105 protein-coding genes and 1 tRNA gene (2 of these 106 only partly in view) are annotated in these 113,905 nt (G+C 63.4%); 49 read left to right on the top strand and 57 right to left on the bottom strand.

The genetic code is table 11. The annotated features are described in order from the left end of the window. The 6 genes from ACFB49_RS12350 to ACFB49_RS12325 form a co-directional block, all read right to left on the bottom strand. Positions 1-759 carry the 5' portion of an outer membrane beta-barrel protein gene (locus tag ACFB49_RS12350; protein ID WP_380871409.1) on the bottom strand. 72 nt of this gene lie to the left of the window's left edge, so only the first 759 of its 831 coding nucleotides appear in the window; the start codon lies at positions 757-759; the stop codon falls past the left edge of the window. 376 nt (positions 760-1,135) lie between these two features. Further along, positions 1,136-1,948, bottom strand: a complete 813-nt coding sequence (locus ACFB49_RS12345; protein WP_380871407.1) for a hypothetical protein — start codon at positions 1,946-1,948, stop codon at positions 1,136-1,138. 116 nt (positions 1,949-2,064) lie between these two features. After that, complete coding sequence (locus ACFB49_RS12340) at positions 2,065-2,718, bottom strand: Dabb family protein (RefSeq protein ID WP_380871405.1); 654 nt, start codon at positions 2,716-2,718, stop codon at positions 2,065-2,067. Further along, the gene (locus ACFB49_RS12335) at positions 2,711-3,070 is read right to left on the bottom strand and encodes a hypothetical protein (protein WP_380871403.1); all 360 of its coding nucleotides are present in this window, start codon (positions 3,068-3,070) and stop codon (positions 2,711-2,713) included. The genes ACFB49_RS12340 and ACFB49_RS12335 overlap by 8 nt, the downstream gene beginning before the upstream one ends. Then, positions 3,067-4,098, bottom strand: a complete 1,032-nt coding sequence (locus tag ACFB49_RS12330; RefSeq protein ID WP_380871401.1) for an NADP-dependent oxidoreductase — start codon at positions 4,096-4,098, stop codon at positions 3,067-3,069. Before ACFB49_RS12330 ends, ACFB49_RS12335 begins: the two co-directional genes overlap by 4 nt. 144 nt (positions 4,099-4,242) lie before the next feature. After that, positions 4,243-4,944, bottom strand: coding sequence for a TetR/AcrR family transcriptional regulator (locus tag ACFB49_RS12325; protein WP_380871399.1), 702 nt, complete (start codon positions 4,942-4,944; stop codon positions 4,243-4,245). A 117-nt stretch (positions 4,945-5,061) separates the two neighbouring features. Between ACFB49_RS12325 and ACFB49_RS12320 the strand changes: the two genes are divergently transcribed. The 5 genes from ACFB49_RS12320 (at position 5,062) to ACFB49_RS12300 (ending at position 11,673) form a co-directional block, all read left to right on the top strand. Then, positions 5,062-6,804 (top strand): amidohydrolase family protein, encoded by a 1,743-nt coding sequence (locus ACFB49_RS12320; RefSeq protein ID WP_380871397.1) that lies wholly within the window; start codon positions 5,062-5,064, stop codon positions 6,802-6,804. Between the two features lie 147 nt (positions 6,805-6,951). Further along, positions 6,952-9,393: a TonB-dependent receptor gene (locus ACFB49_RS12315; protein ID WP_380871395.1), complete on the top strand. Its 2,442-nt coding sequence runs from the start codon at positions 6,952-6,954 to the stop codon at positions 9,391-9,393. Between the two features lie 73 nt (positions 9,394-9,466). Beyond that, entirely contained in the window at positions 9,467-10,366 is a 900-nt protein-coding gene (locus ACFB49_RS12310) for an SDR family NAD(P)-dependent oxidoreductase (RefSeq protein ID WP_380871393.1), read from the top strand. A gap of 18 nt (positions 10,367-10,384) precedes the next feature. Continuing rightward, complete coding sequence (locus ACFB49_RS12305) at positions 10,385-11,143, top strand: SDR family NAD(P)-dependent oxidoreductase (RefSeq protein ID WP_380871391.1); 759 nt, start codon at positions 10,385-10,387, stop codon at positions 11,141-11,143. A gap of 23 nt (positions 11,144-11,166) precedes the next feature. Beyond that, complete coding sequence (locus tag ACFB49_RS12300; protein ID WP_380871389.1) at positions 11,167-11,673, top strand: hypothetical protein; 507 nt, start codon at positions 11,167-11,169, stop codon at positions 11,671-11,673. Between the two features lie 34 nt (positions 11,674-11,707). Here the strand turns inward: ACFB49_RS12300 and ACFB49_RS12295 are convergent, their stop codons facing one another. Next, complete coding sequence (locus tag ACFB49_RS12295) at positions 11,708-11,983, bottom strand: GlsB/YeaQ/YmgE family stress response membrane protein (RefSeq protein ID WP_380871386.1); 276 nt, start codon at positions 11,981-11,983, stop codon at positions 11,708-11,710. Positions 11,984-12,084: 101 nt separating this feature from the next. Next, on the bottom strand, positions 12,085-13,275 hold the full coding sequence (locus tag ACFB49_RS12290; RefSeq protein ID WP_380871383.1) for a glycosyltransferase family 2 protein: 1,191 nt from the start codon (positions 13,273-13,275) through the stop codon (positions 12,085-12,087). A 131-nt stretch (positions 13,276-13,406) separates the two neighbouring features. On the opposite strand from ACFB49_RS12290, the gene ACFB49_RS12285 reads away from it, so the two are divergent. After that, entirely contained in the window at positions 13,407-14,441 is a 1,035-nt protein-coding gene (locus tag ACFB49_RS12285; RefSeq protein ID WP_380871380.1) for an alpha/beta fold hydrolase, read from the top strand. After that, the gene (locus tag ACFB49_RS12280; RefSeq protein WP_380871378.1) at positions 14,438-15,298 is read left to right on the top strand and encodes a TIM barrel protein; all 861 of its coding nucleotides are present in this window, start codon (positions 14,438-14,440) and stop codon (positions 15,296-15,298) included. The genes ACFB49_RS12285 and ACFB49_RS12280 overlap by 4 nt, the downstream gene beginning before the upstream one ends. Before the next feature lie 545 nt (positions 15,299-15,843). On the opposite strand, the gene ACFB49_RS12275 is transcribed toward ACFB49_RS12280, so the two are convergent. The 3 genes from ACFB49_RS12275 to ACFB49_RS12265 all read right to left on the bottom strand — a co-directional run bounded on the left by ACFB49_RS12275 (position 15,844) and on the right by ACFB49_RS12265 (position 18,821). Beyond that, a protein-coding gene (locus ACFB49_RS12275; protein ID WP_380871376.1) for an IS3 family transposase occupies positions 15,844-16,973 on the bottom strand; the annotation gives its coding sequence in 2 pieces (ribosomal slippage) (positions 15,844-16,712 and positions 16,712-16,973; 1,131 coding nt in all). A 47-nt stretch (positions 16,974-17,020) separates the two neighbouring features. Next, on the bottom strand, positions 17,021-17,332 hold the full coding sequence (locus ACFB49_RS12270) for an endonuclease domain-containing protein (RefSeq protein WP_380871375.1): 312 nt from the start codon (positions 17,330-17,332) through the stop codon (positions 17,021-17,023). Between the two features lie 223 nt (positions 17,333-17,555). Beyond that, entirely contained in the window at positions 17,556-18,821 is a 1,266-nt protein-coding gene (locus ACFB49_RS12265; RefSeq protein ID WP_380871374.1) for an MFS transporter, read from the bottom strand. Between the two features lie 148 nt (positions 18,822-18,969). Here ACFB49_RS12265 and ACFB49_RS12260 point away from each other — a divergent pair, with 148 nt between their 5' ends. Further along, positions 18,970-19,374 carry a nuclear transport factor 2 family protein gene (locus ACFB49_RS12260; protein ID WP_380871373.1) on the top strand — a complete coding sequence of 135 codons (405 nt, stop codon included), beginning with the start codon at positions 18,970-18,972 and terminating at the stop codon, positions 19,372-19,374. 301 nt (positions 19,375-19,675) lie between these two features. Further along, positions 19,676-19,957 (top strand): hypothetical protein, encoded by a 282-nt coding sequence (locus tag ACFB49_RS12255; protein WP_380879950.1) that lies wholly within the window; start codon positions 19,676-19,678, stop codon positions 19,955-19,957. 102 nt (positions 19,958-20,059) lie between these two features. On the opposite strand, the gene ACFB49_RS12250 is transcribed toward ACFB49_RS12255, so the two are convergent. Then, complete coding sequence (locus ACFB49_RS12250) at positions 20,060-21,640, bottom strand: cisplatin damage response ATP-dependent DNA ligase (protein WP_380871371.1); 1,581 nt, start codon at positions 21,638-21,640, stop codon at positions 20,060-20,062. A gap of 46 nt (positions 21,641-21,686) precedes the next feature. On the opposite strand from ACFB49_RS12250, the gene ACFB49_RS12245 reads away from it, so the two are divergent. Further along, positions 21,687-22,460, top strand: coding sequence for a hypothetical protein (locus ACFB49_RS12245; protein WP_380871368.1), 774 nt, complete (start codon positions 21,687-21,689; stop codon positions 22,458-22,460). Here the strand turns inward: ACFB49_RS12245 and ACFB49_RS12240 are convergent, their stop codons facing one another. Both ACFB49_RS12240 and ACFB49_RS12235 read right to left on the bottom strand, forming a co-directional pair. Next, positions 22,461-23,267, bottom strand: a complete 807-nt coding sequence (locus tag ACFB49_RS12240) for a universal stress protein (protein ID WP_380871366.1) — start codon at positions 23,265-23,267, stop codon at positions 22,461-22,463. 98 nt (positions 23,268-23,365) lie between these two features. Further along, positions 23,366-24,085, bottom strand: coding sequence for a YgfZ/GcvT domain-containing protein (locus ACFB49_RS12235; RefSeq protein ID WP_380871364.1), 720 nt, complete (start codon positions 24,083-24,085; stop codon positions 23,366-23,368). Positions 24,086-24,125: 40 nt separating this feature from the next. Between ACFB49_RS12235 and ACFB49_RS12230 the strand changes: the two genes are divergently transcribed. Next, on the top strand, positions 24,126-25,451 hold the full coding sequence (locus tag ACFB49_RS12230) for a dihydroorotase (protein WP_380871361.1): 1,326 nt from the start codon (positions 24,126-24,128) through the stop codon (positions 25,449-25,451). Between the two features lie 43 nt (positions 25,452-25,494). Here the strand turns inward: ACFB49_RS12230 and ACFB49_RS12225 are convergent, their stop codons facing one another. After that, complete coding sequence (locus ACFB49_RS12225; protein WP_380871359.1) at positions 25,495-26,211, bottom strand: DUF1134 domain-containing protein; 717 nt, start codon at positions 26,209-26,211, stop codon at positions 25,495-25,497. A gap of 184 nt (positions 26,212-26,395) precedes the next feature. Here ACFB49_RS12225 and ACFB49_RS12220 point away from each other — a divergent pair. The 7 genes from ACFB49_RS12220 (at position 26,396) to ACFB49_RS12190 (ending at position 34,496) form a co-directional block, all read left to right on the top strand. After that, positions 26,396-26,488 (top strand) — tRNA-Ser (locus ACFB49_RS12220). 179 nt (positions 26,489-26,667) lie between these two features. Then, positions 26,668-28,008 carry a tyrosine-type recombinase/integrase gene (locus tag ACFB49_RS12215; RefSeq protein WP_380871357.1) on the top strand — a complete coding sequence of 447 codons (1,341 nt, stop codon included), beginning with the start codon at positions 26,668-26,670 and terminating at the stop codon, positions 28,006-28,008. 79 nt (positions 28,009-28,087) lie between these two features. Next, positions 28,088-28,294: a DUF5818 domain-containing protein gene (locus tag ACFB49_RS12210; RefSeq protein ID WP_380871355.1), complete on the top strand. Its 207-nt coding sequence runs from the start codon at positions 28,088-28,090 to the stop codon at positions 28,292-28,294. 215 nt (positions 28,295-28,509) lie between these two features. Then, positions 28,510-29,226, top strand: a complete 717-nt coding sequence (locus ACFB49_RS12205; protein ID WP_380871353.1) for a dienelactone hydrolase family protein — start codon at positions 28,510-28,512, stop codon at positions 29,224-29,226. A gap of 310 nt (positions 29,227-29,536) precedes the next feature. Further along, positions 29,537-31,075, top strand: a complete 1,539-nt coding sequence (locus ACFB49_RS12200) for an alpha/beta hydrolase domain-containing protein (RefSeq protein WP_380871351.1) — start codon at positions 29,537-29,539, stop codon at positions 31,073-31,075. 232 nt (positions 31,076-31,307) lie between these two features. After that, positions 31,308-32,981 carry a tannase/feruloyl esterase family alpha/beta hydrolase gene (locus tag ACFB49_RS12195; RefSeq protein ID WP_380879788.1) on the top strand — a complete coding sequence of 558 codons (1,674 nt, stop codon included), beginning with the start codon at positions 31,308-31,310 and terminating at the stop codon, positions 32,979-32,981. A 240-nt stretch (positions 32,982-33,221) separates the two neighbouring features. Beyond that, positions 33,222-34,496 carry a GntR family transcriptional regulator gene (locus ACFB49_RS12190; RefSeq protein ID WP_380879786.1) on the top strand — a complete coding sequence of 425 codons (1,275 nt, stop codon included), beginning with the start codon at positions 33,222-33,224 and terminating at the stop codon, positions 34,494-34,496. 11 nt (positions 34,497-34,507) lie between these two features. Here the strand turns inward: ACFB49_RS12190 and ACFB49_RS12185 are convergent, their stop codons facing one another. The 10 genes from ACFB49_RS12185 to ACFB49_RS12140 all read right to left on the bottom strand — a co-directional run bounded on the left by ACFB49_RS12185 (position 34,508) and on the right by ACFB49_RS12140 (position 47,142). Beyond that, complete coding sequence (locus tag ACFB49_RS12185) at positions 34,508-36,661, bottom strand: hypothetical protein (RefSeq protein WP_380879784.1); 2,154 nt, start codon at positions 36,659-36,661, stop codon at positions 34,508-34,510. Beyond that, complete coding sequence (locus tag ACFB49_RS12180) at positions 36,612-38,051, bottom strand: amidase (protein ID WP_380879782.1); 1,440 nt, start codon at positions 38,049-38,051, stop codon at positions 36,612-36,614. The genes ACFB49_RS12185 and ACFB49_RS12180 overlap by 50 nt, the downstream gene beginning before the upstream one ends. Positions 38,052-38,093: 42 nt before the next feature. After that, complete coding sequence (locus tag ACFB49_RS12175) at positions 38,094-40,409, bottom strand: TonB-dependent receptor (protein ID WP_380879780.1); 2,316 nt, start codon at positions 40,407-40,409, stop codon at positions 38,094-38,096. Between the two features lie 269 nt (positions 40,410-40,678). Continuing rightward, the gene (locus ACFB49_RS12170) at positions 40,679-41,167 is read right to left on the bottom strand and encodes a MaoC/PaaZ C-terminal domain-containing protein (protein WP_138956654.1); all 489 of its coding nucleotides are present in this window, start codon (positions 41,165-41,167) and stop codon (positions 40,679-40,681) included. A 121-nt stretch (positions 41,168-41,288) separates the two neighbouring features. Then, positions 41,289-42,518, bottom strand: a complete 1,230-nt coding sequence (locus ACFB49_RS12165; protein WP_010124889.1) for an acyl-CoA dehydrogenase family protein — start codon at positions 42,516-42,518, stop codon at positions 41,289-41,291. After that, positions 42,518-43,159, bottom strand: coding sequence for a TetR/AcrR family transcriptional regulator (locus tag ACFB49_RS12160; protein ID WP_380879778.1), 642 nt, complete (start codon positions 43,157-43,159; stop codon positions 42,518-42,520). The genes ACFB49_RS12165 and ACFB49_RS12160 overlap by 1 nt, the downstream gene beginning before the upstream one ends. Next, entirely contained in the window at positions 43,156-43,935 is a 780-nt protein-coding gene (locus ACFB49_RS12155) for an SDR family NAD(P)-dependent oxidoreductase (RefSeq protein ID WP_380879776.1), read from the bottom strand. Before ACFB49_RS12155 ends, ACFB49_RS12160 begins: the two co-directional genes overlap by 4 nt. Positions 43,936-43,964: 29 nt before the next feature. Next, positions 43,965-45,143, bottom strand: coding sequence for an NAD(P)/FAD-dependent oxidoreductase (locus tag ACFB49_RS12150; protein ID WP_380879774.1), 1,179 nt, complete (start codon positions 45,141-45,143; stop codon positions 43,965-43,967). Positions 45,144-45,148: 5 nt separating this feature from the next. Next, entirely contained in the window at positions 45,149-45,724 is a 576-nt protein-coding gene (locus tag ACFB49_RS12145; protein WP_010124894.1) for a 3-phenylpropionate/cinnamic acid dioxygenase subunit beta, read from the bottom strand. Between the two features lie 29 nt (positions 45,725-45,753). Next, entirely contained in the window at positions 45,754-47,142 is a 1,389-nt protein-coding gene (locus tag ACFB49_RS12140) for an aromatic ring-hydroxylating dioxygenase subunit alpha (protein WP_380879772.1), read from the bottom strand. A 97-nt stretch (positions 47,143-47,239) separates the two neighbouring features. On the opposite strand from ACFB49_RS12140, the gene ACFB49_RS12135 reads away from it, so the two are divergent. Then, on the top strand, positions 47,240-47,446 hold the full coding sequence (locus ACFB49_RS12135) for a ferredoxin (RefSeq protein WP_029624443.1): 207 nt from the start codon (positions 47,240-47,242) through the stop codon (positions 47,444-47,446). Between the two features lie 230 nt (positions 47,447-47,676). Beyond that, positions 47,677-48,828: an NADH:flavin oxidoreductase gene (locus tag ACFB49_RS12130; protein WP_380879770.1), complete on the top strand. Its 1,152-nt coding sequence runs from the start codon at positions 47,677-47,679 to the stop codon at positions 48,826-48,828. A gap of 1 nt (position 48,829) precedes the next feature. Here the strand turns inward: ACFB49_RS12130 and ACFB49_RS12125 are convergent, their stop codons facing one another. The 3 genes from ACFB49_RS12125 to ACFB49_RS12115 are packed head-to-tail and all read right to left on the bottom strand — an operon-like array spanning position 48,830 to position 51,031. Further along, positions 48,830-49,663, bottom strand: a complete 834-nt coding sequence (locus ACFB49_RS12125; RefSeq protein WP_380879768.1) for an SDR family oxidoreductase — start codon at positions 49,661-49,663, stop codon at positions 48,830-48,832. Continuing rightward, entirely contained in the window at positions 49,590-50,585 is a 996-nt protein-coding gene (locus ACFB49_RS12120; protein WP_380879766.1) for an NADP-dependent oxidoreductase, read from the bottom strand. The genes ACFB49_RS12125 and ACFB49_RS12120 overlap by 74 nt, the downstream gene beginning before the upstream one ends. A 17-nt stretch (positions 50,586-50,602) precedes the next feature. Then, the gene (locus ACFB49_RS12115; RefSeq protein ID WP_380879764.1) at positions 50,603-51,031 is read right to left on the bottom strand and encodes a nuclear transport factor 2 family protein; all 429 of its coding nucleotides are present in this window, start codon (positions 51,029-51,031) and stop codon (positions 50,603-50,605) included. A gap of 148 nt (positions 51,032-51,179) precedes the next feature. Between ACFB49_RS12115 and ACFB49_RS12110 the strand changes: the two genes are divergently transcribed. Continuing rightward, a complete protein-coding gene (locus ACFB49_RS12110) occupies positions 51,180-52,211 on the top strand; it encodes an LLM class flavin-dependent oxidoreductase (protein ID WP_380879762.1) in 1,032 nt (343 codons plus the stop codon). Positions 52,212-52,235: 24 nt separating this feature from the next. Here ACFB49_RS12110 and ACFB49_RS12105 read toward each other — a convergent pair whose 3' ends face one another. From ACFB49_RS12105 to ACFB49_RS12095, 3 genes are read right to left on the bottom strand one after another with little or no spacing between them, the layout of a single operon-like run. After that, positions 52,236-53,723 carry an aldehyde dehydrogenase family protein gene (locus ACFB49_RS12105; RefSeq protein WP_380879760.1) on the bottom strand — a complete coding sequence of 496 codons (1,488 nt, stop codon included), beginning with the start codon at positions 53,721-53,723 and terminating at the stop codon, positions 52,236-52,238. Position 53,724: 1 nt separating this feature from the next. Then, on the bottom strand, positions 53,725-55,335 hold the full coding sequence (locus ACFB49_RS12100) for a GMC family oxidoreductase (RefSeq protein ID WP_380879758.1): 1,611 nt from the start codon (positions 55,333-55,335) through the stop codon (positions 53,725-53,727). 14 nt (positions 55,336-55,349) lie between these two features. Next, complete coding sequence (locus ACFB49_RS12095; protein WP_380879756.1) at positions 55,350-56,132, bottom strand: SDR family NAD(P)-dependent oxidoreductase; 783 nt, start codon at positions 56,130-56,132, stop codon at positions 55,350-55,352. Between the two features lie 121 nt (positions 56,133-56,253). On the opposite strand from ACFB49_RS12095, the gene ACFB49_RS12090 reads away from it, so the two are divergent. The 5 genes from ACFB49_RS12090 to ACFB49_RS12070 are packed head-to-tail and all read left to right on the top strand — an operon-like array spanning position 56,254 to position 61,071. After that, positions 56,254-57,402 carry a sulfotransferase family protein gene (locus tag ACFB49_RS12090; RefSeq protein WP_380879754.1) on the top strand — a complete coding sequence of 383 codons (1,149 nt, stop codon included), beginning with the start codon at positions 56,254-56,256 and terminating at the stop codon, positions 57,400-57,402. Then, positions 57,402-58,580, top strand: a complete 1,179-nt coding sequence (locus tag ACFB49_RS12085) for a hypothetical protein (RefSeq protein ID WP_380879752.1) — start codon at positions 57,402-57,404, stop codon at positions 58,578-58,580. The genes ACFB49_RS12090 and ACFB49_RS12085 overlap by 1 nt, the downstream gene beginning before the upstream one ends. Before the next feature lie 15 nt (positions 58,581-58,595). Next, positions 58,596-59,687, top strand: a complete 1,092-nt coding sequence (locus tag ACFB49_RS12080) for a Gfo/Idh/MocA family protein (RefSeq protein WP_380879751.1) — start codon at positions 58,596-58,598, stop codon at positions 59,685-59,687. Then, positions 59,684-60,670 carry an SMP-30/gluconolactonase/LRE family protein gene (locus ACFB49_RS12075; protein WP_380879749.1) on the top strand — a complete coding sequence of 329 codons (987 nt, stop codon included), beginning with the start codon at positions 59,684-59,686 and terminating at the stop codon, positions 60,668-60,670. The genes ACFB49_RS12080 and ACFB49_RS12075 overlap by 4 nt, the downstream gene beginning before the upstream one ends. A gap of 11 nt (positions 60,671-60,681) precedes the next feature. Continuing rightward, positions 60,682-61,071 (top strand): hypothetical protein, encoded by a 390-nt coding sequence (locus ACFB49_RS12070; RefSeq protein WP_380879747.1) that lies wholly within the window; start codon positions 60,682-60,684, stop codon positions 61,069-61,071. Between the two features lie 101 nt (positions 61,072-61,172). On the opposite strand, the gene ACFB49_RS12065 is transcribed toward ACFB49_RS12070, so the two are convergent. The 4 genes from ACFB49_RS12065 to ACFB49_RS12050 are packed head-to-tail and all read right to left on the bottom strand — an operon-like array spanning position 61,173 to position 65,860. Next, positions 61,173-63,512 (bottom strand): membrane-bound PQQ-dependent dehydrogenase, glucose/quinate/shikimate family, encoded by a 2,340-nt coding sequence (locus tag ACFB49_RS12065; RefSeq protein ID WP_380879745.1) that lies wholly within the window; start codon positions 63,510-63,512, stop codon positions 61,173-61,175. Between the two features lie 9 nt (positions 63,513-63,521). Beyond that, positions 63,522-64,280: a hypothetical protein gene (locus ACFB49_RS12060; RefSeq protein ID WP_380879743.1), complete on the bottom strand. Its 759-nt coding sequence runs from the start codon at positions 64,278-64,280 to the stop codon at positions 63,522-63,524. 22 nt (positions 64,281-64,302) lie between these two features. Continuing rightward, positions 64,303-65,391, bottom strand: coding sequence for a phosphotransferase (locus ACFB49_RS12055; RefSeq protein WP_380879741.1), 1,089 nt, complete (start codon positions 65,389-65,391; stop codon positions 64,303-64,305). A 16-nt stretch (positions 65,392-65,407) separates the two neighbouring features. Next, complete coding sequence (locus tag ACFB49_RS12050) at positions 65,408-65,860, bottom strand: nuclear transport factor 2 family protein (RefSeq protein ID WP_380879739.1); 453 nt, start codon at positions 65,858-65,860, stop codon at positions 65,408-65,410. Between the two features lie 194 nt (positions 65,861-66,054). Here ACFB49_RS12050 and ACFB49_RS12045 point away from each other — a divergent pair, with 194 nt between their 5' ends. Further along, positions 66,055-66,582 (top strand): ester cyclase, encoded by a 528-nt coding sequence (locus ACFB49_RS12045; RefSeq protein WP_010124918.1) that lies wholly within the window; start codon positions 66,055-66,057, stop codon positions 66,580-66,582. Positions 66,583-66,680: 98 nt separating this feature from the next. Here the strand turns inward: ACFB49_RS12045 and ACFB49_RS12040 are convergent, their stop codons facing one another. The 10 genes from ACFB49_RS12040 to ACFB49_RS11995 all read right to left on the bottom strand — a co-directional run bounded on the left by ACFB49_RS12040 (position 66,681) and on the right by ACFB49_RS11995 (position 74,289). Further along, a complete protein-coding gene (locus ACFB49_RS12040; RefSeq protein WP_380879737.1) occupies positions 66,681-67,427 on the bottom strand; it encodes an SDR family NAD(P)-dependent oxidoreductase in 747 nt (248 codons plus the stop codon). After that, positions 67,424-68,266, bottom strand: a complete 843-nt coding sequence (locus ACFB49_RS12035; protein WP_380879735.1) for an alpha/beta fold hydrolase — start codon at positions 68,264-68,266, stop codon at positions 67,424-67,426. Before ACFB49_RS12035 ends, ACFB49_RS12040 begins: the two co-directional genes overlap by 4 nt. Before the next feature lie 17 nt (positions 68,267-68,283). Further along, positions 68,284-68,808 carry a VOC family protein gene (locus ACFB49_RS12030; RefSeq protein WP_010124921.1) on the bottom strand — a complete coding sequence of 175 codons (525 nt, stop codon included), beginning with the start codon at positions 68,806-68,808 and terminating at the stop codon, positions 68,284-68,286. Positions 68,809-68,826: 18 nt separating this feature from the next. Further along, positions 68,827-69,216, bottom strand: coding sequence for a MaoC family dehydratase (locus ACFB49_RS12025; protein ID WP_380879732.1), 390 nt, complete (start codon positions 69,214-69,216; stop codon positions 68,827-68,829). Beyond that, positions 69,216-69,671 (bottom strand): hypothetical protein, encoded by a 456-nt coding sequence (locus tag ACFB49_RS12020; RefSeq protein WP_380879730.1) that lies wholly within the window; start codon positions 69,669-69,671, stop codon positions 69,216-69,218. Before ACFB49_RS12020 ends, ACFB49_RS12025 begins: the two co-directional genes overlap by 1 nt. A 14-nt stretch (positions 69,672-69,685) precedes the next feature. Continuing rightward, positions 69,686-70,849 (bottom strand): acyl-CoA dehydrogenase family protein, encoded by a 1,164-nt coding sequence (locus tag ACFB49_RS12015; protein WP_010124924.1) that lies wholly within the window; start codon positions 70,847-70,849, stop codon positions 69,686-69,688. Between the two features lie 77 nt (positions 70,850-70,926). Next, a complete protein-coding gene (locus ACFB49_RS12010) occupies positions 70,927-71,703 on the bottom strand; it encodes an SDR family oxidoreductase (protein WP_380879728.1) in 777 nt (258 codons plus the stop codon). After that, positions 71,700-72,434 carry an alpha/beta fold hydrolase gene (locus ACFB49_RS12005; protein ID WP_380879726.1) on the bottom strand — a complete coding sequence of 245 codons (735 nt, stop codon included), beginning with the start codon at positions 72,432-72,434 and terminating at the stop codon, positions 71,700-71,702. Before ACFB49_RS12005 ends, ACFB49_RS12010 begins: the two co-directional genes overlap by 4 nt. Next, positions 72,431-73,387: a VOC family protein gene (locus ACFB49_RS12000; protein WP_380879724.1), complete on the bottom strand. Its 957-nt coding sequence runs from the start codon at positions 73,385-73,387 to the stop codon at positions 72,431-72,433. Before ACFB49_RS12000 ends, ACFB49_RS12005 begins: the two co-directional genes overlap by 4 nt. A 50-nt stretch (positions 73,388-73,437) precedes the next feature. Next, positions 73,438-74,289 (bottom strand): fumarylacetoacetate hydrolase family protein, encoded by an 852-nt coding sequence (locus ACFB49_RS11995; RefSeq protein ID WP_380879722.1) that lies wholly within the window; start codon positions 74,287-74,289, stop codon positions 73,438-73,440. Between ACFB49_RS11995 and ACFB49_RS11990 the strand changes: the two genes are divergently transcribed. Next, positions 74,276-75,148, top strand: coding sequence for a GntR family transcriptional regulator (locus tag ACFB49_RS11990; protein WP_380879720.1), 873 nt, complete (start codon positions 74,276-74,278; stop codon positions 75,146-75,148). The two genes, ACFB49_RS11995 and ACFB49_RS11990, sit on opposite strands and share 14 nt — an antisense overlap. Before the next feature lie 5 nt (positions 75,149-75,153). Here the strand turns inward: ACFB49_RS11990 and ACFB49_RS11985 are convergent, their stop codons facing one another. Together ACFB49_RS11985 and ACFB49_RS11980 are read right to left on the bottom strand one after the other, a co-directional pair. Then, the gene (locus ACFB49_RS11985) at positions 75,154-75,936 is read right to left on the bottom strand and encodes an SDR family NAD(P)-dependent oxidoreductase (protein WP_380879718.1); all 783 of its coding nucleotides are present in this window, start codon (positions 75,934-75,936) and stop codon (positions 75,154-75,156) included. Between the two features lie 22 nt (positions 75,937-75,958). Beyond that, the gene (locus ACFB49_RS11980; RefSeq protein WP_380879948.1) at positions 75,959-77,623 is read right to left on the bottom strand and encodes a class I adenylate-forming enzyme family protein; all 1,665 of its coding nucleotides are present in this window, start codon (positions 77,621-77,623) and stop codon (positions 75,959-75,961) included. Positions 77,624-77,777: 154 nt separating this feature from the next. Between ACFB49_RS11980 and ACFB49_RS11975 the strand changes: the two genes are divergently transcribed. Genes ACFB49_RS11975 through ACFB49_RS11955 form a run of 5 tightly spaced genes read left to right on the top strand, consistent with a single transcriptional unit; the run spans position 77,778 to position 83,980 of the window. Beyond that, a complete protein-coding gene (locus ACFB49_RS11975; protein WP_380879716.1) occupies positions 77,778-78,980 on the top strand; it encodes an acetyl-CoA C-acetyltransferase in 1,203 nt (400 codons plus the stop codon). Between the two features lie 29 nt (positions 78,981-79,009). Beyond that, positions 79,010-81,193 carry a 3-hydroxyacyl-CoA dehydrogenase NAD-binding domain-containing protein gene (locus ACFB49_RS11970; RefSeq protein ID WP_380879714.1) on the top strand — a complete coding sequence of 728 codons (2,184 nt, stop codon included), beginning with the start codon at positions 79,010-79,012 and terminating at the stop codon, positions 81,191-81,193. Further along, the gene (locus tag ACFB49_RS11965) at positions 81,181-82,338 is read left to right on the top strand and encodes an acyl-CoA dehydrogenase family protein (protein WP_380879713.1); all 1,158 of its coding nucleotides are present in this window, start codon (positions 81,181-81,183) and stop codon (positions 82,336-82,338) included. The genes ACFB49_RS11970 and ACFB49_RS11965 overlap by 13 nt, the downstream gene beginning before the upstream one ends. Then, a complete protein-coding gene (locus ACFB49_RS11960) occupies positions 82,338-83,204 on the top strand; it encodes a MaoC/PaaZ C-terminal domain-containing protein (RefSeq protein ID WP_380879711.1) in 867 nt (288 codons plus the stop codon). Before ACFB49_RS11965 ends, ACFB49_RS11960 begins: the two co-directional genes overlap by 1 nt. Positions 83,205-83,242: 38 nt before the next feature. Beyond that, a complete protein-coding gene (locus ACFB49_RS11955; protein ID WP_380879709.1) occupies positions 83,243-83,980 on the top strand; it encodes a hypothetical protein in 738 nt (245 codons plus the stop codon). On the opposite strand, the gene ACFB49_RS11950 is transcribed toward ACFB49_RS11955, so the two are convergent. The 4 genes from ACFB49_RS11950 to ACFB49_RS11935 are packed head-to-tail and all read right to left on the bottom strand — an operon-like array spanning position 83,977 to position 87,393. After that, a complete protein-coding gene (locus ACFB49_RS11950) occupies positions 83,977-85,113 on the bottom strand; it encodes an epoxide hydrolase family protein (RefSeq protein WP_380879707.1) in 1,137 nt (378 codons plus the stop codon). The genes ACFB49_RS11955 and ACFB49_RS11950 overlap by 4 nt on opposite strands. Next, a complete protein-coding gene (locus tag ACFB49_RS11945) occupies positions 85,110-85,613 on the bottom strand; it encodes a nuclear transport factor 2 family protein (protein WP_380879705.1) in 504 nt (167 codons plus the stop codon). Before ACFB49_RS11945 ends, ACFB49_RS11950 begins: the two co-directional genes overlap by 4 nt. After that, positions 85,604-86,380, bottom strand: coding sequence for an SDR family oxidoreductase (locus ACFB49_RS11940; RefSeq protein WP_010124943.1), 777 nt, complete (start codon positions 86,378-86,380; stop codon positions 85,604-85,606). The genes ACFB49_RS11945 and ACFB49_RS11940 overlap by 10 nt, the downstream gene beginning before the upstream one ends. Then, complete coding sequence (locus ACFB49_RS11935; RefSeq protein WP_380879703.1) at positions 86,377-87,393, bottom strand: zinc-binding dehydrogenase; 1,017 nt, start codon at positions 87,391-87,393, stop codon at positions 86,377-86,379. The genes ACFB49_RS11940 and ACFB49_RS11935 overlap by 4 nt, the downstream gene beginning before the upstream one ends. 296 nt (positions 87,394-87,689) lie before the next feature. Between ACFB49_RS11935 and ACFB49_RS11930 the strand changes: the two genes are divergently transcribed. The 12 genes from ACFB49_RS11930 to ACFB49_RS11875 all read left to right on the top strand — a co-directional run bounded on the left by ACFB49_RS11930 (position 87,690) and on the right by ACFB49_RS11875 (position 104,166). Next, positions 87,690-90,374 carry a LuxR C-terminal-related transcriptional regulator gene (locus ACFB49_RS11930; protein WP_380879701.1) on the top strand — a complete coding sequence of 895 codons (2,685 nt, stop codon included), beginning with the start codon at positions 87,690-87,692 and terminating at the stop codon, positions 90,372-90,374. Between the two features lie 125 nt (positions 90,375-90,499). Beyond that, entirely contained in the window at positions 90,500-91,429 is a 930-nt protein-coding gene (locus tag ACFB49_RS11925; protein WP_380879699.1) for a 3-keto-5-aminohexanoate cleavage protein, read from the top strand. Then, positions 91,429-92,529, top strand: a complete 1,101-nt coding sequence (locus ACFB49_RS11920; RefSeq protein ID WP_380879697.1) for a CaiB/BaiF CoA transferase family protein — start codon at positions 91,429-91,431, stop codon at positions 92,527-92,529. The genes ACFB49_RS11925 and ACFB49_RS11920 overlap by 1 nt, the downstream gene beginning before the upstream one ends. Positions 92,530-92,790: 261 nt before the next feature. Then, positions 92,791-95,187 (top strand): TonB-dependent receptor, encoded by a 2,397-nt coding sequence (locus tag ACFB49_RS11915; RefSeq protein WP_380879695.1) that lies wholly within the window; start codon positions 92,791-92,793, stop codon positions 95,185-95,187. 132 nt (positions 95,188-95,319) lie between these two features. After that, complete coding sequence (locus ACFB49_RS11910) at positions 95,320-96,321, top strand: LLM class flavin-dependent oxidoreductase (protein ID WP_380879693.1); 1,002 nt, start codon at positions 95,320-95,322, stop codon at positions 96,319-96,321. Between the two features lies 1 nt (position 96,322). Next, the gene (gene cofH / locus ACFB49_RS11905) at positions 96,323-98,653 is read left to right on the top strand and encodes a 5-amino-6-(D-ribitylamino)uracil--L-tyrosine 4-hydroxyphenyl transferase CofH (protein WP_380879691.1); all 2,331 of its coding nucleotides are present in this window, start codon (positions 96,323-96,325) and stop codon (positions 98,651-98,653) included. Continuing rightward, complete coding sequence (locus ACFB49_RS11900; RefSeq protein WP_380879689.1) at positions 98,650-99,480, top strand: SDR family NAD(P)-dependent oxidoreductase; 831 nt, start codon at positions 98,650-98,652, stop codon at positions 99,478-99,480. The genes cofH and ACFB49_RS11900 overlap by 4 nt, the downstream gene beginning before the upstream one ends. Then, complete coding sequence (gene npdG / locus ACFB49_RS11895; protein ID WP_380879687.1) at positions 99,481-100,146, top strand: NADPH-dependent F420 reductase; 666 nt, start codon at positions 99,481-99,483, stop codon at positions 100,144-100,146. It abuts the gene before it with no gap. Between the two features lie 137 nt (positions 100,147-100,283). After that, entirely contained in the window at positions 100,284-101,114 is an 831-nt protein-coding gene (locus tag ACFB49_RS11890) for an NAD(P)-dependent oxidoreductase (protein ID WP_380879685.1), read from the top strand. Positions 101,115-101,213: 99 nt separating this feature from the next. Beyond that, complete coding sequence (locus tag ACFB49_RS11885; protein ID WP_380879683.1) at positions 101,214-102,137, top strand: TIGR03619 family F420-dependent LLM class oxidoreductase; 924 nt, start codon at positions 101,214-101,216, stop codon at positions 102,135-102,137. Between the two features lie 6 nt (positions 102,138-102,143). Continuing rightward, the gene (locus tag ACFB49_RS11880) at positions 102,144-102,923 is read left to right on the top strand and encodes a hypothetical protein (RefSeq protein WP_380879681.1); all 780 of its coding nucleotides are present in this window, start codon (positions 102,144-102,146) and stop codon (positions 102,921-102,923) included. Between the two features lie 91 nt (positions 102,924-103,014). Continuing rightward, a complete protein-coding gene (locus tag ACFB49_RS11875; protein ID WP_380879679.1) occupies positions 103,015-104,166 on the top strand; it encodes a cytochrome P450 in 1,152 nt (383 codons plus the stop codon). 37 nt (positions 104,167-104,203) lie between these two features. Here the strand turns inward: ACFB49_RS11875 and ACFB49_RS11870 are convergent, their stop codons facing one another. The 3 genes from ACFB49_RS11870 to ACFB49_RS11860 are packed head-to-tail and all read right to left on the bottom strand — an operon-like array spanning position 104,204 to position 107,488. Continuing rightward, positions 104,204-105,022 (bottom strand): SDR family NAD(P)-dependent oxidoreductase, encoded by an 819-nt coding sequence (locus ACFB49_RS11870; RefSeq protein ID WP_380879677.1) that lies wholly within the window; start codon positions 105,020-105,022, stop codon positions 104,204-104,206. 4 nt (positions 105,023-105,026) lie between these two features. After that, a complete protein-coding gene (locus ACFB49_RS11865; RefSeq protein ID WP_380879675.1) occupies positions 105,027-106,172 on the bottom strand; it encodes a phosphotransferase in 1,146 nt (381 codons plus the stop codon). After that, on the bottom strand, positions 106,169-107,488 hold the full coding sequence (locus tag ACFB49_RS11860) for a spinster family MFS transporter (RefSeq protein ID WP_380879673.1): 1,320 nt from the start codon (positions 107,486-107,488) through the stop codon (positions 106,169-106,171). Before ACFB49_RS11860 ends, ACFB49_RS11865 begins: the two co-directional genes overlap by 4 nt. A 161-nt stretch (positions 107,489-107,649) precedes the next feature. Here ACFB49_RS11860 and ACFB49_RS11855 point away from each other — a divergent pair, with 161 nt between their 5' ends. From ACFB49_RS11855 to ACFB49_RS11845, 3 genes are read left to right on the top strand one after another with little or no spacing between them, the layout of a single operon-like run. Then, positions 107,650-108,036: a nuclear transport factor 2 family protein gene (locus ACFB49_RS11855; protein ID WP_010124651.1), complete on the top strand. Its 387-nt coding sequence runs from the start codon at positions 107,650-107,652 to the stop codon at positions 108,034-108,036. Positions 108,037-108,084: 48 nt separating this feature from the next. After that, entirely contained in the window at positions 108,085-108,516 is a 432-nt protein-coding gene (locus ACFB49_RS11850; RefSeq protein WP_010124652.1) for a limonene-1,2-epoxide hydrolase family protein, read from the top strand. A 22-nt stretch (positions 108,517-108,538) separates the two neighbouring features. Next, positions 108,539-110,191, top strand: coding sequence for an FAD-dependent oxidoreductase (locus ACFB49_RS11845; protein ID WP_380879670.1), 1,653 nt, complete (start codon positions 108,539-108,541; stop codon positions 110,189-110,191). A 311-nt stretch (positions 110,192-110,502) separates the two neighbouring features. Here the strand turns inward: ACFB49_RS11845 and ACFB49_RS11840 are convergent, their stop codons facing one another. Genes ACFB49_RS11840 through ACFB49_RS11830 form a run of 3 tightly spaced genes read right to left on the bottom strand, consistent with a single transcriptional unit; the run spans position 110,503 to position 113,666 of the window. Further along, positions 110,503-111,561, bottom strand: coding sequence for an LLM class flavin-dependent oxidoreductase (locus tag ACFB49_RS11840; RefSeq protein WP_380879668.1), 1,059 nt, complete (start codon positions 111,559-111,561; stop codon positions 110,503-110,505). Positions 111,562-111,615: 54 nt separating this feature from the next. Next, entirely contained in the window at positions 111,616-112,695 is a 1,080-nt protein-coding gene (locus ACFB49_RS11835; protein ID WP_380879666.1) for an oxygenase, read from the bottom strand. A gap of 35 nt (positions 112,696-112,730) precedes the next feature. Next, on the bottom strand, positions 112,731-113,666 hold the full coding sequence (locus ACFB49_RS11830) for a Rieske 2Fe-2S domain-containing protein (protein ID WP_380879664.1): 936 nt from the start codon (positions 113,664-113,666) through the stop codon (positions 112,731-112,733). Positions 113,667-113,724: 58 nt separating this feature from the next. On the opposite strand from ACFB49_RS11830, the gene ACFB49_RS11825 reads away from it, so the two are divergent. Next, positions 113,725-113,905 carry the 5' portion of a TetR/AcrR family transcriptional regulator gene (locus tag ACFB49_RS11825; RefSeq protein ID WP_380879662.1) on the top strand. Its footprint extends 491 nt past the window's final position, so only the first 181 of its 672 coding nucleotides appear in the window; it begins with the start codon at positions 113,725-113,727; its stop codon lies off the right edge, out of view.

Raw genomic sequence — 113,905 nt, 5'->3', positions numbered from 1 at the left:
GTCGACATCGACGCGGTAATCGACATAGCGATACATCACGCCCGCGCCGATATTCTTGTGGAAGCGATAGCTGATGGCCGCCTGCGCATTGATCAGCCGACCATCATAATCGTCGATCTTGAGCGAGAGATAATCGACCCGGCCGTTGATCGTGAGCTTGGGCGCGATTTCCCACGCACCGAACAGGCCGATGGTGGGCAAGGGCGCCAACACGTCGCGCTTGCGGGCCTGCACGGAACTGGCCGCGCCGCCGACGCTGCCCTGGCCCTCCAGCTTGACCTCGAAGTCCGTGGCGTGGAGGCCTAGCGCTGCACCGAACTCGTAATTCTCCTTGCGGAGAAAGGCATAGCCCACCGTCAGTCGATAGACGTCCGTGGTGAACTTGCTCGAAACATTGGCGTTGACGGGATAGGTGACATCATCAAAGGTGATGTCGCGGTCGATAACCTGCTCTCCCTTACGGCTGAGCGAATAATATTCGAGACCGACCGAAAAATTGCTGCCGAGCCTGGCCCCAGCGAAGAACGCCGGCAGCGTCTTGCGATCGGTGAGATCGAGATCCTGTTCGAAATCGATCTCGGTGCCGACATCGGGTCGCTGAACGGAGGAAACCTCGATCTTGGTGTCGACATTCGGCCAATAGGCAGATGCTTCGAGCCAGAAGCGATCCTGCAATGCCTGCGCCTGCGCCGGTGTCGCGGCCAGCCCGGCACACAGGATCAACGCGGCCCCTGATACCCCGTGGATCATTCTGGTCATCTCGCGGTCTCCCCGATGCGCCAATCGGCAATCGTCGGCGACATGGTGGCGCAGGCCATCCCGCCGGTAAGAATGCGGCTGTCGATGATGTGAGAAATAGTCAGGCGGCGCGCCGGCGAGGGCGCGTCTGGCATCGGGCAAGGGCAGGTCCATGACGTCATGACCGTTGACCTTTCGTGCTGGCCGCGGAGGCCATCATAACCCCGAAATCCGATATTATGTGTGTCGTCCCGCCCACTATCGCGAATAATATCGCATATATTTGCCGGATTAGCAGGTCGTCGGAAAGACCCCTAAGGATTTTCCGTCCCACGCCGGGGCGATTATATTGGGCCGCCCGCCCGAAACTCTGGTTACCGCGCATCGCCACCCTTTCTCATTTCTGCGGGAAGAGGAAAGTGACGACGAAACGCAGGCCCCAATCAGGGCCACCTGTAGGTTTTTCAATATAATAGCGGCCACCGACGCCAAACTGCATGGATTGCTTGCCCACTTTGGTGAGTTGGGCGACGAGCAGGTTGATCGGCACCACCCATTTCTCGCTCTTCCAGTCATAGCTGGCCTCGGCGTTGATCGAGTAGGTGGTGGCGGTGGACGTGTTGTGGGCGAAGAAGGGCTGGATGAAGGTCGAACTGATACCGCCCCGCGAATCATCCCCGGCAAAGGACCAGATATGGTTGGCGAGCATGCCAATGGTGTTCTTGCCCGACTGCTTGAGCACGACCAGGGTCGGCCCTGCGCCCCATTTTTCTCCGCCCAGCCGATGATCGGTCGCCGTCGGATAGAGCAAGGCCGGCCCGACGCCCCAGACGATGCCGCTGGGGCCGGGCTGCTTGGGCGAGAAGAAGAAGCTCTGGGTCGTGTCGCCGAGCCCGGATTCGGAGCGACCGTCTGCCGAGATATCCTCCTGATAGGCAATCGGCAGGATGGTGCGCAGGATCAGGTTCCATTTGGAACCCAGGCTGATCGGCACGACGGGCTGGACGTTCAGAGTTGATTTGAAGCCGTCGCCGCTCGGCCCCGCGCCGAAATCCATATTCTCCTGCAAGGGCACGCTGATCAGGTTGGAGATCGGGTTGGAAAGCTTCTTGGCGAGATCATGGTCGCCGCCTTCCGCCTCCTGCGCATGAACGGGGAAAGCGGCTGCAGTCGCGGCCATCGCCGCGCCGGCCATCGCTTTCCGCTTCATCCCCATCGCGGCTCCTCCAAGGGCAGGAACGCCTTGATAGAACGGATAAAACGGGGCCCCGAACGGCGCCATGGGGATAAACCCCGACAGAAGGGGAGGTTAACCCCTAAGCGGGGTCAACTGAGGATGACCCCCTTGTCGATCGCGCAGAAGGTGTGAACCAGTACCGGATCAACGAGATGCTCGGTATATTCGGGGTCGAACCAGCGTTCGACATGTGCCCAGTGGACGGGGTGAAGCATGTAAGGGCCATTGAGCCCGTCGAGATCGGGATATTCCTGTTCCCACACATGGGTCCAGGGGCGATCGCCGGTGGCGCCTTCCGCTTCCGACAACTGCCAGCGCAGCATCGTCCGCACATGAACGGGCATGGTCACGGTCTGCGCGCCGAACGCATCGAGCCGCTCGCGGGTCGGGCGGACGTTGGCGCAGAACAGGGCTACACGGTAGAGGCCCGAACCCTTGGAGGAGCCGCCCGAGCGGCCGCCTTCATAGCCGACACGCTGCAATTGCGGCACCAATACGCGATCGGCGAGGATCGCGGCCGCGGGCTGCCAGGCAGGGCTCGCCAAGGCCGCCTGGCACGCGGCCTCGTTGTCGAAGACCGCGCGCCAGATATAGTCGCCGCCATTATAGACGCCGGGCAAAGTGGGCGCGAACAGGATGTCGCGGATGCCGGGCAGGCCGGCGGTGGCTTCGGCGATCGTAGCGGCAGCCGCATCGCGCGCGGCAGCGTCGGCGAAGGTCGGGATCAGCAGGAGATTATACATTGGCCAGCCCCGCCAGCCCCGCCAGCGCGTCGGCCGCGGCCATCGTCGAGCGACGGCGCGACAGGATGAATTTCGGCGCTTCCTCATTCCACCAGCGCAGCACATCCATATCGCCGCGCGCGACATGCTTGGCGCCCCAGACCAGCCCGACATGCGGAACCGTCCAGATCAGGAGGATGCGGTTGGGCGCATCGTCGAGCCACATGGCGGGTTCTACCATGCGGTGCGCGAGCGTCATCCCGCGCGCCGCGGCGCCCGGCGCATAATAAGTCATATAGGCGTCGAGGAAAGTCTGGCCCTGGCCGGGGCGTGTCTCGACCTCATCGACGACCCAGATCGGATCGCCGCTCATCGGCCGAGCCCCGCATTCACCTCAAGCACGATCTTGCCGCGGACATGGCCGGCGGCGACGCGGCGCTGCGCCTCACCGGCTTCGGCGAGGGGCAAGATGGTGATTTCGGGTGCGCGAATCTTGCCTGCGGCGAGGGCTTCGACGAGCGCGTTGAGCTGGCGCTCCTGCCGCTCGAACGAGGAGATGGTGGGGATCACCTGAACGCCGAGTTCGGTCGCGCGCTCGGTATCGGGCCATGGTTCATTGGCGATCAAGGTCGCAATCGGCGCGACGATGCCTCCGCGGCGGACCATCTCGATCGAATCGAGCAAAGATCCCTGGCCGACCGTATCGACGATGAGGTCCACGCCGTCCGGTGCCCAGGCCGCGACCGCTTCGCGCACGCCACCCTGGCGATAGTCGATCGCGAGATCGGCGCCGAGGGAGCGGACATAATCCAGGTTCGCCGGCCCGCAGGTGGTCGCGACCTCGGCGCCTGCCATCTTGGCGAGCTGAATGGCATAGCCGCCGGTGCCGCCGGCGCCGCCGTTCACCAGCACGCGCGCGCCGGGCTTGGTTCCGCCGACATCGAACACGGCCTCCCAGGCGGTGATCGCGGCGGTCGGCATGGCGGCGGCGTCGATCAGTGCGACATGATCGGGCAGGCGCACGACCCGCTCGCGATCCGAGGCGACATATTCGGCATAGGAACCGCGCTCGCCCTTGCCCTGGTTGGATGCCGTGACGACGCGATCGCCGACCGCAAGGCCGGTCACGCCTTCACCCACCTCGGCGACGATGCCGGCCGCGTCGAAGCCGACGACGAAGGGGAAGACATAGTTGAAATATTGCGACAGCCAGCCTTCGCGGGCCTTCCAGTCGGCGGGATTGACGCCGGCATAGGCGACCTGGACGATGACGGTGCCGGGGGCTGCGCGGGGGCGTTCGATCGTGCCGAGCCGGAAGGCTTCCGGCCCGCCGAAATTGTCGATCACCATCGCCTGCATATTGCCGTCAGCCGCGGCCCCGTCGCGTTCGATCAAGCCCATGATTCCAGTGCATCCCATCTTCGCGGCGCCTTGTGACGTCGCTGATTATCGGCAGAGACATAGGAAAAATTAAACGCAAACGGAAGGGTTGATGCGGTTAAATTCGATAAATGCGTAGTAGATTGCGAATTGCGGACACTTGTATCAGATGTGCCCTTTCGCCTGGAGCGAGCCGAGCCGGCGCTCCACGCCATCGACCAGCGCTTCGAAGCCGAGGTTGAGGATGCGGGCGGGATCGCCACGGGAGATCCATTCGCGGGTTTCCTCCACCAGCATCCGCTGCGCGTCTGTCAGGCCGCCCAATCCTTCCGAAAATTCGATGAGATCGGATCGGCTGAGGCCGTCGGAGTCGGCGGCAAGATAGGTGCGGATCAGCCCCACCGTGGCGGCGAGAAACCAGCTCGTCGTTTCGACCAGTGACAATCTGGAAAAGCCGATGCTGTGGAGGAGCGTCAGCACGGGCATCTGCACCTTGAGCCATGGCCCCGCGAGCTGATCGTCCCAGCCCATCAGCATCATCACGCCATGATGGCGCTCATAGACGGCGGCGACATCATTCTGCCAGGCGAGGAGTTGTTCGCGCCACGACCGGTCGGCCGGCATTTCCGGGAAATCGGCGAACACCGCGGCGGACATCGCGTTGAGCAGCGAGGTGCGGGTCGGGAAATAGCGGTAGAGCGCGGGCGGCGAGACCGAGAGCTCGCGCGCGATCTTCGCCATGGAAAGTTCGTCTTTCGGGTGCGCGTCGAGCAGCTTCAGCGCGACATCGACGATGCCGTCGGCCGACAGGGTGGCGGGGCGTCCGCGTGTCGGCGCCACCTGCACGTCTTCATTCGCGACCATCATTCGATTCTGCCTATTGCCGCCCGCCACGAGTTAGTTTACCTCAATAACTAAATAAGAAAAACAAAGTTAGACCCCGGATAAGCGACACGCGACGGGATGACAACAAAGGAGAGAAATATGGCCAACTTTCTCATTAAGGGCGGGACTGTCGTCGACGGCACGCTGAAGCCCGCTTATGCCGCAGACGTGCGTGTCGCGGGCGACCGTATCGCCGAGATCGGCGCGGACCTGGCGCCCAAGGGCGGCGACGAGCGTGTGGTCGATGCGAGCGGCTGCTTCGTCACTCCCGGCTTCATCGAAGCGCACACCCATTTCGACGCGGCGATGTGGTGGGACGACGGCCTGAACCCGCTGCCGGGCTATGGCGCGACCACGCTGATCATGGGCAATTGCGGCTTTTCGACCGCGCCGATCACCGACGACAAGGCCGCCAACCACGAGGTCGTGAAGATATTCTCCTTCTTCGAGGACATCGCCGAGGAGCCGTTCGTCAACCAGTTGCCCTGGGATTGGCGCAAGTGGAGCGAATATAAGGCGTCGATGACGTCCAAGGTGAAGATCCCGCTCAATTATGCGGCCTATGTCGGCCATATCGCGATCCGTCTGGCGGCGATGGGCCTCGACGCCTGGGAGCGCACCGCGACCCCGCTCGAAATCGAACGGATGTGCGAACTACTTGAGGATGCTCTGCAGGCCGGCGCGCTCGGCCTTTCGACCAACCTGCTCGACCATGATGGCGACGATCGTCCGGTGCCGACGCAGCTTGCCGACGATGCCGAATATCGCGCGCTGTTCGAAGTGCTCGATCGCTATCCCGGCAGCGCCGTGCAGGTGATCATCGACACGTTCATGCGGATGACCGGGCCGGAAATGGTGGCGCGGATGGGCCGCCTGCTCGAAGGCACCAATGTCCGCATGCAATGGGCGGGGCTTCCCACGCTGGACTTCCAGAAGCCGGTACTGCCGTCGCTGCAGGTGCTGCACGACGGGTTCAAGGCGGCAGGCAAGGATTATTGGACGGCCTTTACGCATGTGTCGCCGACCAACACGCTGTCGCTCACCAAGTCGCTGATCTTCGCGCAGTCGAACGATTATGTCTGGCACGAGGTGGTGCAGGCCGAGACCGACGAGGAGAAGGCCCGGCTGCTCGCCGATCCCGATTGGCGCGCGCGTGCCCGCGAAAGCTGGGACACGCAGGCCTGGGGCCATTCGCCGATGAACCGGCCGGATGACCTGATGCTGCGCAATTCGGACAATGGCGTTGGCCCGATCAACCTGACGGTCAGCGATTATATGAAGCAGACCGGCGCCGCGCACCGTTCGGACGCGATGGCCGACTGGATCCTCAAGAATGGTGTGCGGTCGACTGTCCACATGGCGCCGTTCCCGATGAACGAGGAACTGGTGATCGAGCTGATCCGTGATCCGATGTCGGTGGGCAATGTCTCCGACGCTGGCGCCCATGCCCAGATGTTCTGCGGGCCGGGCGAGAATATGCTGCTGTTCACCTACTATGTCCGCCAGGGCAAGATCAGCATTGAGGAAGCCGTCCACGTCCAGACCGGCAAGCTTGCCAAGCACTTCAACCTGAAGGGCCGCGGCGTGCTGGAAGTCGGCGCGCCGGCCGACCTAACCGTCTTCAACATCGACGAGATCGAGCGTCGCGACGAGCGCAAGGAATTCGACGTGCCGGACGGCAAGGGCGGCATCACCTGGCGCTATACCCGTGATCCCGCGCCGATGCGGCTGACCGTCGTCAATGGCGAGGCTACCTTCGACCGCGACGGCCCGACCGGTCAGCGCCCGGGCCGTTTCCTGAGCCCGGAAGAAGATACCCGCTACAGCGTGGCGGCAGAGTAAGGGGCCGGGCCGGCGGGACGGGAAATAAAGGCCTGTCCCGCCGGATCGCGGTGAATGAGGAGACTTGCCCGGAATCCAAAGTCCTATAGCTTTCGCAGCAGAAACGAACCGGCGGACAAGCCGGTCGGATCACACAGGGAGAGGCAAATGAGGAAGTCGTTTGTAACGGCGTTGCTTGGCAGCGTCGCGTTCTTCGGTTCGGTTCCCGCCGTCGCCCAGGAGGCAGAAAGCAGTTCCGACACGATCGGCCTTACCGATATCGTCGTCACCGCCCAGCGGCGTGAAGAAGCACTGCAAAATGTCCCTGTTGCCGTCACCGCTATAGGCAGCGAGACGCTCGATCAGCTTCGCGTCGTCAACATCAAGAATCTCGCCGGCATCGCGCCGAACCTGCAGATCAACGTGCAGGGCCTGCAATCGAACCCGACAATCATTCTGCGCGGTATCGCGTCGGGCGTGTCGAACAATGCGGTCGATCCCAAGATCGGCATCTATCTCGATGGCGTCTATATCGGCCGCACCGTCGGCTCGATCTTCGACCTTGCCGATATCGAGCGCGTCGAAGTTCTGCGTGGACCACAGGGCACGCTGTTCGGTCGCAACGCGACATCGGGCGCGATCAGCCTCGTCACCGCCACGCCTTCTGGCGAATGGGGAATGAAGGCGACTGCATCCTACGGCAATTATGATGCATGGCGCGGCAAGGTGACGCTGGATCTGCCGGCGCTCGGGCCGCTTTCGATCAAGCTTGCCTACCTCCATGACGAGATTGGGGGCGATGCCGACAATCTGATCGGTGGTCGCACGATCGATCTTTCTCAGCGCGACGCCAATTTCGGTACGCTGCGCTTCGCTAACAAGCTTGGTGGCCGCAATATCGATGGCGGGCAGATCGCCGCGCGCCTCGATGCGTCCGATAATCTGAAGATCGATTACCGCTTCGACTATACGGATTCACGCACCGTGGGCCGTGCGGTGCAGAGCTTCGGCGTGCTGCCGGATGCCTCCGGCCAGTTGCTGGGTCCGATCATCGCCTTCCAGGGCCCGGTTCCGCTCGGCCCCGGCTTCACCTATCCGGGCACCGGCGGTATCACCAACATATCGAACAAGCGGCTGGGCGCGGTGGCGAACGGCACGAGCCTCGAACATGTCGTGACGCAGGGCCACAGCCTGACGATTGGTTGGGACGTGACCGACGCGCTGACGGTGAAAAGCATCACCGCCTATCGCAAGTTCCGGCAGGACCCGAACATCTACGATCTCGGCGCATCTGGCGGCCTGCGGTTCACCCAGGCCCAGTTGTTTGGGCTGTTGACCGGACATGTCGGCGCGGTATTCGATCCCGCCAACCAGCCTGGCCCGGACGACCGCTTCTATTCGCTGCTGACCTCGCGTGAGACCAGCCAGAAGCAGTTCACCCAGGAAGTGCAGTTCCAATATACGCAGGATGCGTGGGAGCTGACGGCCGGTGTGTTCTACTTCCACGAAAAATCGCCGGCGACCGATATCCTCGGTATCTTCCAGCCGGTGACGAACGGCGTGGTGATCCCGTCGCCCGATATCGTGCTGCCGGGTGGTATCGTCATACCGGGGCTGGATTCCACCTTCGGCAGCGGCGTCACCCGCACCACCGCGATCAACGATTCCATGGCGATGTATGGACAGGCGACGTGGCACATCACCGATCAGTTCGATCTGACCGGTGGTCTGCGCTACACGATCGACGATCGCGAGACGAAGATCTTCAGCATCTCGGGTGGGCAGGGTGGCCAGCTTGGGCCGGGCGATTACAAGGCCCATTTCAACAAGCTGAACTTTACCGCGATCGCCACCTATCGGCCGTCCGACGACATCACCACTTATGCCAAGATCTCTTCGGGCTATGTGGCGGGCGGCATTCTGAGCGGTATTCCCTACGACCCGGAATCGCTGATTGCTTATGAGCTTGGCCTGAAAAGCCAGTTCTGGGATAATCGAGTGCGCGCGAATTTTGCGGCTTTCTACAGCGATTACAAGGATCTGCAGACGCAGAACTTCATTGATGGCGTGCAGTTCTTCGACAATGCCGGCAAGGCCAGCATCAAGGGCTTCGAGGCGGAGATAGATGTCATCCCCGTCCGCGGCCTGACGTTGAGCGGCAACCTTGGCTATGCTGACTTCAACTATAAGGAGTTCATCCTGAACGGCGTCGATGTCGCCGACATTGCCCGGACGACCTATGCGTCGAAATGGACCGGGCGCCTGTCCGGCCAATATGACGCGCCGGAATTTTCGGGCGGCGGCAACCTGTTCGGTCGTGTCGAGGGCCGGTACAAATCGAAGGCGCCGCTGGTTTCGACGCCGATCGTCGATCTCACGGGGGCGATCTCGCCGCTGGAAGATAACGCCTTCACCAAAGCCTATTGGCTGGTGGACGGCCGTCTCGGCGTTGCCAACCTGCCGATTGGCGGGGTGGAAGCGAGCATATCGGTCTACGGCCAGAACCTGTTCGACGTGGATTATAATCCGTTCGGTGCCCCGGTTCTGCAGCTTGTGACGACCTACGAGCGCGGGCGCACCTATGGCATCGAACTTGGCATGAAGTTCTGATCCATTTGGAGGGGGCGCCGCGCGGCGCCCCCTCTAAGCTGCGCCAATCAAAATGTTCGAGAGGTGCTGAAGGATGGCTGACCGGCAAGACGTGCTGACCGGAAAGGTGGCGCTTGTCACCGGCGCGAGCCGGGGGATCGGGCGCGCGATCGCGCAGCGGCTGGCGGCTGAGGGTGCGACGGTGTTCGTTTCGGCGCGCTCGCTTGATACGGTCGCATCCTCGCAGCGCTTCGGCGCGGGCCAGACGGTGCCCGGCACATTGGCCGAGACGGTCAGCCTGATCGAACAGGCCGGTGGCAAGGCGGTCGCCATCGCTGCGGACCTCGAAAAGCCCGAGGAGCGTGACCGGCTGGTCGAGCGCGTCGTCGAGCAGGCCGGGCGGATCGACATATTGGTCAACAATGCCGGCTTCGCGGACTATGCCCGCGTCGACGCCATGAGCCTCGACACGTTCGAGCGAACCCTTACCCATTATCTGCGCGCGCCCTTCGCGCTGGCGCAGGCCGCCATTCCGCACATGAAGGCGCAAGGTGCGGGCTGGATCGTCAATATCGGATCGGTGACGGCGCTGCCGCCGACACGGCCTTTCCCCGATTATGCCAAAGCCGGCGGCGACACCATCTATGCGTCGATCAAGGCGGCGCTGCACCGCTTCACCCAGGGGCTCGCGGCCGAACTGGTCGACCACAATATCGCGGTCAATGTCGTGGGGCCGTCTACCGCGATCCGCACGCCGGGCGCGTCGCAGCTCATCCCCGACGATTATCCGACCGAGGATGTGGAATATCTGGCCGAAACGGTGCTGGCGATGAGCCATCTGCCCGCGGCCGAGCGCACCGGCCTGATCGCATTCTCGATGCATTATCCGCACCACGAAAAGCTGACGGTGCGCACGCTCGACGGCAAAAGCGTGATGCCGTCGGCCGAGCCGCCGATATTTTCGCACCCGGCGATCGCGCCGGGCGGATTCTGAATTGAGAGGATACAGATCATGCGGGGACTGGACGGCAAGGCGATCCTGATCGCGGGCGGTGGCGGCGGCATCGGTGCGGGTGCTGCGGAGCGACTGGCGAGCGAGGGCGCGCGGCTGATGATCGGCGATCTGTTCGTCGAGGGCGCCGAGGCGTGCGCGGCGCGCATTCGCGCGGCCGGCGGTGATGCGATCGCCATGGCCTATGACCAGGCGGAGGAAGCATCGATCGCGGCGCTTGTTTCCGCCGCCGTGGATCGTTTCGGCAAGCTGGATTGCGTGCTTGCCAATGCGGCCGACATGCAATCGATCATGGTCGATGGCGACGCGATAAGCTGCCCGCTCGACGTGTTCGATCGTTCCATCCAGGTCGACATGCGCGGTTATTTCCTGATCGCGCGCCATGCGCTGCCGCATCTGATCGAAAGCAAGGGGGCGATTGCCTTCACCAGTTCGGCTTCGTCGGTGATCGGCGAGCCGGAGCGCGTGGCTTATGGTATGGCCAAGGCTGGCGTGAACGCGCTGATGCGGCACATCGCGTCGCGCTGGGGCAAGAAGGGCGTGCGCTCCAACGCGATCCTGCCCGGCTTCGTATTCACCGAAAAGACGCGCGGCAATTTGCCTGAGGAGTTCCACCGCCACGCCGTCGCCGCCACGCGCAGCACGCGGCTGGGCGAACCGGAGGATATCGCCGCGATGGTGGCGATGCTCTTTTCGGACGATGGCCAGTGGATCAACGGCCAGACGCTGAGCGTCGACGGCGGGGCGACGATGCGCTGAGCGAAACCATAAGGAGTGGGTCGATGAACAAGATGTCGCCGGTGAAGGGGTTTGGCGTGCTGATCGCCGTGATCGTCGTGCTGGCCGGCTATATCGCCGCGGCGGCCGCGCTCCACCTCAGCGAGGCATGGGCCGGCTTCCTGTTCCTGCTCTACTGGTCGATGGTCGAGGAAGCGAAGCCTGATCGCATTCCGCGATCGGCGATCGGCGCCTTCGTCGGCGCCGGCACCGCGGCATTGATGACGCTCGCACCGGCGGCGCTGGGCATGGGGCCGGGCATGGCACTGTTCATGGGCATCGTGCTGCTGCTGGTCTATGCGATCATCATGGGCTGGGCGCCGATCGCAGTGAACATGGCGACGATGATCTTCCTGACGGTCGGCACCATCCCGCATGTGCAGGGCCATGCCGATTGGCGACAGGTCTTCTTCGGCATCCTGGCCGGGATCGTCTATTTCGGCGGGCTCGCGCTGGTGGCCGGGGCCATCGGCAAGCGCAAGGCGGTCGCCGCGCAGGCTCGAAGGGGGTGAGCGAGGCCGGCTTGAGCCGCCTCGCCCCTAACCCTTATCGCACGCTGCCGCGACGGATGAGGTTCACGATCCCCAGGAGCACGATCGCGCCGCCGAAGGCGACGAGCAAAGTCATGGGATTGAAGGGCGCATCGCGCAGGTTGTGCGTGCCACCGGTCAGGAAGCTGAACAGCCAGCCGCCAAGCATCGAGCCGACGCAGCCGACGACGATGTTCAGGAAAATGCCCTGCTGCGCATCCGTGTTCATCACCTTGCTGGCCAGCCAGCCGATGATCCCGCCCATGACCAGTGCAATGATGAAGGTAATCATGCCTCGATCCTCCCTGTAGCGACGTCGAGTCGACGCGGTCGGGATTATAGGCGTGCGGTGCCGTCTTTCCAGTTGCGTAACGGTCCCGCACGGGGACGCCTTTATTCCCGTTCCGTCCTGATCCAGCGGGTCTCGCCGCCGCGGATAAGCCGCAGATAGATCGGCAGTTTCCACAGCATGTAGAGCGGCAGGCGCAGGATCGTGCCGATGCCCATCTGATCGCGGCCATGGGCCGCCCAGGCGATCAGCACGAGCGAGACGTTGACGCCGAACAAGGCGAGCGCGGCGGCGAAGGAGGCGGGCGGCATCCCCACCAGCACCAGCAGACCGAGGAGCAGGGCGATGAAGAAGTTGAGCGCCATCAGCAGCGCCAGCGGCGGGGTGAGCAGATGGAGGCCGGTCCATAGCAAGGCTGGGCGGCCATGGCGCAGACCTTCGCCGATCAGCGGCAGCGCGCGCCGCCGCGCGGTGGCCATGAAGCCATTTTCCCAGCGGGTGCGCTGGGTCAGCGTGCCGCCGGCGGTGCTCGGCTGGGTCCAGACGCGGGCGACGGGATCGAAGATCGGTGCATGGCCCTGGCGGGTGAGATCGATGCCGAGCGCGAGATCCTCGACAATGTCCGACGTGGCGAGCCCGGCGCCGTCGAACATCGGCCATGGGAAGGCCATGCCCGATCCGGTGAGCAGAGCCGGCGCCCCGATAGCGCGGCCGCCATTCTGGCGAACGAGATTCTTCACGACCATCGCAAAGTTCGAAATCTGCACCATCGGCGCCGCATCGCGCCGCGGGCTGAACAGGTAGCAGCTCTGCACCGGCCGCCCCGTGGCGACGGCAAGCGCGGCGATGCGTTCGAGCGCGCCAGGCTCCGCCGTGCAATCGGCGTCGATCACGATCGCTGCGCGCGGCGGCTGACCGCGCAGATGATCGCGGCCGAAAGCGAGCGCGAAACCCTTGCCGCGCTGACTGATATCGTGCCGCTCGATGACCTCGGCCCCCGCGGCGCGGGCGATGGCGGCGGTATCGTCGCTGCAATTGTCGGCCACCACCAGCATCCGCACGCCCGGCGACAGCGCGGCCTTGAGGCTGGCGATGATCGCACCCACCCCGGCGGCTTCGTCATGCGCGGGGATGACGAGCGCGATCTCCTGCGGATCGAGCGGGAGGGCGGCATCGCGGCGGCGGCCGGCGGCGAGGCCGATGGCGGTTTCGATCGCGAAGACCGTGCCGACAAGGGCGACGGGCGCGAAGATGATCCAGCCGATGATGCTGAGAAGCAGGGATAAGGTCGCCATCGGGGATCGGCATCGCACATGCAGGCCTTTGGATAAAGCGTCCGCGCGTCGCGCACTTCATGTCTTCAATTCCTTAGCCACCCCTTGCCGGCCTCGCGGCGCCACGGGAAAAGGCAGTGAAGGAGAATAAGATGGCGGAAGAGCGCATCGACGTCGGCGGCGTGAGAATCAATGCAGCGACCGCGGGCGAGGGGCCGCTGGTGCTGATGATCCACGGCTTTCCGGGGCTGTCCTGGTCCTGGCGGCATCAGATGCAGCCGTTGGCCGATGCGGGGTTCAAGGCCGTCGCCATCGACTCGCTGGGCTATGGCAAGAGCGACCGGCCGGCCGATCCGGTGCTCTATGATTCCGCGCATATGCAGAATTATCTGCTGGCGATCCTCGAATATTATGGCGCGGAGACGGCCTTCATCGTCGGCCAGGATTTCGGCGCGCAATATGCCTGGAACCTTGCCGTCCGTGCGCCGGAACGAGTGCGGGCGCTGGTGACGACCATCCCCTATGATTATGATCTGGCCGGCCGGGCGATGCTGGGTTCGGCGACGACATTGCCGCCGGGCACGCCACCGCAGCCGGTGATGGCATCGACCGACCATCTGCCGTCCGAACGCTTCGCGGCGCTGGCGGCCGAGCATTTCCTGCACTTCCATTATTTCCAGAAGGTCGGCCCTGCGGAGCGCGAGCTTGGCGAAAATCTCGCCGAATTCCTGAAGCGCGATTTCTTCGCGCTCTCCGCCGACGGCAATCTTTGGAACTGGCTCGACGTGCCGAGCGAGGGGAGCGGCTATCTCGATGCGCTGCCGCCGACGCCTGACCTGCCCTGGCCGTGGCTGAGCAAGGCGGAGTTCGCGACATTCGTGGCAGGCTATGACGATCCCGACGTGATGAAGCGGGCGATCGGGGGGCTCAATTCCTATCGCACGGCGGATGCCAATTGGGAGATCGGCCGCGAATGGGCTGACCATGATGTGACGGTGCCGACCTTGTTCGTCTATGGTGCCAAAGACCCCTCCTTCGGTTTCTTCCCAGAATGGCGCGAGCGGATGGAGCGGCGCGTGCCGGGGCTGGTGGACGTGGTGGAAGTTCCGGGCGCGGGCCACTTCATCCAGCAGGAGCAGCCGGCGGCGTTCAACCGCGTGCTGATCGATTTCCTGAAAAGCCGATGAGCTGGGATTTGGCCTGGACCGCGCATCTCGGCCTGCGCGGGCCGGATGCGCCGCTGTTCCGCCATTCGGCGCGGTCGCTGGACCCGTTCGACCAGATCGACTTCATCGCCGATCTCGGCTTTGCGGGCGTGCAGGACAATTATGCCGCGCTCCGGCCTGCGGAGGAGCAAGAGAAGGTCGCGGCCCATGCCGCGGCGCGGGGCTTGCGGATGGCAAGCTTCGTCCATGATCCGATGGGCTGGAACCTGCCGCGCTGGAGCGCCGACACGGCCGAGGGGCGGGCGGCCCTGATGGCGGAACTCGATCATTCGCTGGCGACGGCGCGGCGGATCGGCGGGCGGACCTTGATCTGTGTCGCGGGGGTCGATCCGGCACGAAGCCGTGAGGCGCAGCTTGATGCGATGGCCGACAATCTGCGGCGTGCCGGCGATGCGGCGGGGGCGGCGGGTGTTGCGCTCTGCGTGGAGATGACGAGCCCGCTCTGGCTGCCCGATATGCTGGTAGTGCGGCTGGAGGATGCCGAGGCGGTGGTGCGCGCGGCAGACCATCCGGCGGTGCGGCTGATGTTCGACGCCGGCCATATCGCCATGAATGGCGATGATCCGCTGGCGGCGTTCGGGCGGCTGGCCGACATGGTGGGCGGGGTGCAGGTGGCCGACATGCCGGCAGGAGAGGGGCCGGGCCGGATCGACGTGGGGGGCGGGACGACCGACTGGGTGCCGCTGCTCCGCGCCATCCGCGCATCGGGCTATGCCGGTCTGTTCGAGATCGAACATGAGGCCGAGCGCGAGGGGCTTGGCGGTGAGCAACGGCTGGTCGAGCGGCTGCGGGCGGTGGATGCCGCTGTCGCCGGTTGAGGCGAAGTTGAGGAAGTTGAGGGTTGCGGGCGCTTCTGGTGTCACTTGCGCCTGCGAAGCGACGCCAAAGCGACTGCGACGCGCCACTGGCGCGACAGCGGGGCGACAGTGACGCGACACCCAAGCGACAGGAGCGCGACGATAAGGCGCCTGTTGCGCGACAGGGACGCTTCGCCGACGCATCACGAGCGCGCCGGTGAGGCAACGGCCGGGATGCGGGTGGTGGCGCGGGATTGGCGCGGTTGCCTGGGAATGGCCTGGAGCGTGCTGGTCCATCCACCAATCTAGAACAGATAAAGTCCTACATTGAAAGGCATTGAAGGGCGGAGGACGAGACCCGGAGACCGCTTCGGACGGTGAATGAAAGGTCGGTTTGATGCGCCGGCGGGGCCGCCGACGATGGCTGCAAGGGTCGGGGGGAGTGGGCGTTAGCCCCTCTTCCTCCCCTCCCTGGAAGGGAGGGGCTGGGGGTGGGTTGACGGTCCCCCGGTTTCTCATCCGGGCGTGATGCGAGCTTCCGGCTTGCATGACGGTCCCCCGGTTTCTCATCCGGGCGTGATGCGAGCTTCCGGCTTGCATCCGCCGGGGTTAACCCCGGCGGATGCAGCATATTCGGCTGGCGTGAGCCAGCCAAGAGCCGTGTGAGGGCGGCTCTCATTATAGTCCCGTCGCCAGGCCTCGATCTTGGCCCGCGCATCCGCCAGCGACAGGAACCAGTGGCTGTTCAGGCACTCGTCGCGCAGGCGGCCATTGAAGCTCTCGACGAAGGCGTTGTCGGTCGGCTTGCCCGGCCGCGAGAAGTCGAGAGTCACGCCATTCTCATAGGCCCAGCGGTCGAGCGCCTTTGAGATGAACTCCGGCCCATTGTCCACCCGAATGGTCTTCGGCGCACCACGCACCGAAGCGATCCGCGCCATCGCGGCCACCACCTGCTCACCCTTTATGCCCTGGTCGACGTCGATCGCCAGCGCCTCACGCGTGAACGCATCGACCACCGTCAGTGCCCGCAACCTCCGCCCGTCGAACAGCGCGTCCGAGACGAAGTCCATCGACCACATCTCGTTCGGCGCCGACGCCGCAGGCTGCCGCTGGCGGTTTGCGGCGCTGACGTTGCGGCGGGGGCGCCTGAGCCGAAGGCTCAATCCATCCTCCCTGTAAAGCCGGTAGACCCGCTTGTGATTCACGAGCCATCCTTCGCGGCGCAGCAGGATGTAGATTCGGAAATAGCCGTAGCGTACCCGTGTCGCCGCCAGATCGTGGATGCGCAGCCGCAGCGGCGCCTGATCCGGCTTGTGCGACACGTAGCGCACCGACGAACGGTCGACGCCGAGCGCGAGGCAGCTACGCCGCTCACTGACACCATGGGACGCCTGGACGTGCGCGACGATCTCGCGCCGTCGCCCAGGCGTCAGAGCTTTTTTGCCAGGACATCCTGCAGGATGTGCTTGTCGAGACTGAGGTCGGCGACCAGCTGCTTGAGCTTGCGGTTCTCGTCCTCGAGCTGCTTCACCCGCCGCAGCTCGCCCACACCGAGCCCGCCATACACCTTCTTCCAGCGATAGAAGGTCTGCTCTGAAACGCCCATCCGCCGAATGACCTCGGCCACCGGCGTGCCAGTCTCCGCCTGCTTCAGCGCGAACGCGATCTGCTCTTCGGTATAGCGCGTCTTCTTCATGTCCCAGCTCCTTGCTCGTGGGCGTCAAAGGGCCGGAAAACTCTCACTCAGCATGGATGAAAAAACAGGGAGGACGTCAGGGTTCCGCCGAGGCACTCGGCGGTCTTTGCAAGGATTGCCGCAGCCACACCGTCGGGATTGGCGAGAACCTCGCCGTTCCGGAAGCGAATGACGGTCCAGCCATTGTCCGCCAGGAATTGGGAGCGCCGCGCATCATAGTCCTCGGCGCCGAGGTGCTGGCTACCGTCGAACTCGACCGCCAGTTTTACCGATCGGCAGGCGAGGTCGAGAATGTAGGGGCCAACCACCAATTGCCGGGTGAAGCGCGGTCGAAAACGTGACAGCCGTCGCCAGATCATGCGCTCGGCTTCGGTTGGCCGTTGCGCAGGGCACGCGCATTGGCTGTCATATGCTCGGGCACCCGCGACATGACGCAAGGTTAGTAAGGCGCGCTCCGCACGCCAACCCACCCCCAACCCCTCCCTTTCAGGGAGGGGAGTAGAAGGTCCGCAAAGTCCGCGTGTCCCGACAGGCGGGAATTCGGTGGAAAACGCGGAAAGCTGCCGGGCAGGCGATGCGCCCCTAAACCTTCGGCACCCGCGCGCCCGGCTTCGCCAGCGAGACCAGCACGAACGCCAGCACCACCATCCCGAGCAGTCCCGCAAAAGCGAGGTTGTAGTTGCCGGTCGTGTCGCGGACGCGGCCGATGGCATAGAGCGCGGCGATCGAGAGCGGCTGCATGCCGAGCGCCATGGTGCCGAGCGCGGCGCCGAAGCTGCGCGAGCCGAAGCTGTTGGCGGTGAGCACGGTCCACACCGGATATACGCCGCCGACCGCGACGCCGATCAGCGCGAAGGCGATGAGCATCGCCCAATAGCCGGGCCAGACGATGTAGAGGCCGAGCAGGATGACGTGGAACAAGGCTACCACCGCGAACACCCGCCGCACGTCGATATGGTCCGCCAGCCAGCCGGCGATCAGCTTGCCGCACACCGCGGATATGCCGCCGATTGAGATCATCAGCGAGGCATCGACCGGGCTGATGCCCTTGGTGAGGAAGTAAGGCGCGTTGGTCTGGATCAAAGTCTGATCGCTGGCGAGGATCAGCCCGCAGCCGAACATGATCAGCCAGAAATTGCGTTCGCGCAGCAGCGCGCGGGTCGTCCAGACCGGCTCGTCGAGCGCCGCCTGTGCGGCGGGCGTATCGGGCACCAACTCTCCGCCGGCGATCAGTTCCGCCTCGGTCGGGCGGTCGCGCATGAAGAGAAGCGCGAGCGTGGCGACGATCAGGCCGACGCCGACGCCGATCGCGGCCACTGCCGTTCGCCATCCGAGATTTTCGATCGTCCAGGCGGCGATCGGCGTCATCACCGCATTGCCCGCCGATGTGGCGACCGCGATGATGCCGATGGCGAGGCCGCGGCGACGGCGGAACCAGCGCGCAGTGATGGTGTTGGCGGCGATCGCGCCGGCGGCGATCATGCCGAAGGCGATCGGCCCGACAGTGGCGATCAGCATCACCTGCAACGAGGTCGCATAAGCGAGGAGCAGGAAGCCGGCGGCGAAGATGGCCGCACCGCCCGTCATCATCAGCCGGACGGGCAGGCGATCGATCATGCGACCGACAAAGGGCGACCAGACCATCATGCCGATCAGGAGCGCCATGATACCGAAATTGGCCTGGGCATAGGACAGGCCGAATTCGCCGGTCAGCGTGGGGACGAGGAAGCCGAAGGAATAGATGGTGGCGCCCACCGTCAGCATCGCGCTGGCGAAACCGGCGACCACCACCAGCCAACCGCGATAGGGCATCCCGCCCGATGGACGGACGATCGGCGCCTGCTCCATAATCCCGGCCTTCCCTAATATTTGCGGACATGATTTCCGCTTGTTGGGCATCCTACAGACGATCGGCCCGGCGTCACCGCTTTTCGCGCTGGACAGGAATTGATGTCCGCCCGAATGCTCGGATGGCCGGATTTGCAAGGAGAGGGGCATGGGCGTTGAGCAGAATGTGGCGGTGATGCGCCGCTTCTTCGATGCGATGAGCGCGGGCGACGTGCCCACGATCATCGACAGCTATGCCGAGGACGGCCGCTGCGTGACGATGGGCAATACGCTGATTTCAGGCAGTTTCGACAAGCAGCAGATCAGCATGGCCGCGGGCCGCATCTATGAGGCGTTTCCCGAGGGCGTCCGCTTCGTGATCCACGAAATCACCGCCCAGGACGATCGCGTCGCGATCGAGGCGGAATCCTTTGCACGCCATGTTTCCGGCAAGGATTACAACAACAAATATCATTTCCTCGCACGGCTGCGTGACGGCCGCATCGTCGAGTTCAAGGAATATTGCGATACGGAGCAGATCACCGATGTGATCTGCGGCGGGGCGCGGCCCTAAGGGCGGCCGTCGTGCCGGCGGAGGCCGGCATCGCCCAACCACAAGCGTGCGATCCAAAACATTGAGCTCCCAGCCTGCGCTGGGATGACGATGATTGGTGAACGGGATACCGGTATCATTTTTGCTGAAAGCTGCGCTTCATCGGCATGAATCAAAACTGCGATAGTTTTCGACGCACAGTCGAAAATTAAGGCTTGCGCGACTCGCTGCTTTGCGTCACGGCGTTCGCAAGCGCAGCATAGATTGCACTGCGCAACGCATTTAATGCGTTTATTGCATTGTTTTGATCGAAAGGTTCGTGATGAAGAAGTTTGTGCTGCGCGGCGCGCTCGCCCTCGCTCTGGCCGTTCCGGCCGTTGCTTTCGCCCAGCCGGCCGATACCGCTGCGGTTTCGGTGAAGAAGGGCTATGCCCTGTATGACAGCGCCGGCAAGAAGCTGGGCCGCGTCGAGCAGGTCCGTGAGTCCGACGGCGTCGTGACCTTCATCTACAACACCAAGATCTATCGCGTGCCGCTCGCCAGCATCAGCGTTGACGGCCGCAGCGCCAAGACCTCGCTCGCCTGGGATCAGATCAAGGGCTGAGCCACCATTAGCCCTCCGCTTCGCGGCGGAGGGTAGGGGGGAGGGTCTTCGGCGTTCTTCCGTCGTTTGGAAGATCGAAGACCCTCACACCCGCCAGACTGTTTAGACTATCATCCGTCTGAGCGTTTCGATCCGGTCCGCTTCCGCGGCCGGCTTGTCGCGGCGGATGCGGGCGATCCGCGGAAAACGCATCGCCAGGCCGGATTTGTGCCTTTTGGATTCGTGGATCGAATCGAAGGCCACTTCCAGTACCAGGGTCTTTTCGACCTCGCGCACGGGCCCGAACCGCGCGACGCTGTGATTGCGCACGAAGCGATCCAGCCAGGCCAGCTCCTCATCGGTGAAACCCGAATAGGCCTTGCCTACGGGCAACAGCTCGCCATCCTCCGTCCAGCAGCCGAACGTGTAGTCCGAATAGAAGCTCGATCGCTTTCCGTGGCCGCGCTGGGCATACATCATCACGCAATCGGCGGTCAGCGGATCGCGCTTCCATTTGTACCAGAGGCCCGTGCGGCGCCCGGCGACATAGGGACTGTCGCGGCGCTTGAGCATGACGCCTTCGATCGCGGCATCGCGAGCGCCCGCGCGGATGTCTTCGAGCGCGTCGAAGTTCGCGGCGTCAATCACCTGGGAGAGATCGAAGCGGCTGGGATCGAGCCGGGGGACGAAGGCTTCCAGCCGGGCGCGCCGTTGGGACCAAGGGAGTTCGCGCACGTCCTCGGCGCCATCGAACAGCAGGTCGTAGAGGCGGACGAAGGCGGGATAGTCAGCGAGCATCTTTGCCGACACCGTCTTGCGGCCCAGCCGCTGCTGGAGCGCGTTGAAGCTCGCGGCTTCGCCCTTCTGCGCCTCACCCTTCACCAGCAATTCGCCATCGAGGACGCCGGGCGTCGCGAAGGCGGCGGCGACATCGGGGAAGCTGCGCGTGATATCGTCGCCGGCGCGGCTGTAGAGCCGGGTCTCGCCGCCGGCATGGACGATCTGGACGCGGATGCCGTCCCATTTCCATTCGGCGGCATAGTCCGCGAGATCGACGCGTAAATCTTCGAGCGGATGGGCGAGCATGAAGGGGCGGAAGACGGGGACGTCCTGCGCGGTGGGCTGGGCGCCGCCCTCGCCCCAGGCGAACAGAGCGGCATAGGGCGCGGCGATGCCGTGCCAGACCTCCTCCACCGCATCGACATCCAGCCCGAAGGCGTGGGCGAAGGCGGTCTTGGCAAGGCGCGCCGATATGCCGACGCGCATTCCGCCGGTGGCGAGCTTGAGCAGCGCGAAGCGGCCGCTCGCGTCGAGGCGATCGAGCATCGCGGCCAATGCGCGGGGCGCTTCGGAGCGGCCGAGCGTCGAGAGGCGGGCCACGACGGCGGCCAGGCCGAGGCTGCCATCGTCCACTTCCTCCGGCTCGCCCTCTGGCTTGGGCCATATCAGCGCGACGGTTTCGGCAAGGTCGCCGACATAATCATAGCTCATGCCGAGCAGGACGGGATCGACGCGTTCCTCGACGATGGCGCGGATCGCGGCGGCCTTGACCGCGGGCAGATCAAGCTCGCCGGTCAGCGCCGCCATCGCCCAGCCGCGATCGGGATCGGGCGTGCGGCGCAGATAATCTGCAATAAGCTTGAGCTTGCCATTGCGGGAGCGGGTGTAGACAAGCCCGTCGAGCAATTGGGAGAAGTCACGCATCGGCGGCGCAACGCGCGGGGAACGCCGATGGGTTCAAGGGACGTTGATGAGCATTAGCGTGGAATTGGCAATCGAACAGCGATCGGCGCCGCTTCGGCCGGGTGTGCCGGCGCTGCGGCGCGCGGTGCTGGTCGATCCGCAGCCGGGCAAGGTGCGTGCCTTCGTCGAGGATGATTTCCACCATTTCGAGATCGAGCTTGCCCATGACGGGACGATCATAACCGACGTCGCCGCGACCACCATCCGCCATCCGTGGACGACCTGCGCAGGCGCGGCGCCCGTGCTGGTGGAAAAGCTGCGCGGGGTGGCGCTGCGGCAAGCGGCGGGGTTCGATTCACCGCTGACGCATTGCACGCATCTTTATGATCTGGCGCTGCTGGCGGCGTCTAAGGCCGGAGGCGACAGCCCGGAATTGTTCCGCATGTTCGTTGCCGACAGGGTGGACGGTCGGCGCGAGGCGATGATCGATCGTAATGGCGCGCCGGCCATAACCTGGCATCTGGATGCCGAGACGATCTTGCCGCCCCATGCACAGGCCGGCCGCAATCTTCGACAACTTAAGCATTGGGCGGCCGAACTGGAGCCGGAGGAGCGCGAGGCGGCGTTGCTGTTGCGGCGGGCGGTGTTCATCTCGATCGGGCGGACCTTCGACCCCGATACGCAGGATGATGTGCCCAATCCGCCGCCGGGGGCCTGCTTCACCCATCAGCCCGAAAATTACGAACCCGAGGCGAGGTTCCGCGGATCGCGCCGCGACTTCACTCATGCCGATCATGGCCCGCTGGCGGTGCGGGTGGCGGAGGCTTTCGGCGAGGCCTGATCAGGAACCCGCGGGGATTGCGAGCACGGGGCAACGAACCTCGCTCACCACCCGTTCGGTGGTGCTGCCGCGGAGCGCATCGAGCAGGCCCTGCCGCCCGACCATCGGCATCGCCACGAGGTCCGCGGCGGCAGCTTCCGTCAGCAGCGTCTCGACGAGGGGGCCCTCGACAGTGCGAACGGGCCGTGGGCGTCCTTCCCCATCCATGATGACGGGCGCGTCTTCGCCGACATGGAGATAATCGAAGCGGACATCGAGCCCTTCGGCAAGCGCATCGAGCCGGCGGATGGCGGCGTGGGGCGCGGGATCATTGTCGACCGGCACCAGCACGGTCCTGATCCTCTCCAGGCTGCCGGTCCGTTCGTCGACGAAGGAGCGGGCGTCCGGCCCGAAGATCAGGGTCGGCACCATCGACACCTGCGCGAGCCTGGCCGAAACCGAGCCGTTGAGCATCCGGCCCAACCCTGCGCGGCCGCGGCTGGCCATGACGATCAGATCGACATGGTGAAGTTCCAGATAGCCGGCCAGCCCATCGACCGGGTCTTCGCCCCGTATTTCATATTTGCTCACGTTGACGCCGGTTTTGGCATGGACATCGCGCTGGTGCGATCCGGGCTCCAGGACGCCCCAGCGCTCCAGCGTTTCGCGGACGCGGGGAAAGCTGTCCCAATCGTCCCCAGCCTCTGAATCGCGCACGTGCAGCAGGGTGAAATTGCAGCGATTGACCATGGCCAGCCGGAGCGCATGTTCGAATGCCAATTCGCCGTCGGGCGACAAATCCGTGGGATGGACGATGGACTCGATCATAGGACACCCCTGCTCAATGACGTCGGGGAAGCCTATTAGGTTGATCCGCGGCGCAACATCGGGATTTGCCCTGAGGAGGAAGGACGATTTACCCGGCTTCAGCCGGCAACCGCCTCCGCAAGCCAGCCCGGCATAATGGCGGGATCGAGCGCCTCGACGCGGCGGAAGGCGATGCCGAGGCCGAGATCGGGATAGGCGGCGCGCAATTCGTCCGCATCCTCGCCGGCCAGCGGCACCACCACAAGCCGGCGGTTCACCTTGCTGCGATGGTGCATCCGCGCGGTATTCTCCTGCCCGACATAGCAGCCCTTGGTGAAGCTGACGCCGTTCAGCTCGCGCGCATTCGCCTCCAGCCACAAGGTCTTGTCCTGGCCGAGTTCCGCGATGCCTTCGGGTACACCAAGGGCGAGGCGATGGGCGCGCCAGGCGGTGCTGGCGTCGCCATCGTCCGGTGCGGCGATCCAGCGGCGGCCGAGCGCGGGTAGGCGGGGATCGGGCACGCCCTCGCTGCCTTCGGCCGACCAATGGACAGCCAGCGCGGGATCGCGCGCGATCGTGATCGGGCGGCGGAGACGGTAGAGGCTGAGGCGGCGGACGAGCGCATCCGCCTGGTCGGCTTCGCAATCGACCAGCACGTCGTCGCCGTCCGCCCAGAGCAGGAAATCGAACAGGGCCTTGCCCTGCGGCGTCAGCAGGCCGGACCAGGCGGGCAGCGGTCCGTTCACGTCCGCGGTGACGAGGCCCTGGAGAAAACCGCGCACATCCTCGCCCGAAAGGCGGATGATAGCGCGGTCAGCGAGAGTGGTGGCTTGGGACATGCGAAAGAGTTAGGGAGGCCGGCAGCGAAAGGAAAGCACCATGCCGACGCACGACCTGATCCTGAAGAACGGCATTGTCTGGACGCCGGGCGGCTCGGTGGAGACCGATGTCGGCGTCAGCGGTGGCAAGATCGACCGGATCGGCAATGTCGGCGATGCGGGCGAGGTGATCGATTGTTCGGGGCTGACGGTGCTGCCCGGCGTGATCGACAGCCAGGTCCATTTCCGCGAACCCGGCCTCGAGCCCAAGGAAGATTTGGAAAGCGGCAGCCGGGCGGCGGTGCTGGGCGGCGTGACCGCGGTGTTCGAGATGCCGAACACCAAGCCCAATACCGACACGCCGGAGGCGCTGGCCGACAAGCTCGCCCGTGCCGACGGGCGGATGTGGTGCGACCATGCCTTCTATGTCGGCGCGACCGCCGAGAATGCCGAGCATTGTGCGGAACTGGAAAAATTGCCCGGCGCGGCGGGCATCAAGATCTTCATGGGCGCTTCGACCGGTAGCCTGCTGGTGGCCGAGGACGATCAGCTCGAACGCGTGCTGCGTTCGGGGAAACGCCGCGTCGCCATCCATGCTGAGGACGAGGCGCGGATGAATGCGCGGCTCGGCGAACGGATCGAGGGCGATCCTTCGTCGCATCCGGTGTGGCGCGATGACGAGAGCGCCTTGCTCGCGACCAAGCGGATCATCGCGCTGGCGCGCAAGACCGGGCGGCGCATCCATGTGCTTCACATCACCACGCCCGCCGAGCTCGAATATATCGCGCAGCACAAGGATATCGCGACCTGCGAGGTGACTCCGCAGCACCTGACGCTTGCGGGCGAGGACGCCTATCCGCGCCTCGGCACCTTCGCGCAGATGAACCCGCCGATCCGTTCCGGCGCGCATCGCGACGGGCTGTGGCACTGGCTCAATCAGGGCGTGCCCGACGTGCTCGGATCGGACCATGCGCCGCATCTGCGCGAGGAGAAGGCCAAGCCCTATCCGGCCTCGCCATCGGGCATGCCGGGCGTGCAGACGCTGCTGCCGCTGATGCTCGATCATGTCGCCGCGGGGCGGATGACGATGCAGCGGCTGGTGGACCTCACCTCCGCCGGGCCGCAGCGGGTGTTCGGTCTTGTCACCAAGGGGCGGATCGCGGCGGGCTATGACGCGGATTTCTCGATCGTCGATCCGAAGGCGCGCTGGACCGTGGAGGAAAGCTGGCTCGCGTCGAAATGCGGCTGGTCGCCGTTCACGGGGATGCAGCTTACCGGCAAGCCGATCGGCACGATCATCCGCGGCCGGCGGGTGATGTGGGACGCGGGCCTCGCCAATGCGGCGGAAGGCCGGCCGGTGCGCTTCGAGGCGACCTACCGGCCTTGATGGGTAGGCTGCTCCCCTCCCTTTCAGGGAGGGGAGATAAGGTTCAGAACGGCAGAATCTTCGATTTCTCGCTGAAGCTCATATAGCCGACATTGGCGCCAAGCCGCCAGCCGACGCCCAGGCGGATCGGGATCAACACCACGTCGCCGCGGCGCAGATAGCTCGCGTTGAAGCCGCCGATCACATAGGCCGTGCCTTCGACGGCCGGATAGCGGCGATAGAGTTCCTGGCTGTCATAGAGATTGTAGACGAGCACGAAGGTCTTGGAGCCGTTCGCGCCGATATCGAAGCCGAGCGACGGGCCGGTCCAATAGACGGGGCGCTGGCCCTCGACCTTGTGGAACATCGTGCCCGAGCCATAGCGGACGCCAACCGCAAAGGCGCCGCCGGCTTCGCGGCCGACGATATAGCCGTTGGGTTCGCCCTGATCCTTGAGGATGCCCTCGATCATCTTGGCGAGGCCCTCGGCGCCCTTGCCGAACACGCCTTCGGCGGCGGAGAGCACGTCATTTTCCTGATAGGTCGCGTTCTGGGCCTGCGGTGCCACGGCGTTGGCAGCGGGCGCCGGATCGGTCGGGACGGTCTCTACGGGCGGGGCGACAGTCGTGCCGTAATCGGCCTCGTTCGCCGGCACCGGGGCGACGTCCGCCTGGATGGCGGCGTTGGGATCGACCGTCTTGATCTGGGCCATGGCCGGCGTCGCGGCTGCGAGCCCAGCGGCGCCCAGCCCGATCAGCCATTTGGCAGCAAGTTTCGCCATCACATCATCCCCCGGGGCAATCAACACGGCAACCTAGCGCCAGCGCGCCTTGCCCCGCAATGAACGGGCGACGACCCGAGTCGATGACGCGCCGACCCGAGTCGCGAAAGACGTAAGGAAGTTTCGTTACCCCGGTTGATCCCCCCGAATGTCCCCGCTATAGCCCGCGGCTCAGGGCCTTCCCGGAGACGTGGGTGAGTGGCTGAAACCAGCGGTTTGCTAAACCGCCGTACGGGGTTAACCCGTACCGAGGGTTCGAATCCCTCCGTCTCCGCCAGACGCCCCTCCGCAGAGGGTCGCAACAGTCCACCGAAATTGACATTTTCTCCCGAAAACCAAGGCTTTGCGAGCCGGAACCGTCCGTAATCCGCCGCGCTCTCTCGGGCCTGTTTTGAGGGAAACGTGGTACGACCGCGTGGTACCGGCACGGCAAAAACGTGGTACCGGAGATGAACCGTGCTGACCGATGCAAAAGTGCGTGGGGCCAAGCCTCGCCCGAAGCCCTACAAGCTCACCGACTGCTTTCGCCTCTATCTGCTCGTCAGTCCTAACGGGTCTAAATTGTGGCGTTGGAGCTACGCCTTCGACGGCAAGCAGAAATCGCTCGCGATTGGCATCTTCCCCATGGTCAGCCTCGCTGCCGCGCGCCTGAAGCGCGACGAAGCCCGCGAATTGCTCGAGACCGGCCGTGATCCGGTGGTCGTCAAGCAAATGACTTTCGCGACCAATCTCGAGATCAGCCGCTACACATTCGAGCGGGCGGCGCGCGAATGGTACGACAACACCAAGCCTACCTGGGCGAAGGTCCATGCCTCGGACGTCATTCGCAGCCTCGAGCGGGACGTGTTCCCCGAGATCGGGAAATTTCCCATCGTCGAGCTCAATCCGCCCAAGATCCTCGAGGTGCTACAGAAGATCGAGGCGCGCGGCGCGATCGAAACGGCCAAGCGAGTGCGACAGCGGATTTCCGCAGTCTTCGTCTATGCGATCGCCAAGGGGATGGCCGCGGCCGATCCGGCCGAAAAGCTGGGCTCGGTCCTCAAGCCGCTGCGCAAGGGCAAGCAACCGGCCATCACCGACCTCAAGCGTCTTCGCAAAATGATCCTCGATGCCGAGGAGGATTATGCGCGGCCGATCACCCGCCTTGCCCTGCGGTTGCTCGCGCTGACCGCGGTGCGGCCGAATGAATTGCGGGGCGCCCGGTGGGGCGAGTTCGAGGATCTCAACGGACCAAAGCCGCTATGGCGCATCCCCGCGGCACGGATGAAAGGCGACCTTGATCGCAAGGAGGAAGACGGAGGCGATCATCTTGTGCCGATGACGCCACAAGCGATCGCCGTACTCCGGGCGCTTTGGCCGCTGACGGGAGATGGCGATCTGCTATTTCCTGGCAACCGCTTTCCCAACCGCCCCATGAGCGAGAATGCCATCGGCTATCTTCTCAATCGCGCAGGATATCACGGGCACCATGTGCCGCATGGTTTCCGTGCGGCCTTCTCGACGATCATGAACGAGTGGGTCGAACGTCACGGCAAGGACCATGACCGGCAGGTGATCGACCTGATGCTCGCCCACATCCCCAAGGAGAAGGTCGAGGGAGCCTATAATCGGGCCGCCTACATGCCGCGCAGACGAGAGCTGGCGGTTATCTGGGCCGACTTGTTGTCGGACGGGCTGCCGGCACCGACGGTGCTGATTGAGCGACCGGCGAAGCCCATCGGGGAAAAACCCCGTCGTCGCATGCCGCCACCGGTGGGCGCCGATTTCCGATTTCCGGAGTGTGGTAGACCGGCATGAGCGTCATACAGGACCGGTAACCCCGATTTGCCTTGGCGGCGTCTCGGCGAATCGTCGCGCTTCGCCTATGCTTTCGTTCATGGGCATGATCGGCTCCCGGATCGACGAAATCGGTACGCTGGTTCGACAGGGCGGCGGATTCGCGCTGCGGCGAGACGGCGGTGGCCGCTACTCACTCGATCTCCATCGCGTGCCGGTCGACCATGTCGAGAAGCGTGTTCGGGTGACGGGTGTGGTCGTCGCGGAAGGACTGATCGACGTCGATGGTGTCAGCGCGCCTGAATAACACCGCCCCGATTCTATTCGCGCAGAGTCGGCTGATCGTCCGGCCGGACCTGTCAGATCGATCCGCATTCTGATGTGTGGATATCCGATCCGAGCATATCGGTCGCCAAACGCGCCGCGAGAATTCATTTATCTACGTGGTTGATTTTCTTGCCTGGCATGTGATCGTCGGCGCTCGAGCAAAAGCGATGCAAATCGGGGATGGGGGGGAAAGCCATGGAACTGGAGAATGTTGAGTATCGCGGTCCGGACGACAGGCGCTATGTCGGCTTCCTGGTGCTGCCCGACAAGCCCAATGGCGCGGCGGTCCTCATCGCGCACAACGCACCCGGTGTCTCCGAGTTCGAGCGCGGTATCGCCGTGCGACTGGCCGAGAAGGGTTACACCGCCTTCTGTGCCGACTATGTCGGCGATGGCGAGGTCCTGACGATGGAGGCACTGGGACCCCGTATTCAGCCCTATTTTGAGGATCCGTCGCGTATCCGGCCGGTTATGGAAACGGCGCTCGGCGTGCTGACCGCACAAAACAGTGTCGATCGCAATCGTGTTGCCGCCATCGGCTATTGCTTCGGTGGGGCGGCGGTCCTCGAACTCGGTCGTAGCGGTGCCGATGTCTCCGCGATCGTGGGCTTCCATTCAAGTCTTCCGGTCAATCGACCCGAGGACGCCAGGAATATCAGGGGCAAGGTGTTGATCCAGCATGGCACGGCCGATCCGCTCATTGCACCCGATACCAGAGCCGCTTTCGAAGCCCAGATGGACGCGGCCGGCGTCGACTGGCGGATGATCCTTTATGGTGGAACCCAGCATGGCTTCACGGTCCCCGGTTCGGAGAAAATGGGCATGGCGGGCGTCGCCTATCACCTGACTTCGGACGAGCGGTCGTGGCGCGCGATGCTGGATCTCTTCAACGAAAGCATCGATCTTTCCTGACAGCGAAACGCCAAGCAAAAGGCCATCGGTTCGCGCGGTGCAAACGCCTGCGATGTTCTCATGCCCTGCGCCGTCGGATACGGGGCCTGCCTTCCAGGCTCCAACGGTTTGCGACACCTCCATCCCCCAAGCTTGGCAACAGTACAGGCGGTGGGAATTGCGGGCAGGCCATCTGCCGCTGGTCCGGCGACAAGGCGCAATTAGGCCGGCTATTTTCCTAGGCGGCTTGTCGATAGCGAGCCCATGGAGAGGCTTGGCCTATGCGCAACTGCTCTAACTGTGGCGATGAATCGGCCAAACCCAGGCGCCCGTGCGTCCGCTGCCGGCGCAGTCCAATCGAAAACGAAGGCGGAGGCGCGTCATGCTGGAAAGAGGCATTTGTCATCTGGCCGCGGCATGTCTCGCCGCAACGGGATTGATATCGATGCCCAGCTTGCTTGAAGCACGTTCGGTGAATGGTCCCATCGAGGGGCGGATCACACTCGGACAGGGGACGTTCGCTCACGCGCCCGCCAACTATGTCGTGAGTGAGTTTTTCCTCGATGGAACGGCAAACGCATACAGCCTGGGCGGCGACATAACGGCAGACGGCAAATGGCAGGCCGAGACGTCGGGTCATGCCGCTTACAAGACGCGCATGGTGGTCGCGCGTCCGAGCGACGCGGCAAAGTTCAACGGTACGGTCGTCGTTGAATGGCTGAATGTCAGCAGCGGAACCGACGGCGCGCCTGACTGGAATTATCTGCACAGGGAACTGGTCCGCGAGGGTTATGCCTATGTGGGCGTCTCTTCGCAGAAGGTCGGCCTCGACGGCGGCAGGATGGCGATGCCGGGCGTCCTTCCGGTGAAGCAAGCCGACCCGGAGCGTTATGGCTCGCTCGCGCACCCTGGCGACGCATATTCCTATGACATCTTCAGCCAGGCGGGCCTGGCGATCCGCGATCGGAAATCCGGATTGCTCGGATCGCTGAAACCCGACCGCATCCTGGCGATGGGGGAATCCCAGTCTGCGGCTTTCCTCACGACCTATGTGAACGCGATCGATCCGCAGGAAAGGGTTTTCGACGGCTTCCTGATCCATTCGCGATTCAGAGGAGCGGCGCCGATCGACGGCGACTTTCTTTCCAGCATGCAGGCGCGCGAAAGCGGTGTGGCTGTGAAGAGCGTGCAAATCCGGGCGGACGTTCGCGTACCCGTCCTGATGTTCATCACCGAAACCGACCTGATGGCGCCGGTGGTTGGCTTTCTCCCGGCTCGCCAGGGCGACAGTGCCCGGATCAGGACGTGGGAGGTTGCTGGGACCGCACATGCCGATACCTACACCATCGTCGGCAGTACCATCGATTCCGGGTCGGCCACCAGCGCACAACTGGCGAGGGCGTTCACACCGACGGCGGAGATGATGGGGCTATCTCTCGGCAAACCGATGAACGCGGCGCCACAACATCATTATGTGATGGAGGCAGCGCTTTCTGCACTCAACAGTTGGGTCGCTACGGGCAAGGCGCCACCTAGCGCGCCGACGCTCAGTGTCGCGGACGGAGCCCCGCCAACGCTGATCGTCGACAGGTTCGGCAACAGCGTCGGCGGAATCCGCTCACCCTGGATGGACGTGCCGACAGCTACCTTTTCGGGGCTCGGCCAAAGCGGGCCGGGCTTTGCCATGCTGTTCGGCACTACATTTTCTTTCGACGAGAACCGGCTTGCTGAACTCTATCCAGGCGGGAAGAGGGATTATCTCTCTAAGTTCGAAGCATCGCTTCGCTCGGCGATCGAGGCAGGCTTCATCCTGCCTGCCGATGAGCTTGAGATCAGGAATCTTGCCGCGGCGATGTACCCGGGCGAGTAAGCCGATCAGGCCTTGGCGAGGGTTCAAAATCGGCGCGTCTCGGCAAGTGTCCTTGCGGGTCTTGCAAACCGGACTCGCCTCTGGGGCGCCACAGTCGCTTTGCAATCTGTCTGGGCCATTCGCGCTGCGGGAGCCATCAAGCTGACGATCAATTCAGCCGACTTTTTTGCACGCACACCACCACTAGCCTGCCCCCGGCGCGGAAATCCGCCAGGCAGACTGAGGGAGTGGCATGCGAAAGGACTTGTTTGTGATGCTGGCAGCCGGCGCGGTGGTCTCGGCCGCTTCTACGGCTTGGGCAGAGGAAGCGGCGGACACCCGAAAATGCGAAGTCTCGTCCATCCAGGCTATGGCACCCGACGACACGACGATTGTCTCTGCCACTCCGACCGCAGCGCCTGTTCCGCACTGTCGGATTGAGGGCTTCGTCACCACGACGAACCCCGGGCCGAACAAGGTCAATTTCCGGCTGCAGTTGCCCGACACGGGATGGAAAAACCGATATTATTTCATAGGGATGGGGGCAGCGGCTGGCTATGTGCCCTCGGACTCCCAGATTCCGCCAGGCAATCCACTGTATAAGGGATATGCCGTTGCCGGGACGGACACTGGACACCAAGCCCATATGGTGGACTGGAGCTTTCTCAGAAAGAACGAGGCGCAGGCTGTCGACCATGTCCATCGCGGCGCTCATGTCGTGGCGGTCGCTACCCAGAAGATAACCAGGGACTATTACGACGCAGCCGGCATGTACCGCTATCACTCGGGCTGTTCGGGTGGCGGCCGTATGGGAGTGATGGCGATAGAGCGCCATCCGGAGGACTTTGACGGCGTCCTGCTTGGTGCACCAGGGGGCCGGAGCAGCGCAACAATGCTGAAGTTCATTGCCGCAGCGCGCGAAATGTCGCGCGAGCCGGGGGCATGGGTATCGCCAGCCAAGTTCGCCATGGTCGACAAAAAGGTCACCGCTGCCTGCGATGGGCTTGATGGAGCCAAGGACGACATCATCGCCGATCCGCGCGAGTGCAAATTCGACGTGGCGAAGTTGGCTTGTTCGGGTGCCGATGGACCCGAGTGCCTGACTCAGCCTGAAATCAGGACGATAAAGGCCATTCTGGCCGGTCCACAGGGACCCAAGGGAAAGCTCACGGAAGGCTTTCCGATCTCGAACATGAGCACCTGGCCCAGCTTCCTCGGTCAGACACCTCCACCCTGGTCGCCCGAACCCACCATCGAGAACTTGAGGAAGAGCCCAAGTGGATATGTGATCGGCGATTCGCTGGCACGGGTGTATTTCGGCCCGGATTATGACGCATTGAAGCAGTTCGACTTCAAGGATCCCAAACAAATCAATGCATGGTGGGAGGCCGCGAAGAAGTTCGATTATGGCCAGCCTTATCCGGCAGAACTCGGCGGCTTCAGCAAGGCCGGAGGAAAGCTCCTGTTGTGGAACGGGGTGAGTGATTCCTGCTGCTCGGACATCGAACTCGAGCAATATTATAACGATGCTGGCAAGAAGCTTCCCGGTGGGAAGGCAGAGCTCGAACAGTTCGTTCGCTTCTACAGGGTTCCCGGCATGGCGCATTGCGGCGGCGGGACGGGGCCCCAGGATGCGCCCGACCAGATGCTCGATGCCCTGGTCGCCTGGGTCGAGCAAGGCAAGGTGCCTCAGTCTATCGTCACCCATCGCGGCGCGGAGAGGGTCCAGATGCAATTTGCCGACCCCCAAACCAAGGTTGTTTCGGGCGTGATGGTACCGCCGCCGGCGGGCGCCGCGCGGGACTTCCTTCTCTGCCCGCATCCTCAGGTTGCGAGGTTCAACCAATCGACGGAGAAAGGCGCCGTCGACAACGCTGCCAACTGGTCCTGTGTGTCACCCTCGAAAAAGACGGCCAGCCGTAATTGACCGGTCGCAGGCGCGCGGCGGCCGCCATGCTCGACGCCACGCGCCTACGAACCACGTCCATTGCGCACCCGAGGGATCGGCAGCTGGCACCAACCGTGAAGCAGTTGTGCGCTGACGAAGCGCAGCATCCACCAACCGCATTTCCAGCCTGTTACCTGTCGTTCGTCAGGATTTTTCCACGCTGATTGCGGCTAGCGTGCGCGCAGCAGGAAAAATCCTGGACGAGGATGGGGGCTGCGGATGGAGATCAGGTTTGACTGGCCGAAAATCTATACATCCGTCCTGGCGGAGAGATCGGTTCCAGTAAAATTGGCGTCGGCCGCCGTCGCCCGCATTGAGGACGACATTCGCCGCAGCGCCGGTCCCCCAGGTGGCTTGTTCGGAACCGGTCCGGAGATCTGCGAGCGCTATGGCCTGAGGCGCGAAACGTTGCTTGAGGCTGTGCGGATCCTGGAGGACAGGGGCATTGCCCGGATGCGTCGCGGTCCGGGGGGAGGCCTGATCGTTATGGAGGCACCCCAAACGGATATAGCGCTGGCGCTGGCGCGCTACTTCGTTTTTGCTGGTCTGTCTGACGAGCAGGCTTCGGATGCGCAGAAAGCCATCTGGCTGCTGCATCGCCATGACATAGCGGCCCGTGCTGGCACGACCGAAGCGTTTATCGCCGATTTTCGCAACATGCTGGCATCCGGGAAAACACCGCTTCATTCGTTGGACAACTCGGCCCGTCCATCTCTGCTTTCGCTCAACCGGTCGATCCGTCCATTTGCAGAAGCGCTCGACAAGCTCGCCGAGCATCGCGAGCGTGCCGTCACCTTGCTCTACAATCCACCGTCGGCAGGCCCGGACACATGTAGTGCAGGACTGGCCGGCTTTGTCGCCGAACTCCTGATCGCGGAAATCGGCCGACGGCGGCAGAAGGGCGAATTTCGCGTCGGCTTCGAGCTCGATCTCGCCGACCGCTTCGGCGTTAGCCGACAGGTTTTGCGGCAAGCCATGCGGCTGCTGGAGGATCGGGGTGTGGTCAGATGTGAACGCGGCCGCAGCGGCGGGATCATGGCAACGACTGTCCACCCCCCGGGGGTAATCGAGCGGATCGCCGACCATTATGCGCAAGTCCAGCTTATCGAGCGCGATTTCCGCCCGACCTTGTCCATGCTCGGCCGCCTCAACCGGCTCCTTGTGGCGTGCAAGGCGGAGCAGGCCGATTGGGACGAGATCGGTCAATTGATCGGATTGCAGAAATGGGAGGATCCCACATCTCACATGATGCGGATCCATCTCGAATGGCGAGTGCTGGACAACCCGGTATTGAGCCTCCTCGAACAGGTCCTGTCAGCGTATCGAGCTCGCCGTGCGGGCAATGCGACGTTACTCGCGGTTAGCGATCTCGACGCATTGCGTTGCAGTGTGTTTGGCAATTTCGACTGTCTCAGGTCCGGCAACCTCGTGGCGGCCGACGAACATTTTGACACGCTCAACGGCCAGATCACGGAGTTGCTCGGACATCATTGAGCCGCGATCTGTCAGCTAACGACCACGCGAACGCGGGCGAGGTTGGGTATTTGGCGATGTGGTGTGGCGACGTCGCCTTCGCGTTGCGCGATCACGCGAACGCTCGGGAAATATGTGCCGGCCTTTGCATAAGCATGAGTGGTGGAAAGCCGGATTGCGGTCGAGGTCGCGTCCACACCATCCTGCGCGACAGGAAATGTGCCGCTGCCATCCAGGTCCCATTCGACGCGCACAATGGTTCCTGCGTTTGGTGGTACCTCGGCCACAACGACGAGCGTGACGGGCTCGTCTACTTTAACGTCCGCGCGCGATGCGCCGTTTGCCGAGGCAGCGACCACCGGCTGAATTCCGCCGCGGTCCTTAGCTTCCGGAGGCAGTGTCAGCTTGCCCCCCGCGTATTGATATTGGCTGGCAGGCGGCACGTCACCCTCTTCTACCCAGGCGACTAGGTCGGCGAGGCCCTGTTCGATCACGCCGGAATAGTTGATCAGGCGCGATGAAGGCGAAGGAAAGATGCTGGACGGCAGGAATGCCGGCGGGATGTGCTCTGCATTTTCCACCCATTGGAGACGGAAGTTGTCGGGGTTCCCGTGCCGGCTGACATTCTCGGCGTACAGGATCGCCTGGTCGGGCCACAACGAGGTGTCGTGGGTGTGCTGCATGTAGAGCAGCTTGCCTTCGAACTGCGCGGAGTAATGGCCGCCAAATGGAGTCGGCACGCAGATGGGCCGGCGCTGCGGGAAAATCGGCGCGTTGTCGACAATGACCTGGTCGAAACCTTTCTCGCCGGCAATGATATGATGTCGGTGCCAATGGCAGTAAGCGAGAAACGCGTCATTATCCACCTCGACGCTGTCACCGGGTTCGATATCGGCAGCCTTGGCGTTGCCGTCGGCACCAAAACCGTCAAGCAGGAGTGTGTCCCCAAAAAGGCCGGTGACATAGAGCTGGCGATCGGCCGCGTTGCCGCTGGTCACCCTGACTCCGGCGCCCGGCAGATAGCCCTGTGGCGCTCCTGCCAGGCGAATCGCGATTGGCTTCTCGGGCGGGGACATGACCGCCATGAACGAACTGGCCTCACCCGCGGCGGGGCCTCCACGCATGACCTCGGCGGCAATGTCGCCGGCGGTACGCACTTCGCCGACCTTGGTTTCGAAGCGTACGATGCGGTCGCCCTCGAACAGATGAGGCGTGTCGTGGCCGGCATAGCCCTTCTCGTTCCAGAAGGCGTGGACATAGTCCGGATCCTGACGCTTCCAGTCGTCGGCGTTCCAGCACCACATTGCGGCCTGACCCATAGGCTGGGCGATCATATATTCGGCACCCCGGGGGAAGCCGAGGCGATATAGGTCAGCAAGCGCTTCGCGCTCGTATGTGGTCAGGCCTTCAAACGGATTGCCGCTACCGCCGGGTTCCATCGCATCGATGACGCTGGCAAGCTTGTCGCCGAGGAGCCGTCGGACGTTGAACATCGCCCCGAATCCGGTTGGCTGCACGCTCTCGATGGGCTCGTCGGCTTTTCCAGGGGCCACGGGACCGCCCCCCATGAAGGGCAGGGCACCATCATAGATATCGGCAGCATTTTCGAGGCAGAGGGGTGAGCGGCGGGCACCGCCGCTCCCGCCATAGACATAGCCATGATGGGGCGGGCGGCCATAATGCAGGGTCGCAAGATGTTTGGCAAAGCGGGCGGACTCCGCGCTCGCGCGATATCCGTATAGGCCCGGATCGTTGCCGGCACGCTGATCGAGGTCGTTGCCAAAATGGCCCTGGTTGGACTCAAGCATATATCCGCCTAGACGGAAGCAGGCTTCGACCCCGCCAAGGACCCCGGCAAGCGGGCCAACGAAGGCGAACTCGGTGCCGCCGAGGCCCCCACCCAAAGGCTGGAAGAAGCGCCCCTGATAGACCGGCTCATCCGGGAAATAGATCGCAAACCGCGTATCGGTGTTCTCGAAGCCGCCATGAACATAGCGATGCGAGGATGGCTGTTCACGCCGCTCGTCCACATCGATGAATGGCTTGCCGAAATAAGGATCGGTGCCCTGATAGTCGTCGATAACCACGGTTGGCTCTCCATCCGATTGAAGCGTTTCAAGAAAGGGCGCAGACCGGTCAGCTGACGGGCGGGCGCTCAAGTCTTGGGAAGGCGCGCTGATAGGCATTCGCGACGCGGAAGATCGTCGCCTCGCTTCCGGGCGGGCCGGCGACCTGAAGGCCGACCGGGAACCCTTCGATGAATCCGCAAGGTATCGAAATTGCCGGAAATTTGAGCCAATTGAACATATCGGTGTGGCTGCAATAGGAGCCCATGAAGCTGCCGCCGGGATAGGATGGACCGGCCGTCGTCCATGCCGCCTCCCATTCGTCGATAGGCCGGGTGATGCGCTGCGACGTGGCCGATAGAATGACGTCGTGGGTCCGGAACAGTTTGTGGAAGCGATCCCAGTTGCGCCCCCGTGCCTCGAACCCGGCCTGGAGCGTTTCGGCCGAAGGGGCGGGGAGGCCAGCTGTCGGATAGAAAGCGAGCCACTGTGCCATGCGCCCTGGCATGATGTCGTCCCAGACCTCGCGTGTTTCCTCGACGGTCGCGCCAAGTCCCTCGAATTTTTGGGCCTCAGCGCGGACGAGCGCGATAACGCGGGGGCTTTCGGGTGCTGCGTACCGATCGGTGAAGCCGAAATCGTCGGTCCACGCGCAGCGCAGGCCGGCTACCCCGTCCTCGATGTGCGCGAGAAAGTTGTCGGGCTGCGTCTGAAGCGAAAACGGGTCCCGCCCGTCGGGGCCTGCCATCACCTGGGTGATGAGCGCGGCATCACGCACGTCGCGCGTCAGGGGGCCGACGGTTATTCCGGCAGGCGGTCTCGGCCTTTCATAGTCGAGCTCGGGAATGAGCCCGGCCGTCGGGTGGAAGCCGACGATGCCGCTATAGGCAGCGGGAAGACGGGTGGATCCACCGCCATCGGAGCCGATCGCGAAAGGTAGCATGCCGGCCGCGACCGCAGCCGCGCCCCCCGAACTGGACCATCCAGGAACGTGACGCGTGTCCCATGGACTGCGAGCCTCGGCGTCCCAGTTGAAGGGTGTGAACAATCCTTCGCCCGCCAGCGTGCCTCCGCCCCCCGCACCGAGCATGCTGTTGGTGCCAAAAATGATGGCACCAGCCTTGCGAATCCTCTCCACCCCAAAATGATCGCACTTGGCGACGGCCGCGGGCGTATCGCCCAGTTGATGGCCGCGCAGCCCCGCAACCGGCACATGGTCCTTGATCGCTGTAGGCACGCCATGCAGCGGCCCCGGAAGCTCGCCGCGGGCCAGGCTGGCATCCGCAGCATGTGCTGCCGCGAGCGCGCCTTCCCGGTCGAGCTCGGAATACACGTGTAATTCTGGATCAAGCTTGTCGGCACGCTCGAGGAAATATTGTGTGACCTCAACTGCGGTCACGTCCTTGCGCGCGATCGCGTCGCGGATACGTTCCGCCGACCACCAGCGCAGGTCATCTGCAGCGGGCGCGGGCGATCCGTCGCCGGCACGGCGTTGTACTGGCTCATTCATCAGTGGGACCTCCGTCAAATTTTGTAGCGCGCTGTCGGTCGACTAGAAGTCGAAGCGAAACTCCACTCCGAACATCCGCGGTTCGCCATAGAGATAGGCCACAGTACCGAATTGGGTCGGCAGCTGGTTGTTACCGCCGACGATATAGGTCTTGTCGGTGATGTTCTTGACGAAGATGGCAGCGCTCAGACTCGTGTCCATGATGTCATGCCAGTCGGCCCGCAGGTCGATCCTGGTATAGCCAGGCGCGGTCGCACCCGGCACGCTCAGCGCGGCCACGGGGTTGCCATTGGGGCGATTGACAGGGTCGAACGCAATCAGGCTCTGATAATAGATATTGGACTGAATGCTGATCTTGCCGATTTCATCGCTGGTGGGGATGGATACTCGCGGCGTGACGTTGAGCTGGTGCTTGGGTGAGTTGGGAAAACGGCTGTTGCTCAGATCACCGAGGCCGGGATCGATATACTCGTCATATTCTGCATCGAGGTAAGTGTATTTGAGGTCGATACTGAAAATGCTGCCGGCGGCCACGGCAAGATCGACGTCCACGCCCTTGATGTTGCCCGCGGCCGCATTGCGCGTCACCGTCGATGCCGGGATCGTGTTGAGATTAACGAAGCGCTGGATGTCCTTATAGTCGTCGTAGAAGAAGTCGAGATTGGCGCGTATCGCCCAATCTCCGGACCCCCATTTGCTTTTAATGCCGATCTCATAGTCAGTGACGGTTTCAGGCCGGAAGAACTGATCGGCGGGATTGAGTGCCGTCGAATTGAAACCGCCGGACTTGTAGCCCCGTCGCACGGTGGCATATGCGTTGAGGTCGGGCGTGAACTCGTAGAGCGCCGCGAGATTCCAGGTGGTAGCCTTGAAAGTGGCCTCGTTGGCGCTCGGCGCACCTGCGGGCAACGGGAATGGAATGCCGGGAATGAGGATTTTGGTGCCTTCTGTCGAGGTCGACCGGAAATCCTTGGTACGCCGAATACCAGCGGTCAGCGTCAAACCGTCAAGAGGCCTGAGGTTGGCCTCGCCATAAAAGGCCTTGCTCGTGTTGAGGCTGCCGCCGCTGATGACGAATGCACGGATCGGGCCGAGATAGCCTGCGGGGAGCAGCCCCGGGATCGGCGGTAGCTGGACATATTGGACGGTATCAAAGCCAACACTTCCGGCCGGCGACTTGTTGCGCTCGTCATAATAGCCAGCAACCACATCGACGATGTCGAAATTACCGCGAAGCTGGATTTCTTCGGTCCGTTGCGTAATCCAGTTCCCCTGGAAAGGATTGCTAACATTCAGGATCGGAAGATCTGTCCCGTCGATATCGTAATTTGTCTCCATCTGATACCAACGGTAACTGAAGATATTCTTCAGACTGATGTCGTCCGTCATGTCGAGCGTCGTGGAGTTCAGGACACCGCGCGACTTGAACCCGTTGCTCAGGGGAAAGTCGACATCGATGATCCGAGGGCCCCGCGCCTGCTGGGCGGCGAGCGCGGCGGTCAGTTGCGGCAGGAGCGGCGGCTGGGTCGGTGTGCTTGCCGAGAAGACGGGGTTGGTGGCGGTGAAACCGCCAATGGACGCGCCCGATCCTGCCTCCTCGATCGACGTGTATTCGAAGAGGGTATAATTTTCGAAGCGCTCCGACGGGGTCAGGAGGAGACTGACACGGAAGGACTTCCTGTCCTCGGCGTCCGTCCGACTGTCATTGAACAGGTTCTTGGTGAATCCCTCCCGATTGAGAAACTGCCCTGCAAAGCGCAGCATCACCTTGTCTGGAACGATCGCACCACCGACGGCGAATTCCACATCACGGCGCTCATATTCGCCGATCCGAAAGTTGAAGAAGCCGTCAAGATCGTTGGTTGGACGTTTCGGAACGAAGAGGATTGCGCCGCCCGTGGTATTGCGGCCGAACAGCGTGCCCTGCGGACCCTTCAAAACCTGCACATTCTCCAGGTCGTAGAATGTTGTCGAGAAATCGGGCACTTCGGCGAAATAGGCGACAACGCCCGGTGAATTCTGGCCGAAAGTGCGCCCCTGTCCGCGGATCGAGAAGGTCGTATCGTTTCGATTGGAGGCCGTATTCTGAACACTCAGACCCGCCGCGACGAGGGGCAGGTCGTTGGCGGTCTTGACGTTGCGCTCATTGAGCATCCGGTCGTCGACCGCGATGATTGAAAGAGGAACATCCTGCAGGTTCTCGGCCTGACGGCGGGCTGTAACGATGATATCGGCCGTGGCCTCCGAAGCATTTTGCGATGTCCCGGATGTCTCAGTCTGAGCCGCCGCTTCGTTTGCTGCAATGCTCAAGAGGGCACTCAAGCTCGCGGCCAACCCGTGCCGTAGACGCAATCCCATCAGCTATCCTCCTGCTTCGCCGCCTTATATTCTCGTATGCCGCCCCCCATGGAGCCGGTGATCTGCCGCTGCAGGTCTCTGACCGACCGCGCGCCCCGGCTGTCCCAAGGCTAGCGTGGTTTGGTTGGCTAAATAGTCGGCCAATTTGACGGCGGTCCCAGATGCGGATCGGATGGAGCACTGGCAGGGGACCGATGGAGTTGCTCGCTGATACCGGTCAACTTCCGGCAGAACTGGCCTGGCCTGTTTCTGCGGGAAGTTGACCGGTATCAGCGATAGACGAGATTGAGCGCGGTCAGCGTCATCACCGTCTCACCGTCCTGATTGCTCATGAGATAGGCCATCGTCACGAGGCCTCGCTCCGCTTGCGTGCTTGATGGTCGCATGGCGACGATTTCGGATCGGAGGCGGAGCCGCTCCCCCGCGCTGACGGCGCGAACGAACTTCACATTCTCCATTCCGACGCCGCATTGATAGGCGATGTCGCCATTGATGGCGTGATCGATCCGGCGCCACAATGAGATGAGGTGGGCGCCGCTGGCAATGAGTCCGCCAAAGGGCGAGGCCTTTGCGGCGTCGGGATCAATATGAAACCATTGTGGGTCGAACTGCTCCGCAAACGCTCGGATTGCGTGTTCCGTGAGTTCGACGAATTCGGATTGGCGGGTTTCACCGACGCTCAGCTCATCGAATTTGCGCACGGCTCTCTTGTCCTGAAGAGTTCGGATGGAGGCTCGCCGGACCGATGCCGGGTTCAATCCTGTGGTTTCGCCAAAACACTTGGGGCAGTCGCACGTTGATGAATGAAGAAGGGACCGTCTTCACGTGGTGAGGACGGTCCCAGTTCATGCCGCGGGAGGAGAATGCGGCAATACTGTTTCAGTAGGCGCCTGGCGGTGTGATGTTGTCGACGCCGAGCCGGGTGCGGCCGAAGATCTCGTAGCCCAGCATGGGAATGTTCTGGACGTGGCGAAGTCCGACATGGATGTCGCGCCAGAAGCGGCTGATTGGTTTGTCGAGCGCGAAGGCTGAGGAGCCGGAAATGAACATCAGCGCCTCGATCGAGCTGTGCACCAATTCGACGATCTGGCTGCACTGGGCCTTGTGCTTGGCGCGCTCTGCGAAGCTGAACTCGCGTCCCGTCAGGCCGACATCATCCAGCGTGCCGGTAGCGTCGAGAAGCAGAAGGCGAGCGGTGCCAAGCTGGGCCGCAACGCGCCCGAGATCATGGAGAACCACGCCCGAGTCGGTGCGCTTCTGGTAGGTGGTTGTGACGATCGGCTTCTTGGTGGATTCTGCCTCGACGATCTCGAGCATCGCCTCGGCGCCGCCAACAAGCTGCGCGAGACCGGTCGCCCGAACCACCGGAACCACCGGAACACGATCCGAAGGCGCGCCATAATGTTGCTTGTTCGGTTCGACATGGCCGAACGGCTTGTCCATCATGACCATCAGATGGTCGGGAACGAAAACGTCCTTGGCGACGCTGGTGTCGGAACCGGTTCCCTGCATGCCAGTCACATACCAGCTGTCCTGAATCTCGAGCTGGCTGAAGGGAATATAGACCATGTTGATGCCGGGAACGACGGGACCCTCATAGCCTTCCAGAACGACACCCGACTGGGCCCAGTCGGACTGGCGCGATCCCGAAGTGTAGGGCCACGCGCCATTGACGATCCAGCCGCCATCGACCCGCTTGGCCTTGCCAGGCGGGTTGTAGGCGCCGCAGACATATTTGGGTCCCTCGCCAAACAAGGTCGCCTGGGTGGCGTCCGACGTAAGGCTGGCGACCCAGGTCGTGCCGTTGACGATTTGCGCAACCCAGGACACCGAGGTGTCGCCCTTGGCAAGTTCCATCTGGAAGCGCGAATAGTCGCTGAAGGAAAGGCCGGCACCGCCCCAGCGCTGTGGCAGGAGCAGTGTGAGCAGACCATTCTCCTTGAGCGCCTGGTCGACGGCTGGCGTCGGTGAGCGACGGCGCTCACCTTCCGCTGCTTCCGCACGCAGAAGATCGCGGAGTTCGCGGGCCTTCGCGATATAGGTTTCGGCGACTTCCGTCGGCGCGAACTTAGTGAAGTTGCGCGTTTCAAGCTTCGCTGCGGTGGCCATCAGTTCTTCCTTTCCTTCCGGGCCGCCTCTCGGTCGGCGATCTTGAGCGCCCATTCTTCAAGGCGGTCAGGCGTGCCATCCCAGAAATCCATCCATTGCTGGCTGGCCGGGACGATCATGGTGCTGAGCTGCGCCCGAACCAGAGCTTCGACGAAGCCGTCCCGATCGATGGGCGCATGCGTAAGGGAATCGAGATAATCGAGCACCGGATCTAGCGCGTCGCGAACCGCGGCCTTGTGGCGCCCGAAATGGCTGCGAAAGAATTCGAGGTGAAAGGCCGGCTCGATCTCGAAAATCCGTTCGGGCGAACGCTCGGTCGTGAACCTGGCAAAGAAGCGCATCACCGTGCGGAAGCGCTCCATGGGATCATCGAGCCCCTGAGCCACCGCGCGAATGCCGTCCTCGAAAGAGACGCAGACGAATTCGCTGACGGCAGCCAGCACCTCTTCCTTCGAGGAGAAATAGCGGTAGAGCGTGCCGCGCGAAACGCCGCTGGCATCGCTGATGTCGCTCATCGACAGCCGTCGTGCACCGAGGTCGCCAATCGCCCGCAGGGCGCCGTCGAGGATCTTGACGACGCTCACCGGAAGTTCGCCCGGCGTGCCTTCCTTGTTGAGGTCGGACGAGGACAGGAGCTTCATGATTGAGCCTCCAGTTCAGCCAGGTTGTGGGGCACGCTGACATAGCCGGGGAGATGTTGTCCCCCATCGACGTTGATGAGTTCGCCGTTCACGAAACGCGACATCTCGGACGCGAGGAAGACGACGACGGGACCGATATCGTTTTCTGGGTCACCCGCGCGCTTGAGCGGATTGCTAGCAGTTGCCATGTCCAGGAAACCGGGAACGTCCTGTGCCAGCTGGGCGAAGACCTGGCCCATGCCCGTCGGCGCAATGGCGTTGGTGCGAATGTTGAAGCGGCCCCATTCGACAGCCGCGCTTCGCGTCAGCCCCAGGATCGCGCCCTTATTCATATTATAATCAGCGTGGAGCCATGCGCCGGTCTGGGCATCGATCGAATAGAAATTGATGATCGAGCCGCCGCCGCGCGCCCTCATGTGGGGCATCGCCGCCTGCATCGCCCACCACGTCCCCCAGGTGCCGATTTCGAGCGTCCGACGCAGCATGTCGTCAGTCTTGTTTTCGAGAAGGATGTTTGGCGACAGCAAGGAGGCGTTCGTGACAAGCGTATCGAGACCGCCAAATTCATCGACGGCGCGGCCGACCATGGCGAGGACGTCTTCTTTGACGCCCATGTCGGCCGCCATGCCGACCGCTTGGGTACCGAACTCGGCGCGAACTTCCTTGGCGACAGCGTCGGTCGCGGCGCCATCGCGCCCGGTGATGAGAAGCGACGCTCCCTCGCGGGCCATGCGCCGGGAGATGCCATAGCCCAGCCCCTTGGCGCCGCCGGTCACTATGCCAATCTTGCCTTCCAACAGCCCTGTCATGCCTGTTCCCCGCTAGTCGACAACTCGCTGAGCGAGCGGTCCAGTTCCGTCCGTTCCTGGCACTTGTCGCGGGTCAGGACGTAACCGCAAACGACTCCGCTACGATCCCGGAACAGATATTTGAGCCCGGCCTCATCCGCCTCGCTTTCTTCCCATTCTCCATCGACGCCGAAAGGTGCCGGAAGCAGGACGACGGGGCATGCCGTGGTCTTCACCTGAACCGACAATGGCGGAAAGCGAATCTCGGTCGGCGTCCCGAGGACACTCGGTGCGATTGCGCGCGCCGCCGCCATGATCGGCGTTACATAAGCGGCAAGTCCACGCTGATACTCGGCACAATCGCCAATGGCATAGATATGCGGGTCGCTGGTGCGGCCGGTCGCATCGACCTTGATACCGCGATCGACGGCCAGCCCGCCCTCTTCGGCGAGCCTGGTATGCGGGCGAAGGCCAACCGCCGAAAGCACGGCTTCGGCCTCGATAACCGTTCCGTCGTCGAGCTCGGCCCGGACGCCTCCGTCCTGCCGATGGATCGCAGCGACCCGGCGGCCGAGATGCCAGGCGACGCCCTGCTCCTCAAGAGCGGCCTGGACAACGGCACCGACGCCTGCTGGTACCAGCTGGGCGAGGGGGTGCCCGAGCATATCGACGACGATGGGCCGGTAGCCGGTGGCCGAGAGGTCATTGGCAAATTCGGTGCCGACCAGCCCTCCGCCCATGACAAGCACACGAGCGCCATCAGGCAAGGCTTCCCGGAACTCGCGATACTGATCGAGATTGTTGACCGAAAAGGCGCGATGCGCCGCGTCGCCTTCAATTTGCGGGCGCACGGGATCCGCGCCCAGTGCCAGCACCAGGGCGTCATAGGCGATCGGCCCCCCGGTCGTCAGCAACACCCGGCCGACCGTGTCGATGGCTTCGGCCTCGCGACCGGCTCGCAGATCCAGTTTCAGCTGCGCTGCCATCTTGGCGGCGGGCGTCGTGACCAGCGTATCGGGGACCTTGCCTTTGGCAAGTGCCGTCGAGAGAGCTGGTTTCGAATAGAAATGTCCATCGTCGAGCGTGACGAGGGTCAACTGGGCTTCGGGCGAGAGCCGGCGCAGTTCGCGCAGGATGCCGTAGCCGGCAAGGCCACTGCCGACGACGATGATATGGGGAGGGGCCTTGCCGGGCATCGCGACTAGAAGAAGATGGCGAAGTTGGACATCGACAGGGTCGACTGGTCGCAGATGATCTCGCGCTTCGACAGCTTGTAGCCGCCGTCGACCGCCCGCCAGATATCGCGTCGTTCCGCCGTCACCGTCTCATTGTGCCAATTGTCGCCGCGGCTGCGCTCGACATAGAGATAGCTGACCACTTCGTATTGGTCTGGTGCGTCGCACTCGGCAACGCGTACATTGGTAACGAAGCGGCGGCAGCGCGAGGGTGGATCTTCCGCCCAGGCGCTCTTCGCCAGCCGGCCTGTCCGCATGAGGATCGACGCATAATTGTCGTCGAAATGCATCATCGTCCGCATGACGTCCCGGTCGCGATTGGGACCGGTGCGCGTGAGCCGGATCGGCGCGGTATAAATGAGGTCCTCGCCCAGCATCGCGACCCAGTCATCAAAGCGACGCTCGTCGAGGGCGGCTGCCTCGTCATACAGCGTCTCGAGAATGCGATTATAGACTTCGGACCCGAGCGGAACGCGGGTTTTGGAAACGAGGCCACGCAGGACGCCACTCTTGTCGACTGCGGCCGTGGAATAATCGGTCATGGAAATATCCTCTCAGGCAGTCGGCAGGGTCAGGCGGTGGCGGTCATGAGATTGTAGTAGGCCATCCACCAGTTCCACTGCGTGTCGTCCTTGGTGAAGCCCGGATAGACATAGCCGTCGCCGTACCAGTCGTCCGGCTTGTGGTGGCCGGTGAGCGCCTGATATTTGAGCGTCATGTGCTTGCTGACGGCACCGCGCGAATTGCGCATGATCTGCGGCCACGTATCGGCATCGTCCTGCTCGATGATGCCCGAGGTGCCGGTCTGCTGGATGGCGTTCTGAAGCATGTCGCGCTTGACCTGCTCGGGTGCATCCTTCTCGGCGAAGATGAAGTTCACGAACTCCACATGATTGGGGCCCTTTGGCACATAGGTGTGGAGCGCGAGCGCGCCCGATGCACCGCCGTCGGTGCGCGGCGCGAAAATGAAGGCGAGCAGGACGTTGGGGAACAGGCCGCCCACCTGGGGTGGGCACGTGGCCAGCTGCTCGACCTGGCGTTCCGACAGATTCTTGAACAGCTGCGGGATCATCTCCTTGGTGACGCCGGGCGGGGGCAGCAGGTGAAGGCGCTCCTCGACGGTCTTGCCCTCGAAGCTCACGTCGGCGAACATCTTGAAGGTCTGCGCAGCTTCAAGGCAACGCAGCGAATGTCCCTGATCGCAACTGATGTCGACACCATACATGCCCGGCGCATTGTCGTAGATCGACTCGGCGGTTCCCCCCATGATGCCGCCCTCCATCAGCGAGCGATGGAGCGTCAGCGTATGGAAGCCGTCCGAGCCCGATTGTTCGCCGGGGATCTTCCAGTTGCACGGAAGCACGAACCGCTGCGGCGGACCCAGCATCTCCAGGCCGTTGTCGCTGCGGCAGAAGAGCTGGTCGAGATAGAATTTGGCGTCGCCGAGGAACTCATCGAACGTCCCCTCGGGATTCCAGGTCGCGAAAATCAGGCCGCCATAGAGATGCACGCGTGCCTTCTTGAGACCGAGTTCCTCCTTCGGACGCTTGTCACCGTGCATCTGCTCCTTTTCGATCGGCGCTCCGATGAAGCTGCCGTCGGGACGAAACGCCCAGCCATGGTAGATGCAGCGATGCGCCTGGGCGTTTCCAGCCTCCGCCGTGCAGACCTTCATGCCGCGATGGGGGCACACATTCAGCGAAACATGGATCTCGCCCTGGCGGTCGCGCGAGACGATGACATTGTCCTCACCCATGTCGCGAACAATGAAGTCGCCACCCTTGGGGATCTCGGTCTCATGGCCGAGCAGGAGCCAGGTCTTCGCGAAGATCCGCTCCATCTCGAGTTGATAGAGCTCCTCGTCGCTCATCACCCGCAACGACACCTCATTCATGTTGCGGTCGATCAGATCGTCGATCGAAGTGCCGTCGCGCAGCACCAGCGGGCGTCGTTGAAGCATGGCTTTCTCTCCAGTCGTCGGAAATCCTTATTGGCTGTGTTATACATATTGAACAAAAGCTGTTCAATATGTAATATGGGTTGGAGAGGAGAAAATGATGGCTGAGCGTTTGAAGGTGGTGATCGATAAGCCGGCGTGCTGCGGCTATGGAATTTGCGCGGAAATCTGCCCCGAAGTGTTCAAGCTGGATGCCAACGGCATCGTCTTCGTCGAAACCGAGATCGTGCCCGAGGGGCTCGAGGAAAAGGCGCGCGAAGGCGCCGAAGCCTGTCCGCAGTCGGCGCTTGCCGTCGAACCGGCATGAACTGACGCGGATTTCGCCACTAGGCTGGCGTCGATACTGGCTTTCGCCATGAGCTGACCTCTCCGTCGCGCGCCCCCGTCGCAAGCGGGACTGCGGAACCGACCATGCACAGGATCTCGGCGGACGGCATCCTATCGCCCGGCAGGTCATCCGTTCCGGCCTTCTCGATCATGGAGAGGAGGAAGGAGCCGACGTCGAGGTCGGCCGATTGAAGCGCCGAGGAGCAGCAAGTGTCCGAAAAGAGCGATATCCTGTTTTCGCCGTTCGACATCGGCCCGCTCCGCCTGACCAATCGGTTCGTGATGTCGCCGATGACGCGGAACTTCTCACCTGGCGGCGTGCCCGGAGAAAATGTCGCAGCTTATTATCGGCGACGAGCCGAGGCTAATGTGGGCCTCGTCATCACCGAGGGCGTCGGGGTGGATCATGCGAGCGCGCTTGGCGCCGGAACGATGGGTGAGCACGACACACCGGTCATGCATGGCGAGGCTGCGCTTGCGGGGTGGCGGCGCGTCGTGGACGGCGTGCACGCGGCGGGCGGCCGGATCATGCCGCAGCTCTGGCATATGGGGCCGATCCGCCTGAACGGGACGGGCAATGCGCCCGAAACGCTTTCGGCCCGGCCGTCAGGCACTTGGGGGCCGACCGACAAGGCGATGGTGCCGTCTGCCTATGTCGACCAGATGCGAGCCGACACGCGTCCACTCACCGACAGCGAGATCGGGGATATCATTGCCGGCTTTGCGAGAAGCGCGGCAAATGCGCATGCGGTGGGATTTGACGGTGTCGCCCTGCACGGCGCGCACGGGTATCTGATCGACAGCTTCTTGTGGCCGCATACCAATCGTCGCGACGATCGCTGGGGAGGAGACCTGGTTCGCCGGGCCACATTTGCCGTCGAGATCGTCCGCGCCATCCGCGCCGCGACGGCCGAGGATTTTCCGATCATGTACCGCTTCTCTCAGTGGAAAATCCAGGATTATGGCGCGCGCAATGCCGAGACGCCGGCAGAGCTGGAGATGCTGCTGGGGCCGATCGCGAATGCCGGCGTCGACATATTCGACGCGAGCACCCGACTGTTCAACGCCGCCGCGTTCGAAGGTTCGGACATGGGTCTGGCCGGCTGGGTGCGGAAAGTGACCGGGCGACCGACGATGACCGTTGGCGGCATCGGCTTCACCAAGGACCTGCAATCGTCATTCGTCGAGGACACGCAGGCGGTGAACAATCTCTCAATGGTCGTCGAGCGGTTCGAGCGCGGCGAGTTCGATCTCGTCGCGATCGGCCGCGCACTGCTGATGGATCCGCAATGGGTCCGGAAAGTCCAGACCGGCGAACCATTCAGCCCGTTTCGGCTCTCCGCCTACGCGACGCTGGAATGATCTAGAATCCTTCCGACGCCGAATAGACGTGCACGCGCGCCGTGTTGGCGCGCGGCGGCTGCTCGACGATGAAGCGAACCGCGCGGGCGACATCCTCGGGTTCTAGAGCGGGAATGAATTCGTCCCAGCCTGGCTGGCCATGGGCTTTCATGTCGTCGAAGATTTCGGTGCCGGTGGTGCCGGGAGCGACCAGCCCGACCCTGACGCCCGAGCCTGCAAGCTCGATGCGAAGGACATCTGTAAAGCTCTCGAGGGCTCGCTTGAGGCCACCGTAAATGCCTGTACCCGCCGCGGTGATGCCAGCGCCGATGCTGGAGATGTTAACGATTTGGCCGCTGCCCGCCGCCTTCATCGCGCGCGCGAAAAGAATGCTGCTGTGGACGATCGACTCATAGTTCAGCGCGATCATGGGTCGCACTTCGGCGAGATCGAACGTCTCGAACGTTCCCACTCTGAGCATGCCGGCATTGTTGACGAGGATATCCACGCGGCCGAAGCGCTTCTCGACAAAGGCGAGCATTCGCTCGGGCGCATCCGGCTCGGCCAGATCTACGGCCAGGATGGCCGTGTCCCCGCCGATTTCCCGGGCAAGAGCTTCCAGGCGTTCCTGCCGCCGCGCGACTAGGACCAGTTTCGCGCCGGCTTCAGCCAGATTGCGGGCGATGGCCTCACCGATACCCGCCGAAGCGCCGGTGACGACTGCGACCTTTCCGGAAATGTCCGTCATCTTAGCTCCCGTGCGACGTGATGTGGATAGAGGTTCAGACGAGTCGAATGAGGCGCTTGCCCCGATTCTCGCCGCGATAGAGACCGGCAAGAGCGTCGGGGCAGGCATGGATTCCTTCTAGAATGTCTTCGCGATGCGTAAGGCGGCCGTCCGCCAGCCAGGCGCGCAGGCGCTCAACGGCTTCGCCATAGCGGTCCATATGGTCGAAGATCACGAAGCCCTCCATCCGCCCCCGTTTGACAAGGAGGTGTCGTTCGACGCGGGGGCCGACCGGCCAGTCGTCCCAGCGCTGGACCGCCGCCGTTCCACAGATGATGACGCGACCACCCAAGGCCAGATGCGGCAGCACGGCATCGCTGATCGCACCCGATGTATTGTCGAAATAAACGTCGACGCCGTCGGGACAGAGGGCGGCAATCCGTTCCGGGACGTCCTCGCCCTGATAATCTATGGCTGCGTCATAGCCGAAGTCGTCGAGACACATCTGCACCTTCGCTGGTCCACCGGTTATGCCCACGGTCCGGCATCCAAGGATCCGTGCGATCTGGCCTGCTGTCGAGCCGACCGCGCCGGCGGCCGTGGATATCACGACAGTCTCGCCGGGACGGGGATTGCCGACACCGGTCAACGCCAGATAGGCCGTGACGCCGGTCAGACCGAGGATACCGAGCGAGGCAGACAGTTCGGCCCTGTTCGTGCGCTGCACGATTTTTCCGGGATCAACGACGGCATAATCCTGCCAGCCGAACCATCCCATGACGAAATAGCCTCCCTGATAGTCGGGATGCCGCGAAGCAATCACCTCGCCCGACGCCAGGGCCCTCATCACCTCGCCAATAGCAACCGGTGCGGAATAATTGCCGGCATCGGCGATCCAGCCGCGCATAGCGGGTTCCACCGAGAGAAAATGATTGCGGACAAGCAACTGACCGTCTTGCAGTTCGTCTATTCTGCCCGTGCGGACGACGAAATCCGTTGCCTGGGCGACGCCGGTCGGACGATTTACGAGAATGACCTGCTGGTTCGACATCGGGACAGGTGTGCCTTTCAAGCGAGACGGACGGGCGTGAACTGGCGCCGGGCAATCTTCCAGCCCTCGGAGGTCCGAACCATCTGATCGTCATACCAGCCGATTCCGCGATGGATGGGACCGCCGGTCGCGAGCGGCATCAGCAATGCATCGACATAGCTTCGCGCGCGCACATGCGTGCTGTCGTCCTCGACCGTGAAGTTGGTGAGGCGATGCAGGGTTGGTCCAAGATGGGCGTGCGCCTGACGCATATAGTCGGTGATCTCGCGCGGGCCGCGCCATTTGCCGAAGCTGCCATAATCGGCCTCGAAATCGTCTGAAAAACATGTCCGGAACAAGGGCCAGTCGCGGCTGTCGATACCTGTCGCGTAGCGCAACAGCACTGCGATGATTGCACGTTCGTCGTCAGCGCAAACAGGTCGAGCCTTGGTCCTCTCGAACTTCATCCTCATCACCTCGTCCCCATGTTTGACAGGGATGATAAGCGGGACGGGGATGAACCCGCCCTTCTTTGGATAGGCCTGCCGACGAAAAGACCGTCGCATTCCCTCGACCATGGCTGCCCGATGCCGGGTGGAGGTCCAGGGGGCTGCGATGAAATTATCCTATCTAGGCATGACGGGTTATGACGGGCCAGCGCCGGGTATCGAAATCTGGCCGGCGGCGCCCCTCCATTGCGATCGCGCCACCGCGCGAGCCGCCTTCGAGCACAGCCTCATGATGTGTGGAAAAGCCGATGCCCTGGGGTTCGACTGGGTCAGCGTCTCCGAACATCATTATGCGCCGTATATCATGACGCCCAATCCATGCGTCATGGCGGGCGCGCTGACCCATATCGTCAAGCGCGCACGGATTGCGCTTCTTGGGCCACTCGTCCCTCTGATCAACCCGATCAGGCTCGCCGAGGAGCTCGCGATGCTCGATATGCTGAGCGGCGGACGGCTCGTCGTCTTGTTCCTGCGCGGAACTCCCAACGAACATCGCACCTATGACACCGGCAGCGACGGAACGCGTGGCATGACGCAGGAAGGGATCGACCTGATCCTGAAAGCCTGGCGCGCCGACCAGCCCTTCCGCTGGGATGGCGAGCATTTCCAGTTCAGTACCGTCTCGGTTTGGCCGCGACCGCTGCAAGAGCCGCACCCGCTCATCTACGGATCCGGCAATAGCGAGGAATCGATCGCCTTTGCGGCCGAACGGCGGATGGGGATCGCCTTTTCCTTCGCGCCGCCCGAGATGGTAGCCAAGTGGGTGGCGCTCTATCGTGCGGCGGCGGCAAGTGCAGGATGGGAGCCCACGGCAGACCATGTTCTCTATCGGGGGATCGCCTATCCGGCGTCCAGCGATGCCCAGGCGGCGGACGATATGGCGGCGTTCTTCGGGCGGAAGCAGGCCGAGCAGGCCCGGCTCCAGCAGGGCGCGCTTGGCGGGCCGCCGGTGGTGCCATTGGTCTCCGAACCCTATTTCGTCGGCGGCCCGGAGACACTCGTGGGGCGTTTCGAGACGCTGCGCGATTGCGGTGTCGGCATTGTTGATCTTGCTTTCGGAATCGGGTCACCGGACCAGCGCGAGACGGCCCTCGACCTTTTCGCCGAACGGGTGATGCCGGAGGTCAAGGGGATGTGACGGCAGGCGTCGTGATGGCACGCATCATCGACCGACGGGATAGAAAACCGACTTTTCCTGCTGATATTCGCGCAACCAGTCGGGTCCATATTCGCGGCCGATGCCGGACCGCTTGTAGCCGCCAATCGGAGCATAACTCATCCGGCCGGTGCCGCCATTCAGGGCAACGCTTCCCGTTCGCAGACGAAGCGCCATTTCATATCCGGTAGCGGCGTCCGCGGTTTCGATGCCGCCATTCAGACCGAAGCGACTGTCATTGGCGATCGCGATGGCCTCTTCATCACTGTCGAAGCCGATCACCGCGCCGACCGGTCCGAATATCTCCTCCTGGGCGATCGTCATGCTGTTCGCGACATCGTCGAAGAGCGTGATGTCGGTAAAATAGCCCTTGGAAAGGCCTTCCGGGCGACCGCCGCCATGGACGAGCCTGGCCCCCTCATCGCGCCCGACGGCGATGAAATGCTCGACCTTCGCGCGTTGCGCCTCGCGGATTAGCGGCCCCATCATCACCGACGGATCGGCGGCATTGCCGATCTTGAAATGGCTCGCTGTCGCTGCGGCGGTCGCGACGAACTGCTTCCGCACGCTGTTGTGAACGAGAAGCCGGGTGAGCAGCGCACAACCTTGGCCGGCGTTCACCGAGAGTATACCGACCGCCATCTGGGCTGCTTGAACGATGTCCGCATCGTGGCGGACGATCAGCGCCGACTTGCCGCCGAGTTCGAGATGCACGCGCTTCAGCGTAGGGGCGGCTTGCGCCATGATCAGTGCGCCCACGCCCTCGGATCCCGTGAAGCTGACGAGATCGACGCGCGGATCGGTGGTGAGGAGGGAGCCGACATCGGGCCCGCCTGTCACGACGTTGAGCACGCCTTTGGGCAGACCGATCTCGTCAGCAATCTCTCCGAACAGCAAGGCCGAGAATGGCGTGAACGGCGACGGCTTGAGCACAAGCGTGTTGCCGGCAAGGAGCGCGGGCACGATCTTGGCGAGGTTGAGAAGGAACGGAAAATTATAGCCGGTGATTCCGGCGACGACCCCGACCGGTTCCCGCACGACCGTCGTACCGCCCATCTTGCGCGGACCGTCCGGATTCATGAAATCCGGTGTGACGTCGAGCGGCAGGCGGACGGTCTCGTCGCGCGCATGATCGAGCGCGGAGGCAAAATGATCGAGCGGCGCACCCACCTGCATTCCGTGGGTGATGCCTTGTGCACAGCCCACTTCGGCGACGATGAGCGCTGCGATGTCTGCGCGGCGCGCGTCGAGTGCGGCATACATCCGGCGAAGCAGGGTTACTCGCTCGGCTATCGACATCCGTGGCCATGGACCATGGTCGAATGCCCGGCGGGCAGCCGCGATTGCGGTATCCGCGGCCTGTATCGTGCCCACCGGCGCATGACCGATAATCTCTTCGGTCGCGGGATTGAGGACATCGTCTCGGTCCGGCCCCGCGTCCGCCCAGCTGCCATCAATGTAAAGCTTGTCGAGCGTCGTGAACGGAATGGTCATATCAAGCCTTTTGCTGGCGCAGGATCATGCCTGCGGCGTTCATCGCGATGGCCATGGCTGGCGCATTGGTGTTGCCCGAGACGATGGTCGGCATGATCGAGGTGTCGACCACACGCAGCCCGTCCACGCCGCGGACCTTCAGTTCGGGATCGACGACGGATGCGCTGTCGGCACCCATTCGGCAGGTGCCGCAAATGTGAAAGGACGTGCCGCCGAGGGCGATGGCATTGGCGAGCACGTCCTCGTCGCTCGCGATTCGATCGCCCGGCTGCGTTTCTTCGGTGATCCAATGCTTGAGCGACGGCTGCTGACCGAGCCTGCGAAGCCAGCGGAACAGCGAGACCGCGCTCTGGCGGTCCACTTCGGCGGAGAAATGATTGGCTTCGATCAGTGGCCGTTCGAGCGGATCCGGCGAGACAATGCGGATTTGGCCCTGGCTTTCCGGACGCGTGAAATAGCCAAGGATGGTCATGCCCGGAAAGGGATCGATCGCGACAGCGCCTCTGGCATCGGTGTTGAAGCTGTAGAGCCCCACACCAATCTGGGCGTCGGCCCGATCGAGATCCGGCCGGGTCTTGATGAAGCCGCCGACCTCATGTGCGCTATGGGTGAGGGGACCCTTCGAGCGCAGACCATAATCCAGCGCCGAGCGCAGCAGGCCGAGCCCCGTGAAGCGCTTGTTGAGGCTCTCGCCTTTCACCCGATACTGGATCGACAAATAGCGGTGTTCGCGCAGGTTCCTGCCCACGTCGATCGAATCGACAATCGGCTCGACTCCAAGCCTGGCAAGCTCGCTGGCATTTCCGATACCGGATAGCTGAAGCAGTTTTGGCGACTCGATTGCGCCGGCCGAAAGGATCACCTCGCGGGTAGCTGCGACACTGCGCTCTCCCTGGCCATCGCATAGCCTGACACCTGTTGCGCGCCGATCCGTGAACAGGATCCGGAGCGCCTGCGTCTGCGGTGCGATGTGCAGATTGGGGCGCTCGCGTACGGGGTCGAGAAAGGCGCGCGCGGCCGAAAAGCGCTTGCCGCGCCACGTCGTCGTCGTCTGATAGCCCATGCCACCGTTTGCGACCGTTCCAACATCATTGACGTCGGCCGCGCGCGGCGTGCCCATCTGTTCGGCAGCGTCCAGCACCGCTTCGCACAAGGGATTGCCGGCTGGGTGGACCGAGATCCTCAGGGGGCCGCCCGCTCCACGCCATTCGCCAGCGCCCAGTTCATGATCCTCGAGTGCGACGAAGTGCCGGCCCATGGTGTCCCAGCCCCAGCCGACGCAGCCAAGTTCGGCCCAATGGTCATAGTCGGCAGGCGCACCGCGGACATAGACCATGCCATTGATCGAACTCGATCCGCCGACAGCGCGTCCCTTGAGCCAGGTTTCCGCAGGCAGGTTTCCGGCGGGCCGGACGGGATAATCCCAGACGTGGGGATTGCCGGGGGCGAGCAGCTTGCCAATGCCGCGAGGCATCCGGATGAGCGGGCTCGTGTCATCAGGGCCGGCCTCCACCAGGAGAACCGAGATATCGGGGTCTGCTGAAAGGCGGTTTGCCAGGACGCAGCCAGACGAGCCCGCGCCGACGATGATATAGTCGTAGCTATCGCGCATTCGTCTCTTTCCGCTCAACAGGTGAGTGCGCCGCCATCCATCACCAGCGTCTGGCCGGTCATGAAGGCAGAGGCGTCGGACGCGAGGAACAGGACGCCGGCGGCGATATCGTCGGGCGTGCCTTGGCGCCCGATCGGCGGCAGGAATGCGGCGACCTGTTCGGGCGGAAAATCAGGTCCGGTCGCAGTCAATTGTCCGGGCGTGGCGGTATTGCCCGGGCAGATGGCGTTTACACCGATGCCATCCTTTGCAACTTCCAGGGCCGTTGCGCGGGTGAGGCCGGCAACGCCCGCCTTCGAGGTCGAGTAAGCGAACAGGCTGGGTGCAGTCGCATGGAAGGCGCTGTTCGAGGCGGTATTGACGATCCGGCCCCTGGTGCCGTCCGCGCGCATGATGGCGACGGCTTCGCGGGTCGCGACAAACACGCCGCGCAGGTTGATCGCCATCACCCTGTCCCAGAAGTCCGTACTCGTATCCTCGATGAAGTTGCGGTCCTGGACGCCGGCATTGTTGACGAGGATGTGGAGACCGCCGAGGTCTTCCCGGACGGAACGGACAAGCGCTACCACCGAAGCTTCATTTGCCATGTCGACAGCCCAGGCCCTCGCAAGGGCGCCTTCAGACCGGATCGACGAGGCCACCTTCTCGGCAAGCGTCACATTGATGTCGGCGACCGCGACCGATGCTCCCATGCCCGCGAGATAGCGGGCGATCGCTTCGCCCATCCCCTGCGCCGCCCCGGTCACGATCGCCACTCGCCCCGCCAGACCATAGAGCTTCTGTAGGTCGACCAGCATCCCCGTCTCCTCTGCTTTTTAACGGCTTGGGCGCTACAGCGAGCGCGGTTCACCTGTCCGAGGACGGGTAGGACGCGACGGCAAAGCAGATATGTCCCTCCCGACCAGGAGGGAGCCAACGATGCCGGACGGGATTGCGATGGATGCGGATCAAATGCTCGCGACGTTCGATCTGTCGCCGGAATTGCGCCAGGGCGTTCGTCCAGGGCTCAAGGCGGCATTGTCTGCGCTCGGGGGCGAACCTGGTCTTGGCGACACGGGCCAGGTACGGGCCATGGAGCAGTTCGGCGACAATCTGCGGCGTTTGGCCCAGATCGAAGCCGATCGCCGCCGCCACCCGGAAATCGCCGCGGTCGCCATTGATCGGCCCGTTTTCATCCTCGGTCTCCCGCGCTGCGGGACGAGCCTCCTCCACGCGCTGATCGGATCCGACCCAGCGGTTCGCACGCCCCTTTCGTGGGAAGTCGCGATGCCTTCACCGCCTCCCGATGCCGCGACGTTCGAACAGGATCCGCGGGCGCAGGCCTTCGACGATTATGTCGCCGCGAACTTTTCAGGAAAGTGGGCGGATGTCCTGAAAGCCCACCCGATCGGCAGCCGCATACCGCAGGAGTGCGGCATGATCCTGGAAACCGCCTTCCAGGGCCTCAATCCCGTGATGCTCTTCCGGCTGAGCGAATATTATCGGTGGTACCTGCAGGCCGATACGCGGTTTGGTTATGAGGTGCACCGTATGTGGCTGCAGCATCTTGCCTGGCGCAATCCACGCCGACGCTGGGTCCTCAAGGTGCAGGAACATGCCTATCACCTGCCCGAATTGCTTGCTGCCTATCCCGACGCCATGTTCGTCCAGCCGCATCGCGATCCGGTGACTGTGATGGCATCGATATCCCGACTGATCGAGGTGATCCGGAGCGTCAGCTTCGACCATCAGGATCGCGCGAAGCTCGGCCATGAGCTGCTTCACCTCTGGCATGACGGCCAGAAGCGGATGATGGCCTATCGCAAGGCCCACCCGGACCTGCCGATCCTCGACATGCGTTATCGCGACCTGGCCGCAGATCCCGTCGCGGCGGTGCGCGCGGTCTACGACTTTGCCGGAATCGAGTTCACCGGCGCGAGCGAGGAGGGTGTGCGCGCCTGGCTCGTGGCCAACCCGGCGGACAAGCATGGTCGTCACGTCTACTCGCTCGAGGATTACGGTCTCAACGAAGCGCAGGTGCGCGAGACCTATGCCGACTATATCGCCGCCTATGGCGAGTATCTGTAGTGACTGGCGTCCCATTGCCCGCCTGGACGGACTATCTCGATCGGCTGGCCGAAACCGGCGGGCTGCTCGCGCTTCTCGAAAGAGCGGATGACGCGGCGCTTGTCCAGGAAGCGCACCGGCTGTTCTTCCTCAGCCTCTCTGCCGGCTATTTCACGGCCTTTGCTGACCCCGATCTGCCGGATTTCGTGCCGGCGGTCAGCACGGCCCATAATGCCAGCTCGACCAACCCCGATTTCATCTACGGTTCGGCTTCGATCGACGGGAAGGGCAGCTATCGCATCAGCGGCGTGCGGGGAGACGGCCTCTTCATCCTGCTCGACATGGTGGCCGGAGGGCTCGGCGTCATGGACAAGCTGGGGCCCTCCCTCGGAACGATCGACTTCGACACTCTGACATTGGGAGCCGACGGCGGGTTCGACCTCCTGCTGAGTGCCGAGCGCCCCGTCGACTGGTCCGGCGACTGGCGGAGGCTCGATCCCTCAGCCCGCACCCTCGCGCTGCGTCAGGCGAGCTACGACTGGGGAGCCGGCCGCGATGCCCGGATCGCGATCGAGCGGATCGACAGGCCGCTGGCGCCACGTCGTCGCTCGCCGGAGGAGATTGCCGAACGGCTGCTGGCTCTCGCGGAATTTCCCAAGCGCTATGCCGGGCTGTGGCTGGGCTTCATCAAGCAGCAGCGCGACAAGGGTCTGTGGAACAGGCTCGAGCATGACGACTGGGCAGGGCGAGGCGGCGTCGAGGGCCAACATTATTATCAGGGACTTTTTCGACTGGAACCCGGCCATGCGCTGATCCTGGAAACCGAACTGCCCGAGCGGGTGCGCTACTGGAATGTCCAGCTTGCTGATCCGGTGTGGAACACGATCGACTGGATGAACCGCCAGAGCAGCCTCAATGGAGGTCAGGCGCACCTTGATGGAGACGGGCGGTTCCGGGCGGTCATAGCGCTCGAGGATCCCGGGGTGCCGAATTGGCTCGATCCTGGAGGCTGGACCGAAGGCGCAATGATGCTGCGCTGGACGGAGGCCAGTTCCGGGCCGGAGCCGCACCTGCGGCCGGTACCGCTTCACGAGTTGCGCGAAGCTCTGCCGGCGGACACTCCAACAGTTCTCCCGCAGGAAAGACAAGTGGCATTGCGGCAGCGACGGCGTGGCGTTCAGCTACGGCGTCGTTGGTAAAGGGAGCGGGATGTGATGGGCAAAATTCGTGTCGGCGTGATTGGCGCCAACCTGCAGGGGAGCTGGGGCGTTGGCGCGCACCTTCCGGCGCTGGCGGCGCTGGACGAGTTCGAGGTTTCGGCGGTCGCGACATCCCACCTGGAATCGGCGCGCGCCACGGCGTCCCGGTTCGGCGTGCCCCACGCGTTCGACGATCCCCGGGCGCTGGTGGCGCATCCGCAGGTCGACGTGGTTGCCGTTTGCGTGCGGGTTCCCGCGCATTTCGAGCTCGTCACGATGGCGCTCGAGGCAGGAAAGCATGTCTATTGCGAATGGCCGCTGGGGCGTGACACCCACGAGGCCCAGGCCCTCCATGCAGCGGCGGAGCAGGCCGGCATCGTGCATATGATCGGCCTTCAGGCGCGCAGCGCCCCGGTGCTCAACTACGCGCGCGCATTGATCGCAAACGGTGAAATCGGGACAATCCGCAGCGCAGGCTTGACCCACTCGTCCGACTGGATTTCGCATCCCTATCCGTCGATGGCCTATTTGCAGGACCGGTCGAGCGGTGCACATTTCCTGAGCATTCCCGGCGGCCATAGCATCGATGCGCTGACATGGATGCTCGGTGATTTCCAGACGCTCTCGGGCGTCCTGAAGACGGCTCGACGCGAGGTAGCCGTGGTTGGCACAAACGAGGTAATCGAGCGCAGTTCGGCCGATCAGGTCGTGGTCGCGGGCGAACTTGAAGGCGGGGCGGTCGCGACAATCCGCCTTTCGGGTGCGCCATCACCGGGCACCGGAGTACGGCTCGAGATCAACGGAGACGATGGCGATCTGGTGGTCGTGGCAGCGCCCGGCAGTCGCGGCATACAAATGTCGGACCTGGCGCTCTATCGAACCCGGGGCATGGGCGGACTGGAGCCTGTCGAGATTCCCGATGCCGCATATCGGACACCTGGATCGCTTCGCGCCAATCCCCCGCTCAATGTCGCCGAGGCCTATCTCCGCATGGCCGATGCGATTGCGGGGAAGAAGGCGCCAAGACCGGACTTTGGTGACGCGGTCAAACTGCACGAGACGCTCGACCGGATCGAGCAGGCTGCACGTACCGGCAGGTGCCTATGAATATCGATATACTGACCACCGGCCTCGCTTTTCCCGAAGGGCCAGTGGTCCTGGCCAATGGCGATCTGCTCGTCGTCGAGGTGCTTGGCGGACGGCTGACCCGCATTGCAGCCGACGGCACCGCAAGGACCGTGGCGGAGCTCGGCGGCGGACCCAACGGAGCGGCGATCGGTCCCGATGGACGCTGTTACGTGTGCAACAATGGCGGATTTGCTCCGTCCGCCAGTCCCGATCTGCTCATTCCGACCGAAGCGCCCTTCGATACACCGCCCGGGTCGATCCAGGTCGTCGATCTTGCAAGCGGAGCGTGGGAGACGCTCTACGCCTCAAGCGAGGCGGCACCCTTCTGGGCACCGAACGACCTGGTCTTCGATGACGCCGGCGGATTCTGGTTCAGCGATCACGGGCGCGATCGCGGTCGTATGCGGCAGAAGGGCGGGGTCTATTACGCCATGGCCGACGGGAGCGCGATCAGGGAAGTGATCTTCCCCATCGACAGCGCCAATGGTGTCGGTCTCTCGCCCGACGGCGCGACGCTCTATGTCGCCGATACGCTCAGCGGCCAGCTCTGGCGTTTTCCGTTGTCGGCACCCGGCGTGGTCTCGGACGCGGGCAGCATTGTGGGTCGCGTCGGACCCGGACAGTTCCTCGACAGCCTGGCGGTCGAGCAATCGGGACGGATCTGCGTCGCTTCGCCGGGCCAGGGCGCAATCCTGATCTTTTCTCCGGACGGCGGGATAGCTGATGTCGTCCCTATGCCCGACTTCCTGACCACCAATATCTGCTTCGGGGGCGCTGACTTCAGCAAGGCCTATGTGACACTCGGTAGCAGCGGCCGGGTTGCGTCGATGGACTGGCCCCGGCCAGGCCTGCCTCTCGCTTGTGCCGTCCGGAGCCCCGCCGCTGCGGACATGCAGCGCTCGTCTGCCGCGAGATCCGACCCGCACGACCTCCTTCCCTCTCGAGCTGAAGCAGATAGATGAGACGGATATTCTTGTTCGGAGCGATCATCGCCGTTTCGGCGTGCCATTCTGCCCAAAAGGCTGCGGAACATGTCGTTTCGCAGGATCTGCCGGATCCGGGCTCGGCTCGGTTCCGGAACTTTCATATCAACAATGAGGGCGTGGTCTGCGGCGAGGTGAATGGCAAGGACCGTAAGGGCGCTTATGCGGGCTTCCGGAAATTCGTCTATTACAGTCATACCGGCAATCACCATCTCGAGCCGGAGGACATCAGCGCGCAGTTTGAGGACGCGATGTCGGTGTGCCGAGCATCCTACGGCACTGGCGTCGTCGTAGACGCGTGCCAGAAGGCCGAGAAGCTGGCCCCCGCTCAAAGGATCCTCACCGAATTCCGGGACCGCTACACCATAGATTGCCGATAGGGGATTCCGACGTTCGGAAGCTGCACCCGCCCAAGGTTTGCGGGCGGCGATCTTCCCCCACGCTTGACGGGATATCGCCCTGACGGCCCCGTCGACTGGATTCAGCGGCTCCGTTCCTTGGGCAGCGCATATGCGATCAGCGTATCGCTGCTCCCCGATAGCATGGCGCCGTGACCGCCCGCGGCGATGACCACGAACTGACGGTTGCTGCGCGGCGACCAGTAGGTCGCCGGCGTGGCCTGGCCGCCCGCGGGCAGGCGGGCCCTCCAGAGTTCATCGCCTGTCTCACTGCTGTAGGCGCGCAGCATATGTTCCTGCGTCGCACCGATGAAGAACAGCCCGCTCGCAGTCGCAACCGAGCCGCCGATATTGGGCACACCCATCGGTATCGGCAGGAAGGTTGGCAGCGCAAGCGGACCGCTGTCGCGGGACGTGCCGAACCGGTGCGACCAGACTAGCTTGCCGCTCCTGAGATCAACGGCGCTCACCATCCCGTAGGGCGGCTGCTGGCAGGGAATTGCGAGCGGCGACAGGAATGGAGTGATGTGCGCCGCATAGGGGACGCCCTTTTGCGCGACAGGGCCGCCGACATCGCTCATGTGCGCCGCCGTCATCGGCTTCACGCCCTGGCGATCCGCCTCGGCCCGCGGAATCAGGCGGTTATAGTTGGCGACCTGGTTGTTGTTGACGATCATCAGGTGGCGTTTCTTGTCGACCGACACGCCGCCCCAGTCGATCCCGCCGAGATAGCCCGGCCAGGTGATCGTCGGACGAGCGGTGCCGAGAGGCGTCATCGTCCCGTCGAACCGGGCCTGGCGAAACCGGATACGGCACATCGCCTGATCGATCGGCGTCAGGCCCCACATACGTTTTTCGGTCGGCGGCGGGCCTCCGAACGACGGCATTCCGCTGGAGAAAGGCTGGGTCAGGGCCGCGCGTTCCTCAGGAACTGAGCCCTGGGGCACGGGCCGCTCCTCGACGCGCGAGATCGGCTCTCCGGTGCGACGGTCGAGGAAGAAGATCTCGCCTCGCTTGGTCGGCTGCAACAGCCCCTTCACGCCACCGGGCAGGTCGACGAGAGTCGGCTGGGCCGGGACGTCATAGTCCCACAGATCATGGTGCGTCGTCTGGAAGGACCAGCGGACGGCGCCGCTCTCGGCGTCGAGCGCGACAACCGAGCTTGCAAAGCGATCGTCATTGGCCGTGCGATGGGCACCAAAATAGTCGGGCGTGGCATTGCCGGTGGGGACATAGACGAGGCCGAGATCGTCGTCGCCGCTCATCGGTGCCCAGCTGTTGGGCGTTCCACGGGTGAAGCTTTCGCCCGCGCCGGGCATCGCGTGGAAATCCGGCCTGCCGATATCGAAGGCCCAGGAGAAAGCGCCGGTGACCGCATCGAAGGCGCGGATCACGCCTGACGGCTCACCGACATGCTGGCCATCCGTGACCCAGCCTCCGAGGACGAGCCGCCCGCGCACAAGAGCTGGCGGTGATGTCACGAAATAATAGCCCTTTTCCACATCACCCATGCCGGTGAGGAGGTTGACTTCACCGGTCGTTCCGAAGCCTGGGCACAACCGGCCGGTGGCGGCATCGAGCGCGATCAGGCGGGCATCGACCGTGGCGGTATAGATGCGCTCTGCGCACGGCCCTGTCGCCTCCGGCACCCGATAATAAGTGACGCCGCGACAGGTGAGGCCGTAAATCCCCCTGGGATCGACGCGGGGGCGATGGCGCCATATTTCCCGTCCGGTTTCGGCGTCGAGCGCGATGACGTCGTTGTACCCGGTGCACAGATAGAGACGCTCGCCGATCTTGATTGGTGTCGCCTGAAAGGATGCCCGCGCGCCTTCCGGCATGGGGCCGGTATGATAAGTCCAGACGGGCCTTAGCCCGCCGACGTTGGCGGGCGTGATCTGGCCAAGCGGCGAGAAGCGCGATCCCCCCTGATCATTGCCATAATGCCGCCAGTCTCCCTCCGCCGGACTTGCCGGAATGGCGGCTGCGACCGGGCCCATCGTCGTCGGTAAACGGTCGAACCAGAATGGCGCGCCGATGGCCAGAACTGTCGCCAGCCCCAATCCCGGCCAGAGCATCAACGCGCCGGGTAGCGGTTGCAACCGGCCCATGCCGCGGCGGAACCAGGGCGTGATCATCCAGAGACCGATCAACGACGGCATGACGAGGCGGGGCGCGAGCGCCCACCCGTCCAGTCCCGATTCCCATACGGCCCAGCACAGTGTCGCAGCGAGGAATGCGGTGTAGAACCATACCCCGTGCCAGCTGCGGCGAAGGATCAGCAATGCCGTCAGCAGGTAGGCGATTCCCGCGAGTGCATAATAAGGCGAGCCGCCGAGGCCGACCAGCGTGGTGCCGAGCCACAACAGGCTTAGGCCGGTCGCGAGCAGGAACAGGCCGAAGAGATAGAGCATGATGGTCATCGAACGGCCTTAGGGAACGAGGACGCTGGGGCCTCCGAAGAGCAGTCGGCCGAGGATTGCGGGACCGATATTCACGGCAAACATCGTAACCTGGAACAGGAGAATGAAGGCACCAGCCCGCGCGGCCTCGCGGCGCCACCCCGGGCCGACCCGATCGACGCCGAGCCGGCGCTCATGCCACCGCAATCCGTCCGCATCCCGGGGGACGAGCAGTGCAACGAGGCCGGCCGCCCACAATCCAAGGAGAGCGGGGAAGATCAGGGGCAATTGGCCCTTCTCGGAGACGATGGCGGGCCCGACGACTGTGTCATAGGTCCACCAGCCGTTGGCGACCGAACTGCCCTCGGCGTAAAGCTGGTAGGCCAGGAAAAGCGGGAAGGCGATGGCGAAGGCGAAAATTGTCGTCGATATGCTGGGAAACTTGCGCCCGAGCCAGCCGACCAACGTCACGAGCAGCGGGATTGTCGCAGCGAACCACCAGCCCCATGAGAATGGAATGAAGAGCGGCTTGACCGGCGTGGTATAGGCCATCTCGCCCCAGAATGGCAGGCGGTCGAACGCCGGGTTCCAGGCGACATAGGCGCCCCAGTCGCCGAAAAATTCCTGCCAGAAGCTCGTCGTGGCCCCGATGAGCGTGAGCAGGACGAGCGAGAAACGCCGCCCGCGAAGGACCCAGAGAAGGCTCCCTGCCAGCAGGATCGACCAGAACCATATGCTTCCCGTTTCCATGACCCATGGATTGACGGGTTCGCCCATCGTGCCTTGCATTGTCGTCTCCCCCAAATGAAACTCAGCGCACTTCGTCCACCAGTCCTGCCGTGTCGTGATCGACATAGGCCGTGGTCAGGCGCAGATGATTGATCACGTTGATTTCCCAGCCGTAATTGACGATCGGCGTGGTCAGCCAGCCGATATAGACGCCCCACACCAGGGCACGGCGGAATTCGCGGAACATGTCCTCGAAGGAAGGCGCGCTGCTCACGCCCGCCGCCACGAGCCTGTCGAGATAATGTTCCAGCAAGGCGCGCTCATGCCGACGCCTTTCGGCGATCGGGAGCGCGGTCGTGATCAGATAGCTCACGTCGTGCATGGGATGGCCGCGCACCATCAACTGCCAGTCGAGCAAGCCACCCCGGTTGCCTGGAAGCAGATAGGTATTGCCGAGATGCGTGTCGCCATGGAGCAACGTCTGCGACAGGTTTGCCTGGTGACGCTGCACGGCCTGCACGCCCGCGAGCAGTTGATCGCCCGTCGTGCCGAGCATGCCGACCAGTTCCGACTTGAAGCGCTGGCTGTCGATTTCGTGCTGGATATAGGCTGGCGCGAGATTGTTCATCAGGTCGGCGACACCGCCCTCGAGATGAGTTTCCACCCATGCGAGATCCGATGAAAAGCGCGGGCTGTTCCAATAGCGGGCGTGGAGGATTGCAAGCGTGTCCAGCAGCCCGCGCAATTGCGCAATCGAGATCGGTTGCAGAACATTTGGAAATGTTGCGCCGCGCGCCGTCAGATCTTCCAGCACCAGCCCGAGACGATGGCTGACCGGATTATAATGAGCAGCGAGGGCTGCGGGGGCCTCGATGGTCAGTTCCCGCCGCAACCGGCCGTAGAATGCAACTTCATTCCGGTAGAAGGGGCCCATGATGTCGTCGACGCCACGCGCGAGCTTGACGACGATCCGACGTGGCAGATTTTCCGGCGCTCCGGGCAGATAGTCGACTTCGACTATCGCCCGCCCCGCCGTCGATACCATCTCGTCGCCATAGGTCTTGGCAGCGGCAAGCCGGACGGCGGCGACGCGCGCGGGCTGGCCCGTCCAGCTGAAGAGCCTGTTGAGATAGTCCGGCGTGATTCCCTCGCCGGTCACGGGATGGTCCATCACCATCTGGCCGGGCTCAGCGGGTCAGGTCCTTCACCCAGTCGGGCACATTCTCCGAATAGCAGGGCTGTTCGTAGAGCCGTGAGATGCGCCAGCCCTGCGCGGTACGGACATAATCATGATGATACCAGAGGCCGAACACCATCACGCGTTCGGTTCCGTCCTCGTCCAGCACCATAGGATTGTAGACCGCAGTCCGCGTGGTCGCCGTGTCGCCGTCGATCCGGTATTGCGTCGTCGAGACGGCGTGCTGGAACGCCCGCACTGCCCCAAGGCTCTCGGTGAGGAAGGCCTTGATCTCCGGGAGCCCGCCCTTGACCCCGACCATCTCCGAATAATCGATCACGGCGTCGGGGGTAAAGATCGCATCCAGCGCGTCGAAGGCGCGATTGTCCACCGCGTAGCAATAGTCGACAATCAGGTCCTGGATTTCGAACCGATCGGACATTTCCTGCAGCGTCAATGCCATCTTGTGGTTTCCTCGCCTCTTCTTATGCCTCCTTCCTGCAGCGTCTCGAGCAAGGCCGGGCCTTTCCAAAGGTAGGTGCCGGGCATGCGAGGGATGATGAAAAGGAAAGCGACCGGCCGGTAACCCCCGGGCCGTCACCACCTTCAAGTAACCGGGAAGCCGCTGCGTTCGGACCCGATCCTAAGGAGATTATGATGGGAGGCCTTCCCGCTTTCACTGAAGCCGATTTCGTCCTGTCAAAGGAGAAGCGCGCTGAAATCACGGCCGGACTGACGCCGGTGCAGGCTAAGATGGTCGAGCATTGGATGGACCTGCACGAGGTCATCAACCGCGGCGATTGGGACGGCATGGATGCCTTCTTCAACACCGACACGATGACCTATGACAATCCGAACCGTCCGGACCTCGGCACCTATCACGTCTGGAAGACCTCGCCGCAGGGCCTGCTCAAGACCTTCCCGCCCAGCGTCTATCGTACGCTCAAGGCCTGGGGCCGCGGCGACGACGAGATCTGCGTTCTCTGCCATCACCATGGCAAGCATACCGGTGGCCCCTATATGGGTATCCAGCCGACGGGCAACGATCTCAATGTCGTCTGGTTTTCGTGGCTCAAGTTCCGCAACGGCAAGATCGATCACATTTATTCGATCTCCGACGTCTACTCGATGCTGATCGACGTCGGCGTCATCGAGGCGCCGCAGCCGGTCGATCCCTACAAATGATCGAGGATGCGGGATGGGGCCAGGCCCCGTCCCGCACCGCCGCGGGTCGAAGCGGACGGAAGAGGGGCTGTACCGGGGGGGTGCAGCCCTTCTTTTTTTCAGAGGCTGAAACCGCCGTCGACGATGATTGTCTGACCGGTGATGTAGCGCGCCTTCCCCGATGCAAGGAAGGCGACTGCGTCGGCAATGTCGCCGCCCTCGCCGAAGCGCTGGAGCGCTATCCGCTTGCGCTGCGTCTCCCAGATTTCGGGCGAATAAAGATCCTTCAGGAAAGCCGCGCCCAGGCCTGCATCAATGATGCCGGGGGCTACCATGTTGGCGCGGATATTGTAGCGCCCCTCTTCCTTGGCGATCGCACGTCCGAGCACTTCGATCGCGGCCTTGGGAACCGCCGAGAGGGCATCACCCGGAGGGAAGCAATAAGTCGCGACCGAGACCACGGCGACGAAATTACCATGGCCCTGACGACGGAACAGGGGGAGGGCGGCACTGACAATGCGGGTGAAACCGATGAGTTCGGTCTCGATCACCTCGCGCCAGTCGGGCTCGGTGATCTTGCTGACGAAGGGCTGAGCGATCTCGACACCGCTTGCAAAGACGAGCGTGCCAATCTCGCCGAAATGCGATGCGGCCCGCGCGATGGCGGCGGATACGCTGGCGGCGTCTGCCAGGTCGCAATGGACGGGCAGGGCGCCTGGTCCGATATCCGCGGCGAGGGCATCCGCTTTCGCCCGACCGGACCGATAGCCGATGGCAACGCCGGCCCACTCGCTGGCCAAAGTGCGGCAGATCGCGGCGCCCAGCCCGCCGGACCCGCCAACCACGAAGGCGCTGCCTCGGTTCATGCGGTCACCGGCCGGTAGCGCGACAAATAGGTGAGCAGCGTTTCGGCGAACGCGTCGTTGCGGTCGCCGGTGAACATGTGGCCCACGCCATGCGCCTCGACGACCTCGAGTTGAGGTGTGAAGCGGCGGAACGCGGCGACGCTTGCGGGCGTGACAATATTGCTGAGTTCGGCCTTCACGAGCACGACCGGGGTCGTGATGCGCTTCGCCGCATCGATCAGTGCCTCGCCTTCAGAGGGAGGGTGGAGAAATTCGGCGGCCGTGGTCTTCGGGTCCCATCGCCAGAACCAGCGTTCGGCCTGCCGGCGCATGGCCTTGGCCAGTCCGGATACATTTTGCGCCCTTGGCTGGCCAAGATGATGGTGGAGGGCATCGGCGGCCTCGTCGAGCGACGCGAACCCCGCTTCGCTTGCACGGAAAAAACCCCTTATGTCGTCGACGCCTTCATCATCTATCATCGGCGCGACGTCGGCCAGCATGGTGAGGGTCACCCGGTCGGGATGGCGTGACCCTCCTACCAGCGCCGATTGGCCGCCGCGCGATGCGCCGACCAGGGTGACGGGCCGGTCGAAATAGGCAAGCAGAGCCTCGACGTCGCGGCCAAAGGCCTCGAGCAGATAGTCGCCATCAGGCGCCCACATGCTTTCTCCATGGCCGCGAAGGTCGATCGTCACGCCATAATAGCCGGCATGGCCGACCTTGCGGGCCGAGCCGGTCCACGAACGGCGACTCTGGCCGCCGCCATGGAAGAACAGCACGGGAGGTGCCGCGGGATCGCCGAAGGCGTCCGCGGCAAGCTCCAGTCCGTCGCCCGGTAGGGTCAGCCTTTTCGCTGTCATCTGCCGGGCTACACCGCTTATTCGGCCGCGGCGGAAGCGGGGCCCTGATAGGCGAACTTGCCCGGTGCGTGATGCCACTTGCCGTCGTCATGGCTCTCGTAAGGCGAGGCGACTTCGATCAGGCAGCCATGCGTGCTCTTGGCGCCGACCCAGCTCCACTTTTGCCAGGTCATGTCGGGATCATTGTAGGTCTGGCCGTCGCCGGGCAGATGCAAGCCTTCGGCCTTCAGTTTCTCCATCGCGGCCGGCACATCGTCGGTCGTGAAGCAGAGATGATGGACGTGCTCGCCCACCTTTTCGAGGCGATCGCCCATCGGCGTGCCGGGAGCGGGCTGGATGAACTGGATCTCGGTCGAATGCTCGTTGACGAAGGTCGCCCACTTCATGCCGGCATCGGAACCGCTCGAGAATTCGTCGTAGCGCACGATCGGCTTTTCGAGCGAGGCGGGGTCGAGGACCTTGAGGATCTTGGTCCAGTCCTCGATCGCCTTGTCGAGATCCCGAACCACCATGCAGACATGGGCGAATGGACCGCTGGGCATTTACTCTCTCCTTCGAATTCAGATTGCGATAGTGGCGGTGCCGGAATTGACCGGGCCCCGGCCGTCGGCGGCCAAGGTGAATTCACAGGCGACACGACCGTCTTCCACCGCCGTGATCGTCCCGCTCGCGACGACCCGGTCGCCACCGAAAACATTGTCCAGAAAGCGTGAGTCCATGCTTTCGATCCTGCCGCCGGGAAAGGCGGCCGCGAGCATGTTCATCATGTAAGCGACGTTGATCGGACCCTGGTTGATCACCCGGTCCCCGAGGCCCTTGGCTTTGACGACCTCGACATCGAGATGGATCGGGTTGGGATCGGCGAGGAACACCGCCCAGGCCTTCATGGCCTCGGGGCTGACGCTTTCAATAACGAACGGCGGTAGGGCGTCTCCGACGGCATAGTGCATCATGCGAGCTCCTTTCGCGGCAGCACCCAGACATTGTCGGTTTCGAGCACCTTCGCGCCATCGAGCGTGTGAAGGCGCAGGCGATAGGTCAGCACGTCCATCACACCGAGCTTGCGGCTGCGCTTGCGGACGAGCGACAGGATCTCACCGGTCACCTTGTAGCTTTCGCTGACCTTGAGCGGTGCGTCGAACCTGACGCCGCTGGAGCCCATCATCGGGCCTTCCTCGACGTCGAACTCGCACGTGTCGCAGACACCCGCGACCGTCTTGCCCATCGCGACCTGCGTGGCGATGTAATAATAGATCGGATGTGCGCTGCCGTCGGCGGCCGGTTCGACACCCGTCGAGCGACACAAGGCTGCATTCTCCTCGGCCGAAATCGTGAACACCCTGGTGCCGTCGAGCGACGTGCCGGCAACATCGGGGGCGGGCGGGAGCGTGTCGGTATCAGTCATGGGACAAGACCAGTTCAATAGGATCGCGGCAAGCCGAGGCTCTCGGCGATGCTGTTGCGGACCATTTCGTTCGTGATCGGGGTCATCCGGAGAATGCGGTGATCGCGCCAGTAGCGCTGCATGTCGGTCTCGGCTGAATAGCCCATTCCGCCCATGATCTGGATGCCAAGGTCGGCGGCCTTCACCGCATTTTCGGTGGCGACCATCTTGAGCATGTTCGCCTCGACGCCGCAATTCATTCCCTGCGCCTGCATCCAGGCGACATTGTAGAGGAGAAGCTCGGTCGTCTTCTGCCAGGTGGCGATGTCGGCGACATAATGCTGGAGAACCTGGAAGCGACCGATGATCCCACCGAAGGCCTTGCGCTGAAGCATATATTCGACGGCGTCCTCGAGAACGCCATCAATCGCGCCGAGGCACTGGGCACCGACCATGATCCGCTCATTGTTGAGCGTCGGGAGCATCATGTACCAGGCCTTGCCGGGCTCGCCGAGGACGTCCTCGTCGGGAACGAACACATCCTCGTAGAGGACTTCGCAGGATCCCATCGCGCGCATGCCGAGCTTGGGAAGGAGCGAGGCCTTCACGCCCGGCGACTTGCCGTCGACGAAGAAGAGCGTGAGCCCCTGATGCCGCTTCTCGACATCCTTGTCGGTCCGCGCGAGCACCAGCAACCGGTCTGCGACCTTGGCGGCGGTGGTCCACATCTTGGCGCCATTGAGCTTCCAGCCGCCATCGACCTTCACGGCATGAGTCTTCATCGCGCCGAGCACGTCGGTCCCGCCATCGGGTTCGGTCATGCTGATAGAGACCCGCAGCTTGCCTTCGGCCATCGGGCGCAGCCAGCGCTCTTTCTGCTCGGGAGTTCCATAGAGGCCGATCGACTTGGCACCGGCAAAGGATGTCAGGCCCCAGACCCAGAGGAGTCCGCCCGCGGTCCGGGCGAGCTCGCGCGCGAAGATCATCTGCATGACAATATCGCCGCCGAGGCCGCCATCCTCCTCGTCGATTCCGATGCCGAAAAAGCCCTGTTCGGCGAGCTTGTTCCAGAGCTCGATCGGGTAGTTTTCCTCATCAGCCTCGAGCTGGCGCATCCAGTCCTTCGGACATTCGGCATCGACCCAGCGGCGCACCGTGTCGCGAAAGGCCAGCTGTTCTTCGGTCAGCGAGAAATCCATGATGGTCCTGCGTTCTGCTATTGTGACCAGAGCCTCTCAGACTTCGCCTTCCTCGCAACCTATCGAACTATAGGCTGCTAGATGGCGAGGCCGCCCTCGACCGGCAGAACCGAGCCGGTGACATAGGCGCCGGCCGGCGATGCGAGGTAGATTGCCGCAGCGGCCACATCTTCGGGCGCACCCACGCGGCGGCGCGGCACCATCGACACGACCATCTGCCGCATTTCCTCGGAATGGATCACCGTCATCTCCGACTCGAAGAAGCCCGGCGCAATGGCATTGACCGTGATGTTATCGGGTCCGAGTTTCTTGGCCAGCGACTTCACCATCCAGTGGATCGCGCCCTTGGACGCCTGATAGGCATAGACTTCGCGGGGACCGATCTTGAGCGCACCGACCGAGCCGATGTTGATGACGCTGGCGGGACGCTCGGGCGTGGCACCGGCGCGCAGCAGCGGCAGGAACTTCTGCATCGCGAAGAAGGGCGTCTTGAGGTTGAGATCGATGACCTGATCCCAACCTTCTTCGGGATAGTCGTCGAGAGGTGCGTCGACCAGCGTGCCGGCATTGTTGACGAGGATGTGGAGCGCGCGTTCGCGCGAGGTGATTTCGGCAGCGATCGCCTTGATGCCATCCATGGTGGACAGGTCGGCAACGAGACCGACCACGGTCCCGCCCGTTTCGGCAGCAATTTCCTCGGCCGCCTTCAGCAATTTGGATTCGGTGCGCGCACAGATATAGACCTTGGCGCCAGCCGCAGCGAGGCCGGTGGCAATGTGGCGGCCGATGCCACTCGTCGCACCCGTGACCAAGGCGACGCGGTCGCGGACGGAAAAGAGCTCGGCGACATTCATTGCCTGGAATCCGTGATCTGGAGGATGAGTTCGACCGTACCCTCTGGGTCGCCGACCAGGAGTGCATGGTCGCCCGGATGATTGTGGACCGTCCAGCCGAGCGCGCGGGCGCGGTCATGCATGGCGGTCATCACCGTATGTTCGGCCGCGATATAGTCGACGGGCCGCTTGATCGTCTCGGCGCCGACCGGAATGGCGCAGGCGGTAACACGCATCGGCTGGTCGGAGAGATTGTCGAGCAACCATTTTTCCCGGGCCGGTTCCATCATGTGGGGATGATCCTTGGCCGCGGCCCGTTGCATGGCATCGACACCGGATCCGATCGGGCCTTCGCCCCGGTCAAGCATGGCGTCGAGAGCGACGACCTGATCCTCGGGCATATAGCCCATGAGCGACGCGATGCGCTCGCCTGAATGCGGCACGATCGCGTCGAGATAGACGATGCTGGCGATCCGGTCGCCGGCCTGGTCCAGAATGCCGGGCACAACCGTCCCGGCATAGCTGTGCGCGACAAGAACGGCGTCCTTGATGTCCTCATATTGAAGGACGTTGACGATATCGGTGACATTCGTCGCATTACCGACGCCCCGGCCGATCAGATGGGCGCGCTCGCCAAAGCCGGTGAAGGTGGGCGTCACGACGCGATGTCCCTTCGCTTCCAGGAGCTCGCGGACGTATTTCCAGGTCCAGCCGCCCATGCCGCCGCCGTGCAGAAGTACGAAGGTCGTCACGAGGCGCTCTCCTTGGGTTCCCAATTCTCGATGAATTCCGGTGCCGGGTCAGGACCCCACAGGAACATGCTGTCCTCAGGGGGGTGGTCGCTGGCCGTCCAATCGCAATCGGCAGGAATATAGTCGATGTCTGCCGAATATTCGCAGTAGCTGCCCCAGGGGTCGCGAACATAATAGAAATAGTTGGCACCAAGCACGTGCTGGCCGAGGCCCCAGCCGCGCGCATAGCCCGCACGCGCCATCGTTGCGCCGCCCAGTCCGACTTCGGTGACCGAGCCGACATCCCAGCTGGCATGATGCATCCCGCGACGGTCGGACAACACGAGTGCCAGCAGGTGATGATCGCTGCCATGGACGCCGTGCAGGAAGGCGACCGCGGGCCCGCCACGGTCAGACAGCCGAAGTCCGAGCGTCCGCTCATAATATTCGATCGCGGCGCCCACATCCGTGGTGAAGATGGCGAAGTGGGACAGGCGGCGAGGGTAAACCCGGGGTGCCTTCGAATTGGGGATCGCGCCCGACTGGCCAGGAGGCGAGCTCACAAATCCGAAGCGGCTCTTTTCGTCGGGCGAGACCTTGTCGGCGACGCGAACATTGATCGGCAGACCGTCAAAACCCTCGAACCACAGGCCATCGGCATCGGTGTCGCCGGGCGGATCGATGAAGCGGACGCCCTGGGTCTCGAGGTGTGAACGAAAGGCGTCAGCCTCATCGGCGAAGATTCCGAAGCTGAGATATTCGAGGCGCTTGGGGCCGGGTGCCTGGCTGATCACGGCCCAGCGATGCGTCCCGTCCTTTGCGAACAGCTCGATGTTCTGCCCGCGATCCCGGACGTCTAGCCCGAACAACGAGTAGAATTTCCGCGCTTCCTCGATATCGGGGACATGGATCGCGAAATGGTCGATCGAATGGACACCGAGGATGTTGGGCCTGCGCCCGCACGTGCCGGTCATCTTCACCTCCTCCAAGTCAGATGCGGCCCGCCGTTCCGGGCCGCCTCCGTTCAGGCCGCCTTGATCGGATTGCGCAGCAGCCCCACGCGCTCGATCTCGACCTCGCAGACATCGCCGTCCTTCATGAACAGCTGCGGCTTGCGCGCGACGCCAACGCCCGACGGCGTGCCCATGACGAGCACGTCGCCAGGTTCGAGCGTCAGGAAGGTCGAAAGGAGGGCGATCGTCGTCGCCACGTCAAACACCATGTCGGTCGTCGTGGCGCTCTGGACAGTCTGGCCGTTCAGCCTGGTCTCGATCTTGAGGCCAGCGGCGCCCGCCGGAAGCTCGTCGGCCGTCACAATCCACGGGCCGAAGGCGCCCGTGTCGTCGAAATTCTTGCCGGCCGTCCACTGCGGCGTCTTGAGCTGATAGTCGCGGATCGAGCCATCATTGAACACCGAATAGGCGACTACATGGCTAAGCGCCTCGTCCTTGGCGATGTCCTTGCCGCCGGAGCCGAGGATTGCGACCAGTTCGCCCTCATAATCGAGCTGGTCTGACACGGGCGGCTTGATGATCGGGGCGCCATGGCCGATCAGGCTGGAATTGAACCGGCCAAAAAGCGTCGGGAACTCCGGCACGGCCAGGCCGCTCTCGGCCGCATGGTCGTTATAGTTGAGACCAAGGCAGATCACCTTGGGCGCGCGAACCAGCGGCGGAAGGAAGGTCAGCCCGGCTTCGTTCACGACCTCGCCCCGGGCGAGGACGGCCTGTCCGGCCTCCGCCAGTGCGGAGGCGCCGCGCGCGACGATCGCGTCGAGATCGCTGAGTGCCGGTTCGCCGAAGACGACCTTGATCTCATCGCCGCTCTGCACGGCCAGGCCGACGGTGCCATCCCGAGAAACTTTGCCCAAGCGCATTTCAATGTCTCCTGTTTGTCGCCTCGACCTGCGCAAGCACGCGCCTGCGGTCAAGCGAAATATATTTCGATATGCAGAATCGATTATAAGGGTCGTTGCAGGTTTTAGACGATTGGGTAGAATTTCGACGATGAATCGAAAAATCAGCCTCACCGAGCGCGCCTATCAGCGTCTGCGCGACGATCTCCTCACCTGCCGCCTGGCGCCAGGTGATCGTATCAACATCAAGGAAGTGGCCGATGATCTTGGCTTCAGCCTCGGTGCCGTTCGGGAGGCCCTGGCTCGACTCACTTCGGAAGGTTTCGTCTCGACCGATGACAGTCGCGGCTTCCGTGCCACGCCGATCTCGATCGCAGACATGATCGACCTCATCGGCGTGCGCAGCCAGATCGAGGGGCAATGCCTGCGGCGGGCGATCGAGAAAGGCGGCCTCGACTGGGAGTCGGCAATCGTCAGTGCCGCTCATCGTCTGGCCCGTACCCCCGTTTATGCGGAAGTCGACGCAAAGCGATTGAACGATGATTATGCCGTCGCCCATTCGGCCTTCCACCAAGCGCTCGTCGCGGCGTGCGACAGCATCTGGCTGCGGCGCATGCGTGACTGGCTTTATGCCCAGTCCGAGCGCTACCGCTACCTGACGGTGCCGCTCGCGCGGGTCCAGCGTGACGTGACGCGGGAACATGACGAACTCGTGAAGGCCGTTCTCGCGCGCGATGCGGACCGAGCGGTGGCGCTGCTCGAGGAGCATCTCATGGCGACCGCCCGGATCCTGATCGACCGGGAAGGTGGGAGCAGTGACGCGGTGCCGGCACCGCAACAGGCCGGCCTGCGCGCGCTTGGGGCGGGCGGGCTGGACTGAACCATTCATCGGCTGGCCTGTTGCCCGGTGCCGCCACCGCTTGCCGGCATCAACATGTTGCTCATCCCGCCATCGACGAGAACGTCGATGCCGCTGACATGGCTCGCCGCGGGAGAGATAAGGAACAGGATGGCGTTGGCGACGTCCTCGGCCATGCCGAGCTTCCTAAGCGGAATGCTCGCCTCGCGCTGGTCGCGCCGCGCCGGGTCCGCATAGCCGGCAGCGGTCATCGGCGTGTAGGTCGGGCCGGGTGACACCGTGTTGCAGCGAATCCCGTCCGGCCCCCATTCGATGCACATCTGTCGGACCATCATCAGGAGCGCGGCCTTGCTCGCCGAATAGAATCCGAGCGCCGGCGTCGGCTGGGTCGCCGACATCGACGCGGTAGCGACATAGGTGCCCCTGCTGGCTTTCAGATGGGGATAAGCGGCCTTGGCAAGGAGCCAGCTCGCGCGCGTGTTGATGGCGAAAATCCGGTCGAAATCCGCAAGCTCGAGTTCGGCCAGCGCGCCGCCCATGATGATTCCGGCATTGCTGATCACCGCGTCGATCCCGCCCATATGGCCAATGGCTGCATCGATGATGCGCTCTCCGCAATCGGGCTCGGCAAGGTCGGCAACCATGGCTGCCGCCCTGGGGCCTATCTGGCGCGCGACCACGTCCAGATTGGCGGCGTCGCGGTCGGCAAGGAGCAGTTGATGGTCGCCCGGCAAGGCCGCTCCTGCGGCCAGAAGCTCGGCGCAGGCACGTCCAATGCCGCTCGCAGCCCCGGTAATCACGACACGCATTGCCTTCTCCATATGTTCCGGCTCAGTCCGACAGGCCGAGCTCGTTCATGAGCTGCGTGCGCAGCTTGAACTTCTGTATCTTGGACGCCGACATTGGCCACTCGTCGATGAAGCGGATATGGCGCGGCACCTTGAACGAGGCGAGCCTTGCCTTCGTATAGGCGATCAGCTCTTCGGGATCGGCCTCGGCCTCGCCGCTTGGCTCGATGAAGGCCGCCGGGATCTCGGCGAGCCGCTCGTCGGGCAGGCCGATGACCTGGGCGAGCCGGACGGCGGGATGGGTGGCGAGCACCGCCTCGACCTCGGCGGCCGCGACATTCTCGCCGCCGACCTTGAGCATGTCCTTGAAGCGGCCATGGAACATGAGGTGGCCGGCCTCGTCGAGCGAGCCGATGTCACCACTATGATACCAACCCTCCGGATCGAGTGCCTCGGCGGTCTTGACCGGGTCCTTGTAGTAGCCGTCGAAGAGATTGTAGCCGCGGATCAGCACTTCGCCACGCTCGCCGAGCGGAAGGTCGATACCTGTCTCGAGGTCGACGACACGCACCTCGATGCCGGCAAGCGGAAAGCCGAGCCGGGTGAAGCCCATTTCAGGGTCCATAGTATAGCCACCGGTCGTGACGATGCCGCTCGCCTCGGTCATGCCGAAGGTGCCAACCTGAAGCATCCCCGGCGCCTTGTCGCGATAGGCCTGGCCGACTCGGTCCGGCATGAACGCAAAACAGCTGTTCTGGAGGCGCACCGAACTCATGTCGGTCCGCGCCCAGTCGGGATGGGCGATCATCGCCTGGTGGAAGGTAACGAAGGGCAGGAACATCATCGTCACGCGCTCGTCGGCGATCTGGCGCAGGCTCTCGCCGGCGTCGAAGTGCGGCTGGCCGATGAAGGTCCCGCCGACATCGACCGCGCCCAGCATCGCCAGCATCGCTGCGACATGGAACAGGGGCAGTGGAGACCAGGCGCGTTCGTCCTCGGTGAAGGCCCAGCGATTGCGGGCGAGATTTCCGGCTTCGCGGACAAAGGCTTCATGGCTGAGCAGGCAGCCCTTGGGGTGGGCGGAAGTGCCCGACGTGTAGAGGATCATCGCGGTATCGCGGACACGGACACCGAGCCGGATACGATGGATTTGGTCTTCGGATATTGTCGCCGCCGCTGCGTCGAAAGTGCGCTGGTCGACGAAGCCCGGGACCTTGCTGCCCCCGAACTGGATGATGCGCCTGAGCTCGGGTGCGTTGGCGAGGGCGAGGGCCTGCGGATCGGAGGATCCCGCAAGGTCAGGAAACGCCTCGTAGAGCCGGCTGGCAAAATCGACATGCTCCGAGACGAGGTCGTTGGTCACGATGGCGACGAGGTCGGCATTTTCCGCGACATAGGCCATTTCCGGCGCCTTGAAGCGCGCATTCATCAGCACCGAGACCGCGCCACAGATGGCCGAGGCGAACAGGGTCTCGACGAATTCGATGCTGGAGGGAAGCAGGATCCCGATATGGTCTCCGGGCTTCACGCCCAGCGCATGAAGACCCCGTGCGCGGTGCAGCACGCTATTCACGACCTCGTCATAGGTCTTGCGCTCACCCGGGAAGACCAGTGCTTCCTTGCGAGGAAATCGGTCCCAGGCCTTTAGCAAAAGATCGCCGAGCGTCGTGGCGTCGATCCGAATGCCGGCGTAATTCTCGCCCCTCATGCCCACCGTAGGTCCGCTCCATACAACAGTTCGTTGAATCGGGGATCGCAGCGACACCGTCTGCGTGCGCCTTTCGTTGGATAGGTGCGAAGAGCGGCGGCGAATTTGATGGGAGTATCGAGAGCCCATCCGATCAAAGCGCAGGACCGCCCGCATGGAAGCCTATATCTACGATCATGTTCGCACGCCGCGTGGCAAAGGCCGGCCCGATGGCGCGCTTCACGAAGTCACGTCGGTCGAAATGGCAACCCAGTTGCTGACGGCCGTCAGGGACCGCAACGCGCTCGATACAGCGCTGCTTGACGACGTCATTATTGGCATGGCGCAACCGGTTGGCGAGCAGGGAGGCGTGCTCGCGCGTGCCGCCGTGCTGCAGGCTGGCTATGCCGAGACAGTCGGCGGCCAACAGATCCACCGCTTCTGCGCAACCGGTCTTGATGCCGTGAACCTGATCGCCGCCCAGGTCCATGCCGGGATGATCCAGGCGGGTCTTGGCGGCGGCGTCGAATCGATGAGCCGCACCGTCATGGGTTATGACAGCGGCGCCTGGACGTCCGATCCCCAGATTGCCTTCACCAACCATTATGCGCCGCAGGGGATTGGTGCAGACATGATCGCGACGCTCGATGGCTATAGTCGCGAGGATGTCGATGCCTATGCGCTCGAGAGTCAGCGCCGCGCCGCCGAGAGCTGGCAGGAGGGGCGCTTCAAGGGCGCGATCGTGCCTGTGAAGGACCGTATCGGCGAAGTGCTGCTCGACCATGACGAGCATATGCGGCCCGGCACGACGATGGAGAGCCTAGCGTCCCTGAAAGCGGCGTTCGAGGGCTTCGGCAAGGCCGGATTCGAAGCCGTGGCAAAGGCGCGCTACCCCGAGATCGAGGAGCTCCGCTACGTGCACCATGGCGGCAACAGTTCTGGAATCGTCGATGGTGCAGGACTGGTCCTGGTCGGCTCGAAGGCGTTCGGCGAAAAGGCCGGTCTCAAGCCGCGCGCCCGTATTCGCGCTTATGCAAATATCGGGTCGGAGCCGACCATCATGCTGACCGCGCCGGCTGCCGTTTCGGAAAAGGCATTGCGGACGGCCGGCATGGGCAAGGATGATATCGATCTCTACGAGCTCAACGAAGCCTTCGCGAGCGTGGTCCTCAGATACATGCGGGCGATGGATATCCCGCACGACAAGATCAACGTGAATGGGGGTGCCATCGCGATGGGGCATCCGCTGGGCGCGACTGGTGCCATGATCATGGGAACTGTCCTCGACGAACTCGAGCGGCGCGATCTCAACACCGGCCTCATCACCCTGTGCGCGGCCAACGGCCTCGGCACCGCTGCCATCATCGAGCGCGTCTGAGCGCCTCCTTTCGCAAGAGCGGGAACATCATGCGACATCTGAAAATCGAAAAGGCCACCGACGGCTACGCCACGCTGACCCTCGACAATGCCGACGAGTCGATGAACGTCGTCTCCGACGCCTTTATCGCCGACATGGAAGAGGCAACGAAGCTTCTCCGCGAGGACGCGAGCGTCAAGGGCGTCATCCTGACGTCGGCCAAGAAGGCATTCATGGCCGGCGCCGACCTCAAGCAGCTCGTCCGGGGCTACGGCCGGCTGTCGGTGAAGGAGGCTTTCGCCTTCTCGCAGCGTGCGACCGCCATGCACCGGGCGATGGAGCAGTCGGGCAAGCCCTGGGTGGCGGTGATCAACGGCCTGGCGCTCGGCGGCGGGTTCGAGCTCGCCTTGGCCTGCCACCACCGCATTCTCGTCGATGACGCCAAGGCGGTCGTCGGGCTTCCCGAAGTGACCGTCGGATTATTGCCCGGTTCGGGCGGTACCCAGCGTCTATTGCGCATCGCGGGCGTGAAGGTGGCCTCGGATCTTCTGCTGTCGGGTCGATCGGTGGCGCCGGCCGAGGCGCTGAAACTCGGCATCGTCGACGAAGTGGTGCCCGCCGCCGACGCGATCGACCGTGCCCGTGCCTGGCTCGGTACGGCACCGGATCCGGTCAAGCCTTGGGACGTGAAAGGCGCCGTGCCACCGCAGAAGCGCGGCATGACTGTTCCCGAGGACAGCATGGCCTATATGATGGGCGCTGGCGCGATCGCCGGCAAATCGGGCTATAATTTGCCGGCCCCGCTCGCCATCCTGTCGACGATCTTCGAAGGTTCGCAGCTGCCGTTCGACAAGGCCCTGTCGATCGAAAGCAAATATTTTGCAAAGCTGCTGACCGATCCGGTCGCGCGTAACATCATCCGCACGACGTTCATCAGCAAGCAAGCGGCCGAGAAAGGCGCGCGCCGTCCCGCGGGTGTGCCGAAGTCGGAGGTGAAGAAAGTCGGCGTGCTTGGCGCCGGCATGATGGGAGCCGGCATCGCCTACGTCTCGGCCAATGCCGGGATCGAAGTGATCCTGCTGGACCGGGACGTGCAGACGGCCGAGCATGGCAAGGCCTATTCGCAAAAGGTCCAGGCCAAGCTCATCGAAAAGGGCAAGCTCGATCAGGAAAAGGCGGACGCGCTGCTCGCGCGGATCACGCCCACTGATGACTTTGCGCTCCTCGAGGGGTGTGACCTCATTGTCGAGGCCGTGTTCGAGGACACCGCGATAAAGGCGGAAACAACGGCGAGGGCCGAGGCTGTGATCCCGTCGAGCGCGGTCTTTGCATCGAACACGTCGACCTTGCCGATCTCGCAGCTGGCGCAGGCCTCCGGACGGCCGGACCAGTTCATCGGCATCCATTTCTTCTCGCCAGTGGACCGCATGGGTCTCGTCGAGGTGATCATGGGCAAGCAGACCAGCCAGGAAACGCTCGCTAGGGCACTCGATTATATCGCCCAGCTGCGCAAGACGCCGATCGTCGTCAACGACAGCCGCGGCTTCTATACCAGCCGCGTATTCCAGACGCTCATCCACGAAGGCGGGGCCATGCTCGAGGAGGGCGTGCCGCCGGCCGTCATCGAGAATGCGGCCAAGGCGATCGGAATGCCGGTGGGTCCGCTTGCATTGCTCGATGAACTAACATTCGACCTTCCGCTCAAGATCGTCGACCAGGCGATCGCCGAAGAAGGCGACAGATATCTGCCGCCCGCTGGGGTGCCGACACTGCGCAAGATGCGCGACCAGCTCGGCCGCAGTGGCCGCAAGTCCGGTGGCGGCTTCTACGACTATCCCGAGGGTGGCAAGAAGCATCTCTGGAAGGGGCTCGCTGAGCATTTTCCCGTCCGGTCCGACTATGACGTCGAGGAACTGAAGACGCGCTTCCTCTATGCGCAGGCGATGGAAACCGCCCGCTGTCTCGAGGAGGGCGTTCTGGAGACCCCCGAAGACGCGGACCTTGGTGCGCTTTATGGTTGGGGCTTCCCTGCCTGGACGGGCGGGACGATCAGCTACATCGACACAGTCGGGCTCGAACGTTTCGTGCGCGAGGCCGATCGACTTGCCCAGGCTTATGGTCCTCGCTTTGCGCCATCGGCGTGGCTTCGCGACAAGGCAGCAAGCGGCGTCCCCTTCTACGCAGACGCGTCCGAGCCTGTACCTGCAGCACCGGAGCCCGCATGCGCCGCCTGATCTTCGAGCCCGAGCACGAGCAGTTCCGGGATTCGGTCCGCCGTTTCATGCAGGCCGAAGTCGCGCCGCATGTCGACCGATGGCGCCACGAAGGCGTGGTCGACCGCGAAATTTATCTCAAAGCCGGGGAACAGGGCCTGCTCTGCACCTGGGCCGACGAGAAATATGGCGGCGCCGGGATTGAAGATTTCCGCTTCGAGCAGATCATCATCGAAGAGAATATGCGCCATGGCGACATCGGCTTCTACATCAACCTGCACAATGATCTCGTCGCTCCATACATCGCGAAACTCGGCAATGAGGAGCAGAAGGACCGGCTGATGCCGGGGATCGTCAGCGGCGCGACGATCCTCGCGGTGGCGATGACCGAACCGTCAACCGGGAGCGACCTCGCGGGGATGAAGACGCGCGCCGAGGACAAGGGCGATCACTGGCTGCTGAATGGAGCAAAGACCTACATCTCCAATGGTATCCTAGGCGACGTGATCGTCGTGGCCGCGCGGACGGATCCCAATTCCCGTCATGGTCTCGGACTGTTTCTCGTCGAGCGCGGAATGGAGGGCTTCGAGCGCGGTCGGAAACTCGACAAGATGGGCCTGAAATCCCAGGACACGGCGGAACTCTTCTTCAATGACGTGAAGGTCCCCAAGGCCAATGTCCTGGGTGATCCGGCGCAAGGTTTCAAATATCTCGCCCGCTTCCTCGCCCAGGAGCGCCTCGTCGCGGCGATCGGCTTCATGGCGACTGCGCAGACAGCGTTCGATCTTACACTCGATTATGTGAAGGAGCGCAGGGCGTTCGGAAAGCCGATCGGGGCGTTCCAGAACAACCGCTTCAAGATGGCCTCGATGCGCGCCGAACTCGATGCCATCCAGACCTATGTCGACCAGTCGGTCCTCCTCCTCAACGCCGGAGAGCTGACCGCGGAGGACGCATCGTCGGCCAAGTTGCTGGCGAGCGAACTCGAGGGGCGGGTGATGGACGAGTGCGTGCAGCTGCACGGCGGGGCCGGCTATATGGACGAGTATCGCATCAGCCGGATGTACACCGATGCCCGGATCAGCCGCATCTTCGCCGGCACGAGCGAGATCATGCGCGAGATCATCGGCCGTGGCCTGGGTCTCGACGAGCGCAAGTTCAACTGATGTCCATTCTCGATGTCGAACGCCTGCGCGGTTACCGCGTGCCAGAGTGCCGCGAAACCTATGATGCCCGCGATACGATCCTCTACGCTCTTGGTGTTGGGGCAGGCCTCTCGGACACGGTCGACGAGCTCAACCTGGTCTTCGAGCGGGACCTGGTCGCATTGCCGACCATGGCGCTCGTGCTGGGGACGCCGGGTTTCTGGGCGATGGACCCCAAGGCTGGGCTCGACTGGGTGCAGATCCTTCACGGCGAGCAATCGCTCCGGCTCCATCGTCCGCTTGCGTCTCAGGATACCTTGATCGGCCGCACCGAAATCGGACCAATGGCCGACAAGGGGCCTGGCAAGCCGGTCATGCTGCGATCAAGCCGTACATTGGCGACGACCAGCGGGGCGTTGGTGGCCGAGATGACGGAGACCTGGGTCCTGCGCGGCGCGGGTGGCTTCGGAGGTCCGCGCGAGCTCGAACAGGAGCCGCGGGTCAGTATGCCCGACCGGGCGCCTGATGCCGCGCTCGATCTTCCGACCAGTCGCCAGCAGGCCTTAATTTACCGGCTGTCCGGCGACCGCAATCCGCTGCACGTCGATCCTGGCACGGCCCGCAAGGGAGGGTTCGACGGACCCATTTTGCATGGCCTCGGAACGCTGGGCGTAGTCGCCCGCGCGATCATCCATCTTTGCGCGCAAGGCGATCCCCGGCGCCTGTCGGCGATCAATGTGCGGTTCACCGCTCCGGTCGTCCCCGGAGACATGATCCGCACCGAGCTGTGGTTGGAAGCCGACGGGGCGATCCGCTTCAGGGCCACGGTTCCGGCGCGCGAGGTGACAGTCGTGGATGGGGGGACAGCGGAGCTATGGCAGACCTGACAGACCGGGGAGGGGCAATCGCTTCCCACATTCCGGCAATGCCCATTCATGTAGCGGCACAGCCAGCCGGCTGGATATTCCTGATCGGCACGCTTCTGATCCTGTCCTCGATCCTCGCCTGGTGGGCGATTGGTGGAGAGCGAAGGGAAAGGGGCTGGGCGCTCCCGTTCGTATTTGTCGGGACCGCGTTGTCGGCGGTGGTGATCGAACCGATTTTCGACAACACCTTGCTCTACTGGTACCCGCCGGTGAACGAGCTTGCCTTCTTCCGCGGGTTCGAACGCACCATTCCCTGGTACGTACCGCTCGGCTACGCCTGGTTCTTCGGTGGTACGGCCTATCTTCTCGCCCGCCGCTTCGAGCGCGGGATCACGTCGACCACTTTATGGACTCTGTTCGCAGGCGTCGTCGTCATTGACTGGCTGGCCGTCTCGATCTGCGAGTGGCTGAACCTCAGTGCCTTTTACGGTTCCCAGCCCTTTCACCTGTTCGGCTCGCCGCTGTGGTTTTCCTTCTGCGATGCGACCGGGGCCTTCGTCCTGGCCGGCGCCCTCCACATGCTCCTGCCCCATCTTGCCGGAACGCGACGTCTCTGGCTGCTAATCGTGCCCTTGTTCACCTATGGTGCGACGCTTGGTTCAACCACGGCTCCCGTCACGATCGCGCTCAATTCCGGCTGGCCGATGGTCGCGACATGGATGGCCGGCGCCGCGACAATGGTGCTGTGCATGATAGCGGTACACACCGTCGGCCTGATCGCGGCGAGGCCGCGCTAGACCATCCTGGTAAAGCAGGTGCGCATCTCTTCGACAAACAGCGCCGGCTGCTCGAACGCAGCGAAGTGGCCGCCCTTGTCGAGCTCGTTCCAGTGGACGAGCTCTGGATAGCTCCGTTCGGCCCACCGACGCGAAGGGCGAAAGATTTCCTTTGGGAATATGCTGACGCCGACGGGAATCTCGAGGCGCTGGCCACGAAATGCGGTAGCACTCTCCCAATAGAGCCGACCGGACGAGGCGGCGCTGTTGGTGAACCAGTAGAGCGAGATCAGATCGAGGATGGCATCGCGCGGAACAGCACTTTCGGGGCTGCCGTCATTGTCAGTCCATGCGTGGAGCTTCTCGTAGATCCAGGCAGCCTGTCCGACGGGCGAATCAGCCAACGCATAGCCTACCGACTGAGGGCGCGTGCCCTGAAGCTTCGCATATCCCGAATCCTGGTCCTGATAGAATTGCATGCTCGCGACGGTCGCCTGCTCGGCCGGCGTCAGGGCCGCGAAGTCGCTCTCCTCCGGAAAGACCAGCGGCATGTTGAGATGGACGCCGAGGCATTCAGCTGGCCTAGCCATTGCAATCGCGGTGGTGACCGCGGCGCCCCAATCTCCACCCTGCGCGACGAACCGCCCATAGCCCAGTCGCCGCATCAGCGTGATCCAGGCATCGGCTATCCTCTCGACGCCCCAACCGGTCGCGTCAGGCTGATCAGAAAATCCATAGCCCGGGAGCGACGGGACGACGAGATGAAAGGCCTGCGCGCCAGGCGCGCCGTGCGCGGCCGGATCCGACAGCGGCCCAAGCACCTCAAGAAATTCCAGAACGGATCCTGGCCAACCATGGGTGAGAAGGAGCGGCAGCGCATTTTGGTCGGGACTGCGAACATGCAGGAAGTGAATGCCGAGCCCGTCGATATCGGTGCGGAACTGGGGCCATGCGTTCAGCGCGGTCTCGCAATGGCGCCAGTCATGCCGGGTCCGCCACTCTTCGCAAAGATTGCGCAGGATCGCGAGCGGCACACCCTGGCTCCAGTCGGTCACCGTCTCCCGGCCGGGCCAGCGGGTGCGGCCAAGCCGCGCCCGCAGATCGTCGATGGCTTCGTCTGGCACGCAAACGCTGAAAGGCGCGATGGATGTCATGGCCACTCCGGAAGTCGGCCGAGTGCGCCCTCGAAGACGGGGCGCAGGGCCGGGGGGATTTCACCGACGCCGAGGCCGGTGCCAAACTGTACGATATGGCGGCGCTCGATCCGCCACCCATCGGGCTCGCGGCGAAGCTCATCCTGATAACCGCCTACGGCCAGCGTGTCGGCGGGGTGAAGCGAGGGCTTGCCATTGGCATCGGCGGGCCGCTCGAGCCAGTGCCACGCGAGGCAATGGCTCTGGCAGCGGGCGCGGTCGCCTTCACCCTCCACGATGAGATTGGAGATATTGTGCGACGTCCCGAGGATGCCCTGAAAACTGCCGAAGAAGGCCCGGATAGCCTCGCGACCGCTGACGAGGCCCGTACCGAAATCGATCATCGCATCGGCACAGAATATCTCGTCGGCGATGCGGTGCGACTGGCGGCTGTCATGGAGGTGCCCATAGAGGATCACCACGTCCTGGACGGCCAGCCGGTCCTCGACGCTTAGCCGCATCCGACGATGCCGCCGTCCACTGGTATCTCGGCCCCGGTGACATAGGCGCCCGCGCGCGAACATAGGAAGACGATGATCCCGGCGATGTCATCTGGCCGGCCAAGCCGCTTCAGCGGAATGTGCGAAAGGAGCGCGGGGTCGACCTTGTCCTCGTCGCGCAAATGGGCGGTCATCTTGGTCGGGAAGAAGCCCGGGATGACTGCATTCACCGTGATGTTGCGATCGGCGAGGTCACCGGCAAGATCGCGGCTGACCATGTGGATCGCCGCCTTGCTGGCGGCATAGCTGTAGGCATGCAGGCGCTCGGTCTTCACGCCCGCGACCGAGCCGATATTGATGACGCGCGAGGGATCGTCGAGCGTTGCGCTGGCGCCAAGTTCAGGCAGCAGTTCGCGGACCATCGTGAAGGGCGTCTGCACGTTGACCGCCATGACGTCGGGCCAGGCTTTGTCCGGAAAGCTGTCGATTGCGCCGCCCCAGGTCTTGCCGGCATTGTTGACCAGAATGTCGATCCCGTCGCGAGCCTCGCGATAGCGCGCGACGAGCTCGACCGCCGCCTCGGGCGTCGACAGGTCAGCGGGCAGCGCGATGCAATCGCCCAGTACCGACAGATCGGCGGCAGCAGCGGCACAGATGTCTGCCTTGCGCGAGGTGATGGCGACCCGTGCGCCAGCGCGCAGCAGACCTTCTGCAATCATGCGGCCAAGACCCTGCGCGCCGCCGGTGACGAGCGCCCGCTTGCCATCGAGGCGGAAGAGTTCGCTCATTGGCCGTTCGCTCCGATGTCGATCACGACTTTGCCGAACCCGTGACTGCTCTCGAGATAGGCAAGGGCGTCCTTCGCCTCGGAAAGAGCGAAGCTGCAGTCAATGACAGGCTCGATCGCCTTGTCCTCGACGAACGCCATCATGGCCTCGAACTCGGCGAGGTTGCCGACATTGGTACCGATCAGCTGGATATTCTTGAGGAACAGTTCGGGGGCGTTGACCTCGAAGCTGTGGCCGCCTGTGGAGCCATAGACGACGACGCGGGCGCCCATGTTGAGGGCGCGGCCGTAGTTCCTGTAGCCGCCGGCTGGAGCGCCATCGAACACGACGTCGATGCCTCCGCTCGCCTGCGCCAGTGGCTTGGCCCATTTCTCCTCGCGATAGTTGATGGTGCCTGCGGCGCCGAGTTCGCGGGCCTTGGCCAGCGTTTCATCCGAGCCGCTCGTGACGAAGACCTGCGCACCCATTGCGACGCCGAACTTCAACGCAAAGGTGGCGACACCGCCACCGATGCCGGTGACCAGCAGCTTCTCGCCAGCCTTGAGACCGGCCTTTGTCACAAGTCCGCGCCAAGCTGTGAGGGCGGCCAGTGGAACGGCAGCGGCGCTTGCGAAGTCCAGATGCTTCGGCTTTGCGATCGCGCTCGCTGCCGGCACGCAGATGGCGTCAGCAATGGTGCCCGGACCCGGCATGCCGAGAAGGCCGAAAGCAGCCGCCGGAAAGCGCTCGTCATCGCCCCAGTCGAGACCTGGATAGAGCACGACTTCCTGGCCGACACGCGCCGGATCGACGCCGTCACCCGCGGCATCGATCACACCGGCGCCGTCGCACCCGAGCGTCGCTGGCAATTGCATGCCCGGATACTGGCCGCGCGTGATCCAAAGTTCGCGGTGATTGAGCGACGCGGCCTTCAGCGCCACCCGCACCTCGCCCGGGCCCGGCATGGGCATGGCGACGGTATCGAGCGTGACGGCATCGAGGCCGTCTGCGGATTTCAGGCTGAGAACACGCATCGTGACAAAGGCTCCTGAAGAATGTGCGGGGATTGGAATGCTAGGGACTGCGATCGCAACCGGCGCGCGGGCGGTTGCTGTGCTTTCCGTCCATCAACCATCCCGCTTCCCGGTCCATCTGCGCGCCTGTTGGCGGACGCGCCTCGAAGCACATGTCGTGCGCCATCCGATTTCGAGAACCTACCGAGGGATAGGGAAAGCGCATTGCCAAAGCGATCTCGGCATGTGAAATATATTTCACAACTCAAAGCGAATCGCGCGGAAGAGACGCGAACGCAAGGCAGAGGAAATCCGGAATGGGCATTGCTCAAACGACCATCTTGCCGCCGCGTGCAGCGCGCCCGATCATCGTCAGGGAAAGTCTCGCTCGCCTGACCGAGGCGGTCGGCAATGCGCGTGTCACGACAGTGTGCGCGCCTGCCGGCAGCGGCAAGACGACCGCGATGCTCTATTGGGCGGATGAGTTTCGAAAGGCCGGACGGCCGGTTCTTTGGCTGGCCGCCCGAGCCGGTATCTCCGACATGCGGTCCTTTCTTCTCGCACTCGAAGCCGCGGGCGTGGCCGCAGGGCTCGGGTGGAAGGGGGCGGGAGCAGGCGTGCGGCAGGACGACTGGCTGGCTGCCTTCGCCGGAAGCGGTGACGCCCGTCCGGTGCTCGTCATTGACGACGCCCAGACCCTTTCCCAGGACATTCTGGATTTCCTGACGCAGCTGATCGCAAGCGCGCGGGACTCCTTGACCACCATCATAGCCTCTCGCGGCACGTCGCAGATCCCAATTGCGCGCATGCGGGCGCTGGGGTTCCTCGTCGAGGTCGGCTATGCCGACTTGTGCTGGTCGGCCAAGGAGGCGACCGAGCTGGTCCATCGGACTGTGGGACATCCGCTTGATGCCGGCGATCTCCAGCACATCCTCGTCGACACCGAAGGATGGGTGGCGGGCATCGTGCTCGCCAGCGACCTTTACAAGCGCGAGAAGGAAAAGGACGCGCGGGCCGTCGTTCGACCCACCGGCTTGCGGCATGAATTTGCGGAATTCTTCCACGAGGAAATCTTCAACCATCAGGTAACCGACGTCCGCAACTTCCTGGTCGACACCTCGATCCTGGAAGAGCTGACGCCCTCGGCCTGCGCCGCGGTGACGGGCAGCGACGAAGCGCGCGCCATGCTGGACCGGGTCTTTGCTGCGGGTCTGTTCCTCAATGCGACTGATCGCGAGCGTAGCCGCTATTCCTATTACAAGATGTTCCGCGACATGGTTCTGGGGCGACTGATGGACCGCGCGCCGGCCCGTGCGGCGGAACTGCATCGGCGGGCGAGCCGGCATTTCGCCGATACCGACCAGCCGCTCGACGCCCTCGAACATGCGAAGCTCAGCCGCGACCAGGCCTTTCTGGCCGAACAGCTCGACCGGCTGGCGGTAGGGCTTACCTATAGCGGCTACCTCTATCGGGTCGATGAACTGGGTTCCGAGCTTCCCTGGAAGCTCATCTCGAACCGCCCGATGCTGCTCCTCGCTCTCGCCTGGCGGCGCGTCCGCACCCTTGCATTCAGCTCGGCCGAAAAGCTGATCGAGGCGGCACGGCTCTGCGTGGAGGCCGGTGTCGAGGACGGTAGCTATGACAGTCATGATGCCGACCGGCTGGGCAACATGATCCGTCATCGGCGGATCATGCTGGAAGCCGGACGCGACAACATGGCCGCGGTCGAGCAGGCTGCCGAGGCACTGCTAGCGGACCTTGGCGACGACGACGCCTATCTCAGCTGTACGTTGCTCGCGCAGCTGATGGCGGCGCGCCGCGAACTCTATCACTTCCATGACATGCTCAAGCTCGAGGCCGAAACGCGCAAAGCCCTCGGACGGCCAGGCTCGCAATTCGCATCGATCGCGCTCAAGGCTTCGGTCGCGCCAACGCTCATGGCGCAGGGCAAGACCGAGTTTGCGCGGCAGTTTCTCGATGAATCGCTGGAGCTCGCCCAGTCGATCCAGGGCGAAGGCTCGGGTCTTGCCGCGCTTCCCGCACTCCCGCTTGCCGAGTTGCTTTACGAATGCGGTGACCTGGAAAAGGCGGGCATGCTCGTCGAACGCTATCTGCCGGCTGTACGGCAATGGGGTTTCGTTGATCAGCTGGCGTCGGGCTATCTGGTGCGGGCGCGCCTTGCGGCGGCGCGCGGCGAGATCCAGTCGGCGCTGTCCGGGCTTCAAGAAGCGCATCTCGTCGCAATCGAATGCGGGCTGGATCGGCTACGAGCCTTCGTGGTCGCCGAGCAGGTCCGGATCCTCGTCAAGAATGGACAGTTGGAAGAGGCCGAAGCGGCATTCGCCGCGGGCGATCCGCGCATCGACGGCGAGCCCGTACCGAATTTCAACCCGACGCGCCGCAACGAAAGCATCGCGGTCGCCTGGCTCCGCCTCGAGATGCAGCGCCATCGCCTGTCTCGGGCGCGCAAGGTCGCCATGCGTTGGCTTGAATTCGTCAAGCATAGCGGCGCCACTCGCTCGGCCGTCACATTCGAACTGCTGCTGGCCGAGATCGCGGTTCTGAAGGGCAACCGGTCCGAGGCCCGCCGGGCGGTCCGCACGGCGGTCGAAATGGCCGAGCCGGCAGGCTGGACTCGCGTCTTCATCGATGAAGGCGAAGTGATCGCCTCGCTGATGACCGAGGCCTATGCCAATGGGCCGACGCTGGAAACGCCGGCGGACCGGTTCGCCGCCACTCTCGTTGCCGCAATGCGCGGCGGACCGGCGATCGAAACGGAAGAAGACGGCGAAGACTATGGTCTGAGCAGCCGCCTCGCCGCCCGCGAGATCGACATCCTCGTCATGGTGAGCGGGGGCTTGCGCAATCGTGAGATTGGCGATCGCCTGGGTCTGACCGAAGGCACGGTCAAATGGTACATGCAGCAGATCTACGACAAGCTCGGCGTTCGTCGCCGACCCCAGGCCGTGATCCGCGCGCGTCAGCTGGGTCTCCTGCCCTGAGCCGCTAGGCATTGCGCAGTCCGGCCGGCAGGCCGGACGATGGGTGGGGTCCTATCGAAAGAAAGATTGCGAGCGGCATGCGACGCTGCATGCCGCAAGCATCGACGCGCAAAGGAACCGCAAGCATGGCCAAGGGCAAAGTCATCATCAGCTGCGCCATCACGGGGGCCATCCATACCCCCTCGATGTCGCCTCACCTGCCGGTGACGGCAGACGAAATCGCCGAATCCGCGATCGGCGCGGCAGAGGCCGGCGCCGCGATCATCCATCTCCATGCGCGCAATCCGGTCGACGGCCGCCCCGACCAGAATCCCGACCTCTTCGAGCCGTTCCTGAAAGTGATCAGGCAGCGCAGCGACGCGGTGCTGAACCTCACCACGGGCGGCCATCCATCGATGACGGTGGACGAGCGGATCCGGCCGGCCGAGCGGTTTGCGCCGGAAGTAGCATCGCTCAACATGGGAACAATGGGGTTCGGACTGTTCCCGATGCTCGATCGCTACACGACCTGGAAGCACGATTGGGAACCCGCAGCGCTCGAGGCGTCGCGCGATCTGGTCTTCAAGAATACCTATGCCGACATCGAGCGGCTGCTTTCCATCCTGTCGCCCCTCGGCACCCGCTTCGAGTTCGAGTGCTACGACACGAGCCACCTCTACAATCTCAGATATTTTCTCGATCGCGGCCTGGTGAAAGCTCCTCTGTTCATCCAGACCTGCTTCGGCATTCTCGGCGGCATCGGCAGTCATCCCGACGACGTCATGCACATGAAGCGCACCGCCGACCGGCTGTTCGGCGATCAGTATGAATGGTCGGTGCTGGGCGCGGGCGCGCGCCAACTGGGTATCGTCGCAATGGCCGCATCCATGGGCGGCAATATCCGGGTAGGGCTTGAGGATTCGCTGTGGGCGGGCCGCGGCCGGCTGGCCGAGACGAATGCGGAGCAAGTGCGGCTGGCTCGCCAGATCATCGAGGGCATGGGCCTGGAGGTGGCTACGCCCGATGAGGCGCGTGCCATCCTCGATCTCAAGGGCGCGGACAGGACGAACATCTGATGGTTGCGAACCGAGGACCGCTTGCCGGTGTCCGAATTGTCGAGATCGACGCGATCGGCCCTGTTCCGCTCGCCGCGACCTTGCTCGCAGACATGGGAGCGGACATCGTCCGCGTGGCGCGACCGCCCAGCGCAGGACCGGCGGCATGGGACGATGTTGGCGGTGCCATTCTCCATCGCGGTCGCACCGTCACCTTCCTCAATCTCAAGGATCCCGATGATCGCGATGCGCTCCTGGCACTGATCGACGAGGCTGACGGGCTGATCGAAGGTTTCCGTCCCGGTGTTATGGAACGGCTCGGTCTCGGTCCCGATGTCTGCCTGGCGCGCAATCCCCGCCTGGTTTACGGCCGGATGACAGGATGGGGCCAGTCCGGGCCGCTTGCCATGCGGGCCGGCCATGACATCAATTATATTTCGCTCACAGGCGTCCTGCATGCGATCGGCGACGGCGCGTCGCCGCCGCCGGTTCCGCTCAACATGGTCGGCGATTATGGGGGCGGCGCGATGTTCCTCATCGCCGGGATGCTCGCGGGTATCCTGTCCGCGAAGCGTACCGGCGAGGGCCAGGTGGTCGACGCCTGCATCACCGATGGCGTCGCCGCGTTGATGGGCCTCTTCTACGCCTGGCAGCCATCCGGCCTCTGGACCGACGCGCCCGCCAGCAACCTGCTCGATGGCGCAGCACCTTTCTATCGCTGTTATGCGTGCGCCGATGGAGGGCATGTGGCGGTCGGAAGCCTCGAGCCGCAATTCTTCGCGCAGCTGGTGTCGGGACTGGGTCTGGCGGATCGCGGCTATGACCAGAATGACCGTACGGGATGGCCCGCGATGCAGGCCGATTTCGAGGCAGTGTTCCGGACGCGGACCCGCGACGAATGGGCCGCCCGGTTTTTCGATACCGACGCCTGCGTTACCCCGGTCCTGTCGATGGCGGAGGCGCCCGGGCATCCGCATAACGCCTCGCGAAAGAGCTTTGTCGAACAGGACGGGATCGTGCAGCCGGCGCCTGCGCCGCGCTTTGGTGGAGACCAGGGGGCAATCGGTGCACCGGTTCCGGTCGCCGTCGCCCATGCCATCGAGCGCTGGCGCGCCCGATGATCAGCAATGTTTCGGCGGCGGTATGGGCATCGCCCGCAAAACGGTGATCCGAATGGCACACCGATTTCCAAAATTCTCGCAACCCTATCCGGCGATGGGTTGAGAGACACGTTTCTTGTCGCCTTGTCCCCTCGGGCTTCGATCCATGGAATTCGGTGACGCAACCGGTTCGATGCCGAGAAACCCGGCTTGGGGGAAATCGCCAGGTCCAGTCGACGAACAAGCACCCAGGCAACGGCCTGTCATCTAGGGAGGGTGACCATGAACCTCATTTCCAGCAGAGCCATTCTGCTAGCCACTGCGATGTCCACTTCGGTACCGGCCCTCGCCCAGGAGACCAGCGCAGCCCAGCCGGCTGCAACCGAAGCCGCGGCTCCGGCGGGAGAGCTCGACGAACTGGTCGTGACGGCGCGGCGGCGCGAGGAGCGCCTGCAGGACGTGCCGGTCTCGGTAACCGCCTTTTCCAGCGAGGGGCTGGAGCGGGCAAATGTCCAGACCGCGACCGATCTCAGGACGATCACGCCGGGTTTCACCTTCGCCTCCGAAGGCGGCAAGGACACGATGGCCCTGACGTTGCGCGGTATCGGCAATCTTCCGCTCGGCGAGGGGACGCCGGGCGTTGTCATGTACACCAACGATGTGGCGATGCCGTCGGTCGGATCCAACGTGCCGACCTATGACATCGCCAATGTGCAGGTTCTCAAGGGGCCGCAAGGCACGCTGTTCGGCAAGAACACGCTGGGCGGCGCCGTCCTGATCAACACACAGGCGCCGACCTACGATTTCACCGGCTACGCCCAGGGTATTTATGGTCGTTACGATCATTGGGAGCTCGAGGGCGCGGTCAACATCCCGATCGTCGACAACAAAGTCGCCTTGCGGGTCGCCGGGCAGGTTCGCCGGCAGGATCCGCGCGTGCGCGCGCTCGACAGCGGTCCAGGCTTTGACGACATCCATCAGGACAGCTTCCGCGCGTCGCTGCTCCTCGAGCCCACCGAGAACATTCGCAGTCTGACGATCGCCGAATATTCCAAGGCCAACGAGCTTGCCGGTGGTCTCTATCTGCTGCGCCAGAACTTTCCCTTCGCCGCCTTCTTCGGACCCGGCCTCGGTGGCGCCCTCGACAGTCAGGTGCAGGGCTATCTTGCGACTCAACGCGCCAATCTGCGCGGTGCGTTCGACGATGGCATCAATGGCGGTTTCGCGGATCGCAAGCAGCGCTCGATCATCAACAACACGTCTTTTGCGATTGGCGATATCACTCTTCGCAACATCATCGGCTATCGCAAGAATTTCAGCAACCAGCTGATCAATACCGGCGCGGTCGGCCCGCTCGCACTGCCCGTGGCGCCCGGCGTCAATGTTCCGTTCACGCTGTTTCACGCCTCGGCACTTACGCGCCGCGAATATCTGACCGACGAATTCCAGGTCTTTGGCGATTTTGGTGCGTTCAATTTCATAGTCGGCGCCTATTACAACAAGGACCAGTCGTACGGCGCCGCCGGCTCGCAGTTCACGGCGTTTTCGGTCGGAGGCGTTCCCGCCGCGCCCGTGACTTCGCACGTGACCAACGAGAATTACGCCCTGTTCGGCCAGATCGGCTACGACATCACCGACAGCCTGACGCTGAACGCGGGACTTCGCTACAGCTGGGACAAGGTCGATTCCTGCGGTGGTGCATCGGGCGCGGACTATCTGACCAACGGCGAGTGCCGCGAAATTGCGGCAACGGGCGCCATCGACGGTGTCGGCACGGTCAAGAACAAGGGTGATGCCCCCAGCTGGACGATCGGCCTCGACTACAAGATCAACCCGGACTGGATGCTCTACGTGTCATCGCGTCGCGGTTATCGCGGGGCGAATGTCAATACGCCCAAGTTCGAATCCGTGTTCACGACCGGCGGATCGGATCCCGCCTGCGTGTTCGGCGGTGGCGTTTGCCCCGACCTCCGGCCGTTCCAGACCACGGACAAGGAAACCGTCACCGATATCGAGATCGGCTCCAAGCTGAGCTTCCGGGAAGGTGGGGCCGTTGGCCGCTTCAACATCTCGGCCTTCTATTCGAAGTATAAGAACGCGCTGCAGTTCCTCAACGTCACCGGAGTCGTGCCGCAGCAGGCACCCGATACTCCGAGCAACACCGCCTTTGGCGCCAACATCTCGGATCAGAGCATCTACGGCGTGGAGTTCGAGGCGAGTGTAAGCCCTGTTCCGAGCTTCACGGCTTCGTTCAATGGCGCGATCACCAAGGTGACGATCGACAAGGTCACGTTGCCGGACAATCTGCCGACGGGGGTCGTCTTCTCCGAGGAGAATATCAACAAGTTTTCCCCGACTTTCTCGGGCACGTTCGCGATTAGCTGGACATTGCCGGTGCGACCACTCGACAGCGACCTCGAGTTCAATGCCGACGTGTTCACGACCGCTGATTTCGGCGGCCAGAATGGCGAGAAATTGCCGGGCTATAACCTCGTCAACGCGAACCTGTCCTGGAAGCAGGTCGGCGGCACCGGCCTCGATCTCGGCGTCTTCGTCAAGAATGTGTTCAACGAGGTCTATTATTCGGCGCCAAGCGTGCTGCTGCTCACCTTCCCGATCAGCTCGGTCTATGTCGGCGAACCCCGGACCTGGGGAGTGAAGGCGCGTTACGCCTTCTGATCCTGTCAGGCGGCGGGCCGGTGACGTCACCGGCCCGTCAGCTTGCGACAGTTGCTTGAAGCGTCTGGTCGGCGGCGACCAAGAGGAAAACCGCTCGGAGCCATTTCGATGCGGCAGCGGAGCAGCGGAGCCATGAAACTCGGAATCTGCAGCCTGTGGGGCACCGACCTCTCCGCCTTTCGAACGGAGATCCGGCTCGCGTCCAATCTCGGATATGAGCTCGTCACGGTTGGGGATTCCCCGGCCGGCTGGCACGATCTTTATGTCTCGCTGACGCTCGCCAGCATGGACGCGCCCGAGGCGCAGCTCGCGCCGCTCGTGACATCGCCATTCCTGCGGCATCCCATCGCGAGTGCCAATGCGCTCGCGACACTCGATGAACTGACAGGCGGTCGTGTCGCGTTGGGATTGGCGACCGGCGGAAGCACGGTCATGGCGATCGGACGGGCGCCGGCCAATCAGGACGAGATTCGCCAGGAGTTCGCGGCACTTCGGGCGCTCCTGAACGGGACGAGCACAAATTGGGATGATCGGCCCGTCAAGCCGCTGCGTTTTCCGCGGCCCGTGCCGATCTATTATTCGGCGTTCGGACCCAAGGCCTTGCAGCTTGCCGGGGAGCAGGCCGACGGCGTGATTCTCTTCGCGGGACAATCGGACATGGACGGCCTGGCGGTGCGCATCGCTGCGGTACGAACAGCAGCGATCGCTGCCGGACGGGATCCCGATGCCGTAGACATCTGGGCGGTCTCCTACGTCTCGGTCCGGTCGAAGCGGGAAGAGGCACTTGCCGATCTAGAGGCGTTCATCGCGGTCAATGCCATGGCGTTTCGGACGCCGGAGGCAATGGCGCGGGTGCCGGAGGAATTTCGCGGGCGCATCCTCGAATTCCAGAGCCGCTACGATCCGACCGAACATGTCGTCGTCGGCGGTCGCAATGTCGCCTTGATGAAGGAACTTGGGTTGCGCGATTTCCTGGCCCGGTTCGACACCTTTGCCGGGTCCGAAGCCGAGGCCACCGCCTGGATGAGCGAACTCGAGACGCTTGGCGTGTCGACGTTGATCGCGGCCCTGCCGGGTCATGCCGATCCGCTGTCGGCCATCAAGGGCCTCGCCGCCGCGCGGAATGCTCTGTGACATGATCCACCTGCGCGAAAGCATGGGGGCGGATGAACTCGCGGCCGTGCTCGTCCCGGCTCGGCTTGAAAGCCTGATCGATCAAAGCGAAGCCTTGACGCTCCAGACCACGGGCGGCCTCGTCACTTATTCTCGCAAGATATTCATTCCGCTGACCCGGCTGTGCCGCGACGTCTGCGCCTATTGTACTTTTGCCACTACACCGACCCGTGCCGGCGCGGCATTCCTGTCCCGGGACGAGGTTCTTGCCTTCGTCAGGGCCGGCGAACGGGCAGGGTGTCGGGAGGCCCTGTTCACCCTGGGCGATCAGCCGGAGGCGCGATACGCTTTCGCGCGTTCGGCGCTCCAGGCGCTCGGCCATGAAACGACGCTTGGCTACCTGCGCGAGATGGCCGACATGGTCCTCGCCGAGTCCAGCCTGCTGCCGCATCTCAATCCCGGCCTCATGGGGATCGAGGACTATCGCGCGCTCCGCGGATCGGCGGTGTCGATGGGCATCATGCTTGAAAGCACGGCCGAGCATCTGTGCGACCGCGGCGGGCCGCATTACGGCTCACCCGACAAGATTCCGGCAGCGCGGCTCGCGTCGATCGCGGCTGCTGGCGAGGCGGCGATCCCGTTCACGACAGGCCTGCTCATTGGCCTTGGCGAAACCCGCGCCGAACGGATCCACGCCCTGGTCGCGATCCGCGATCTTCACCGCCGTTATGGCCATATCCAGGAAGTCATCATCCAGAACTTCCGGGCCAAACCCGGCACCCGGATGGCGCATCATCCGGAACCCTCACTCGAAGATCATCTCTGGACGATTGCGGCTGCGCGCCTCGTGCTGGGCCCGGAAATGGCCATCCAGGCGCCGCCCAATCTTCATGATCCGGCCGCCATCGGGGCGCTGTTGCGGGCTGGCGTGAACGATTGGGGTGGCGTGTCTCCCGTCACACCCGACCACGTCAATCCCGAGGCGCCCTGGCCCGAAATCTTGGCACTCGCCAAAGCGACAGCGGCCGCCGGCCGCCAGTTGCATGACCGGCTCGCCATCGGACCGGCGCATGCGCGTGACCCGGATCGCTGGGTCGACGCGAGGCTTGCACCGCGCGTGCGCCGCGCCGTCGACGCGCGCGGTTTGCCGCGAAACGACGACTGGTTCGCGGGCCAGGGCAAGGACGTTCCCGTTATTGGGACGAGCCGACGCCGGGCTTCGCCGGCGATTGAGACCGTGATTGCACGCGCTGCGGCCGGCGATGATCTCGGCGAGGCCGATATTGTTCGCCTCTTTTCGGCAAGGGACGCCGACATCCCGGCAATTGTCTCGGCGGCGGACCGCTTCCGCGCCGAGATCGTCGGCGAGGCGGTCACTTATGTTGTGAACCGCAACATCAACTATACCAATATCTGCCTCCATGCGTGCGGCTTCTGTGCCTTCTCCAAGGGCAGCACGCGTTCGGAGCGGGGACCCGCCTATCGGCTCGACTTCGACGAAATCGGCCGTCGTGCCGCGGAAGCCGTAGCGCGCGGTGCCACCGAAGTTTGCCTGCAGGGCGGTATTCATCCGGATTATGACGGCAACACCTATCTCAATGTCCTGGCCGCGGTCCGCGCCGCGGCACCTACGGTTCACATCCATGCCTTCTCACCACTGGAAATCCTTCACGGAGCCACCACGCTTGGCCGGCCGATCGAGGATTTTCTCGGAGACCTAAAAGCTGCGGGCCTCGCAACGCTGCCTGGCACTGCGGCCGAGGTCCTCGACGACGAAGTGCGCGCGCTGATCTGCCCCGACAAGCTCGATACAGAACAATGGCTCGACGTCATGCGCCATGCGCACGGGGTCGGACTGCGATCGACCGCCACCATCATGTTCGGTCACGCCGACACCTACCATCACTGGGCGCGACACCTGCTGCGCATCCGAGCGCTTCAGGCCGACACCGGCGGCTTCACGGAATTCGTGCCCTTGCCCTTCGTGCACATGGAGGCGCCGATCTGGCGAAAGGGAAAGGCACGATCGGGGCCGACCTTTCGTGAAGCGCTCCTGATGCATGCGATTGCGCGCATCGCTCTCTACCCGCTGATCCCCAACATCCAGACCTCGTGGGTCAAGATGGGACCCGCCGGCGCGGCGAGGATGCTCGAAGCCGGCGTCAACGACCTGGGCGGCACGCTCATGGATGAGTCGATCACGCGGGCGGCGGGTGGCCTCAATGGCCAGGAATTCGGACCGGCGGGAATGGCAACGCTGGCCGCCAGCATCGGCCGACCCGTCCGCGAACGCACAACCCTTTACCGCATCCTGCCGGAGAAGCGTCCGGCCCCAGTTGGAGTGAGATTATGACGGACGACAGTCGCGCGCTTTCGGGCAAGGTCGCGATCATCACCGGTGGCGGGTCGGGCATAGGCAAGGCCACGGCAAAGCTTTTCGCCCGGCGCGGTGCCCGCGTTGCTGTCACAGGGCGCACGATGGATAAACTGACGGAGACGGTTCGCGAACTCGAGGCGCTTGGCGCCGACGCGCTGGCGGTCGCGATGGACGTCGCCGAGGAGGCGTCGGTGGCAGACGGTATTGGCAAGGTCGCCGGCCATTTCGGCCGGATCGACATCCTCCATAGCAATGCCGCCCAGACGGGCAGTGGCGGTCTGAACCAGGATGGCGCGATTACCGAGATGGACGCGGCCTTCTGGGACCAGACCATGGCCATCAACCTGCGTGGTTCGATGCTCGTCGCCAAGCACGGGATTCCGCACCTCCTGAAATCCGGTGGCGGCTCCATAATCTTCACGGGTTCGGGCAAGGGCCTTTCGGGCGATCTCGATTATCCCGCCTATGGCACTTCCAAGGCCGGCCTCATCAATCTCGCCCGTTACATCGCCACTCAATATGGCAAGCAGGCAATCCGGGCGAACGTGGTCGTGGTCGGCCTGGTGATGACCGAGGCGCTCGACGACAATCTGCCGCCGGCGGTCCAGTCCGCGATGCTCGAGCATCATCTCACCCCGCAGCTCGGTCGACCCGAGGACATTGCCGAAGTCGTGGCCTTTCTCGCATCGGACCAGTCCCGCTTCGTGACCGGAGCTGCGATCACCGCCGATGGAGGCTTTACCGCCCATTCGGCCATGTATGCCGACATGAACCGGTGGGCTGCGATGGCCAAGGAGGGCTGAATGGTGACGGCTGCAACGAGAATTGTCGCCATCGTCGGCGGAACCGGAAAACTGGGTGCGGCGATCGCGTGGCGCCTCGCGAGAGCCGGCGTCAGGGTCGCGATCGGCTCGCGGGGAGTCGAGAGCGCCCGGACAAAGGCCGCTGAACTCGGCCATGGCATCCTTGGCCTGTCGAACGCCGAGGCTGCGGCGGCCGGTGATGTCGTGATCGTCACCGTCCCCTTCGCCGCGCAGGAGGCGACCCTTGCTGATATTGCACCGCACGTTACCGGCAAGATCGTCGTGGACACGACCGTGCCGCTGGTCCCGCCGAGGGTGATGCGCGTCCAGATGCCCGCGGAGGGCAGTGCCGCCGTTCGCGCACAAAGGCTGCTCGGTGATGGCGTGACCCTGGTCTCGGGTTTCCACAATGTTGCCGCGCACAAGCTTGCCATGGACATCGACATTGGGTGCGACGTCCTCGTCTTCGGGGATGACAAGGCCGCCCGCGGCGTCGTCGTCGAACTCGCCAATGCCGCCGGCTTGCGCGGGTTACATGGAGGTGCACTCGTCAATTCGGCCGGCGCCGAAGCGATGACGTCGATCCTGATCTTCCTGAACAAGACCTACAAGGTGGACGGGGCGGGGATCCAGATCACCGGAGACCTTGTTACTCCCGACGATTGACCCTCGAAGCGGGTGGCGTCCCGGGGCAGTTCGTCCCGACCATTGCCGCCTGCCGCCCGACAGGCGTGGATCGCAATCGGAGTGCGAGAATGGGTTCGCAGGCGCCTGCGCCTCGGGATCTTTTACGGAGAAGAGGCATGGCAAGGGCAGGCGTGGTCGGGCTGGGCATGATTGGCGGCGGCGTTGCGCTGTGTCTCGCGCGCGCCGGAATGCTCGAGGCGGTCTACGACGTGCGCGCCGAGGCAGCCGAGGGCCTTGAGGGCGTACCGCCCGTGACGGCCACGCCTGCGGCCCTTGCCGAACGTTGCGACACGATCCTGATCGCCGTCGTAAGTGCCGAACAGACGATCGACGTCCTCGGTGGTCCCGACGGCATCCTCGCCCGGTCGCGTCCAGGAATGAATATCGTGCTGCTCGCGACGGTTTCGCTGGATGATCTCGAGGAAATACGCACACGGACAAATGCTGCTGGAGTCGGGTTGATCGATTGCGGCGTGACTGGCGGGCCCAGGGTGCGCGAGAATGGGCTGGTCTGTATGGTCGGAGCCGACGACGCCACCCTGGCGCAGGTCCGGCCGGTTCTCGACGGCTTTGCCCGCTCGGTAGAGCATATGGGCGCGCCGGGTGCTGGAATGGCGGCGAAGATCGCCCGCAACATCATCGTCTATGGCTGTCTGAGAGCAGGATATGAGGCGTCCGAAGTGGCGCGAGCAGCGGGGGTAAGCGTTGCGCAGTTGGCGCGGGTTGTCGAAAGCAGCAGTGATTCGGTTGGTGGTCCGATGATGGTGATGGGCCGCCCGGCTGATCCAAGGTCCGACCCCGCGGAAGCGCGGACACGCGAGGGCCTGCGTTCCTTGATGGTCAAGGATCTCGACGCGGCACTGGCGCTGGGCGAACGGTTGGGGCTCACACTTCCGCTCGTGGAGCTAACCCTCCGAACCGACCGAGAAGTGTCCGGCCAGGCCTGAGAGCCTGTCCTTGGACAGGTGCCGCTTGCCGGCCATCGGCAATGATCGCCGCGATAGCGAGGCCCGTCAGGCGTCCAGCGATATGGGAGGAAATCAGCCGTGAAGCTCAATGTCGGCGTACCCAACAGCATGCATGTCGCGGCCATGGTCCAACCCTGGGAATATGCGCTGAGCGGCACCGATATCGGGATCGCGATGAAGGTGGCCGACGAGCTCGGCTACAACAAGTGCATGCTGGGCGAGCATTTCGTGGTGCCGCAAAGCCATATCGAGCTCTCCGGCGACCATTATTTCCACACGACTGTCGCGCTCGGCTATATCGGCGGCCAGACCAAGAACCTTCGCCTGTCTTCCTCGGTCTCCATTCTGCCGCTGCAAAGCCCCCTGGTCCACGCCAAGGCCTGGTCGACGCTCGACTGGCTCAGCGGAGGCCGTGCCGAAGCCCTGTTCGGCGTGGGCTGGCTGAAGGAAGAGTTCGACATGCTGAACGTTTCCTTCGAGAAACGCGGGCGCATGGCGGACGAGTATCTCGCATCCATCATCGCCCTGTGGACGCAGGAGAAGCCCGAGTTCGAAGGCGAGTTCGTCCGGTTCCGCGACGTCGGCTTCGCGCCCAAGCCGCTGCAGTCCCCGAGATTGCCGATCTGGCTCGGCGGCGACGCGGAAGCCGTGCTGAAGCGCGTTGCGAAGTTCGCCGACGGTTGGTCGCCTTTCCGCACGCCGCCCGAGAAATTCCCAGAATGCCTCGATTTCATCAAGTCGCAACCTGAATATGACGGACGACCGATCTCGATGTTCTTCGCGCTCGAGATGCTCAATGTCGGCGCTCACCATGAGATACTGGATGATCCCCGTGCCCCTGGCTCGCGCAGCACGCAGCAGATCATCGATCAGATCGGCTGGCTGAAAGAACTGGGGATCACCGAGACCATCGTGCCTCTGCCGCCCGGCATCTCGGGCATGGACGAATATATCGACCGGCTGCGGTGGGTCGCGGCCGAGATCATGCCCAGGATCGGATAGACGGCGATGATCGAAGCCGTCCTGGTCGTCTTCACCAACGCCCGGCCGGGGCGTGAGGCGGATTTCGACGACTGGTACACCCACATCCACCTGCGCGACGCACTGCGCTTCCGCGGTTCGGTGACCGCGCAGCGTTTCCGCTGGAGCGCCGTGCAGGCAGACCCGTCTTCAAGCGGGTTTGGTTGGGACTATCTGGCCCTTTACGACGTGTTCGATGCCGAACGCTTCACCCGCGAGCATATCGAGAATGCGCTGACGACGCGGATGATGGTGACGGACGCGATTGCCGCCGACGCACTGAACGACTTCCATTATTATCCGCTGGCATTCCGCGACAATGATCCGGAGACGCCGCACCAGGGCGGGGTGGTCCTGGAGCTTCTTAATCCGGTCGCCGGCAGTGAGGCGGCTTTCCGCCAATGGTATCAGGACCAGCATATGCCAGAACGGCTGCGCCGGCCGGGCGTTCACAGCGCCGCATTCCTCATGTTCAGGCCGCACGGTCAACTCGTCGAGACATTGCCGGACCACAGTCATGTCGGCATCTATCGGGTCGATGACATGCACGGTCTGGACGGGTGGCGGGAACAGCTGGATGAGGCAGGAGCGGGTCTTGTCGACCCGGCCAGATGCAGGGTTACGTGCTGGGATCCGATCACGCCGAGGATAACCGAGGATCAGGTGTTCTTCACCGACGCTGACGCGCTGGCGGCCGAGGAACGTGCCCGGTCCCGGATGGGAGACAAGGTATTGACCGATCGTGGCTCCGAGCTTCGGACGCATTGAGGTCCGCACAGATATGAGAGGGAATTGAATGGCGAACTCAACGGTGAATATCCCTGCCCATGTTCCGGGCGCCCTGGTTCTGGATTGTCCCGTGGCGGACCGGACCACAGTCTATGAAAACGTATTCGAGACCCGCCTCGCGCCGCTTCATGCGTCGACGCCTCCGGTCTACTGGTGTCCGAATATCTATCCCGACGGTACCGGCGGGTGGATCGTGCGACGCGTTGAGGACCTGAAGGAAGTCTATGCCGACGACGACCTGTTCACCAAGAAGGGGTTCTCAAGCTTCGCCAAGCTGATCGGTGAAGACTGGGACCTGGTTCCGACCGAACTGACCGGCGATCCACACAAGAAGGTGCGCAAGGTTCTCAATCCGGTATTTGCACCCCAGAAGATGTTCGCGCTCGATGATATGGTTCGTGGCCGCGCGCAGGAGCTGGTTGGCGCGTTCAAGGACAAGGGACATTGCGACTTCGTCAGGGACTTCGCGATTCCCTTCCCGGTCTCGATCTTCCTGGATCTCTTTGGCTTGCCGCAGGACGAAGTGGATCAGTTTCTCGCGTGGGAGACCGCGTTGCTCCACGCCCCGGACATGCAGGTCCGGATCAAGGCGACGCACGAGGTAAAAGCCTATCTGCTCGATGCCATCGCCCAGCGCCGCAGCGCGCCGCGCGAAGATCTTCTGAGCTATGCGCTGACCTATGAATATGACGGCGAACCCTGGTCGAACGACATGGTGTTCGGCTATGCCTGGAACCTCTTCGTTGGGGGCCTCGACACGGTAACGGCCAATATCGGCCTGCATCTCTGGCATCTTGCCACTCACCCCGAGCAGCAGGCGGAATTGCGTGCGGATCCATCGAAGCTGACGCTCGCGATCGAGGAGATGATGCGCGCTTATGCCGCCGTCACGACCTATCGCACTGTCACGCGCGAGACCGAGTTCAGGGGCGTGAAAATGCTGCCGGGCGATCGTATTGCCATGTCGACTTCGATCACGGCGCGCGACCCCGAAGCATGGCCGGAGCCCAACCGGATCGATTTCGATCGCAAGCCCGGTCACCTGGCATTTGGCAGCTCGTCGCATCGTTGCCTTGGCATGCATCTCGCCCGCCGCGAACTCATCATCGCGATCGAGACGATGCTGGCCGAACTTCCGGAATTCCGGGTCGATCCGCAGGCCGAAGTGCCGTTCTGGCTGGGCAACATCATTCAGGTGAAGGCGCTGCCTTTGGTCTGGTAGAACGCCTGAGGGGGCGCGACCTGTCGCGCCCCCTCTTTCAGGCCTCCGATGCCGTCATCGCGTCAATCATATCGGCATAATATGGCGTGTGATGGACGATGCCACCATCGGCCGAGATGATTTGGCCAGTGACGAAGCTACCGAGGTCCGATGCCAGGAACAGTACAACGCCCGCGATGTCTTCGGGCACGCTGGAGCGCGGCAACAGGACATGGCGCTGCACCAGATCGATCTGGCGCGATCCCATCATCGTGCGTGCGAGCGGCGAAAGGACGAGCCCAGGCAGCACCGCGTTGCACCTTATGTTGTGGCGCCCCAGCTGTGCAGCGGCATTGCGCGTCAGCGTGTTGATCGCGCCCTTGGACGTCGAATAAGCCGGATTGAACAGGTCGCCGAGGATCGCGACGCCGCTGCCGGTGTTGATGATCGATCCTCCGCCTGCGGCGATCATGTGCGGCGCTACATGCTTGATCATGAGCATCGCGCCGCGCGTATTGACTGCAAAGGCGCGGTCCCAGACCGTTACATCCATTTCGAGAATGCTGCCGTCCGCTGCCATCTGCTCGATGCGGGTATCTGCGGCGTTGTTGTGCAGGATGTCGATCCGGCCGAACCGTTCGATGACCGCGCCGACCAGCGCCTCCACGCTTGCCTCCTCGGTCAGTTCCAGAGCGTGGGCGAAAGCCTGCCCGCCGGCCGCCTGGATGTCCTCTGCCACCCGTTGCGCACCCTCGATATTGATATCGGCAAGAACGACCGAGGCCCCGGCGCCGGCGAGCATGCGCGCGCATGCCTCGCCGATGTTCGCGCCGGACCCGGTAACGATGGCGACCTTGCCTTCCAGACTGACCTTCATCCGTTCAGTTTCCCAACAGCAGTTGCCAGGTGCCGAGATCCTCTCCGGCGGCGAAGAAGCGCTCGTTCATCGGCAGTCCGTTCTGTCCCCAATGGTCCATGTTCGCGACCCAGGCCTGGATCCCGTACATGACCCAGCGTCGGACCTGCTCCCAGATCTCGTCGAGTTCGATGACATTTGTCGCGCCGGTTGCGATCAGGTTCGAGCGATAGTGGGCGATCAGATCACGCAGATGGTGGCGGCGCTCGTCGATGGTGAGCGAGCCGATGCAGAAGTAGGTCAGGTCGCGCCAGGGACGCCCACGCCGCGCCAGCTGCCAGTCGAGCCAGAGACGCTCGCCATCGGGCAGGATATAGGTATTGCCCTGGTGGCAGTCGCCAAGGATCACGCAAAAGGGCGCCTCGAAAGACCGCTCGAACTGGACCAGCCGGTCAAAGGCCCATTCGACGCGGCGAGGCTCGGCCAGATAGTGGCTCGGCGCGATCGCCCGGAAATTGGGATCCTTCAGATTTTCACAGATCCAGTGCCACATGATCCGGACCTGGTCATGATCGACGGGCGTGCGCATCGACGTCTGCAGCCATGGCGCTGCTGTCTCGCTGATGACCGGGCTGTCCCACAGGCTGCCATGGAGTCTGGCCAGACCCTCGAGCGCGCTTGCAATTCCGTCGATTCCGGTGTGTTGGGTGCTGTGCCCGAACTTCCCGCCTCGCTCGACGAGGTCCTCAAGGACGATCAGGCCCTGGCCGCGGCCATCATCATCCCAGTCGGCATAATAGCAGGCGGCCGTCGGCACCTGCATCTTGCCAGCAAGGAAATGGTAGAAGCGGGCTTCGAGCGCGCAGATGTCGACATCGTTGAACGCACCCGACCAATTGGACTTGAGGCAGAGATTCTCCGGCAGGCCGGCCGCCTTGCCGGCCATGTCCCAGCCGACGCGAACGCGCATCTTGGTCGTGTGGCTGTCGAACAACTGGACGAGTTCGAGGCTTTCTGCGGCAACGCCCGGATAGCGATTGGCCATCGTACGACCGAGCCACTCGGCGGTAATCGCGTCCCGGTTCCAGGGAAGCGGAGTCGTGCGCGACGGATATGGACCGGGGATCGCGTCTGGATCCACGGTTGCGGGTGCGTAGGCAGGCTCGGTCAAGTCGGCTCTCCCTTCAGTCCAGGGGTTGATCTACCGATGGCGCGGGCGGCCAGCAGAAGGTGGATACCGCCCCACAAAGTGAAGAGCATCGCCACGCCAATGCCCCAGGCGACGCCGGCATTGCCCCCGACATAGTCGCTGATGGCGCCGATCAGGAACGTGCCGGCGCCGACACCGACGAGGTTGGCGCCGAGCTGAACCATGGAAACCGCAAGTCCGCGTAACTTTGCACCGGCGAGCGTCACGATGACCGCATAGATCGGGCCGTTGTACGACGCGCTGAAGAAGCCGCAGGCCAGCATGAAGGCGATCGTACCCTCGAGGCTCCCCGAAGCGACCGTGCCGATGCCTGTCGCAGCCGTGAGGAAGGGTATCGTCGCCCCGAAGAGGGCGGTTCGCGAGGCGTCGAACCCTCCGCGCCGCTTGTTGAGCCAGTCCGCGATCCAGCCAGCGGCAAATCCGCCGACAGATCCGAGAACCCCATAAGCAATGGCGACCATCAGTCCCGCGCGCGCGATCGGCAGACCATGTGCGCGGATCAGGAAGGTCGTGAGCCAGGTGCTCATTCCGTAGATGCCCGTCGCAATCAGGACGATGGCAAGGATGCAGTGCACAAGGCCCGGACGAGCGGACAGCAGCGCCATCCGCCGCGGGAGGCTCAGGCCGGCGACCTGGTCCACGGCTGGTTCCAGGTCGCGGCTTCCCCTCTTGGGTTCGCGAACGGTGAAGAACAGGAGCGGAGCCAGGACAAGGCCCGGAATGCCTGCGGCGAAAAAGGCCCATCGCCAGTCCGAAACCTGGATGATCCAACCGCCGACAAAAAACGCGATGGCAAGACCGATCCCCGAACTCAGATACCAGATGCCGATCGCGGTCGAACGCTTTTCCGTTCCGAAATAATCGCTGAGGAGCGACATGCCGGTTGGTGACCCGCCGGCCTCGGCCGTGCCGACGGCGGCGCGACCCAGAAGCAGGGTCCAGAAGCCCGTCGCGAAGCCGCACAACGCGGTGGCGCCGCTCCAGATCGTCAAGGCCATCGTCATCAGGTTGCGGCGATTGTACCGATCGACCGCAATCCCGAACGGCAGCGCGGCGAGCGCGAAAAAGATGCCGTAGGCAAAGCCCGCGAGGAAGCCCAGCTGGCCATCCGACAGGTTGAACTCCTTGCCGACCGGCGCCAGCACCAAGCCGATGATGGCGCGATCGATGCCGTGACAGGTCTGGGACAAGGTGAGAATGCCCAGGACGTACCAGCTATAGCGTTCGCTGACCGTCTTCGGCGCAAGGCCGGCGGAGCGCACCGCTTCCGGCGTCATGGCGTCATGTCCTTGCAATCCAGCATGCTGCAATTCTTCCCGGCCAATGGAGTGGACAGCATTCGCGCCTGGATGACCTGCGCAACCTGCCGGAGGAAAGGAGCCACCTGTTAGCGGCGCGGAGTAAGTGCGCCGTTGCCGATTGCAGATGGAGTGGAATTGTGACCGTGAATCCCAAGCATGTCGTGACCCATTTTCTGGCCGCGATCGAACAGGGGGATGAGGTCATGATCGATGCGCTGCAGGCGCACGACTGCACATGGTGGATTGTGGGGCATGGTAATATGACCCGCTCCGAATATACCGAAGCGGTCAAATCCATGCTGCTGACCGCGCAGGAACGGAAAGTCGAGATCGTCGGGATGATCGCCCAAGGCGACACGGTCGCGGCCGAGATCCGGTCGGAGATGCATTTCGGCGATCGCGTCTATCGCAACGAATATCACGATCTGTTCGTAGTCCGGGACGGCCTCATCGTTCACGGCCGCGAATATTTCGATACCGCTGCTGTCGCGGCATTCCAGCGCGGCACGGCTGAAGCCGCATGATGTCCTTTAATATTTGACGGTTCGTCCAACAAAATATGGGGATGAAGTGTGAGCGAGACCAACGAGGCTGTCGTCCGCGAGTTTCTGGCCCTCTTCCATGCCACCGAACTCGATCTTGCGAAGATCAGGGCTCATCTCGCGCCCACGGCCCGATGGCAGCCGATCGTGCCATTGGCCCCTCCGGTCGAGGGCCCCGATGCCATCTGTGCCGAAGCCGAGCGCCAGTATCGCATTTATGCCGACTGCGATTGCGTGGTGCTCAAGATTGCAAGCAACGGCGACACTGTATTCACCGAGCGTGTCGATCGCGTCCGCCTGCTCGCCGATGACCGCGAGATCATCACGCGTGTGACCGGCGTGTTCGGCCTGGATGAGGAGGGTCGCATCCTGTGGTGGCGGGAATATTGGGATGCCCTCGATGTGGCCGGCCAGATCGGCGTTTCGGACGAACAGATGAAGACAATGATGCAGTCGGCCTGAGCCGCCCGTGGAGACAATGCGAATGCAATATGATGTGATTGTCGTTGGATCGGGCGCTTCTGGCCTGACGGCCGCGATCCGCGCCGCGAAGTCCGGGCTGTCGGTCCTGCTTCTGGAGAAAGCCGACCATTTCGGTGGTACGACGGCTGTTTCAGGAGGCGGCATCTGGATACCAGGGAGCCCTCAGGCAAGGGCGGCCGGGGTGGACGACAGTCCCGCCGTTGCACGTCAATATATTCTCGAGGTGGTGGGCGAAACGGCCAATCCGACGCTCATCGACGCCTATCTCGACAACGGGCCGGAGATGGTGGCCTGGTTGGCCGAAAACAGTGCCGTCGAATTTCTCATCTCGCCGCCGAGCAGCGACTGGTATCCCGACGTGCCCGGCGCGGTGAATTACGGGCGTCTGCTCAGCCCGAAGGAATATGACGGCAAGAAATTGGGGTCGGATTTTGCCGATCTGCGGCCCGCGCGCGAGGAGTTCAACGCGCCCGGCGGTTTCATGATCGACCTGTTCGACCTTCCCTATCTCGCGGCAATGCCATCTCCCAAATCGCTGGTCCATTTCGGCAAACTCGCGGCGAAATTCGGCATGGACAAACTACGCCGATATCCTCGCGGAACCCGGCTGACGATGGGCAATGCGCTTGCCGCGCGATTGCTGCGGTCTGCGCTCGATGCCGGCGTTCGTCTGCAGAAATCGACGGCCGTCGACGGGCTGCTGGAGAACGGCGGGCGCGTGTCGGGCGTGCGGGCAGGGGGCAATGATATCCTCGCCAATGTCGGGGTTGTGCTGGCGTCCGGGGGCTTTTCCGCCAACGAACAGCTTCGCCGCGCTTATATGCCTTTTGCCGAGCATCATGTGTCGATCCTGCCCTATGAGAATACGGGCGACGGCATGAACATGGGGCTGGAGGCGGGGGCATCGCTCGACGGTGACAATCTCGTCAATGGCGTCTGGGCCGTCGTGTCAAAGCTGACCCGTCCCGATGGCTATGTGGCGCGCTACGCTCACCTCATCGACATGTCCAAGCCCGGCTGCATTGCCATCAACGCCAAGGGCGAGCGCTTCGGCAACGAAGCCTCGGTGCGGTTTGTCGATGCCATGCACGCTGACGGAGCAGTCCCTGCCCACATTGTCGGGGATGCTGCCTTCGTGAAAAAGTACGGCATGGGTATGGTGTTTCCAGGGGGCAGCGGCCTCAAGAAGCTCGTTGAGGCGGGCTATGTCGTGCAAGGCGCAACCATCCGCGAACTTGCCGGCAAGATCGGCGTCGATCCTGATGGACTGGAAGCGACAGTGGGGCGGATCAACCAGTTTGCCGCTTCAGGCGTGGACGAGGATTTCGGCAAGGGCAGTGAGGAGATCGATCGCGAAATAGGTGATCCGCGCCATTCGCCAAACCCATGCCTGGGTCCCGTGGCGACGGCGCCCTTCTATGCGATCCGCATCTATCCCGGCGACGGTTCGACGACCGTGGGCCTCCGGATTGATGAGCATTGCCATGTGCTCGACGCGGGAGGAACGCCGATAGAGGGACTGTTTGCAGCGGGGCTCGATGCCAATTCGATCTGGCGGGGCAAGTCGCCGGCCCATGGCTGCAATGTCGGACCCGCGATGGTTCTCGGCTATATTGCTGGCAAGAGCCTGGTCGAAGCACGCGTACCCGCTTGAGGGCGCAAGTCAGCTCCGTCTCGATCCCCGATTTTCGGGAGTTCGTTCGAGGCGCAAGACCTGCCGGTAGCAGACGTAAAACGAGCGGCGCCTCTGGTCGGGACGCCGCTCGTTGGATTCTCCCCACACCGGAGCCCGGCGATGTCATTTCATGTCGGGCGAAAACCGTCCAGTTGCATGAATATGATCTGGATCAATTGCGCGTGTGACACCCGGCAATTGTGGTGTGACAGACACAATATTCCGGAAGCGATGACATTGCCAGGACGCCGCCTGGCCGTCCATGGAACCTGTAGCCAAGGAGTATGAGCCTAGGCGGCCCGCGCCTTTGCTGTCGCGACGAGTTCGTAGAGACCGGCATTATATTCGGTCATCTGTTCCATCGTCAGATCCCGGTACGGCGTCATCGGACAGAGCGAGTCCACGACTTCCCAGAACGGTTCGATCCGTTCGAGCACTTCATCGACCGGTCCGCAGGCGACAAACGCTTCGACCATGTCATCTGAAACATTGCCGACCACCGATGAAACGTCGCCATGCTCGCCAAGGGCGAGCTGGCAGGATCGGGCCTCATCGCCAAAGCCGATGGCCTCGAAGAAGGGCTCATATTCCTTGTAGCCCGAATAGGCGGCCACGGTCGCCCGGCTGTCATCGATCGCCTTCTGCTTATCGGCGTTGACCGCTATCCACGGCCAGGCGTTGATCTCGACGTCGCGGCGTTCGCGGCCATATTTCTCCAGCGCCGCGTCGATGAACGGCTTCTTGCTCCTGGTATAATCCGCCGACCACAGCGCGTGGACCATCAGGCCGTCGCCGATCTCGAGCGCGAGCTCGCTCATCTTGTCCTGCAAGGCCGCGATCCAGATCGGGATATGGTCGCGCACCGGAGGTGCCGTGATCATCATCTCCTCGAAATCCGCCGAGAAATATTCGCCTTCGATCGGGTCGAGGCCAATATGGGCGTTGGCGACGATGTAGCGAACCACCTTCACGGTCTCGCGCAGGTGGCTCAACGACTTGCGATGCGGCTCGCCATACATGCCTGTCACGCAGCTCTTGATGCTGCTGCCGAGGCCGAGGACAAATCGACCGTTGCTGATCCGGTCGACGTCCATCGCGCAATACGCGGTTTCAAGCGGACTGCGCGTGCCGGCAATGGCAACGCCCGTGCCGACCTTGAGCGTGGTTGTCGTGGCGGCGGTGGCAGCCATCGGCACGAAAGGTGCCCCATAGATCTGGAGCGAAAAGCAGCCTTCGAAGCCGACCTGTTCCATCTGCTGGCCGATCCCCGCCATGGCGGGTGCGGGAAGGGTGGGCATGACCGCCCACCAGCGGCGATCATCGCCGACGGCATTCTTCATCGAAGGCATTGGGAGTTCCGTTCGGCAAATGGGCAGGCATCGATGATGCCCGCCCGATCAAACTCAATAGCGGAAGAGCTCGCGGCGCAGGCCGATGATGTCGCCGCAGTCCGCGCTGACATTGTCGCGATACTCGAAGTCGCCCGCCGCCTGACGGTCGGCAATCTCCATCATCAACATGCGGTAGCGCTGGCCGGCCGCATCATATTTCGAATGAAGGTCCTTGCGGCTGGTATCGCGCATATAGCGCGGGCTTTGCGGCGAAGTCATGCTGCTGTCCTGGCGAGATACAAGATAGCTCGCCTTGGGCATGACATGGCGGAACATCAGGCCCGCATTCGACGTGTTCATCGCATAATCCAGGCGGGTGCGATCGCGCGTCTCGGGCACGCACGGATGAAACAGCGGAACATCGTCGCCGGGCTGGAAACGGCCATAGGCGATGGCGCAGTGGCTGCGCAGATAGATGCGGATGACCTGGCGGATATCTTGCGTCGGCTGCCGGATGCCGCTGAAGAATTTCATCACCGGCGCCACCGACTTGCCGGTGCAGGTGCGCACCATCGTGACGGTCTCGCTGTCGTAGAAAGTCTCGACCGTCTCGGTCTCGGACTTTTCGTCGCCGACGACATTCGCATGGAGAAAGTCGGCATGGGTCAGATCGATCAGGTTCTCGAGGCTGATCGGTGCGGAGCAATCGAAGCGGACGGTGCCGATCATATGGCCGGGCAAGCCGCCATTGGGCGGAAGGAACGGCAGGCTCGGCAGGTGCACCGGATCTGCGGCTTCGGGTCGCCCGAACCAGCCCCAGACATAGCCATAATGCTCCATCACCGGATAACGGCCGCGTGCGTCGGTGTAGGGGCTCTTGTCCGACACCTGCTTTTCGTTGGGATGGAATTCGGACGCCACCGCGACGCCATTTTCACGCCAGATGAAATAGGAATGCGAATAGACCGTCCGGCGGGCGACCGCCTTGCCGATGCTGCTCGAATGCGCCAGCGGAAACCATGTATCGCGCATGACTATGTCATGGGGTACCCAATGATTGACGGCGTTGAGCCCCGTGGGGCGACCGCCGGCCGCACCGGAGGGTGGGTTTGCGGAGTCCATATCGGCGGGGCGGTTGACGGTCTCGAGCATGGTCTTGCCTCCAGGTCGGTATTAGGCAGCTATATTCAGGCCGCAACGGCCTCCGAATGCAGGATTTCCGCGACGATGGCTTTGCGCAGGTCCTCGCCGTGGATCGAAACCGATCGCTTGGTGACGCGCAGTTTCGCACCATCGACCGAGTCGCGCACGGAAAAGGGGTTGCCACGGCGCAGGGCAGCGCCCCGCACCCCGGGATGGCGATCACCGAGTTCGGCGCGCCACCGAATTGCGGTCGTGCCGCGGGCGGCCGGGACCGGCGCCATGACGACCCGCAGCAGTTCGCGGAACTCGGTATCGCGCAAGGTCAGGCGGGTCTCGCCGGTGACCGGGTGCGTCTCCGTGAGAATGGTGAGGGGAAAGTCGCTGCTGAAGGGCGCCGGCCAATGCAGGCCCTTCCACTGGCAGCTCCGCTCCATCATCAGCATGCCATTCTGGTTGCGAAGCTCGGACATAAGATAGGGCGTGAAGCTCACGCCTCGGATGGCGATCACAAGTTCAGGATCATCATAGAGCGCGTCCAGATAATCCTGATGGCCAAGGCTGACATGAGTCGTGCCGGAAAGGCCAAAAGCATCGCCGCCGATCGCGGACGGCGCGGCCCCGCTGTGGAGATTGACGCGAACCAGACCCGCTGCCTCCTCCACGCCGAAGGCAATGGCCTTGTAGACCGGCGGAAACTTCTGCTGGTCCTTCATGTTGGGGATTTCCCGCAGGCGGCCCGTCTCGCCGTCATAGCTCCAGCCATGATAGCCGCACTGGATCCAGCCCGTATCGCGAATGCACCCCAGAGAAAGCGGCGCCCGCCGATGGGGGCAGCGATCCTCGAGCGCGCGGACGATGCCATCATTGTCGCGCCACAGCACGATCGGCTGATCGCCGATGTCCACCGCCAGCGGCTTTGCCGAGGTGACTTCTTCGGATCGGGCGACTGCCCACCACATGTCCTGCTGCGTATCGGCCATTCTTCGTCCTCTCTGGACTTAAATTGACATGTGACAATTTATATGTCAACCAACGGCAATGAGCGATACAGCGGAAAAGACGGCTGGCGGACCTGTCCGGCGGCGGGGCCGGCCCGCCCAGAATGCAGCTCACGCGGTCGATGAAGGCACGCTTCTCGCCCTCGCCTTCCAGACATTCGCCGAGCGCGGCTATGAAGGGACGACGCTGCGCGAGATCGCCAAGCAGCTGGGCGTCAGCC

Source organism: Sphingomonas sp. DBB INV C78, assembly GCF_042693015.1.
Lineage (GTDB): Bacteria > Pseudomonadota > Alphaproteobacteria > Sphingomonadales > Sphingomonadaceae > Sphingomonas_E.
This window is presented reverse-complemented; position numbering and strand designations above follow the sequence as displayed.

Bases quoted from the DNA above. Each gene is read 5' to 3' on its own strand.
- ACFB49_RS11890 (WP_380879685.1), top strand. From the start codon at position 100,284: ATGGCAAGGGCAGGCGTGGTCGGGCTGGGCATGATTGGCGGCGGCGTT.
- ACFB49_RS12255 (WP_380879950.1), top strand. From the start codon at position 19,676: ATGAAGAAGTTTGTGCTGCGCGGCGCGCTCGCCCTCGCTCTGGCCGTT.
- ACFB49_RS12065 (WP_380879745.1), bottom strand. From the start codon at position 63,512: ATGACCATCATGCTCTATCTCTTCGGCCTGTTCCTGCTCGCGACCGGC.
- cofH (WP_380879691.1), top strand. From the start codon at position 96,323: ATGATCCACCTGCGCGAAAGCATGGGGGCGGATGAACTCGCGGCCGTG.
- ACFB49_RS12020 (WP_380879730.1), bottom strand. From the start codon at position 69,671: ATGACTGATACCGACACGCTCCCGCCCGCCCCCGATGTTGCCGGCACG.
- ACFB49_RS12250 (WP_380871371.1), bottom strand. From the start codon at position 21,640: ATGCGTGACTTCTCCCAATTGCTCGACGGGCTTGTCTACACCCGCTCC.
- ACFB49_RS12240 (WP_380871366.1), bottom strand. From the start codon at position 23,267: ATGATCGAGTCCATCGTCCATCCCACGGATTTGTCGCCCGACGGCGAA.
- ACFB49_RS11900 (WP_380879689.1), top strand. From the start codon at position 98,650: ATGACGGACGACAGTCGCGCGCTTTCGGGCAAGGTCGCGATCATCACC.
- ACFB49_RS12045 (WP_010124918.1), top strand. From the start codon at position 66,055: ATGGGAGGCCTTCCCGCTTTCACTGAAGCCGATTTCGTCCTGTCAAAG.
- ACFB49_RS12010 (WP_380879728.1), bottom strand. From the start codon at position 71,703: ATGAATGTCGCCGAGCTCTTTTCCGTCCGCGACCGCGTCGCCTTGGTC.
- ACFB49_RS11950 (WP_380879707.1), bottom strand. From the start codon at position 85,113: ATGACATCCATCGCGCCTTTCAGCGTTTGCGTGCCAGACGAAGCCATC.
- ACFB49_RS12035 (WP_380879735.1), bottom strand. From the start codon at position 68,266: ATGACAGCGAAAAGGCTGACCCTACCGGGCGACGGACTGGAGCTTGCC.
- ACFB49_RS12040 (WP_380879737.1), bottom strand. From the start codon at position 67,427: ATGAACCGAGGCAGCGCCTTCGTGGTTGGCGGGTCCGGCGGGCTGGGC.
- ACFB49_RS12205 (WP_380871353.1), top strand. From the start codon at position 28,510: ATGGAACTGGAGAATGTTGAGTATCGCGGTCCGGACGACAGGCGCTAT.
- ACFB49_RS11940 (WP_010124943.1), bottom strand. From the start codon at position 86,380: ATGAGCGAACTCTTCCGCCTCGATGGCAAGCGGGCGCTCGTCACCGGC.
- ACFB49_RS12145 (WP_010124894.1), bottom strand. From the start codon at position 45,724: ATGACCGATTATTCCACGGCCGCAGTCGACAAGAGTGGCGTCCTGCGT.
- ACFB49_RS12340 (WP_380871405.1), bottom strand. From the start codon at position 2,718: ATGTATAATCTCCTGCTGATCCCGACCTTCGCCGACGCTGCCGCGCGC.
- ACFB49_RS11935 (WP_380879703.1), bottom strand. From the start codon at position 87,393: ATGCGTGTTCTCAGCCTGAAATCCGCAGACGGCCTCGATGCCGTCACG.
- ACFB49_RS12280 (WP_380871378.1), top strand. From the start codon at position 14,438: ATGAGCTGGGATTTGGCCTGGACCGCGCATCTCGGCCTGCGCGGGCCG.
- ACFB49_RS12100 (WP_380879758.1), bottom strand. From the start codon at position 55,335: ATGCGCGATAGCTACGACTATATCATCGTCGGCGCGGGCTCGTCTGGC.
- ACFB49_RS11860 (WP_380879673.1), bottom strand. From the start codon at position 107,488: ATGACGCCGGAAGCGGTGCGCTCCGCCGGCCTTGCGCCGAAGACGGTC.
- ACFB49_RS12185 (WP_380879784.1), bottom strand. From the start codon at position 36,661: ATGCCTATCAGCGCGCCTTCCCAAGACTTGAGCGCCCGCCCGTCAGCT.
- ACFB49_RS12025 (WP_380879732.1), bottom strand. From the start codon at position 69,216: ATGCACTATGCCGTCGGAGACGCCCTACCGCCGTTCGTTATTGAAAGC.
- ACFB49_RS11925 (WP_380879699.1), top strand. From the start codon at position 90,500: ATGGCCAAGGGCAAAGTCATCATCAGCTGCGCCATCACGGGGGCCATC.
- ACFB49_RS12160 (WP_380879778.1), bottom strand. From the start codon at position 43,159: ATGAAGCTCCTGTCCTCGTCCGACCTCAACAAGGAAGGCACGCCGGGC.
- ACFB49_RS12075 (WP_380879749.1), top strand. From the start codon at position 59,684: ATGAATATCGATATACTGACCACCGGCCTCGCTTTTCCCGAAGGGCCA.
- ACFB49_RS11870 (WP_380879677.1), bottom strand. From the start codon at position 105,022: ATGAAGGTCAGTCTGGAAGGCAAGGTCGCCATCGTTACCGGGTCCGGC.
- ACFB49_RS11830 (WP_380879664.1), bottom strand. From the start codon at position 113,666: ATGGCCGATACGCAGCAGGACATGTGGTGGGCAGTCGCCCGATCCGAA.
- ACFB49_RS11975 (WP_380879716.1), top strand. From the start codon at position 77,778: ATGGAAGCCTATATCTACGATCATGTTCGCACGCCGCGTGGCAAAGGC.
- ACFB49_RS12030 (WP_010124921.1), bottom strand. From the start codon at position 68,808: ATGCCCAGCGGTCCATTCGCCCATGTCTGCATGGTGGTTCGGGATCTC.
- ACFB49_RS11945 (WP_380879705.1), bottom strand. From the start codon at position 85,613: ATGCGGCTAAGCGTCGAGGACCGGCTGGCCGTCCAGGACGTGGTGATC.
- ACFB49_RS11915 (WP_380879695.1), top strand. From the start codon at position 92,791: ATGAACCTCATTTCCAGCAGAGCCATTCTGCTAGCCACTGCGATGTCC.
- ACFB49_RS12225 (WP_380871359.1), bottom strand. From the start codon at position 26,211: ATGGCGAAACTTGCTGCCAAATGGCTGATCGGGCTGGGCGCCGCTGGG.
- ACFB49_RS11970 (WP_380879714.1), top strand. From the start codon at position 79,010: ATGCGACATCTGAAAATCGAAAAGGCCACCGACGGCTACGCCACGCTG.
- ACFB49_RS11880 (WP_380879681.1), top strand. From the start codon at position 102,144: ATGATCGAAGCCGTCCTGGTCGTCTTCACCAACGCCCGGCCGGGGCGT.
- ACFB49_RS12265 (WP_380871374.1), bottom strand. From the start codon at position 18,821: ATGGAGCAGGCGCCGATCGTCCGTCCATCGGGCGGGATGCCCTATCGC.
- ACFB49_RS12335 (WP_380871403.1), bottom strand. From the start codon at position 3,070: ATGAGCGGCGATCCGATCTGGGTCGTCGATGAGGTCGAGACACGCCCC.
- ACFB49_RS12315 (WP_380871395.1), top strand. From the start codon at position 6,952: ATGAGGAAGTCGTTTGTAACGGCGTTGCTTGGCAGCGTCGCGTTCTTC.
- ACFB49_RS12000 (WP_380879724.1), bottom strand. From the start codon at position 73,387: ATGACCGGCACGTGCGGGCGCAGGCCCAACATCCTCGGTGTCCATTCG.
- ACFB49_RS11930 (WP_380879701.1), top strand. From the start codon at position 87,690: ATGGGCATTGCTCAAACGACCATCTTGCCGCCGCGTGCAGCGCGCCCG.
- ACFB49_RS12175 (WP_380879780.1), bottom strand. From the start codon at position 40,409: ATGGGATTGCGTCTACGGCACGGGTTGGCCGCGAGCTTGAGTGCCCTC.
- ACFB49_RS12230 (WP_380871361.1), top strand. From the start codon at position 24,126: ATGCCGACGCACGACCTGATCCTGAAGAACGGCATTGTCTGGACGCCG.
- ACFB49_RS12235 (WP_380871364.1), bottom strand. From the start codon at position 24,085: ATGTCCCAAGCCACCACTCTCGCTGACCGCGCTATCATCCGCCTTTCG.
- ACFB49_RS12060 (WP_380879743.1), bottom strand. From the start codon at position 64,280: ATGCAAGGCACGATGGGCGAACCCGTCAATCCATGGGTCATGGAAACG.
- ACFB49_RS12105 (WP_380879760.1), bottom strand. From the start codon at position 53,723: ATGACCATTCCGTTCACGACGCTCGACAAGCTTTACATTGATGGCAGC.
- ACFB49_RS12285 (WP_380871380.1), top strand. From the start codon at position 13,407: ATGGCGGAAGAGCGCATCGACGTCGGCGGCGTGAGAATCAATGCAGCG.
- ACFB49_RS12110 (WP_380879762.1), top strand. From the start codon at position 51,180: ATGAAATTATCCTATCTAGGCATGACGGGTTATGACGGGCCAGCGCCG.
- ACFB49_RS12245 (WP_380871368.1), top strand. From the start codon at position 21,687: ATGAGCATTAGCGTGGAATTGGCAATCGAACAGCGATCGGCGCCGCTT.
- ACFB49_RS12325 (WP_380871399.1), bottom strand. From the start codon at position 4,944: ATGATGGTCGCGAATGAAGACGTGCAGGTGGCGCCGACACGCGGACGC.
- ACFB49_RS12120 (WP_380879766.1), bottom strand. From the start codon at position 50,585: ATGTCGAACCAGCAGGTCATTCTCGTAAATCGTCCGACCGGCGTCGCC.
- ACFB49_RS11955 (WP_380879709.1), top strand. From the start codon at position 83,243: ATGCCCATTCATGTAGCGGCACAGCCAGCCGGCTGGATATTCCTGATC.
- ACFB49_RS12330 (WP_380871401.1), bottom strand. From the start codon at position 4,098: ATGGGCTTGATCGAACGCGACGGGGCCGCGGCTGACGGCAATATGCAG.
- ACFB49_RS12135 (WP_029624443.1), top strand. From the start codon at position 47,240: ATGGCTGAGCGTTTGAAGGTGGTGATCGATAAGCCGGCGTGCTGCGGC.
- ACFB49_RS11910 (WP_380879693.1), top strand. From the start codon at position 95,320: ATGAAACTCGGAATCTGCAGCCTGTGGGGCACCGACCTCTCCGCCTTT.
- ACFB49_RS12165 (WP_010124889.1), bottom strand. From the start codon at position 42,518: ATGGCCACCGCAGCGAAGCTTGAAACGCGCAACTTCACTAAGTTCGCG.
- ACFB49_RS11985 (WP_380879718.1), bottom strand. From the start codon at position 75,936: ATGCGTGTCGTGATTACCGGGGCTGCGAGCGGCATTGGACGTGCCTGC.
- ACFB49_RS12195 (WP_380879788.1), top strand. From the start codon at position 31,308: ATGCGAAAGGACTTGTTTGTGATGCTGGCAGCCGGCGCGGTGGTCTCG.
- ACFB49_RS12210 (WP_380871355.1), top strand. From the start codon at position 28,088: ATGGGCATGATCGGCTCCCGGATCGACGAAATCGGTACGCTGGTTCGA.
- ACFB49_RS12115 (WP_380879764.1), bottom strand. From the start codon at position 51,031: ATGAAGTTCGAGAGGACCAAGGCTCGACCTGTTTGCGCTGACGACGAA.
- ACFB49_RS12190 (WP_380879786.1), top strand. From the start codon at position 33,222: ATGGAGATCAGGTTTGACTGGCCGAAAATCTATACATCCGTCCTGGCG.
- ACFB49_RS12090 (WP_380879754.1), top strand. From the start codon at position 56,254: ATGCCGGACGGGATTGCGATGGATGCGGATCAAATGCTCGCGACGTTC.
- ACFB49_RS12125 (WP_380879768.1), bottom strand. From the start codon at position 49,663: ATGCCTGCCCCGACGCTCTTGCCGGTCTCTATCGCGGCGAGAATCGGG.
- ACFB49_RS12345 (WP_380871407.1), bottom strand. From the start codon at position 1,948: ATGAAGCGGAAAGCGATGGCCGGCGCGGCGATGGCCGCGACTGCAGCC.
- ACFB49_RS12260 (WP_380871373.1), top strand. From the start codon at position 18,970: ATGGGCGTTGAGCAGAATGTGGCGGTGATGCGCCGCTTCTTCGATGCG.
- npdG (WP_380879687.1), top strand. From the start codon at position 99,481: ATGGTGACGGCTGCAACGAGAATTGTCGCCATCGTCGGCGGAACCGGA.
- ACFB49_RS12095 (WP_380879756.1), bottom strand. From the start codon at position 56,132: ATGCTGGTCGACCTACAGAAGCTCTATGGTCTGGCGGGGCGAGTGGCG.
- ACFB49_RS12150 (WP_380879774.1), bottom strand. From the start codon at position 45,143: ATGCCCGGCAAGGCCCCTCCCCATATCATCGTCGTCGGCAGTGGCCTT.
- ACFB49_RS11965 (WP_380879713.1), top strand. From the start codon at position 81,181: ATGCGCCGCCTGATCTTCGAGCCCGAGCACGAGCAGTTCCGGGATTCG.
- ACFB49_RS12270 (WP_380871375.1), bottom strand. From the start codon at position 17,332: ATGATCTGGCGACGGCTGTCACGTTTTCGACCGCGCTTCACCCGGCAA.
- ACFB49_RS12180 (WP_380879782.1), bottom strand. From the start codon at position 38,051: ATGAATGAGCCAGTACAACGCCGTGCCGGCGACGGATCGCCCGCGCCC.
- ACFB49_RS11960 (WP_380879711.1), top strand. From the start codon at position 82,338: ATGTCCATTCTCGATGTCGAACGCCTGCGCGGTTACCGCGTGCCAGAG.
- ACFB49_RS12050 (WP_380879739.1), bottom strand. From the start codon at position 65,860: ATGGCATTGACGCTGCAGGAAATGTCCGATCGGTTCGAAATCCAGGAC.
- ACFB49_RS11845 (WP_380879670.1), top strand. From the start codon at position 108,539: ATGCAATATGATGTGATTGTCGTTGGATCGGGCGCTTCTGGCCTGACG.
- ACFB49_RS11995 (WP_380879722.1), bottom strand. From the start codon at position 74,289: ATGCGCTTGGGCAAAGTTTCTCGGGATGGCACCGTCGGCCTGGCCGTG.
- ACFB49_RS12140 (WP_380879772.1), bottom strand. From the start codon at position 47,142: ATGCTTCAACGACGCCCGCTGGTGCTGCGCGACGGCACTTCGATCGAC.
- ACFB49_RS12290 (WP_380871383.1), bottom strand. From the start codon at position 13,275: ATGGCGACCTTATCCCTGCTTCTCAGCATCATCGGCTGGATCATCTTC.
- ACFB49_RS11840 (WP_380879668.1), bottom strand. From the start codon at position 111,561: ATGCCTTCGATGAAGAATGCCGTCGGCGATGATCGCCGCTGGTGGGCG.
- ACFB49_RS11835 (WP_380879666.1), bottom strand. From the start codon at position 112,695: ATGCTCGAGACCGTCAACCGCCCCGCCGATATGGACTCCGCAAACCCA.
- ACFB49_RS12080 (WP_380879751.1), top strand. From the start codon at position 58,596: ATGGGCAAAATTCGTGTCGGCGTGATTGGCGCCAACCTGCAGGGGAGC.
- ACFB49_RS12320 (WP_380871397.1), top strand. From the start codon at position 5,062: ATGGCCAACTTTCTCATTAAGGGCGGGACTGTCGTCGACGGCACGCTG.
- ACFB49_RS11980 (WP_380879948.1), bottom strand. From the start codon at position 77,623: ATGAGGGGCGAGAATTACGCCGGCATTCGGATCGACGCCACGACGCTC.
- ACFB49_RS12055 (WP_380879741.1), bottom strand. From the start codon at position 65,391: ATGGACCATCCCGTGACCGGCGAGGGAATCACGCCGGACTATCTCAAC.
- ACFB49_RS12015 (WP_010124924.1), bottom strand. From the start codon at position 70,849: ATGGATTTCTCGCTGACCGAAGAACAGCTGGCCTTTCGCGACACGGTG.
- ACFB49_RS11920 (WP_380879697.1), top strand. From the start codon at position 91,429: ATGGTTGCGAACCGAGGACCGCTTGCCGGTGTCCGAATTGTCGAGATC.
- ACFB49_RS12295 (WP_380871386.1), bottom strand. From the start codon at position 11,983: ATGATTACCTTCATCATTGCACTGGTCATGGGCGGGATCATCGGCTGG.
- ACFB49_RS12305 (WP_380871391.1), top strand. From the start codon at position 10,385: ATGCGGGGACTGGACGGCAAGGCGATCCTGATCGCGGGCGGTGGCGGC.
- ACFB49_RS12300 (WP_380871389.1), top strand. From the start codon at position 11,167: ATGAACAAGATGTCGCCGGTGAAGGGGTTTGGCGTGCTGATCGCCGTG.
- ACFB49_RS12310 (WP_380871393.1), top strand. From the start codon at position 9,467: ATGGCTGACCGGCAAGACGTGCTGACCGGAAAGGTGGCGCTTGTCACC.